We start from the raw sequence: 112,370 nt of genomic DNA, 5'->3' as shown, positions 1-112,370 counted from the left end.
CTGTGCTCGTGCCGTTTCGAAGCTGATTGTACTTTGGATTACTGTTGTAGGTGGCGAGTAAGTCGGGCAAGTCCTCGCGCAGCAATTCGCGAATGATGAGCCGCGCACCTGTCAGAAAGAGACTCATTGAGGTCCTCCGTATTTGCGGATAAGCCCAATTTGCCCGCCGTGGTAGCCCATATGATAGATCAGCCGACCAAGTGCCTGGCGGGGAGTCAGTGTGGCGATCGGTGCTTCGCAGGGGGTGTCCCACGCGTCTTTTGGCAGGGCAGCCAGAGAATCCAGCAAGTGATGGTAGGCAGCATCTTTGAAAGCAAGCAAGGCAGACAAGTCGGTAAAGTTTCCTTCATCCTTTACAGGTCCAATTGTAGTGAGGGTAATTTCGCAGGGAATTGCTCTGCCGAAAAACATCATACAGAATCGATATTCGACTTCCGCGATGTGATGAATCAAAAATCCGATGGAATTGGAGCCCGGAGCCAGCTTCCAGCCAAGCTCGGCTTCTTCCAAATGGACGAGTGCATCCTGATACCGGGAGCGAGCTGTTTGCAAGGTCGGCAATAGTTCTTGTTCGAACATCCAATCTTCCTTTCTAATGTTTATTTATATTATAGGAAAAAGTTCAGGAAAGAACAGCATGACCATTCGGAATATTTTGAATGAATATTCACTCAGCTGCCTGAATTCGTTATACTAAAGAAAAACGAGGAGTGAGAACGATGGCTCATCGCTATCATCTAACAGTTCGGTCTACTGATATTGATGTAATTGGACATGTGAACAATGCAAAGTATTTAGAGTACATGGAGTGGGCGCGTTTTGAGTGGATATGGGAGCAGGGATTTACGCTGGATGAATTGAGGCGACGGGCTATCATGCCGGTAGTGGTCAATATCAACATTAACTACCGCAAAGAGTTGAAGATGCGCGAAGAGGTAACGGCGATTACTACGGTGGTCAAGGTGGGTGAAAAAAGCTTCGTCATCCGCCAGGAGCTGTACAACGCTTCAGAAGTATTAGTGGCGGACGCCGACGTGACAATGGTCATGATCGATGCGAGTACACGCCAATCTATTTCTTTGCCAGTTGAGTTGAAAGAGGCACTACTTGTGGAATTGCCTAAAAGCTAAAGGCTTCAGGATGATTTGCGAAGGAAATCGAGACGGAAATTATTCCATTCAAGAGCACGCAACGCTAATGTCTCCAAGATTCGTTCATGACGATCCTGCCCTTCCTTTAACTCAGCAACATCTTGCTTCAACATGGCAACATCCTGCTTCAGTTCGGCAACATCGGCTTTTAACTGGTGAACGTCCAAAGTCAAAGCTTCCATCTTGGCATCCAATTCGTCCTGCCGATCCATAAGAGCATGAGCAACCGAACGCAACTCATTCATACCCTCTATCAAAATATCCAGTTTTTCGTTAGACATGTCTCCACCTCCTTTTTCCGTTACAATGATCATAACAAAAGACAGAGTCATATGCACAATGAAAACAGCAAGAAAAAGGAAGGGGAAGCAACTCAGCCATGTCCAAATTTACCACAATCCTATTTGATCTCGATGACACTCTCTTCGATTTTTCAGCTTGCTGGGAGAAAGGGATGCAGCAGACGATTTCGACCCATGCACTGACAGCAGAACTAGACCAAGAGAAATTCCTTGAGGCTCTGCGGCGCCACGGAGATGATTTGTGGGTCGATGTTATTGCCAAACGCTACGATTTTACGCAATACAGAAGGTTGCGTTTTCAGCGAGCCATGGCTGATTGTAACCGACAGATTGAAGCGGGGCAGGTCGACGATTTTCAGCGCGCCTATCAAGCGGCATGTTTGGACGCAATCCAGCCGGATGCCACTGTTCAGTCCACCATTGCGAGGTTGGCAGAAGAGCATACACTGGGGATTGTCACCAACGGTCCTGTCGATATGGCTTTTATCAAGCTGGAGCGGCTGGGATTGTCTGCGCATTTTCCGCGGGAGCGGGTGTTTCTCTCCGAAATCATCGGCCATCATAAGCCTGATCTGCGCATATATGAACATGTTCGTGAAAAACTCGGTGTTGAAAGCAAGCAGGTGTTGTTCGTTGGAGATACGTGGGAGGCAGATGTAGCAGGCGCGATGGACGCAGGCTTCTCAGCAGTCTGGATCAATCCACGAGGGAAGAAACCTACTTCCAAGCATCAGCCGCTCGCTGTCATTGAACGACTCGATCAGCTTCTCGCAATCTTGTAGAATAAAGCAGCCCATTGCCCCATAGCCGCATAACTTGCAGGCTGTTTTCGGTGGCAATCAAGCTGCTTTTTTTGTTCCTAGCGTTTTGCGTACTGTTTTCTCATGAAAAGGATGAGAGAAACGATAATCATCCCAATTAAAATTCCGATAGTTACTGGTGTAAGACTATCTCCCCAAAAGATTCTATACAGCAAAACCCCTGTTAGGATAACGGCAAACTCCAGATACCTACTGGCCATGCGAATCTTCCCCCATTTATATGAATCTGATTTATCGTTCGTATCTACTAACCGGATCTTTCATTTTTTCATGCTGACTCTTCCTGAACTTTGTGATGAAAAAGATGAGATTGAGGACAATCAGGCCAATCGTGATTGACATACTTCCGGTGGTCATGCTTTTTCCTATCGAGATGTTGAAAAGCAGCATCCCGGATAGGAGCAGGACAAAAACGAGATTAAGCATCATGAGACTCTTCCCCCATAAAAATTCGTTCGAGCGAAGGGACTTCAACGTTCACGCCATAAATATCCACGCGTGCCTGAACAAGAGCACGAACGAGGGTTGCCACCTTTTGATCGTCATCGACCTGGATCGAGAGACGACCGTCTTCCCAAATCGTATTGCGCCCGAGGGATTCGATAAAGGTGCGCAGGTTTCCAGAATCCTCATTAGTAAAAGGCGAGTGACGTACGTTCACAGATCGCCATGCCTGATGGGCAGCTTGCAGCTCATCGAGAGTGCCAAGTGAACTGATCTTTCCGCTTTTCATGATGGCGATACGGGTACAGATTTTCTCGACTTCATTCAAATTGTGCGAGGTCATGAAGATCGTTTTTCCTTGTTGATGGAGCTTGCGCAGCAAATTTTGAATATGCAGGGCTGATTCGACGTCTACGCCAGAAGTAGGTTCATCAAGGAAGATGAGCTCCGGGTCTCCGACTAATGCTTGGGCAATACCCAGCTTCTTTTTCATACCGAAGGAAAAGGTTTTGGCTTTGCGGGATGCATGCTCCTCAAGCTCAACGGCTGTCAGGATGCGCATACAGTCTTCCTTTGTGAGTGTGACGCCTTTTACCCGAGCGAAATAGTGCAGGTGCTCCGCAGGAGATAAATGGTCGTAGAAGGTGGAGTAATCCGGCAGTACGCCAATTCGTTTTTTCCATCCTTCTGTACGGGCATCCTCTCCAAACATGCGGATGGTGCCCGCAGTCGGAATCAGAATGCCTGTCAGCATATTAATAAAGGTCGATTTACCTGCGCCGTTTCGACCGAGGAATCCAAAAATCTCCCCGCTGTGCACAGTAAGACTGACGTCATTCACGACCGTGCGATTGCCAAAGCGCTTGTTCAACTGTATGGTCTCGATCATTGCCATTAACAATCCCTCCGTCGGAATAAGTACATAGAAGCGATCAGGAATGCTGCTGCATAGAGCCAAATGAAGCCGGTCCAGGCGCCGTCTTTTTCCATAAATGAAAAGGGTGTCAAATATTTAATCCATGGTGCTGCTGGGTGACTTGAGAAGGTGCTCCACAGTCCGAGACCTGGCAAGATCAGTGCGATCACAATTCCCAAAAACATCGTGTAGCTGGGGCGAGGTATCACGAGCGAGAGCAGCAGTGCCAGCGAGATGCAATAGATAAGCAGGGATACGCAAAGGTAAAAGGTCTTGGCGTCAAACGTTTGTACGGTGGCGAAAACTACGCCAAACGTAATAATCATGCAGGTTAGCCAGAAGAACGCGACTCCGAGAAATTTCCCCAAAATGATCTGATTGCGTGAAGTCCGGGTGACGAGAAAGCGAATCGTCCTGCCCGCTAGCTCACGATTTATGACATCATGAGACAGGCTGAATACAAACAAGGGCCCGAACAGCATGATGAGTACAAAGATACCAAGCGCATGTCCCTGCGCCAGCTCCGTTTCTGGGAGAAAGCTTGCTGCCTGATTGACGAGGTCAGAAACCAAGTACGAGATGCCGACGATAAAGGCAACGGTAATTAACGATTTGATACTTTTAAACAACCGAAAAAATTCGTGTTGGCAAATAGCCCACATAGGTGAATCCGCTCCTTTCTCCTTCATCATAATGGTCAGACCTTTCCCCTACTAAAACGCTACCTTACCATTTCCTTATCTTTTTTGTTGGCGCCGTTTCTCATGGTAGAATGAATGACAGCAAGGGAGGGAACGGACATGGAAAAAGAAGCAAGAATCTTGCTGGTAGATGATGAAGAGTCAATTTTGCAGATGCTCCAAACAGTGCTGAAAAAGGAAGGCTTTGTCCAGATCGATACATGTACGACAGCAGCAGAGGCGATTCGTCTCGTGGAGGAGAAGACATATGACTTGTTGATTCTGGATGTCATGCTGCCTGATAAAAATGGATTTGAGCTGTGCGGAGCCGTGCGCCAGCGAACGAAGGCACCGATCTTTTTTTTGACAGCGAAGGGCACGGATTTTGATAAATTAAGCGGATTTGCTTATGGAGCGGATGATTACATAACGAAGCCTTTTCATCCATTAGAGGTCGTTGCCCGGATGAAGGCTCATCTGCGCAGAACCTTGGGGGGATCTGCTCCATCGCAGGAAGAAAAGCGCTTTGATTTTGGACGTTTTCAAGTAAATGTGGAGGCAGCCGAGCTGTTCGTGAACGGAGAACGAGTGGACTGCCCGGCGCAAGTATTTTCATTGCTCGTCTTTTTTTGCCAGAATCCGAACCGGGTATTTACGAAGGAGCAAATATACGATCATGTATGGAAAGACGAGTACGGGATGTTTGATGAAAATACAGTCATGGTGCATATTCACAAGCTGCGTCAGCGGATAGAAGAAAATCCGGGTCAGCCAAAGCTCCTGGTCACGGTGAGAGGACTGGGCTACAAGCTGGTTAGTCCGGCAAGACAGTCATGAATTTGCGGAACAAGCTGATTTTTCAATATGTCCGGCAACTGTTCGGGTTTCTCCTCGTTTTGCTGCTATTTCTAATTATCGCGATGCTGGGGTTAGGCTGGCGCATTATGAACGAGCAGTTGTCTATCGATTTGTCCCGGCTGGAAGCATCCGATTTGACATTGAAGATGGAGTATGAGGGGAAACGTATTCACGTCGATCCGGAAATCGAGAAGAGCGTGGCGAGACATCAAGGCTGGTTGCAGATTATCGACAAGCACGGAAAAATTCTGTACAACTATCGGACACCTGCTGACGTTCCCAGTCAATTTGGGCCGGGAGAGTGGATCAGCTATGTAGAAGATCGTGATGCTTCTCGCTATCACGTCACGCACTGGGTTATAAACGAGTTTGACGAAAACATGATCATCCTCTATGGAACACCTGCTCCAGAAAAAGAAATGATGCAGCGCCTGATCGCAGCAAAAACGGGAACGAGCAAGGAGACATGGGACGAGTTGAACAAAAGCTTTTCCCAAGTAAAGGCATGGTACTTGGTATACGATCATACGGGGAAACTCATCCATCAATGGAATCACCCGAACGCTTCTGCCCAGTTGGACATGACGGAAGCTCTTCAGAACGGCGAGACAGCAAAAAATGTTCCTGTCCGTATCACGAGTCGATATGACACGAAGAGCGACTTGACATACGTAGTGGGCACTCCGAATCCAACCTATCAATCTGGTGTCCAAGAAACGTCTGAGGATGCCGTGGTCAAGGAAACGTTCCTTCAGATCGGTATTTTTTTGATTCTGGTCGTTCTATTCGCAGGCAGCTGGTATGCGTGGCGGGTAGGAAAGCCGCTCTTGCACATGGTGAATTGGCTGGAAAGACTGGCCCAAGGCCGCTATGAGGAGCCCATCGGGAAAAAAGGGAAACCAATCGGAAGGAATTGGCGAGGGAAAGAAAAGAAGTCATTTCGTGTTTTCAAGGACGTATTTGACGCTCTCCGGCATCTGAGTGAAACCTTGCGCTCCAACGAAAAGCTTCAGCAAGAGATCGAGCAGACGCGAGAGGAATGGATTACGGGGCTCTCCCATGATCTCAAGACACCGCTGAGCTCGATTTACGGTTATGCTACCTTTTTGGAGTCGGAACAGTATGAGTGGGACAGAAAAGAAGTTAGCGAATTTGGGAAGACGATACGCGAAAAGTCAGACTACATGAACGGGCTGATTGAGGATTTGAATTTGACCTATCGACTCAAGAACCAAGCTTTGCCGATGGTCAAACAACCTGTCCCTATCGTAGAAACGATTCGCAGGATTGTGGTGGATATGGTGAACGATCCGAGCTCGTCTTTGCATGACATCGAATTTTCGGCGAATGTCCAATCGATAACGGCAGAGGTCGATCCAATCTGGTTTCGCCGCATCATCGTCAACATTTTGACAAACGCGATCAAGTATACGCCGGCAGGTACACACGTGCTCGTAGAGGTACAGTCGATTGCAGCCGATCAGTTTGTGGTCAAAATTGCGGACAATGGTCCAGGCATGGATGAGACGACACTGGCCAATCTGTTTGATAGATACTACCGAGGTGGGCATACAGGAGAGAATACCAGTGGAACGGGGCTGGGTATGGCGATAGCCAAGCAGCTCGTTTTGGCCCACGGGGGAGAGATTACGGTGGACAGCAAGCTGGGTAGCGGAACTGTTGTCGCGATGACCTTTCCTGCGGTTATCAGCTAGTTGGTTTTCATGAAAAAAGCCAAGGGATTTGTGTTGTCCCTTGGTTTTTTCTGCTATGGTCTCGAAATGAACGTTTGTATGACTTTGCCATCCTCTTGTCGCTCTTGATAGTGATTGGCTGTGTAATCGCGGATGCTGGCACGCCAAAAGCCGATGGCAGGCACGTTGTTTTCCAATTGAAAGACTTCCCAGGCGCCCGGGAACATTTTGAAGATTTGATGAGACACCGCTTTTCCGATCCCCAGCCGACGGTAGCGTTTCATGATAAAAAATTCAGCAATGGAGTAGATTGATGGAAAATCTGGATTAGTGCTTGTGAGCAGGCGGACGAGGACAAAACCAGCCAGCTTACCATTAACCTTGATGAAAAAGGGATGACGTTCTGGTTCGACCCAATACTTCTCAAAGTAGTCATAGCCAAACAAGCCGTCGTCATCTACTTCGAAAGGCTCAAACTCAGTGAAGTCGTACGTATACAGCTCCAACAGTTGCTTGAGAGCGTGCTTCTGTTCAAAAGGAACTCGCTCTATCGAGAATGCTTGATTCACTGAGAAACCCTCCTTTTTCCTTGAGATATACGAGTATCGTACTCTATTTTTTAGGTTGTGGAAACATATGGTATATATTTGGCGACCCCAAACGAGCAGTCTGTACTCGTTTGGGTTATTTTGTTTTTTCGGACTGTCCACCATCAACTTACTATTTTTTGTAAAAATACCTATTAAATATTCCGATATAGATAAAAGGAATTATTGGTATAATGTGGTAAAATCTCTAAAGATAAAGGCGGAACGATCAATGGAATATATGGATGAAAAAATACTAGCAGTATTGAATCAAGCAGAAAAAGCGAATGTTCCCAATAACATTAGCGCGGGTCCAGTCAGGGTGGGGAACCGCTTTTACGAGTTTGAGCAGCAGGCATTCTGGGAGAACAAAGTACACATGTTTATTCCCAAAGATTTTGAAGACATGCCCGAACAGCAACGGGCGCTCAAATATCCTTACGAACAGCGGCCGCAGATCATCAAAAGCGACGAGACTGGCAGCATCAATTTCACGTTGAACCGGGTCGATCAAGATTTGCAGGACCAGTGGGTCAAGCAGCTGACGGACGGGATGAAAGCCATGATCAAACAAGCGAATCCGGCAAATGTCTTCTATACAGACGGAGTAGAAGTCGTAGCGGAAAAACAGGTCGGCTACTTCGAATTTAAAAGTCCCGCACTAGATGGTTTTCTTTATCACCTCATGTTTTTCTTTGCATTTGAAGGGAAAATGGCCATGGGTACTTTTTGCTGCCCTTATGCCAAATATGAAGAGTGGCGGGAGATTGCCTTTCAAGTCATACGGACACTAAGCGTCACAGAAGAGGATAAAGGAGAGTAGCAAGGATGAGCCAATCCGTCCTTACGTATGCGAACATCTATATTTCGCCCTATCAATTCGAAAAGATAACTCAGTTGAGTCTGATTAAACAGGTGAACGATCATATCAAACTGACTCTCAATGGAATCGTGCCCGAAGAAAAGCTGGACCAGTACGTCGAGCGAGCGGATGAGAATGAAAGAATCGAAGTGTTTGTTCAAGACGGCAGTTGGAAACGCATTTTGTTCCAAGGTATTGTGACGAAACTGTCTGTTCATGCGGCCAGAGATGTCAGAAGTATCACCATTGAGGCGTATAGCGCAACCTTCCAAATGGATGTTGCGAAGAAAACCCGGTCCTTTCAAAACAAGCATCTGGCCTATCGCGACGTGTTTGCTTCTATCACCGGAGAGTATACCGGGGGCGATGTGGTCGATGAAGCATCAGGCGGCAAGCAGATCGGGGGATTGCGAGTTCAATACAAGGAAACAGATTGGGAGTTTGCGAAGCGACTGGCTTCTCATTTTCACGCTCCACTGGTGCCTGTCTGCACACCAAAAGGACTGAGGTATTTTGTTGGAATCCCTGATTTGGGTGAACCGCAAAAGCTTGAGGAATACAATTACACCATCAAAAAGAACTTGATGGAATACAGGTTGAAATCGGAAAACGACAAGCAAGGCATCAGTGAGCAAAACACGATTAGTTATGAAGTTACCAGCAACAAAATACTGGATTTGTGTAGTCCGGTTACGTTTCAGAGGCGTACTCTTTACGTCTATAGAGCCGAGACTCGAATCGAACACGGGATTTTGGTCAACCACTACGTCTTGCGCGATCAAAAAGGTTTAGGATGTTTCACTCTTTTTCCCACAGAGTTGGCTGGCTCCTCTCTATTCGGAAAGATTTTGGATGTCTCTAAAGACACAGTAAAAGTACATCTGTCTATCGATGAAAAACAACCTGTCGGTGAGGCGATTTGGTTTCCTTATTCCACTGTGTACTCGTCCCCCGACGGCAGCGGCTGGTATTGTATGCCGGAGATCGGGGATGAGGTTCGCCTGTATTTTCCCGATGCAAAGGAAGAAAATGCGATTGCCGCAAGCTCGGTGAATCTTGAATCCTCCGATCCCAAAAAGCGCAGCGACCCCTCCGTCAAAAGCATCAGCACCAAATACGGCAAGCAGATTATCTTCCAGCCAGGAGCGATCGAGATTATCGGCAATGGTAAGCTGTTGATGCGTCTGACAGACGAAGGTGGTATCGAGATCAACAGCGACAAGAAAATCATCTTGACAGCCAAGGAGGATATTGAAATCACAGGGGGCGATAAGGTGGTCATTCATGGAGAAGCAGGCGTGGACATGAAGCAGGCAGATGCCACCCTGAGCATCATAGACGATGTGACCTTGAGCGGAGCGAAGGTACATATCAAATGAGCAAGCTGATGGACAAGCAGGCGGCGATGCAGGATTTTTTGCAGAATCATGTGTTGGATCGCTGGCAGTACGATCTGATCGAGATTGACCAGCGGTACAACGAGCAGAAGGATCACATCGAGAGTAGCTTTTGCGACACGTTTGATGAACTGTGCACGCAGGCATTCATGCAGCAGCAACAGGGGAGCAAGGGGGAGATCCACACCATTTACGTCTCTTATCTGCGGACTGGTATCATGGAGAACTGCGCCACGTACCGTATAGACGCATATGATGAAAACTGGTTTTTGGATCGGACGGAATGTTCCGTGCTGTGGGACGCTTACTTTATCTTTGCCCCGTTGTTCGAACGGGTGAAGAAGCTTGAGAAGATAAAGTCTGCCTATGCCAGGAAGATAACATCGATGGATATCGAGAGGATCAAGCAGATGGAAGCCATCAAGTATCACCTGCTGGCAGTGGAATTTATGAGAAGTATGGTGCCTGTGCTCTTGGAAAGCCCAGGATACCGTCAGATGACCAAATCCCCGAAGATTTGCCTGTTTGCCGGAGAATATCGGGATCAATGCGAAGTTCTGTACCAGAATCCTGACTCGGTGAACGAGGAAACCAGTGGAGCAGGTGCGTAAACATGGATTACTTTTTGCTGAAACAAGATGAACGATATACGGATGTGCCGATGTTCCTGGATGTACGCAAGAAAATAGATACTCGTGATATTCACCGTGTGCGCGCCCATAAAATCGCGGACCCGCTGATCCTTCAGATCAAGTCGGAAGCGGAGAGCAGCTTTCTCGACATCCTTGAATACCCGCTGTTTCTGCTGTCGGACAAGCTGAAGCGATTGGTAGAAGCGTACGAACCAGACACCCTGTTTAAGTTGACTCCTCTGATTGATCTCTCCCGCCATCTGCAAAAAAACTATTACCTCCCCATCTTTGATGAAGTGGAAGTAGTTAGCACTCACGCCGAGTTTCATCGAGGTAACAGCCAGATTAAAAAGCTGGTGCTGAAGGAAGAAAATATGCACGGGAAAAAGATTTTCCGGATCAAAGAGAGCGAAAAACCGCTGATCGTTGTGCGCCTGGATGTGGCCGAGAGCATCCTGCGGCGGGATTTGACTGGAATCCGGCTGGAACGAGTGCCGGTTGAATAGAGGAGGGTCGATGATGCAGGAAGGACCACGCTATGTGGTGAGAGGGGCAAAAATGCGCTGCAATTGCGGCAGCCATCAGAGGAGGATTAACCTGCCTGTCAGCCACGGCTCGTATGTGAACGAAAAACCAATGATGAACATAGAGGATTACAAACCAGTAGAGAACATCGCGCATTTTGGCATTTGCCAGAGTCCAACCAATCAAAATAATTCCATTATCTATCTGATTGCAGAAGACGGGCAGAACATATCCGGCAAGCCCTGCACCCCAACGATCTGCGCTCCTTGGATCAAGGTGAAAGACGATACAAAAGTGGCAGGCAAGGCAGCTCTGACAACCGATTCCCTCCTAATCTGCGGATACGATGGCGTCATCAGGTTCTTCTCAGACGGACAGCATGACGAGTAGATCGACATGGAGGCGGGCGAGCTATGACAGGGTATGAGCGGATCCGGGTAACAGCACCTTACCGGATCAAACAAATCGAAGACATACAGCTGGAATGGAGGCCGAATGAACACGCGTGGCTGCACCTGCGCGGTATCGTGGACGACAGTGAGAAGGTAAACGCTGTGCTGCAGGCTGCCTCAGAAGATGAAATTCATCTGTATGAAAGCGACGGCGAGACCGAAGCTACTATCTTCAAGGGCTTGGTGACCTCCGTCCAGATCACCAACACCCAAGGGGTGTACACCATAGAGCTGGAAGGGCTGTCCGGCAGTTTTCAGTTGGACATCAAGAAAAAGCGCCGTTCCTTTCAGCAGATCGACATGACATATCCCAAGCTGGTGCAAGAGGTGATCAAGAGCTATCCGGGTCACAACATGATCAACAGCATCGGCGATGGGGTCAAGATCGGAGAAGTGATCATCCAGTACGATGAAACGGATTGGGAACTGCTTAAGCGGTTGGCTAGCCATTTTCATGGTGTTCTCGTCAGTGATATCATGGAGGCAACACCGCGGTTTTCTTTCGGACTGACATACGGAAAAAGCTACACCCTGCCGGACGATGTGTCGTATACGGCGAGCAAGGATTTGCTGGCCTACCAAAAAGCGGGTGGCGATGCGGCGGACTTGCACGATACGGATTTTTTCACCTATGAGATCGAGTCCGGCGAGCGGTACGCGATCGGGGATGAAATCCAGTTTCGCAACAAGCGGATGGTTGTCAGTGCAGTGAGCGCCCGTATGCAGCAGGGGCTCTTTCGCTATACCTATCGTTTGTCCCGGCTGGACGGCATTCGGCAGGAGAGAATCCATAATTCGAAGCTCTCCGGAGTCTCTCTGGAAGGCAAGGTGCTCGCGGTAAAGGGAGAGCAGGTCAAGCTTCATCTGGACATTGACAAAGAACAGTCAAAGGACACGGCATGTTGGGTCCCTTTCGCCCCGCCAACAGGTAATATGATGTACTGCATGCCACAGGTGGGAACGCAAGCCAGCCTGTACTTTCCCGATGCGACGGGCAAACAGGCAATGGTGCTGGGCAGCGTGCGCAAAAACGGGGACAGCTGTGCGAAGACAAGCAACCCGAACATTCGGTACTTTGGCACGGAGCACGGAAGCGAGCTGGAGCTGTCGCCTACTGCGATTAACATCGTTAGCGGCAACAAGGAGCCGTTGAAGCTGACCTTTGACGACAAAGTCGGGATTACCATGACTAGCCACAAAAAGCTGGTGATGAACGCCAAGGAAGAGATTTCGCTGTATACTCCGAAGCGAATCGTGATTCAGGCGCAAAGCCAGTTTTTCGCCAAGAAGACCCGTGCGAAGAGCGGGTTTACAATCGAGAGTGAATACCACTTTCTCGGGGCTGTGGTTCAGGCGGAAGGACGAGACAGAACGACGTTTCCGCCATATAACGATGAACCGCAGAAAGGAACGCCACCACCGCCTGATCCGCCGTTTAACTGGGGGAAGCTGTTAGTAGGCGTGGTAGCTGCTGTAGCGATAGTAGGGTTTGTGGCATTGTCGGTAGCCACGTTTGGCGCTGGTGCAGTTATTGGGGCAGCAGCGGTAGGGGCAGCCCTCGGAGCGATTGGAGGAGTTGTCGCGACCGCCTCATCCGATATTGCAAACGGAAAGATGAGCAGTCTTTACGATTACGGAAAGAGCGCCGCACAAGGAGCCGTGATCGGTGCGATATGCGGAGCCATATTTGGTCCGGCCGCAGGGATAGGCGGAGGAGCGGTTATCCCCATGACGGGAGGCCAAACAACATTGAGTCTTGGCTCCGGTATGTTTATTGGCGGGTCATCGGGTTATATTGACTATGTGGGACGTGAACTGTGGGATGGGCGGACTCCGGATGCAGGCAAAGCATTAGAATCTTTTGCGTTTGGAGCTGTGCTAGGAGGTGGCTTCACGCTTGGAGCGTCCTGGCTATCGCAAGGACTTAGCAAGATTAAGGGAATGGGCAAAGGCGGAGCTGCGCCGAAGAGCGAGGTGCCGAGTGATGCTGGTGGTGTATCTGCCGGACAGGCAATATTTGAGAGTCCTGATTTTAGGTATTTTAATAACGTGTCAAATAGAAAGGATATTGATCCAGATGGCTTCTTTGATGTAATCGCTCATGGTTCCCCTAAAAAAATACAAATACAGACATCACGAGGAACTATACTGGTTGATCATAGAGTTGCCGCCCGTCTCATACAACAATCTCCAGGATATAAAGGTCAGAATATTAGATTGCTTTCGTGTGAAACTGGTATGAGCTATCAAGGCTTTGCACAGAATCTTGCAAATAAACTTAATGTAGAAGTAAAAGCTCCCAATAATACAATTTGGGCATATCCAGATGGAACGATAGTTGTTGCTCCTAGAATGGTATTAAATCCCAACTTGCCGGATTTGAGTAAGACAGGGAAGTTCACGACATTTAAACCAGGATACAAATAATTAGTTGGGAGTGATTGAGAAGTATGTTTACATGTGAGAAATGTGGTGCTGTTCTTCAAAAACTACAGGGTGATAGTACTATTGGTATGATTTGTCCAAACTGTTCTTGGTCAGTAGTATCAACGAGGATTTCTCCAATTTTACTAGATGAAACGGATTTTTATGTTTATTTAAAGAACGGAAATCCTAAAGATTCAGAGCATATAAAGGTTGTTTCAAAAATTTCTGGGAAGAATTTTTTGAGTACAAGAGCCACTTTGATGCAAGATGAACCACTTATTTTTAAAGGAAAAGCAAACCAAGTATCAGAAATAAAAGAACTCCTAGATACAAACCATTTGATATACAATATTAGACCGGACTGGCCATATTAGTGAGAAGTGATCGGTTAATACAAACTTGGTGGGGGATATTCAGTAAAGTTACACTCTATAACATAGATAGCCCAGTTGTGTACCGACTTTTCCAAGTAAATTAACGAGTGGGGAAAATCCATAGTAAATCATAACAATATACGATTGATAAAATTTCAAAGGTTTATTCCAACTTAAATAATAGGGAGGAATGAGCCTTTTTACATGCCTCAGGTGAGCACGTAAGTCAGCCTGTACTTTCCCGATGTGGCGGGTCAACAGGCGAAAGTGACGGGCTGTACAACAATCCGAACAGTCCTTTCAACAATTTAAAAAGCGCCACACAAGGAGCCGTGATTGGTACGATATGCGGAGCTATATTTGGTCCAGCCGCGGGGATCGGTGGAGGAGCAGTTATCCCCATGACGGGAGGCCAAACAACATTGAGTCTCGGTTCCAGTATGTTTATTGGCGGGTCATCGGGTTATATTGACTATACGATACGAGAAAAGGTTCATTTCTTCCTGAGACTTTATCAGCCAAGGTACATCAAGAAGGCCCTGATTCAATCCGTCATTGCGACTATCATTAATGGCGACTCATATAAATTATATGCAAATAGATTGTATGAGGCATATCATTCGAAGCAACCGTATCTCGATATCGCATATGTAAACCGTACTGGAACTGCTAGACGAAATTAGGCAGAGGCTTTGGCTAGATAAATGAAAGGATATGTTAAATGAAATGGCTGTAATGAGAGACATATGCGCTAGTTGTGGAGAAAAAGTCGATATACACGTAAAACAATATATAGTAAACGATACAATTGCTTGGAGTGAAGCCTACAGTTGTACAAAATGCGGAAATGAAGTTGTAAGTGATGATTGGGGGGACCCTACTCCAAATGAAGTAAGAAAAGCAATTCTAGAACAAGAGGGAGAATGGGAATTTTTCGTTCTGAAGCCTGTGGAGAATAAAGCCCAAATTCTAAAAAATTTACGCAGTGCATTAAACCTTACCTTACAAGGGGCATCAAGTCTACTAAAAAAAATACCTGGTGTTTTAATGGTGGGTACATTCCAAGAGATGTTGTTATTGAAAAAATTGTTAGCATTGCCAGATGAGAATATAACCATTAATCGCACCAAGTAATTTTATACCATTGATATCAATTGCTTGGTTCTTTTCAATTCCCAGCGATAAACAGTATAAAAAATACGATTATTATAAATCCCATCATTATGAAATCAATGTAAAAAACAATAAGTCAGATAGACAAAAGAAAGTCTTTGAAAATATTACGATAAATTATTAACATACAAAAAATACCCTATAGACAGACGTTCCCCAACGCCCACTCTATAGGGTACATTTTTTTCGTTTAATGAATCGCTTTCTTCTTAAACTGCCCACCGCGCACATCGTGAATATTGCCGACAGCCAGGAAGGCATTCGGGTCCACTTCTTCCACGATCAGCTTCAGCTTGGCTTCTTCCAAACGCGTAATGATGCAGAAAATCACTTTCTTGTCGTCTCCGGTATAGCCGCCTTCCCCATTCAAATAGGTAACGCCACGGCCCAGACGAGCAACAATCGCATCTCCCAAATCCTTGTGATTGTCGCTAATGATCCATACCGCTTTCGACTCCTGGAAGCCTTCGATGGTCAGATCGATCATTTTGAATGCAATGTAATAGGCGATCAGCGAGTACATCGCGCGATCCCAACCGAATACAAATCCGGCACTGCTCAAAATGAATAAGTTCATGAACATTACGATCTCACCAACGGAGAACGGAGATTTCTTGTTAAGCAGTACAGCGACGATCTCTGTACCGTCCAGAGAGCCTCCATAACGGAGAACGAGTCCTACACCAATCCCGAGAAGGATGCCGCCAAAAACAGCTGCAAGCAGGGGATCATCCGTTAGCCCTTCGACAGGGTGAAGGAGTGTCGTTCCGATTGACATGATCGTAACCCCGAAGAGGGTTGAGAGTGCAAACGTTTTTCCGATTTGCTTGTACCCTATGATCAAGAAGGGCAAGTTAAGCACAAACAGGAAAACGCCAAGAGGGATTCCAGACAGATGCGAGGTAATGATCGAGATACCTACGATTCCACCGTCGATAATATTGTTCGGTACGAGAAAAATCTCGAGCGCTACCGAGAACAGGGAAGCACCAATCAGGATACCGAAGATCCTCTTGAGCAATTTTCCAATGGGTAATTTCTGATGAGCCGATTTTGCAAGTGGTTGTTCCATCGTTCCTCTCCCCATTGTGAAATTTTTTACTTACTTAGCTATTATAGCATTCATTCTTATGCGATTACTGCATAATTGCACTTTTTAGTAAAAAATATTCCATTCAGACTTGTTCAGACTCATTAATACGCTTGAAATCTCGTTCGGGCGTGAATGTTGAAGTGAGTGATCTGTATTGACTGGTTATACAGAAATTGCTATTTTCAAACTGTTAGGAAAATAGTTGGGGGGATATTCCATGGGTTTCTTGAAAGCGGAGATAGAAGTATCATCATCTATAGAGCTGGTTTGGTGGGCATGGACACGAAAGGAACGGCTTGTTCAATGGTTTGCGCCTGATGCAACGATTGAGCCGTACCTGGGCGGAGCGTACGAATTGTACTTCCATCCAGCCAATCGCGACCAGATGGGGACGAAAGGTTGCATCATTACCCATTTTGAACCGAAGGAGCGCCTGGGCTTTACATGGAAGGGACCGGATGAATTCGCAGATACTATGAATCACGAGGATGCTTTGACTTATGTGCTTGTCACCTTGTCTGAAGCAGAGGGGAAAACGCAAGTATTGGTCGAGCATTTCGGTTGGAAAGAGGGAGAGGAGTGGGAAAAGGCTCGGGGCTGGCACGAAACGGCTTGGTCTCATGTTCTGGGGAGCCTGAAATCTGCACTTGAGTCGGGCAAAGGAGATCTATGCTGCTCTCCACAGGCTGCCCAGCAAGGATAGATTTTGAGGATGCGTCCGTCATGGCGAGCCAATAGACGTGATCTTTGCGCTTACTCGTTTTGATAGGAAAAGAGGAGACATGAATGACAGCATCGATACTATTGTTTATTTTGGCGGGATTGGCGGAAATCGGCGGGGGATATTTGGTATGGCTGTGGCTAAAGGAGTCCAAGCCATACTGGTACGGTATCGTCGGGGCACTGATCCTGGTATTGTACGGAATCATTCCTACGCTTCAAAGCTTCCCTTCCTTTGGGCGGGTATATGCCGCCTATGGAGGGGTTTTTATCATTCTTGCGGTTTTTTGGGGATGGTTGGTGGATAAAAAGACACCCGATTTGTATGATTGGGTGGGCGCTATCATCTGTTTGGTCGGAGTGAGCGTCATCTTATGGGCGCCGCGCCAATAGCTTGGGAGTGGAGGCTGAAATGAAAAGCTTCGAGGAATTGTACTGCGAAAAGGATTCAGCGATGGAAGAAATAACAAAATGGCAGTCAGCATCAGAGCGCAAAATTACCCTTCTTCCATCTGAACAGGAGAAGGGGAAAAAACAGCTTGTTGAGTTACAAGTGACGACGAGGTCAACTCTAGGTGCTGTCGCTTTTGAAACTGGCGGGATTCTGATTCACCAAGGCTGGCTACGGATTCTAGGGTCTGGCCATCCTCATTTACCTCGTTCCATCACTTCTTTGAATCAGCAATGTGGCTTGGACGGGATGCTGCTGGTAGCAGACGATGTCATAGGAGGGTTCTTTGCGATCAATGGTGGAATGTTTCCGGATTCGGTTGGCGGTATATGGTATTTCGCTCCGGACAGTCTTGCGTGGGAGGATCTTGAAATTGGCTATACTGACTTTTTGCACTGGGCAATGACCGGGGATATCCATACGTTTTACGAGACATTTTTCTGGAAGGATTGGGAGAAGGACGTTTCCAAGCTAAAAGGCGATGAAATGTTCGCAATCTATCCTTTTTTGTGGTCAAAAGAAGCTCGTGAATTAACGATGGATGGGTGCTTCAAAAAGCCGGTACCTGCATTGGAAATTTGGGAGATGAGCAAGAAAGCTGTGTAAAGGAAAGAGCGGCCCACGAAGGACCGCTCTTTAGCTTTTATTGTTTGGTTGCTGCAACTTCAGCCTGAGCGTTGTGATTATCCAAGTACTCATCTGGACCGATAATTCCCGCAGCACGATCTTGTTTTTCCAGTTCAAGGGCTTTCGGTACGGACAGCCAGTAAGCAAAAGCAATCCCGATAATACCTGCGCCCAATTTACCGAGCATGACCGGCAAGATAATGTTTGGTTGGAAGTTTGCCGAGAAGGACAAGTGGTCACCTAGCAAGAAAGCGGAACAAACCCCGAAGGAAATGTTGATAACCTTGTCTTTTGGCGGCATGGAACGAATGAGACGGAACATCGCCAGGATGTTCGCGCTCGTTGCGAGCAAGCCTGCACTACCAGAAGGGCTCATGCCCAGCTTATTACCCAATACTTCGAGTGGCTTCGCTGCATATTTACGCAGCATGTAAACCATTGGGAACGCACCTGCGAGCATGATACCGATGTAACCAGCGGTCTCCAACGCACGGTATTGGTCGGTTGGATCGGCGATAATCGGATCGAAGCCCCAAGCTCCGAAAATTTTTGTAAAGATGCCAGTAAAGTGTTGCACGATCGAGAAAACGAGTACGAGCTTGATACCAGCGTCCATCGTTTTTCCGAAGATCATAAAGGCACGAATCATCAGGTCTGGCAGGAAGCGCAGACCAGCAGCAATCGCTAATACAAAGAACAAAATCGGTGAAAGGTTCAGAAGTACCTGTCCGAAGCCAATAGCAAAGGCATAAGTCGATTCAGCGTTCGTCGAGATTTCATTGCGAACCTCTGCATTTGTCAAAACAAGAATAGCGCTGGAGATAAAAGCACCAATCGGAACTGTCAAAATACCGGACATTACGCCAAGCGCCATGTATTTATGGTCGCGCTTGTCCAACATAGCAAGTCCCATTGGGATGGAGAACACGATCGTAGCACCGGCCATCAGACCGACGATCATCGCCATAACCCAACCTTCCGTGGAGGTTTTCAGGAGGTTAGCCAACTGATAGCCACCCATGTCAGATGCGAGAATCGCAGTTGCCGCAATCGCAGGATCTGCTCCAATTTTGTTGAAGATGGGTGATACCGCTTTTTCTACGAACCAAGAGATGTACGGGAGGGACGCCATAATACCGGCAGCAGGAACGAAGATGTAACCTGTTGAGTGAATCCCTTCCATGAACTCCTTACCGAGACCCTCATCGCTGTTGCGAATCGCGGCAATGGCACCAATTACTGCACATAACATGATGATGTAAATAATGACGCTTCCAATGTGCTCCATGGATATCCCACCTTTTTGCGGATGTAAACAATAAAAGCACTTAGGATCTCCTGAATGAATGAGATATACCCTAAGCGCCTTTGCTTACTTTGTATGAACTTGTTTACAGGTAATGGCAATAACAGCCAGCTGGAACCGCTTTCATAGCTTGCTAAAAATAAACGGAAAATACTTGTCACGTTTATTCCATTGTGTACATTCTGAATATTTTATGCTAGAAAGCGCCGTTGCTTTACTCTGCATTATAAAGAGATTATATGGGGAGGCATGGCTAATGTCAACTGCCCTTTAGGAACAAAGAACGAAATATGTGAGGAAAAAGGACTGGAAAAAAAAGCCGCCCTTGTTATTCGCAAGGGCAGCTTTATGTGTAATTTACAGTTTTACTACGTTCTCAGCTTGTGGTCCACGGTTGCCTTCAACCACGTTGAATTCAACGCGTTGGCCTTCTTCGAGGGTTTTGAAACCTTCGCCTTGGATTGCGCTGAAGTGAACGAATACATCGTTTCCGCCTTCAACTGCGATGAAGCCATAACCTTTTTCTGCGTTGAACCATTTAACTGTACCTGTTTGCATGGGTGTTACCTCCAACAAAATAAAATGAATATGTAACTTTTATTTATGGATAAAATAAAATTCACACATTGTAAAAGGTTCAAACATAAATGTAAACCCTTTACAATATGTGAACGCTTTAAATAAGAATCTTTTGTTTAAGGTAATATTATCACAGACCAAAGAGGAAAGCAATCGCTCAATAAGTGAAAGGACGGCCCAAAAATGAAATTCCGAGCCGTCCATTATAAACATTCAATAAAATGTTACTTAGGAAAAGAACTTCACTCTCTCATCCAACGGCTGGAATTGTTTTTCACCTGGTTGAGCGGTTGGTTTGCCAAAAGGCATCTGTGCTCGCAGCTTCCATTCGCTAGGGATTTTCCACGTTTGTTGGACTTCTTCATCGATGAGTGGATTGTAATGCTGCAAGGAAGCACCGAAGCCCTCGATTTCCAATGCAGTCCACACAACATACTGAAGCATTCCAGAAGATTGCTCGGACCAAATCGGGAAATTATCTTTGTAGGCTTCGAATTGCTGCATGAGGTTTTGGACGACGCTTTGGTTTTCAAAGAAAAGAACAGTGCCGTAGCCGCTACCGAACGAGTTCATTTTTTCTTCGGTGGCTCCGAAATTTTCAGCGGGAACGATTTTACGCAGCGTTTCTTTGGTAATGTTCCACAGCTTATCGTGCTCCGCACCCAAGAGGACAACAACGCGAGCGCTTTGGGAGTTGAATGCGGATGGTGTGTACTTTACTGCTTCCTGCACGATTTCTTTAATACGCTCATCAGATACTACATTTTCCTTGCTGATCCCGTAGTACGTTCGTCTGTCTTTTACGGCTGCAATAAAATCCTTACTCACTCTGCATTCCTCCTGCAACTTGTTTTTACACTAACATGATGCATTGAAAGGGAGAAGCTTATTCAATGTTTTGTTTCTTACATTTCGTAATTAAATATAAAATTACACGCAACCATTGTAAACATTTGGGTTTGTTAATAGCGATAAGTTAACTTTTTTTCGGTTACAATAGGAGGATAAGGTTCGAGCTAGCAAGGAGGATATTATGATTACCAAAATGGCAACCGTAGCTGTCTACGTAGAAGATCAGCAACGCGCAAAAGTGTTCTGGACAGAAAAGGTTGGATTTGAAGTCAAGCAAGAGCACCCGATGGGACCAAACAGCAGTTGGCTGGAGGTAGGACCAGCAGGTGCCCAGACTGCTTTGGTACTCTATCCGAAAAGTATGATGAGCAACTGGCAGGAACAAAAAGCCTCGATCGTTTTTGAATGTACAGAAATTGAACAAACGTACGAAACGATGCGCGCGAACGGTGTTGTTTTTCAAGGAGAACTGAACAAGATGCAGTGGGGGACCTATGCGACTTTTCAGGATGAAGACGGCAACAGCTATTTGCTAAAAGGATAAGAGTAGTGACGACCTCTGGCCAAATGCGGCCGGAGGTTTTTTTAATAGGATGAATCAAACAATCGCACGAACGAGGTAATACATATGTGTAGTGGGCAGACCGTCAGAAGTCGCATAGTGGTCAAAAATCGGCATAACACTCTCCATGTGTTGTTCGATGGCGGATGTGAGAATAGTGGGATTTTGCCCGAAGCAACGCATGCGGATGACATCAAGTGGAGTCTGAAAATACTCGGTGGCGATCACCGTCTGAATATCTACTCGCTGGAAAGCAGCTTGTCTGAGTCTCTCCTGCAAATGTTTTAGGATAGGAGTGTCAGCTGGACGTGGACCAAATAAATGAGGAAACCATTCGAATAATTCGGCGGACAACTGATCGCCCGGATGTAATCCGATGAATGAGCCTCCTCTTTTGACGACGCGTCCTATATCTGGATAAGCGGAGGTAGGTCCCTTGCGATTGTAAGCGCAATCGAACGTATCGTCATGGAAGGGGAGGGTATATTTTGTATTGGTGACAACGAAGGAGACGTTTTCGGGTGTTTGCGTACGGGCCTTTTGCACAAAGTTTTCTGTCACATCCAAGCCGACGATTTCTTTGGCAGAACGGCTCCAGTCCAGTGTGAATGCGCCGTGCCCGCAACCGATGTCGAGAACAGATTGATTCGGAACCATGCGACGAATTTCCTCCATAAAAAGCGACTCGCCATTCGGTTCTGTAACGGTAGAGCGCCACGGGTATACGTATTCACCAGTCATTTTGCCCAACTGAGTGTACCAGGCTAAAGAGTGGGGGGCGAGCCAGTCAGGATGGGTGTTCGGATTCGGTGGGTGAAGCATGATCGGTCACCTCTTATCTAACGAAAATGCACAGCAGGTTTTATTGTAATAATTTCCCTGTCTTTTGACAAACTCTTTAAACGGCTTTACACAGACGAAAAGTAGCGATAACGTGGAAGGTGGAAAGCGGTTGAAAGGAGCCAGGGCAAATGATTTTGTCACAACAATATAGAAGCATTCTGGTCGTGACCTCCGTTGACGCGGAACGGGATGCAGTGATTCGCGGCATTCAAGGGGATGAGCGTTTCACAGTTATCGCAGGAGGAGTAGGACCAGCCGCAGCCGCAGCGAGTACAGCCAGAGCGCTTGCATGCGCGGACTACGATCTGGTCATTTGTGCAGGAATATGCGGTGGATTCGTGGGACAAGCAGAGATTGGGTCACTGGTTGTCGCAACGGAGATTGTTTGTGCGGATTTGGGTGCAGAAACGCCTGAGGGCTTTTGCAGTGTGGACGAGCTGGGATTTGGATCAGCGAGAGTAAGTGTTGATCAGGAGTTGGTCGAACAGCTGACCCATTCGATGAAAGAGGCAGGGGTCGTTGCCAAAAAAGGCATCGTCCTTACACTATCCACCGTGACGGGAACAGCGGAAACAGCGGCGGCTTTGGCGCTGCGGATGCCAGATGCGCTAGCTGAAGCGATGGAGGGGTATGGTGTTGCGACTGCTGCCCAGGCTGCCAGACGACCTGTTCTGGAAATTCGCACGGTATCGAATGCAATTGGACCGCGGGATAAATCCGCTTGGCGGATAAAAGATGCGTTGGAATCTCTGGAAAAGGGAAGCTCTGTATTACGGGAGGTATTATCATGAAAATTGCGTTTTCACCATGTCCGAATGACACTTTTGTTTTTCATGCCTGGGCACATGATTTGATTCCGGGAGCGCCAAAGCTCGATATTATGTACGCAGATATTGATATCACGAATACGCTTGCTGCACAGGGAGAAGGCCCTGAAGTAATGAAAATCTCCTATGCGGCATTGCCTTGGGTGATGGACAACTACTCGTTGCTCCCTTGCGGTGGTGCACTGGGCAGAGGATGCGGGCCACTCGTTTTGACCCAAGGAAATCCTGGCGAGAGTGCGAACGATCCAGCACGCCTGTCCAACAAACGTGTAGCCGTTCCGAGTGAGCGCTCCACAGCTTATTTACTGTTCCGGCTCTGGGCTGCACAAAATGTCCCAGGTGGTGTAGGGGAGATCGTCGTCATGCCGTTTCATGAGATTATGCCTGCTGTACGTGACGGCAAGATCGATGCAGGACTCGTGATCCACGAAGCGCGTTTCACGTATCAAAACTACGGGCTGTCGCTTATGACTGACTTGGGCAACTGGTGGGAGTCTGATACCAATTTGCCGATTCCGCTGGGTGCCATCATCGCGAAAAAATCAATGGATATCGAGGCTCTGACCAATTGGACACGCTCCTCTGTGGAATATGCATGGGCGAATCCGACCGCATCACAAGAATATGTCATGTCCCATGCCCAGGAGTTATCTCTGGAGGTAGCGCAAGCGCATATTAACTTGTACGTGAATGAGTTTACGAGAAATTTGGGTAACGATGGTTATGCAGCTGTCGAGGCGTTGCTCGGTCGTGCAGCCGAGGAAGGGCTTGTACCAGCATTTGATTTGTCGACATTACGGCGCTAGCTAATTCAATAATGCGAGGGGGCAGCTTAGAGGGTTGCCCCCTTTTCCTGTTCGGGGGAAGCGTTATCCTGCGTAGATCAATCCACATGCCAGGCGTTTTCCGCTATTTCCTGCCGGCTGTGAATGGAAGTCATCCGGACTTTGATGGATGATCAAGCTTCTGCCGACTACATCGGCTGCACTGATTTTGTTTGTGAAAAAAGTCATTCGTGCATAGCCGTCATTGGAAAACAGCACGGGGAAGTCGCCGACGTGGTTGCCATGTGGTTGTTGTGTAGGGTTCCAATGACTGCCTGCTGCCGTAAAGGGATCTTCCGGATTTCCGACCGTGCAGACGCCATGCTCATGCAAATGAAAGCCAAATGGCCCGATTTGCGGTTGATTGCCAGTGGCTGGCTGGAAAGCGGGGAGGCCGCTGACTTCCACGAACACTTCGGTGCCGTAGGGGACATCGGTAAAAACAACGTAGCCGTGCAGGTTCGGTGCCAGTGGACCACCCTGAATTTCGGCAAAAGATTGTCCTTTTCTCCATCCATGTTGTGAGGACACGGCTCGCAAGTCATGTTCATATGGGTATTCATAAGGCTGACATCCGTACATGTTATCCACCACCTTACTTCATGAACCAGTTTGACATATCTTATGTAAGAGGTGGGCGTATGGTTACTGGGCTGGATAGTAGGGGGCAGGAGTAACAAGAGATGGCTTATCTCCCTGATCACGAGAAGACTGATAGACGGAGTTGAGTACTCTTCTCCCAGCCGCTGCCTCCCATAATAGGCGTGAGAAGTGAATCCCACTCTTTTGATTCCCGTGAGAATTCAAAATAACTAAGGTCCTTTTGCAGTAAAATAGGGCCAATTTGTGCTTGGAAAGAAGCAGTGAAAGCGGGGTAAATGCTTTTGCTCGGTACTCCGAGGAAAGCGAAGCTGCTTAGACCGGTTGACCATACGAGTGCACAGGAAGGCTTGTCGGGATTAAAAAGTTCTACATGAGCATAAGTAAGTATTTACCAAACAGAGAGGAAGTTCCTTTTCCCGCGTGAACATTGACACTAAGGGCAAAGTGCAGCTTTCAGCCTCCAAAGTGCATAGGCGCACCGTGCGTTGTTGTATAATGTGCATACGACGAATTTTGCAGTGTACGGTCTGCTGTCTTTTGGTCAGCACCGCTCATATAGAGGAGGATGAACATGAAAATTGAAATTTGGTCTGATTTTGCCTGCCCGTTTTGCTATATTGGAAAGCGCCGTCTGGAAGGAGCGCTGTCTCAATTTCCACATAAGGATCAAGTAGAGGTCGTATATCGCAGCTTCCAGCTCGACCCACAGATGGAACGCGATACCGATATGGACATGCATGAAGTACTGGCAGCCAAGTATAGCATTCCGCTCGCACAGGCGAAGGGAATGAATGACCAAGTTACGCAAATGGCAAAAGGTGTCGGTCTCGACTATCATTTTGACACGATGATCCCTACCAATACATTCGATGCGCACCGCTTGACGCACTTTGCCCATGCGCATGGAAAAATGAAGGAAATGAAGGAGCGACTGCTGAAGGCGTACTTTACCGAATCACTCCATCTCGGAGACCACGAGGTGCTGGCACAGCTTGCTTCTGAGGTAGGCTTGGACAAGGAAGCGACGCTCGCCATGCTGGCAGGAGACGAATACAGAGAGCAAGTACAAGAGGACAAACAAAGAGGCAACGATTTGGGTGTCACGGGTGTACCGTTCTTTGTCATTAATAACAAATACGCAGTATCTGGCGCGCAGCCAGGTGAAGTCTTTTTGGGAGCATTGAACCAGGTATGGGAAGAGGAAAGCGCAGCTCCTGTTCTGAAATTCGTGCAGAACGACGAGAAAAAAAAGGAGCAATCCGGCGACAATTGCGCGGATGGCTCCTGCAAAATATAAGGTTTAGCTAGGTTACAACTGATTTACCAGCTACCTAATCAGGCAAGGTCGTCAACTAAAAAGCCCGCAACGAACCTCCATGAAAATACGCTTCATGGAGGTTTTGTTTCTTTACTGGTTCGAGAATGATTGATGCGAAGCCTTAGCGGGAAGCATGGGATAACTCGCGTGCACATGCTGTTTGAAGCTCTCATAGTCAGAGACATGTATATGGGAGTGGTGGTCGCTTATACATACGTGATTCATGCCAAGGCGCTGAGCGAACCGATTGCCTGCTTCCGTGATATTATCCATGATGATCGATTGGATGCGGCATCCGCTCTGCTCGACATGAGCCAGTACGTCTAGATAATGATGCAGCATCATGCGCAAGGCAGGGCTTTGCCGATAAGATTGATCGACAACGACACAGGACAGAAAATAATAGACTTGCTCGGGTGCAGTAGTTAAATCTTCGATATCCGCAGTCGTCATCAGGCTGTCTTTAAAAGTCCCTTGCGCAATTTGCAGGTAGATATGCGACTTGACGGGAAGCAGGTTCATAAAAGCAATGATGCGCCCATTCTCTTCGATCGCAACGACGGAATCGGGACGAAACAAATACCAATTGTAGCTCTCTTGGTACGGTGTAATAAATTCAGCATCATAGTATTGAAGCTCGAGTTGTTCCATTTGTCTAAAATGCTCAAGGTGCAAATGCTCCATGATCTTCATAACCAAATCTCCTTCTTTACGCAAAGTGGCTTTGCCGTAGAGCTTCAGCTCGCTGGATGCTTTCTTTGGTTAAATAGCGAATAGCTCGTTTGCGAGATCCTCGAGTGTGGGGATATCTTGCAAAGGCAAACGATCAGGAAGCATGTAGAAAACGTCCATGGCATAATGCTGCGTAAGCCCATGTGCTTGACGATAGAGGGCTTGCGCCATTGCTTTGTGGGCAAAATCGGTGGTCATCGGCCAATTGCTTGCCTCGAGAAATACTTTCAGCAAGGTTTTGTCACAATCGAACAAATCCAGGTGCAGCTTGGCGAACTCATAGTGCCGATCTGTCACTATCATATCGCCCCAATCGATTACTCCGTTGAGACGGCCATTCTCCACAAATACATGACGGAACATCAAGTCACCGTGGACGACGACAGGATCAAACGGTCCGAGCCTTTCAAGATAGTCGTCGATTTGGGAAATCAAATGCTGCGGCAACGAGCTCTTTTTTGCAGCCGCAACCACATCCATGTCCGCCCAGTCTGCGTGTGTAGCGATCCCGGTTGGAGGTAGCGCATGGACTCTCGCCATTTGTTTTCCCAAGTCCGCAGCGACAGAGAGCTGTTGTTCGTAAGTTAGCTTGGCATTTTGCCAGGAAACGCCAGACATGCGTGTGGTAATCAAGTATGGCCATGGATGGTTGGCGTCATCGGACAGGTACCCTTCGGCAAGCAGTCTGGGTGCGGCAATTTCCAGGTCGTTGGCGAGCAAGGTCTGTGCAGCGCGTTCAACAGAATGGCTCTTGCGCCATGGTTGGAAGTATCCGAATAGTTTGACTACGATATCACCGTATAGAAAGGATGGATACGTCCCGCCAATCCCAGCCACCAGCTCTCGATCTGCTTCGAACAGGCCATGACGTTTCAGGATGTCAGCAATGTAGGGCATCCAGAAGCTGGTGTCGTTACTGTACAGTACGTATTCTTGCAAAGTTGTAAAAGTGGGAGGATGAACGGGTTTGTTCCTTGCTGAAAATACTGAACCATTCATAAAAATACCTCCTCGTATAGTTGATTCTGTTGTTATTCCGTCTTATTAGACCACAGCTCGCAGATATAGCGTATAAATCTCTGAGTTTCCTTTGCCCGCTTGATTCTGTTCGAAAACAAAGATGGTTCATTTGGATGGTAGCGTATTCGCAAGGATTCCTTCAGTAAGAGATGCCATTCACTGGGAAGTTCTTGCAGAGCTTGTTCTACGGCTTTTCTCTTTGGAATAATGTCTTCATGGATGAGTGAGTAATAGATTCGGCATAAGGTGAAAACGGCGAATTCTACCCACCCATCGAGCAGGAATTTCAGCATGCTTTTTGCTTTTGGCAACCAATAATCATGTACATTGTATTTTATCGTTTCCCCGACATCAAACCACTGGGTAGGGATGTGTAATGCTTCAACACTTTTCCCCATAACGGTAATGCCCTGTTGCTTGAGAATCCACCACGTCACATGATTGACATCATAGTGGCCGGATGATTTGAATGTCCCATTGTCAACGTAAGGATAAGGCGCCAAGGATGGATTGGTTTTACCGATGTCATCCAGCTGGATATACATGCCGTCCATTCTTTTAGCTAGTGGGTTGGCGTTCTGGAGAGTATGATGAATGTTCTTGAGGGTTTCTGTATCTTCATTCGTTACCCCTCTATCCAAGATCGTTACAAAATCAATATCGCTGTTATCTTCCTCGAAGCCAGATAGAGCAATAGAACCATACAAATACACACCGCAGATGACATCAGGCAGTTCCGCCATGAGTCGTTGCGTATAGTCGTGCAATAAAGGTCTAACGCTTTCCGGTATTCTCGTGTCCATAAGGAATCTCCTTTTTGGTGATCAATATTAATTTGAGGTTCATCCTCTACCCATGCACATTGGCTCTTAGCTTCTGGTAATTTTTATGTACGGCCAAGTCGTTTATATAACAAGCAAAGGTATAATCAGTCATGGCACGCAAAAAGCCGACAGGCTGTTTAGCACTCCTCGATCACAGAAGGAACGATCTTTTTCTGTTCGATTGGTGAGGACATGACGATTAAAGTCGTGGAATCCCCGTGTTCCCCGCTGGCATTGATAAACGCCTCCAAAGACTGCATGGAAGCAGTGACGACCTTCAGCAGGTAATTGTATTGTCCGCTGATTCTGTGCAGCTCCAACACATCTGGATACTCCTTGCAAAACTCGATGAATTTTTCGCAGCGTTTTGTATGAAAAAGCAAATAGGCAGTGACATGTTTATTTGCTTTTTCCGGAGCGAGGATGGCACGATATTGCATGATGACGCCTTTGTCCTCCATTCTGCGAACTCTTTCCGTGGTAGCCGGTTGAGACAGGTTGACCAGTTTTCCTAATTCCGTCATGGAAATGCGGGCATTCTCCTGCAAAATCATGAGTATTTCCTTATCCACTTGATCCATTCGCATGACCCCCGTTACTTTTCATGAATTATCTCCATAATACCGTTGTTTTCAAGGGGAAAATAGCATAATTCCTTTCATGTCATCTGTAAAAGCAGCTGGCGATCCTTTACGATGTAAGGAAATGACAGGTAAGGATGGGAGAGAGGAAAATGAAAATGGGAAACCAAGTATTGCTGCAACCAATTCACATGGGAGCTTGGAAGCTGCGCAATCGAATCACAATGGCCCCCATGACGCGCACATTCGCAGATGACCAGACGGGAGTAGTTGGTCCTGATGTCGTCGAGTACTATCGGAAGCGGGCAGCAGACGGTGTAGGTTTGATTATTACAGAGGGAGTCGTCATTAGTCCTCGTGCAAAAGGAACAAAGGGTGTTCCAGGCTTGTTTACCATGGAACAAATAGAAGGCTGGAAAAAGGTCACAGACGCAGTTCATCAGGCGGGGGGAGTGATTGTTGCGCAAATTTGGCATGTCGGGCGGCTGTCACACCATGAGATCGCTGGAGGCTTACCCCCGCAAGCTCCTTCTGCACTGCGAGCAGAGGGGCATGTCCATCGCTTGGGCAAGCCTTACGATATCCCGGAAGAGATGTCGCTCGCCGATATTCAAGAAGTGATTCAGCAGTATGCGCAGGCTGCTCGCCATGCAAGGATGGCAGGCTTTGACGGCGTTGAGATTCATGGTGCACATGGCTATTTGATTGATCAGTTTAATTCGGATACATCCAACCACCGCCAAGACAAATACGGCGAAGATTTGCGCCAACGCTTGACCTTCATGAAAGAGGTGGCGAAAGCGGTAATTTCCGAAGTGGGTGCTGACAGGACAATTATGCGCTTCTCTGCATTGAAGGATGATCAGCGTGAGTATATGTGGGAGGACCCAGTCGCGGCTGTTCAAACCTTCGTAGAGGCATTTAAGGAAGCGGGATTAACGATGCTTCATCCTTCCACAATGAATTTTGATCAAGTGATTGCAGAAGGCAAAACGCTGCACGAGCTTGTCCGCCAATACTGGGATGGCATCATCATTGGTGTCGGCGATTTAACACCTGATCGGGCCGAGCAGGCTGTACAGGATGGAATAATGGATGTGGCGGCATTCGGACGGCCATTCCTGGCCAATCCTGATTTGGTTAGTCGCGTTACGCAGGGAGAAGACTTAGTCGCTTTTAATGGACGGGAGCATTTGCAAGTGTTGGTATAAGGAGTGTTAGCAAGAGGGGGCTAATCACCCTCTCTTTTTTGTGAAAGTTGATTCGGATTTCTCTTGCAAGAATTGCGAATATAAGGTAAATGTTGGAGGTATCTCATGCCGATACAATAGAGAGACCCAGCGTCTAAATGATGAGAAGGTGAGGATTTGCGATGAATTTTTTCAAAAAGCTATTCGGCGGTACGAACAACGGAGAAAAGTCAAAGGACGGCACTACGATTTACACATATAACGAACAAGCTGATTATGAACCCCCAGCTCCCATGGAATATGTAGAAGAAATTGTTGCCCACTTTGAAACGGTATTTGCGGGAAGAGAATGCAGTGTTTTTCACGAAATTATTTCCGATATGATCCATATTGATGTGAATGTAATGAGTCCTACAGAAGAAGAACCATTTTGGGTTCTGTATACGACTGGGATGAGTGATTTGCCGATGACGATCCCGGATGAAATACAGGAGCAGATGGAAGAGAATTTCGATCGAGCAGAAGTGATGATATTTTTGCCTGCTTCCTGGGAGCTGACACAAGAGTCGCTACAGGATGAAAACAACTACTGGCCGATCAGGCTGATGAAGCAAATGGCTCGTTTTCCTCACCAGTACAATACATGGTTGGGATACGGACATACGATACCGAATTATGAGAACTATGAACCGTATGCGGATGGCACGGGCTTAAATGGAGTCGTTCTGTTTCAGCTATCAGAAGAAATCAGTGTCATTCCTACCAAGGATGGGAACAAGGTTCATGCCTATTTCTTGATTCCTTTGTATAAAGAAGAGATGGAGTATAAATTGGAGCATGGCATGGATGCGCTATTGGATAAATTGTTTGAGCTGGAAGATGATGCGCTGATTTTGAACCCGAATAGAAGAAACACCTGCAAGTAAACATATATGAATCTCCCACCCCTTTTAGTTAAAGGGGTTTTCTTGTAAGATGTTAGAATAATCACGCAAATACCGATTGGAGGCAAACGATGATTCATTTTCGAGTCGCAACAGCTAAAGACCTGAATAGAATTGTTCAAATGCTTGCGGATGATGAATTAGGCAAGACGAGAGAGCGTTACGAAACTCCGCTACCAGAAAGTTACATAAAAGCATTTGAATCCATTGATGCAGACCCCAATAATGAATTGGTTGTGGCGTGCCGTGATGAGGAAATTATTGGTGTGTTACAGATTACGTTTACTCCTTATCTGACACATCAAGGTAGCTGGAGAGCGACGATTGAGGGGGTTCGGACTGCATCAACGGAAAGGGGGCAAGGAGTTGGGAGCAGGTTAATCGAATGGGCGATTGAACGGGCGAAAGAGCGAGGGTGCCATCTTTTTCAACTAACGACAGATAAACAACGCGAGGATGCTTTGCGCTTTTATGAGCGATTAGGATTGAAAGCGACGCATGAGGGGTTGAAAATGAAGCTGTCGATCGACTAACAAAAGTACGATGGAGAAGGAAAACGGGTTCCATATACGTAAATATAGAACCCGTTGCTCCCAGGCTATGACCGAGCCAAGTCGCCTATTCGATTTCAATTCGATTAATATCACCAACATCCAAATTTCCAAGCTGTATGGAGAAACTTGGTTTCCCCGGACTTCTCAAAATATAGCCGCCCCAGTCCCGGCCGCCGTAAGCCGTATACCCAGAGATATCTATGCCAAAAATGTCTTGAATAAGTGGCTTGGTTACGGGAATGACTTCATTTAATGCTTTGATTTTATAGTTATCTGTTTCATGGCCCACTTCATACACTTGACCTGTATTTGCTCCGATCATTACATCATATTTCTTTTGTTTATTAATGAGCAGCCATTTATCTTCCCTTTCGTCTGAACGTTTTTTGGCTTGGGTAAAGGAAAGATTTTTTTCATTGGATAAACGCATCAAGGTTGTTTGCGCGGTGGAAATGATCTTTTGATCGACGTCTTCTAAGTTGTAATACAATGTGAACCCAGTCACTTTATTTGTTGGAATATCGACTTTGACGTACTGTTTGTCTTCTGTCCAAAAGGAAAAATATGCTTCCTTCTCACCTTTGAAAAAGCTGGCTTTTTGGAAGGTAACCTGTTGTTTCGTATCCTTAAATGCTTCTTGTGCAGTCTCTACATATGTATGATAGGGCCCCGGTAATTCGTTGATCGCAAACCTCGCAAAGACGGTAAGAACCTCTGTGGTACCAGGCTTAAAAGTTACGATCGCTTCTCTGGTATCATGATCCTTTGCCTGTACACTATAGGAGTCGGTGTCTTTCTCAATTTCTCCAAAAGAGAAGGTCTTCTGAATGCCACTCGCATCTTGTATGGCTTTTTGAGCAGCCGCAAAATACGTTATTTCTTCAGGAGCAGAGGCTGCACTACTCGTTGATTCTGCTGGTGCAGAAAATGGTTTCATCCAGAAAAAACCGAGCAACAGGCCGCAGGTGATCAGCCCTTTTGCCATCCATCCATAGTACATTCTTCGTTTGTTCACTTTTTGAAGTCTACCTCTTTCTTCTCGCACACCCTTTAATATTGCTTGGCTTCGTTCTCGGGAAAGGATTTGCTCCGGGAATTGATTCAATTCTTCCAGAATGATCTGCTCATCACATGATGGCATCGTTCATCACCTCCGCAATGGAAACATGCATTTTGTTTTGAATCGCTTTCATTGCTCTATGCATAGTAAGATTGACCTTGGCTTCCGTCCATCCCAAAACCTCCGCAGTCTCCTTGCTCGATAATCCCTTGATCCCTCTGAGTATCAACACGTCCCGATAAGAAGACTTTAACTGATTGATCATTTCATAGAGCAGACGCTTGTTTTCACTTAACATCAGCGACTCTTCCGGTGTTTTGTCGTGCGATACGAGATGCTGCAAAAAGATATCTGGCAACCAACTAATTAGCTTTGTCTTGCGTCTTTCATCAATGGCTACGTTTCGTGCTATGGCAAACAGCCACGTTTTGGGATTCTCAACCTCTGCCCCCTGCATAGCTTTGAGGGCACGAATAAAGGTCTCTTGAACCAGATCGTCGATGTCTGTTCGTCCCGTATAATAGACGAGAAACCGATATACATCTTGGCTGTATGTGAGAAACCATTGCTCAATTCGTGCTCCAGAATGATCATCCACTGGTGTTCCACCTCCTTGTCACTGTATAGACGGAATAGCTGCTGACAATCTTTCACTTTCATGAAAAAAATGAGACACCCCGGAAGATCAGTCAGGTGTCTTTGCTCTATCGTATGGTTCTAGTAGCGGGGAAAATCAGTTTGGCCGTTGTCCCTTTCCCTGGTTCCGATAAAAAGTGGAGCTCTGCCCCATGGCAATCAGCAATTTGCTTGCAAAGCGTCAAGCCTAATCCAGCACCGCCGCCGTTTCGAGCGCGGGAGGGATCTACCCGGTAAAACGCCTCTGTAATGTGGACGAGATGCTCTGCCGACATTCCTTTGCCGTTATCCTCGATTGTGATCACCTTATGATCATTTTCCAGCTCAGCGACCACCTTGATATGTCCGCCAGCACTACATGCCTTCAGTGAGTTGTCTATCAAATTGACGAGCAGGATATGGATCAGGTCAGGATCGCAATGCAACGTATCCATGCGATATTCCCATGTAATCTGAACTTCCTTCTCGGCTGCCATGATAGAGAGCGCCTGTTTGACACCAAGCATCAATTGTTCCATACGAACGTCGCTTTGTTCAAGCTTATTTTCACGGAGGGTGGCCAGATCCAGCAGACGATACGCAATATTTTGAAGTCTGCGGCTCTCAGACATAATGTAGGTCGTGGCAAATAGTTTATCCTCTTCTGTACGAGCCACTTTTTGTATGTATTCTGCATAGCCGTAAATAGTCGTGAGCGGTGTGCGGAGCTCATGTGCAAAGTTATCGATAAATTGCTGTTTCTGCTGAGCGGCTGTCGCTAATTGTTGAATTTGATTCTGAATTTCCTTTGCCATATTATTAAAGCTTTGCGCCATTTCGGTGAGCTCGTCTTGTCCAGACACAGGAAGCCGGGTATCATACGCACCAGCCGCGATTTGGCGGGATGTTTGTGAGATCTGCGAGAGTGGCCTAAATAGTTTAGACAGCAATATATGAAGACCAAAAGCAAACAAAACAGACACAATCAAGCCAGCGAAAAACAGCATGTTTTTCATTTGCTCCCAGGCAGCAATTCCATCTGTCATGTCGTATAGGTACACCATTGTATATAAATCATAGGGAGCAGGCAGCTTTCCCGAAACGAGGACCGAGGCGCGGTCGCCTGATTCTTGTATAGAAACGAGTCTGCTGGCGTCTCCCGGCAGCTCAAGAAACCCGTTTGGGACCGACAAGACAGACGAATTTGAATAGACCAGCTCCTTGTCTTTAAAAAGTACCAATGTCACGTTTTGATCCCCGGCAAGATAGTTGTAAGGCTGGAGCAGAGACGGGATGGAGCTGTCGATATCCGTTCCGCGGCCTTCTACCGCATGAAAATCTTGGAGGAGCGCGGAGGTGATGAAATAATGCTCATCCAAGCTTCTTTCTTGTGCACGACGGATTGTGTCTTTGAAGGTCGTGATCGATATAATGACGATCCCTAGGTTGAATGTAAACAAAAAAAGGGCAAGAGTTGTTAAAAAGGTCCGGTATTTCATAAATTTCCTTTCGTTTCACCTTTGGTTTCATGAGAGAGCTCGCACCTCATGGGAAAAAGCCGCCAGCACGGTGTAGCGGCTGAAAAGGCTCCCTTATTTTTGAGGCTCAGTGATCTTAGGATAGGATATAATTGAGTTGGGGTGGTCCTTGTACTTGTTCTTAGCATGATAGGTGGCGCCGATAAACTCTTTATCTTTGCGCGCTATATACACAATGGCGATTTCACCGTTCTCGCCTGTGATCTCCGCCGATATGAGGGGGTCATTGTTCTCGACCATGCTTTGGAATTCGTATACAGCGGACTTGACTGGACCGTGGACAATATTGAACTTCTCAGCTGCCTTTTTGGCTAGGTCCACATACTCCTGCGGATTTTTCGCAAGCTCCTCATCGTAGGTTGCTTTTTCTATGAACGTTCTCTCACGGAAGATACTGAAAAGTTCTCCGGTAACAGCGTCGATCATGAAATAATAATTGAGCTTGTCATTAATTTTTACTTCACCGTACCATTGTGCGCGAGGAAGGTCTTCACGTGGCTGTTGGTAACTCATTTCTACCACCGTCCCTTCCAGGCTCAGGGCATACATCTCCCAAAGGGCTTTCGCTCCGATTTCCGCCGCCGCTTCTTTTGTAAGGTCTTTACTCGTTGGCTTTTGGTCTTTCATGGCTGTCACGGTATAATTCGCTTTTTTGTATCCGGGTGGCAGACTGTGTTGTGTCGTTGACGAGGGGACGGCCACAGATTTCGCGTAACTCGTTGGAACTATATCCGTTTTGTTGTAACTCGATGCCGTTACGACTTGGACCATTCCTTGAAAAAGCAATGTGCTGGTGCCAATGATAGCTGCCGCCGCCAAGATCGTTTGTTTTCCTTTCATAGTAACCTCTCCTTTTTTGTGTTAGTTGTGATCACAAGTAGAAGTATAAGAGGGAGGGATTATTGATTCGTCATCAAGTTATTAGGAAGTTGTAATAGTTTATTAGCTGTGTTACACCTCAAGACGATACCCCATTTTATAAACGGTCTTAATTCGGGATTCCATTTCCAGCTTCTTACGCAGCTTTTGAATGTGGACGTCTACTGTTCTTGTATCCCCAACGTAGTCATAGCCCCACGCGAGCTCCAGCAGCTTTTCCCGGGAAAGGGCGATATTCCGATTGTTCACCAACACTTCCAGCAAATCAAATTCCTTGGGGGTGAAATCTACCGGGTGATTATGAAGAAATAGCTGTCTGCTCTCGAAATCGATTCGGACCCCATCCAGTTCAAACGTCTTGTTCGTTTTCTTGGATCGTCGCAACACCGCATCTACGCGCGCCAGCAGTTCCAGCATCTCGAACGGCTTCACCAAGTAGTCATCTGCGCCGAGCGTCAGGCCCTTTACCTTGTCTGTCAGGCTGCCTTTCGCTGTCAAAAAAATAGTGGGCGTCCCACGAATTTGGCGGAAAACCTCATATCCGTCAATTTCCGGCAGCATAATGTCCAGCACAACGAGATCCACCTCGTGCTTATCCATCTCATCCAATGCCGATTTTCCGTCTATCACCGAAATACATCTATGTCCCACTGCTTGCAGGTTTCTTTTGATGAGCTCATTGATTGGAATCTCATCCTCGACAATTAGGATGGTTGCCACTTGGATCACCTCTCGTAAAGAGCATAGCATGGGAATGTAATCGAGTTGTAAAAAAATAGCAGGTCAAAAACAGCCGCAATAAAAAAGCGGGACGCAGATTAGTCGCGTCCCACTCTAGTAGCGGTCTCTAGCCCATAAAAGTGATTTGAATTTTCGTGTTAAAGCGATCGGTAACAACCCAGCCTGCTGGAATCTGCTGATTATACCTGATCCATAGCTTCGCTCCCTTTTGTGCTCTTTGAATACTCGTAATTTCAAATTTATCCGTCGTACTATCTGTAATGACCCATCCTTGCGGCATGATTTGATTGTTTCGCACCCACAGTTTATCTCCGTAACCTGCGCCTTGTGTATAAATCATTTGAAGAGAAGTGCCACTGCCATCTATGACAGCCCATCCATCGGGAATCTGTTGGTTGTACTTGATCCAAAGTGTCGATCTGTACGTAGCTCCAATCACGCATGTAATTTCGAATTGAGTACTAGTACTGTCGGTAATCACCCAGCCTTGCGGGACCAGTTGATTGTTCTTGATCCACATTTTCGCTCCATAAGAAGAGCTAGCAGATAAGGAATGCTTTAGTGATGCATAGGATAAAATATTTTGTTCGGACGAATTCGAAAGCGTTGGTTCTGCAGCCTGAGCAGGAAGTGTTATAGACAGGACAACTAAGAATAGACCTAGACTTGAAGCCATACTTTTTTTTAGCATAAACAAACCACCTTTCTTTTATTTTTATCCATTATTTGTAATTTAAATCTATTTTTAACAGTCGTAAAGCGACGTTTTTGTGAAATGCTCTATATTCATTGCCTTGTCACAAAATGAAAAAGAGGGCACGAGTCCCTCTTTCGAAAATTACCTATAAGCTAAAAAATTCTTTCGCAGTCTTGGTAGTAGCGCTGGCCACTTCCTCAGGGCTCAATCCCATACATTGTGCGACCGCATGCAATATATGTCTCAAATATATTGGCTCATTCCGACCGTCCACAGGCTTTTCTTTCAAATCACGAGGGGTTAAAAATGGCGCGTCGGTTTCAATCATCAAACGATTCAAGGGAATCTTTTTCACAAGCTCCCGAAGATGCTTCCCGCGTCGTTCATCACAAATCCAGCCCGTAATCCCGATATGGAAGTCCATCTCTAAATAGGTTTCCAATTCCTTGGAGGTTCCGGTAAAGCAGTGTACAACCGCATGATTGATATTTTGACGATGCTCTTTGAGAATAGAGACAAAATCAAGATGAGCATCGCGTTCATGCAAAAACAACGGCAGTTGAAGTTCTGTGGCCAGGGAAATTTGTTCGATGAACCACTTTCTTTGAATATCACGGGGGGAGAAGTCACGGTTATAATCTAGCCCGCACTCTCCAATCGCTACCACATGGGGAAGAGATGCCAGTTCTCTTAATTTCTTGATCTCCGATTCATCACAGCTTTTTGCATCGTGAGGATGAATACCTGCCGTAGTGTACAGCTTTCCTTTGGAGCGACTCGCATATCGTGAGGCATCTATACTGTTTCTCAAGCTTGTCCCTGTCAAAATTAACGGGTATATTCCTTGTTTCTCTGCTCTGGCAACGACCTCATCGCGATCTTGGTGAAAGGAGCGGTGCATCAGGTTTACGCCTATATCGATGATTTGTGTATCCAAGAGAAACCATCCTTCCTAGTAAGAGGTATGAGTGCGTACTGATTTTCACTAAGATTCCTATTTTTGGTTGTTTTTCATTATAGCTGATGGAGCTGTTAGGTTCTATAGACGAAAAGACGAAAAATCCTCCCTGCGGTGACAGAGAGGATTCTTTGCTTTCATTTTCAAGTAGGAATGATTCTATTACTCAACCAAAAATCTGCTTATATATCAGATCAGCATTCTCTTTCTTTACAAACTTTCGAACCTTGCCTTCTTTATCGATAAATGCCCAACGATAGCCCCATTGTGCATCTTCCTCTGGAGTTGGTTTGTACGCAAACACGCCTTTGTTTGAGCCTTTCCAATCAGAGTCGGGTCCATATTGATTGTATTGCTTCAATGCATGTTCTTTATAAACGTACTTATACTGGATGGTTATTCACAAAATGTTCACTTATGAAGAGATGTTTGCTATCACTATAATAGCAAAGTGTTAAAAAGAAGGGATGATGAGATATGCATGCAGAGACAAGACTTCCTCGAAACGGAAAAGAGGGTATCCTATTTTTATTGATTATTTCAATCCTTTCCGTAAACATTATTGCGCCTATTATAGTGGGGCTGGAACGTGGGTTTAGCAAAGAAGTTTATTTAGACACAGTAAAGATAATCCCCTTTATGTGGATCATTGTTGTTCTATTGGTAAAACTGGTTGCGGGACCGATTGTAAGCAAAGTGATGCCAAAATTCGTGGGTCAGACAGATGGATTTAATGCCAGAGTGTTACTAAATATTTTGCTAAATGTTACGATCTTATCTATTTTGTTGTCCATTATCGGAATGTGGGGTGGCACGAAGGAAATAAGTCTAGAACCGTTTCGAAACTTCCTTCATAACTGGCCGAGAAACTTCGGTATAGCATTTTGGGTTGAAATATTGATTGCTCACCCAATAGCCAGATTTGCCATGAAAACAATTCACGCAAGACAGGCGCGTAAAGCAGCTGATCGACAATTTTAGTCTACTCCTTTTAATGATTCAATCATATTGATGTTGGTTACTTTTCTTTGAAGGAGCAAGTTGGACAGAATCGTGAGCAAGTAGGCAAGAATAACAGAAACCAACAAGATAGGAATCGTTAATTGATCCGGGATTTGTTGATGGGTACTGGACAGTGCTCTAACAATCACGGAATAGACGTAACCGCTTATCGGTAAAGCTACAAGGATCGCAAATGTAGTGAGAATCAGGTTTTCAAAAAAGATAAGTCGGTTTATTTTATGTTTTTGATAGCCTAATACCTTAAGTGTTGCAAGCTCGCGATTCCTTTCATAAATGTTGATGGAAGAGATTGTGTATATCGCGCCAAAAGAGAGGATGACGGCGCAAACAATAAACATGATAAATACAAAATTGTTTTGTTTCAAAATATATTCAGCGGTTTTCTTTAGGTCAGTTCTATCTGCAATCGTTTCTACATGAGGATCTTGTTCAAAGAAGTTACGAACGCTAATAAGATCTACAGAGCTGTTTGCTTGAACGAAAAGCGAGGTTGGGCTGTAGTCTATGCCAAAGCTCTTTAAATAGTCTGGTGTGATATAAAACGAAGGATTCGAATACTGCGTAGATATATGTAAAACCTTCATATCTGCAGATTTGTTTTTAAGCTCTGGTGCTTTGAACGCAATATGGATGACATCTCCTGCTGAAATATGATATTTGTCGGCATAGGATTTTGGTACCAGCACACCATTATTTTCGAGAGTGATCGGTTTATCATTTTCGTCAAAGAAATGAATGAGAGTGTTTTCTTTTTCAGTAACAACGAGAGTGGCATTATCTTTTTCATCACCTTTTATGAATTCAACAGGAAAGGTGGATAGATCATAACTATTTTTTATACCGGAGGGGAGCTTTACCGTATCAATAGATGTTCCCATCGTATAATCCACTCGTAAATCATACGTGTAAACATCTTCTATTTGACTCGCTACTTTTTGCAGGGCAGATTGAGTGCCAAAAGCAGTGATCAATAAGACCGTACTTACAACAACACCAATGGAGCTCGCTAAAGCTTTTTGTTTATTAAGGAAAATGTTTCTTAAAATGAGTTTGTAGCTATAGGAAATATGACTCCAGATAACCGGAATTCTTTCTATCCATAGCGTTTTCATCTTCTTTGGCGGTTTGGGACGCATAGCCTGAGCCGCACGTTCTTTTAATAGGGTTCTACCACTTAAGTAACACGCTAGGATGCCAAAAGCACTGGAGAAAATAATGGGTGGAATGAAAGAGTAAAAAGAAAGGGAGTATGTAATGCCAGGCAGAGAGTAGGCTCTTGCACTTGATGCAGCTACGAATGGAACAAATACAAGAGCGGCAATCGCACAACCGATGATTGAGCCTATGAGACCTGCCAGCACAGGGTATCCCATGTAATGAAGCATGATGCTTCTGTTTTGGACACCTAAAGCTTTCATAATCCCTACTTGGTGTCTTTGAGAATCAATCATTCTCGACATGGTAAGAAACAGGATAATAGCGACAATCAAAAAGAGAACGAAAGGGATAACCATACTCATCAATTTATTGTTCTGTATCGTTTCATTTATTTTCGAATAGCTGAAAGTTCGTTCTTTACTTACTTGGTTTACATAAGGAAGGTGTTTGGAGTGTGCTTCAATGGATTGACCTAATTTGTCGATATCGTAACCTTCTGTCGCATCGATCATGATCTCATTATAGGAAAGGCGGCCTAAGATTTCAGAGAGGGTCTCTTCGGCAATATAAGCGACTCCGTAGGTTTTATGGTCTTGTATTTCGTTCTTTTTTGCATGCTCGACATTCTCACCCAAGCCGCTAATGGTAAATGTAAAATCTCTTTCATTCACACGAATACTGATTTCATCACCGACTTGAAAAAGATGTTCTTTCGCATAACGCGAATCTAATAATATCTCATTCTTTTTGGACGGGATTCTGCCCTCAATCAGAGCAATCGTGTTAATTTCGTTTTTGACAGGGATGGAATGAATTTTCAAAGAAGCTTTTTTACCTTCAAAGGATTGGATGGCATCAAAGGTATAACGTGCTTCTATTTTTTTAATGCCTTCTATTTCACTTAGAACAGCGACATCATTTTGGGAAATTTGATTGTAATATACATACAGGTCGCTTATGTTATGTTCTTGAAAATAACCTTCTGTATAAGCACTAAGATTATTGCTATAAGTTACTAGCCCCACATAGAAAAAAGCTCCTACTGCGATAACCAAAACAAAGGCGATAAATTGCCCGATCGATTGTTTGATATCCCTTCCTAATTTTAAAAATAATTTCATCATCACCACTCAATCCCTTCCACACTTTGCTTTTTACGATTAATGGTAACGCTTTCAATCATCCCGCTTTTCACCTTAATAATTTTGTCAGCCATAGGAGCAATGGCGGAATTATGTGTGACCAATACGACGCACTTTTTCGTTTCTTTGTTCAAGTCCTGGAGAAGCTTTAAGACGGATTTACCTGTCACATAATCCAATGCTCCGGTTGGTTCATCACAAAGTAAAAGCAAAGGATTTTTGGCAACAGCTCTCGCAATTGCAACTCTTTGTTGTTCGCCGCCAGAGAGCTGGGAAGGGAAGTTTTTCATGCGATTTTGTAATCCAACTTTATGTAAAATCTCTTTCGCATCCAGATGGTTTTTACATACTTCCGAGGCAAACTCAACATTTTCGAGAGCGTTTAAATTCGGAATTAAGTTATAGAATTGAAAGACAAAGCCTACTTTCTCACCGCGGTATTGCGTTAATTTTTTTTCGTTGAACGCGGTGATTTCTTGGTCGCCAACAAATACCTGACCTGAGGTAGCCGTATCCATTCCGCCAAGCAAATTCAAAATCGTACTTTTACCAGCACCACTTGCACCCAAAATAACGACGAATTCTCCCTCCGCTATGGAAAAATCAACACCATTAAGCGCTTTGATAGGTACTTCTCCGATTTTGTATTCTTTCGTTACTTTTTTGAATTCGATTAACGTCTTCACGGATTACAACTCCTCGTACCTTATTTTCGAAACTTAGATACCATGATATACCAATGGGAGGTAGTTACATCCCGCAGTCGACGTATTTTGGCCTCGGTCTCCAGAAGTAGTTTGTTCACGCTTGTCAGAAAAATCGCTACACGCTCAGTATCGCCTTTACATTCCTACTATTAACACCTCACATGTTTCCGTTTGAAGCCAAGCTGACCTTTACTTACTGCCTTTTGAATATTATCGAAAGCGTTTACGAACTTGCTTTTTGCTTTGTCTTTTTGGACTTCTACAGGTCCTACTGCCTTTGTGATTTCGACTGCCTTATCGTGGAGTGGCAAATAGGAAGTTGCCACGGTGTAAATAAATTGATTCATAGCGTATTTCGTTCGTTCAGGGGAATCGTGAATCGTATCTTTCACGGTTTCAAGCATAGTGGCGATTTTGCTTTCGGAAAATTCCCGATCGGGGCGATTACCCAAAAGCCAGCAGTAACAACTCCAGCCCGCGGACATTCTGAGCTCTTCGCCGCTTGTGATCCATTGATCTGCAACTTCTTGGGCAATATCTGCTTCAGATAAGGTTACTGCCACCACATAATCGGACAGCATATAAAAATAAGCTGAGTCCATCCAGCGATCAAAATCCGCCTTGGTCATTGCTTTCGGGTCTGCGATCACACCGGCAAAGTACATGGCGTCGTAGTTTCCGGTAGCGTAAAGCTGCTCAGCCAAAGGCTGATTGATCTTGATCTTTCTCGCCATGGGCTTCATAGCCCCTGTAGCCACGCCAAAAAGTGGTTCGTGAGCGCCATTGGATAGATAAATTTTCTTGGTTCGTTCCTTGCCAAGAGCTTCAAGTTCTTGCATGACCATCTCCAAATCCATCGTATATCCCTTCTTTCGTTGTTTTCTCGGCCATCCAAACACAAAGTATCATTAAAATGATTGACGATATGATTAGTGATTATTATAATAACCACCATAGAACTTAGAGGTTATAACAATAATCACTAAAAAGGTGCTGGTTTTCTTTGGATGAAATCTATAAAGAACTTCAGAAATTGGGATTTTCGCAATATGAATGCAAAGCTTATATCGGACTCTTGAAGCAGTCTCCTATAACTGGATATGAGATTAGTAAAAGATCGGGTGTACCGCGTTCCATGATTTATGAAGTATTGGGCAAATTGTTAGATAAAGGTGCAGTTTATACGGTACCATCTGAACCTCTGACTTACTCTCCTTTGCCCGCTAAAGAATTAATCACGCGATTGCGAAATTCCTTCGAGCAATCATTTGATTATCTTGAAAAAAATCTATCTGCCTTAGAAAGTGAACAGCAAGTAGACGTGGTTCGACGCATTAGTACTGATGAACTGGTTATCACAGAAATGGTCGACATGATAAACAAAGCCCGAGAGGAACTATGGTTATCGATTTGGCAACCACAGATTTCTTTTATTAAACAGGACGTAGATAAGCGGGTAAAAGAAGGTGTTCCTGTATTTTCTATGTTGTTTGGAGCACCCGATACCGAGTTAGGGGCAACCACTCATCATGATTACATGTCTCCGAAAGTAGCAGAGGAACGTATGAGTGGTCGTTTAACCATTGTCTCCCGGGACAATGAAGAAGTATTAATAGCAAATTTCGCTCCAAATACCGCTGCATGGGCTATAAAAACACAAGACCCGGCACTTGTATTAGTAGCAGTGGAGTACATCAGGCACGACATTATGTTTGCACAATTAGTTAAGGAAGTTGGCCCCGAGAAAGCCGAAGCTGTCTGGATTAACCATCCTGACCTGTTCCACGTGGTTACAGGAAAACGGTTCAAGTAATTTGAACCGTATTTTCTTTCATTTTTCCATAGTAGTTATGATAATAACTCCCTGAATGTAAATAAGACTAAGGAGGGATAAAATGGGTTTAGCGAATGACAAAATCGAAACGGTGGCAGATTCAAGAGATAAGGATACGTTTCGCCAAGGTGTAAAGGATTGTGTCCCTACGTTGCTCGGTTATTTAAGTATTGGATTCGCTGCTGGTGTGATCGAAAGGACAGCAGGTCTTAGTATAGCTGAGATAGCTCTGATCAGTTTAATTCTTTATGCTGGCTCAGCCCAATTTATCGCTGCCGGAATGATGGCAGCAAGCAGTTCGATTACCACCATTATTATTACGATTTTCTTTGTTAATCTGCGGCATCTTTTACTTAGTGCAGCCCTGGCACCATATTTTCGGCATCTTTCTCCGCTTAGAAACATGCTAGTAGGGTCTCTACTTACCGATGAGTCGTTTGGTGTTGCTATCAACGAAGCTGCAAAAAAGAATTACATTAGTGAAAAATGGATGCACGGTTTAAATGTAACGGCTTATTTAAACTGGTGCGTAGCCAATATAGCCGGGGCATTCCTGGGACAATGGATTTCAAATCCTGAAACATTAGGTTTGGATTTTGCTTTAACAGCGATGTTTATTGGGCTTCTGGTACTTTCGATGTTAAGTCGAAAGAAAATCAGACGTGATGTGGTTGTCGCGATAATCGCAGTTGTTATTGCTGTGGGAGCCAGTTCGGTATTGTCTAGCAGTATGGGAGTTATTGTTGCTACAATTTTTGCTTCAACGATAGGGATGGTGATGGAAAAATGGAAGTAAGATTGGATGTTTTTTTGATGATTGTAGGAGCAGCTATTGTTACATTCATCCCCAGAGTCCTTCCTCTTATGGTACTGAGTCGCTTTCAATTGCCAGAGTGGGCAACACGATGGTTAAGCTATGTCCCCATATCTGTTATGGCGGCTCTAGTAGCGCAAGAGATATTTAAAAATGGTGAAAATATATCTTTTTCTACGAATAATATTGAACTTTTAGCAGCCATACCAACCTTTTTCATTGCGATAAAAACACGTAGTTTATTAGTAACTGTACTCGCAGGCATTATTGTTGTGATGGTTTTACGTTTTTTGTTTCCAGCTTGATCCCTTCACGATGTTCATATGATTTCCATTTTCTTTCCTGACCATAACTGTCAGTGAAGTTGTTTTACAATTCATTTGTAGAACACGTTAAAAGGAGGGAATCACTTTGAAAGAAGTGTTGATTTTTATTACGGATGGTTTTGCTGATTGGGAAGCAAGTTACGTCAGTTCAGAGCTGAATAAACCAGGTACAGGATATCGTGTAAAGACAATCGCCATTGATCAGGAGCCTAAGGTTTCGATGGGGGGGTTAACGGTCCTTCCGGATTATAGCGTAAACGAATTCAATCCGAATGTAGATATCGCCATGTTAATCATACCTGGCGGAACGGGGTGGAGAGAAGAGAAGAATCAGCTAGCAAAAGTAGTGGTTGAGTATTGTGTTAGCAGGGATATTCCTGTCGCTGCCATCTGTGATGCTACGACTTTTTTGGGAAATCACGGATTTTTGGACAATCATAAACATACAGGCAATACGTTAGCTTATTTGAAGGAAGGAGCTCCGAATTATAGAGGAGATCAATATTATGTAGAGGGTCAGTCAATCCGGGACGAGAATCTCATCACTGCGAACGGAAGCGGTGCATTGGAGTTTTCAAGGCATATCTTGGAGAGATTGGGTGTTTTGGAAGGCGAGGAATTGAATCAATGGTATGAATTATTTAAAAAGGGGTACTTTCCCTCGTAACAGTTTGGTTTGATAGGAAAGCACGAAAGCATACATGCTTGGGTGCTTTCCTATTTTATTCGGATCAGCGAGAAATCCACTTTGAGAAGAGTCAAGAAACCTCCTGACATATTTATTTTCAAAATGTACCAAGCCGTAGTTCATAAAAATACTGCACAATGGGATGCTTTAACTTCATCTTCTCGGCCATATTTAAAATCCTCTTTTTACCAACCCTTCTGTCCACCAAGGCTAGAATATTCAATAAGATATCATTGCTCTCTATGCTTTCCTCTATTGAAATAGATAAAAACTGATTAGCCACAACGAGAAAATTTGATTTACTTAATGATGCCTGTGCCGACAAAAGCTCCTTTGCATATTCGGATATTTTTCTGCCTCTTGCAATTACTTTTAGACGATCCTCCGGTACGACCCCCTTGGTATCTTTTCTGACTGCTTCAATTTCTTCATTGTTGATAGGAATTTGGATATCTGAATCATTCTTAATTTCCTGCTCCGTCTGATACCATTTGATTGAGCTAGTTATATCACTCATATTAAGTACGTTCTTTTTATCTACGGCAATGTAACAAATTCCGGATTTATCAGGTAAATAACGGTAACCGGTTGCACGGTATTCGACCCTTCCATATAACGCAGGACAGAGAAAGCTCTCCAGTTGTTTCTTCAATTTGCTCCAGGACATGTATCCTCCTATGTTCTCAAGGCCATATTTGGCGAAGTTACTCTTTTATTAACAATTATACGTAACTTCTAGCTTATTATTGGCATAAATGGTTCCGTAAGTAGCACAAAGTAACATACCACCACAAACCTCGCTGCTCACTTGAAAGTTTATGTTGTCTTCATATGTGTCTATGCTATCAGCTCTAATTGTATCGACAAGCTTTTTGAAATGAAGGACCGGTAAATACTTCGCTATCATATCATAACTTGATAAATTATCTTTATTTTCATAAGGATTATATGCTTGGATGTCTTTATAAATCGGACTTGGACTATATGGATCATGTTTTATATCACATAAGTGCGTTATAATCCACATTCGAAATTGCTCACTTATAAGATCCGCATGCTCTTCTAACTCCTTAAATCTATTACCATAATAGATTGTTGCTTTTTTTAACCTCTCGTCTTGGGACATATCATCCGTTGCCCCTGTAATATCGCATACTCCAGTAAGCTTCACCATCTCTATCTATTTTTATCATAATGTCCTCCCATACCCATATAACTGAGATTCGTCGTGCTATTTGGTCTATATACGTAATCAAGGTAGTTTCATCCATAATATGAGTATAGCCTGATAAAAAAGCAGAAGAAGGCCATCTGCTACAATAAATCCCAATTATTTATGTCCACAAGAAGAGCCACACTCTCCACATGCGTCGTGCAGGGATAACAGATATATGATATGGTGGAATTGTGTAGTTGTATGAATTATTAGAAAACTATTTAGTTAATTGAAGGTAGCCATTCAAGGGGGAAAACGATGTACATATATTTAGAGTTTGAAAGCAAAATGGTTGATGAATTAGTAGAATTTTTAACATCAGAAACATGGAGTTTTCATGGACACGAGAATCCTACTGAGGAGTCTATAAGAGAAAATGTAGCCAACGGAAATTATACCGAAAACGGGAAGCAAACATTTTGGATCATGGATAATCATACAAAAATTGGTTTAATTAGAGTTTTTGATTTAGAAGATCCTATATGTTTATTCGATTTGCGATTGAAAGAAAAGTTTAGAGGCAAAGGAATAGCAAAGGATGTCCTTAATTGGTTAAGTGCTTATGTATTCAATAAGTACACTCATATTATTAGAATCGAAGGTCATACCAGATATGATAATTTTGCAATGAGAAAAACGTTCTTTAATAGCGGATTTGTAAAAGAATCTTATAACCGTAGATCATGGAGACAAGGCGGACAATTATTTGATTCTGTTGGGTATGCAATGATAAGAGAAGACTGGGAGAACAATACCAAAACAATAATAGAAGATACCTTTCCATACTAACTTAAAGGAAGCATAGGTGAAGAAAGACTCTGAAATGTAATATATGGTTTTCTGTTAATGGGCGCTATTGTTGAAAAAGAGTTATCGAAAAAAGGAGCAGGCCTTGCCTTTTGAATCGGAGTGGAACATCTGTGTATTAGGGCGGCGTTTTTATGGGAATTTTAGGGGATGAATGATACAATAAGAGCCAGTAATATTGCAACGGGAACGAAAAAACACGGTTCGGTTGGTAGTCCGAACGCATGGTCATAATTTTGTCCATGTCAGTAACCTTCCCCCCTCGGGATGTCCATCGTTACTCGTAATACTTTTTGAGGGGGAATATTTATGAAACTGACTGTCTACTATGATGGTCAATTTTGGGTAGGTGTTGTAGAGGAAAATGATAACGGTAGGTTGAAAGCAGGCAGACATTTATTTGGTTCTGAACCAAAGGATAATGAAATTCTGGAGTTCATCCAGAAAAATATTCATGAAGTCACAAACAAATTATCACAAGAGGTGGATATTAATACCTCTTGTGACCGAAGGGTTAATCCAAAACGTTTAGCCAGACAAGTGGCTCGCGAGCTAAGCATGAAAGGAATCTCTTCTTATGCTCAAGAGGCTTTGAAATTGGAGTATGAGAAGAGAAAAATAGAGAAAAAAGTATACACTCGTCAACAAAGAGACGAAATGAAGGAACGAAAAAGAGAATTAAGACTTCAAAAAGCTAAAGCTAAGCATCGAGGTAAATAATTCGGATAGTTTTTTATGCAAGTGCGTGGGTTATCACCATCTTTTTTTAGTGGTATAGCCCCACTTGTATTTCAGTGAAGATAAATGCATTCAAAGATAACGCAAGTTTATCTGAAATCATACAAAAAAACGCAAATGTGTGGTCAACGCCTGTTTTCTTCCTAAAACGATCTTAATCCATAATCAAATGAAAAAGGCTAAACTCCCATTGCATCAAGGGAATTTAGCCTTTTCTTTAACACCTATTTCAACGTCAAGAGCGTCACTGACTCCACATGCGCCGTATGAGGGAACATATCCACCGGCTGCACACTCTTCAACTCATAACGCTGCATCAGCTTCCCAACATCCTTCGCCAGCGTAGAAGGATTACAAGACACATACACAATCTTCTTCGGCTGCACATCCAGTAAGGAACGAATCAGCGCATCATCCAGCCCAGTCCGCGGTGGATCAACTACGACAACATCCGGTCGAGTCCCTTGCTTGGCCCATTGCGGCATCAAGACCTCCGCACGCCCCACGTGAAAGCTGGCATTCGCCGCTAGGTTACGCTCTGCATTGCGATTGGCATCCTCGACAGCCTCAGGAATCAGTTCGATCCCGCGAACCTCGCGGGCATAAGGAGCGAGCCATAAGCCAATCGTCCCTGTACCACAATACAAATCGAGCACGAGCTCTTTTCCGGTCAGTCCAGCAGCCGTTTTCACCTGATTGTACAGCTTTTGCGTTTGCTCGGGATTCAATTGGAAGAAGGCACGAGCCGACAAGTCGAAGGAGAGCTCACCCAGCTTTTCAGCGATGGAAGCCTTGCCCCACAAGGATAGTGTCTTGTCACCGAAAACGAGTGACGTTTTTTGCATGTTTACGTTTTGCGCGATACCTACCAGATCAGGCAGTCTCGTGCGGAGCTCCATAAGTAGCTCTTTCACCCGTGGAATTTCTGGTGTAGCCGTTACAAGCGTTAATTGCGTTTCACCCGTTGCAAAAGCGACACGAGCTACGATCGTGCGGATAACGCCCGTCCGTTTTTTCTCGTCGTAGATCGGAATACCGAGCTCCTCGATGATTTGCTTCGCTGTTTGGACGATTTTCGTTGTCGCTCCATGCTGCACCTGACAGCCTTCCAAGTTGACGAGCTTGTGGCTGCCTGTTTGATACAGTCCAGCGATGAGCTTGCCTTTTTCCTTGCCCACCTGAAACTGTGCTTTATTTCGATACGACCACGGGTTATCCATACCAATCGTAGGAGCGACTGGTGGCTGATTCAGTCGAGCGTACTTGCGCAATGACTCAATGACGATTTCCTGCTTACTCGCGAGCTGTGCGGCGTAATCCATGTGCTGCAAGCTGCATCCGCCACACTCTGCATAGACTGGACAGGGGGGCTTCGTGCGAGATGCTGATTTTTCAACGACTCGTAAAAGACGCGCGGTCGCGTATTTTTCTCTTGCCTCGGTCACCTCTGCATGGACGACCTCGCCAGGGAGGGCACCCTCTACGAAAACAATTTTTCTTTTAAAATAGCCGATCCCTTCGCCATTAATGCCCAAGCTCTTGATCGTGAGCGTCATTTGCTGACCGACACGGATGCTGGCATCTTGTTCTTTTTTATGCGTTGTCATCTGTTCCGTTCTCCTCAAGCAATTCAGTATTTCCCTATTATAGAGCATTACCGAAGACGTTGCATGTATGCGAGAGACTTCACCGGTGCCAGTCAGATAATGGAAACTTCCTGTCCAGCTATGTTTTTGTTATAATAGTGCGGAGAATAATGAGGGAGTTGTGACGCTAGATGCAAGATCTATTTGAAAAAATGAAAGAATATCTCAACATGGATACTGAGATTTCTTTTGACGAGTTTGATGGCTACTACAAAAAGGTAACTGCGTTTCTAAACGATAGCTGGCAAACGCTGAACGAGGAAGATACGATGCACATGCTGTTCATCCTCGACAACCTCAAGTCAAACGGTGAAGATCGCTCCAAGCGCAAAATCAAGGAAGCGAAAAAATACGCGAAAATGGCGCAGCGCACAGAGATTTGGGCAAATGCACTGATCGGCCGTCTGCGTGAAGCTGGTTTGACTGATGAAGAAATCGGCAAGCGTTACGAAGCGATTTACGAAGCAGTATAGGATGTAGCAAAGAGAAAAACGGGTACCGATTTGAGTGCATTGGCTCGAAAGGGGACCCGTTTTTGTTGTATGCGGAGCATGTTTTCCGAAGATCTTTTGACGCAAGCTAGTTGTTCCCATCATCCTCATCTTCTTGGTGATAGCGCTTTGCAAATAGCCGTTCCTTCGATTTCAGCTTTTTTTCCTCACGTTGTTCATCATCCGAGCTGAAATCATCTTCACGGACAGGAGACATATGATCGATTATCGCTTGATCTGTGGGAGTCAAATCTTCGTAGTCCATTTCCCCATCGAAATAATCTTGATAACGAGCTACCTGTTGACGCCCCGCATCAGCGCTTTGTATGAATTCAAAATCTCGTAAGAAGTCATCAAATGTGGCTTTTTCCGCTATGATTTTCCTAAGGAGTGAACGATAAATTTTGCTTGCCCCATGTTTTCGCCATTCTTCCGCCAGGTTAACGGTTGTGCTCAGCATAGCGGCAGCTCGCTTTTGCAGGTCGGAATCTAATAGAGTGAGATCTTCATTAAGCAGGGCTTTTGCCAGAGTAGCATCGTCTTTTGATGTATTCTTCCCGTCTCGCAAGCCCCTGATAAAATCCTTGTAGGTAGTCCTCAGTTTCGCGCCTCCAAAATCCTCTTGCTTGGACGTTAGATAGGGGGCACTACGATTATGCATAGCACCTACTGGCCCAAATCCACTGTCTATGGACAGGTTGGTCGTCTGGGCAGGAGTCCAATTTTGATAAAAAGGACGGATTTTGGAGGTAGTAACCGGTTCAACGTAAGGCTTAACGATCAGTTCGTCATCTTTTCTGGAAACTTCCTCGTATTTTTGTCCGGTTTCAGAAAGCAAGTAAAGCTGCTTGCCGGATGCGGAAAATTCTCCTGTCAACATTTTTAGGTTGACCTTACTTGCCATACCCGGTATCTTCGCCCAAACTCCCTGTATCGGTTTGTTGGCTGGCGGAGAAATAGCTGCAAGAGTTTGCGAATCACCCGAATCAATTACAGGATCACCCACCAGCAAAGCTTTGGCCCCCATCTGATCGGCTTCGTCCTCTAGCCCCACCTCATCATTAACCGCAACACCCGAATCCTGCATTTGCAGCGTAGGCTTCACACGTCCCTGCATTTGTTGGACGACATGCCAGCCCTCATGGGGAAGATGCTGTTCCTGACCGGGCGCCAAATGAATATCAGTGCCTTGTGCGTAGGCCAACGCCCCGATCTGCTTCGGTTTATCCGACTGATAGTGTACTTTTACATCAGACAAATCAATTCCAGAAAGCCTCTCCAAGCCAGATTTGAGCGCATCAGGCATGCCTGTTTCATTTTTTTTAGGCTGAATCACTTTTTTCTGAAGCAATTGCAGGACTGCTTGATTGCCCATGCTTTGTTGGAGTTGCATGACCTGTGCAGGTACGAGTGCGTCTCTGGAAGCCAGAGAGAGAAGGTGTGCTTGCTTTTGTACAGGAACGGTTTTTTGCTTGGAAGTTGTCTCGGGAGAAGAGTGATCATGTAAGTGGCTGTAGTTTCTCAAAAAAGTCACCTCCGATCGAATGCTTGTGATCTATCCATTCGGACTTTTGGGATTATATTCCTGCCGAATAACAAGAAGATTGACAACTAGTGGGTTTCGGCGTAGAATGTTTAACTAATTCGAATAGTTCGTATCTATGAGCGTTGAAAAGGAAGAGTAGAAACAGAAAGCAGCGTGCAGAGAGCCGTTCCCCGTGCTGAAAGAATGGCCGCCAGCCTGTTTTGAAAATCACCTTGGAGCATTGTCCTGGAAAATCAGCTTGTCTAGCCAGTGAGTATAGGACAACGAATTCGTCCTCGTTATCGGACGGGAGTTTCATAGTGAACTGCCTAAGTCTGTTTTTCGTGAGGAAGACAGAGAAGCTGAGTGGTACCGCGATGCCCTCGCCTCAGCCAGCCGTACGCAATTTATGCGTAGCTGGTTGGGGCGGGGGCTTTTTGATTTGGTCTGGTCCGGACGACAAAAGAGAAGGTACTTAGGAGGAACATATATATGCATACGGTCAGAGTGGAAGATATCGTAGTAGCCAATCACGCACTAAAAGACGTGGTGGAGAAGACTCCCTTGCAAAAAAACAAAGTACTGTCTGAGCGCTACGGCTGCAACGTCTATTTGAAAAGAGAAGACTTGCAGGTCGTTCGTTCCTTCAAAATCCGCGGTGCTTATCATTTTATGCGGAATCTTTCCACAATGGAGCGGGAGCGTGGTGTCGTCTGTGCGAGTGCGGGCAATCATGCGCAGGGTGTAGCCTACTCGTGTAACCATTTGCAAATCAAGGGCACGATCTTTATGCCAGCGACCACCCCACGTCAAAAAATTTCACAGGTCAAACTGTTTGGCGGCTCCTATGTAGAGGTTGTATTGATCGGGGACACCTTCGATGATTCATTCGCAGAGGCGATGAAGTATTGCATTCAGGAAGATCGGACCTTTGTCCATCCGTTTGACGATCCATTGGTAGTAGCTGGACAAGGAACAGTCGGTCTGGAGATTATGAATGACATGGAAGAACCAGCTGATTTCGTCTTTATGAGTATCGGCGGAGGTGGGTTGGCAGCGGGTGTGGGAACGTATGTAAAAGGCATCAGCCCGAACACACAGATCATTGGTGTGGAGCCGGCAGGAGCAGCTTCGATGCAAGCAGCTCTGGAGCAAAGCGATGTTGTCACTTTAGATGAAATTGACAAGTTTGTCGATGGTGCAGCCGTCAAGCAAGTGGGGCAGCTAACGATGAGTATTTGTCAGGAGCTGCTGGATGACATCGTGCTGGTACCAGAAGGCAAGGTATGCACAACCATTTTGGAGTTGTATAACAGCAATGCCATTGTCGTAGAACCTGCAGGTGCCCTGTCGATTGCCGCTCTCGATTACTACCGGGATCAAATCGCCGGGAAAAACGTAGTGTGTGTCATCAGCGGGGGAAACAACGACATTGACCGGATGCAAGAGATCAAGGAACGCTCCCTGCTGCATGAGGGCTTGAAGCACTATTTTGTTATCAATTTCCCACAGCGTGCCGGAGCCTTGCGAGAGTTTATGGAAAAAGTACTGGGGCCGCACGATGATATCACACGCTTTGAGTATACGAAAAAGAACAACAAAGAAAATGGCCCAGCGCTTGTTGGCATTGAAATGAAATGCAAAGATGACTATCAGCCTTTAGTCAGTCGGATGAAGCAGCATGGTATCCGTTATGTAGAGATTACGAATGATCCATATTTGTTCAATCTGCTGATTTAGGCCTTTGTGTTACAACAGATGCGGAATTTGCAAAAATGTATGAATACAGCGAAAAAAGGAGCAATAAAGAGAGAATGAGCGAGAGAGAAAGATAAATCGGCGTAATGTATTATAACAAACTTTTATAAAACAGATGCTGTTGTAATACAATACAGTTAATAACACACGGGGGGTTTTAATCATGACGCCGATCACTACTTTCTTTCGCAATCTCGAAGCAAAATGCTGTGCTGCATGCGGTCAGATGATCCACGAACAAGCTGAATCGTATGCAACAGAATGCGCACCTTGCCAAGAGCAAGCATCCTTTGACGCTTACAAATACTATCATCAAAAGCGCTAATTCGAACATGAATACTGGATAAAACAGGTGTACCACAGGGCATGAGCCATGGCAGGTATACCTTTTTTTTGATTTAAAGAAAAAGCCGCTGTTCCATAACAACGGCTTTTTCGCATGTCAGCGCGGTTTATCGGCGTGCTTTGCAGCTTCCTGCTTTACGTAATCGATCAGCCCCAATTGAAAGCCTTCCTGTGTTAGGAGACGTTTGGCTTCATACGTACTCGCATAGTAGGCTTCGACATGCGGATCATTGTCCAGAACATACCGACACGCCTGATCACGAGACAACTCCTGGTACCAGTCTGTCTGTTTGATTTGGGCGACGAGATCCTCATAGACCGGTTCCGGCTTTTTCCATGGATTCAAACGATGAATAATTTCACCAAGGATTGCAACAACGATTAGAATTCCGATTAAAAACATGGCTGTCACCTCAAAGGTTGGATCATTCTCATGGTACCACTCTCCTGAAGGCGCCGCCATGGGGAAGTCGGTCTGCTTGCAAAACAAGGAGAAAGCAGGCATGCTATATACTGTAAAAGAAAGGGCCCGAATGCTTGGGAAAAGGAGGGCGGGAGATGTTTCATCCGCTTGTTTTTGACAATATCAGGGTTGTGTTGGAAGGTGCGGTATACGACCGAGACTTCGAAGGGGCAATCACGATTACGAACCGTTCGGATGTCATGGATATGGCTACATTCCATCGACAGTTTCAGATAGAGTTCAAGCTGGCTGATCAACATGATCATGCCGCAGCTGTCCGTGCTGAGATGCAGCTTCGTACCCAGTTGGCGGATATTGCAGCCGAGCAGCTAGAACAGCCGTTGACAGATCATATCGGATGTACGATTTGCATTCATTTTTATTTGCAGATGGAAAATTACAGAGATGTACCCGCAGAAGCGAAAGAAATCACATCGATTCTCAATGACATCTGGGGGCAACGACCGTATATTACACAGAAAGTATCGGCAACGCTTGAGGAACATCGAATCGATTGGCCGCCGAAGCAAATAACCAATCAGGTGACGCTGGACTTTCACCGGAAAATTGATGAAGGCAACATCGATGACTTGAACGAATTAATCGATCATACGGTTCAGTCACTTCAAAAGCTACAGCTATACATGGTTCAACAAGCAAAAAGGTAAGCCGACAGAACGGGGATTTACAAAAGGGCAGATGCGTATTATTATTTTGTTAACCTTATAACATTTTTAGTTAACAAAACGGAGGCTAGTACGCATGAGAAACGAACGCTTGAGATGGCTGTTGCTCTCTGCCATTTTTGCTGCAATGACAGCGGTATTGTCGCAGGTGACGATTCCTTTGCCGTTGATTCCGATTACTGCGCAGACGTTAGCAGTAGGACTTACGGCGACCATTTTGGGAAGACGATACGGGACACTGGCCCTGGTTATTTACGTTTTGCTCGGTGCAGTCGGATTGCCTGTATTCAGCGAGGCAAAAGGCGGATTGCAAGTATTGGTCGGAAAATCCGGCGGGTACATATTTGGGTTTATTGCAACCGCTTATGTGACCGGACTCTACTTGGAGAAAACAAGATTCAACCTGAAAAATGCCATCATCGCCAATATCATTGGCATGTTTGTCACACTCGCTTTTGGTACTGTACAGCTCAAATACGTCATGGACATTCCTTGGGATACCGCTGTCGCTTTTGGTGTAACTCCTTTCCTCATTGTAGGGGTTGTCAAAGCAGTTCTGGCTTCTCTAATCGGCATCAAGGTACGCGAACGACTGATTGCTTCTCGTCTGTTGCGCACAGATCAACCTGTTACACGATGAACAAAAAATTTCGTAAGCCATCCGAAGTTCGGGTGGCTTTTTTTCGCATAATCTCCTATTCGTGCCGGATACTATCGGTAGGATTTTGCATGTAAAAAGGAGGAGACGCATGAATATCACGATCACCGGCCCAAAAGGTCTTCCGATCTCAGGGAACCTGATGGCATTTCGCCGATCGCCGCTTCAGTTCATCCGCGAGGCTGCAAAAGAGCATGGAGAAGTCGTCCATTTTCGCTTCGGTCCTTCCCGCCATGTTTACCTGTTAACGAATCCGGATCACATTAAAGAGGTTTTGGTCAGCAAGCAGGCGCATTTTCGAAAAGGGAAAGGACTACAGGCTGCGCGGCCTGTCGTAGGGGATGGAATTCTCACCAGTGAAGGAAAAAAGCATCTGCGGCAACGGCGGCTGATGCAGCCAGCTTTTCATCGAGAACGTATCGCCAGCTATGGAGACGTGATGGTCCGGCAAGCAGTTGATCTCATGTCGGATTGGAAAACCGGGGAGCTGCGCGATATTCACTCGGATATGATGAAAGTAACCCTTGCGATCATTACGGAGACTATGTTTGGCAAAACCGTTAAGGAAGGCGCCGATCAGATTGGACATGCCATCGATGTCGGATTGAAATATGTGGCAAACAAAGGCTCCTCTTTTATCGACATTCCTTTGTCCGTACCTACCAAAAGCAATCGGGAGTTCCTGGAGTCGAGTGAGCTGCTGGACAAAACGATCTACTCTTTGATCGAAGCTCGGCGTAGTAGTGAAGGAGAAGAGCACAAGGACTTGTTGGGGATGCTTTTGGCGGCTCGTGATGAAGATGATGGGGAAGGAATGACAGACGAGCAGGTGCGCGACGAGGTCATGACCATTTTTGTAGCTGGCCATGAGACGACTGCGAATACGATGTCGTGGATTTTCTATTTGCTGGCTACTCATCCCGAGGTGGAGAAAAAGCTGCATGACGAGCTGTCGACGGTGCTGTGTGAAAAGCTGCCGACAGTCGAGGATCTTCCGCAGCTGAAGTATACGAATCTCATTGTACAGGAAACGCTGAGGCTCTATCCTGCGGCATGGACGATTAACCGGGAAGTGGTAGATGAGGTTGAGATCGGCGGTCATACGTACAAGCCTGGGGAAACACTGATGATGAGCCAATATGTCATGCACCGTGACCCACGCTATTATGAGCAGGCTGAACAATTCATTCCAGAGCGTTTTGACAGCGACTTATTAAAAAGAAATCCAGCCTATGCTTATTTCCCGTTTGGTGGCGGGCCGCGTGTTTGTATCGGAAATAACTTTGCTTTGATGGAGGCAGCTTTGCTACTGGCGACGATTGCACAGCGATATCGACTACGACTGGCTGAACCGAACCAGGTAGTGGAGCCCGAGCCGTTGGTCACCTTGCGTCCCAAGAACGGACTGCCGATGCGTTTGGAGAAGAGATAGAAAAAAATGGAAATTATAGGGCAAAAAAAGAGGCATCTTATCACTACGGTTTCGCCGATTGTGTCAGATACCGAACTGGGGGTTATTTATCACTGAAAGCAACATGCTTACAAAAATTATTTTACTAGTAAAATATAAAGAAATAATTAACTGAGAATAAATCTATATAAAGTAAGGGTAGCTTGTGAAAGCTACCCGTGGAAGAAGGGGATGGTGAAGGAGAAACTGCTTCCCATTCCCAATTCACTATTTACCATCAGATCTCCGCCGTGAAGCCGGACGATGCTTTTGCAAATTGTTAAGCCTAAGCCTGTACCGCCACTGTTGCGATTTCGTGATTTTTCCGCCCGATAAAACTTGGTGAAAATCTTCGGCAAGTCTTCAGAGGCGATTCCTTTTCCTTTGTCGATTACAGTAAAAAGGACATGTCCTTCTCGTTGATCACAAGTAAGGTAAATGGTGCCATCCGGTTTGTTGTAGTGAATGGCGTTGTTCAACAAATTTTCCATGACACGGCGCAGCTTGGTCTCATCCGCTTCGATGTGCAGTTCATTGGAGATACGCAGCTTCCATTGAAAGGTAAGGCCTGCCTCTTTGATTCTTGGCAAATAGTCCTCAATGATTCCTCTCAAGAAGCCTTTGACATGAATGCGGTTAATGTTGAGTCGGACTTCGGAGCTTTGGGTGGTGAAGTCCTGCAACTCATCTAGCAGCTTTTCCAAGTCCGTCGTTTTTAGCTCGATTTTGCTCATCTGTTTCTGTATTTTGGTCATATCCGTCACACGACCGGAGCCGATATATGACGCATATCCTTTAATCGTGGTGAGAGGTGTGCGGAAGTCGTGGGCGATCGAAGCAATCATTTCGGCCTGTCTTTCTTCCGCTAGACGAAGCTCATCCACCATTTCCCCGAAATATCGAAAGAGTTCCCCAAATTCATCATGCGATCGATACGTAAATGTAACCAGCCGCTTTCCTTCCTGGATTTCTTGGGTGACGCGCGATAATTCGTTCACGGGGCGCAGTATCCAGCGAACGAACAAAGCGAGCAGAACCAATCCCACCAGACTGATGCTTCCGTAAATAAACCAAAGCATCATGGAAACCCCTGTCGTCTCCATCATATCGTAATCATCTGTGTAGAAATAAACAACGATCTCCCCTGTACGCGGTGGCTCCTGCTGAAAATGGTACTCAGCTACGACTTTGAGGTCACTTTGTTTGAAAGAATCGCCACGGTTTGATGAGGAGGGAGAAGGCATTTTCAAATTATAGGCGCGTGATGTTTTGCTGTAGATGGTGTTTCCATTGGCATCCTTCACGAGCATGCGGTACATCACGTCGTCTGGCAGCTGCTTTTCAAGCTCCAAGCGTTCGATTGGGTCCTTGAAATTACTGACGAGAAGCAGTTGATTGAGCATGACCTTCTCTGCGGCTTCCTTCTCAGCCTGATACTGATCATGCCGGTCATTTTTGAGTTGAGCGACAATAATGTCTTGAAAAACAAATTTAAACAACAAGATGTTGAGTGTGATCAAGGCAATGAAGGAGAGAAAAACTTTATTGCGCAAGCTCATTTAAAGCTTCTCCCCGATAAATACGTAGCCTGTCCCCCATTGTGTTTTAATGAACTGACGTTCTGTTTCCAGCTTTTCTCGGAGGTTTTTGATATGGACGGTCACTGTATTGAGCGAGCCATAACCATATCCCCAGACGCGGTCATAAATTTGCTCTCTAGTAAAGACGATGCCCGCATTTTCTGCGAGGAAGGTGAGCAGTTGAAATTCTTTGGTAGAGAGCTCAATTTTTTGATTACATACATAAACGGAATACGTTTCTTTATGAATTTCCAGGTCCTTGAATTTCAAAACTGTAATCGGAGAAGAAGCTGTTTCCTTCTCAGGCTGCTCTTCGGTATGCTTGCGAATGCGCTCATAGCGACGAAGGTGGGCACGAATGCGAGCGAGCAGCTCTTCTGTATCAAAGGGCTTCGTGATGTAATCGTCTGCGCCGATTTCGAAGCCGACTACCTTATCTACCGCTTTTCCTTTTGCACTGAGAAACAGTATAGGTAAATCCCACTCACGGCGAATTTGGGAGCAGAGCTCGTAGCCACTCATGTTGGGCATCATAATATCCAAAAGGATCAGGTTGGGACGCTCTCCTCGGCTGAGCAGCGAGAGTGCATCTTCTCCGCTCTCTGCGGAGGAAACGGTGAAGCCCTCGTTCTCCAAAATGTCTTCTAGCAGTTCAATAATCTCCAGATTGTCATCGACAATTAAAATGTGATCTTTCACCGGAACAACCCCCAGTTACTTCTATTAATAAGGAATACCATTCAAAGAATGGGTCTTGTCTATCATAACATGCTTTCACCTGATCAGGGGAAGAAACCCCGTAAGTTATTAAGTTGTTCTAATATGTGAGGGTACCTCTTTAGACCAGGTACTAAATTTCGTCAGAAAAAGCCAGAGACGTAGTGTCCCTGGCTCTTATTATTTTGCCGAATGACTATTTTTGAGCTGGTTTTTCCGGCAACGATGCAGCTTGCACCGCTTTTTCCTTTTTCGGAGTTTCTGCTTTCGCTAGAACAGGAACGCTGAGACGCTTGGCGCCTACATACCGCTTGCTCCAGTAGTATGGATCGTTCAACTTGGTGTTGACGACTCCACGACCAGATTCCGAGTGCACGAATGTGCCGTCTCCAATGTAGATACCCACGTGAGAAATGCTGCGGCCGTTCGTATTGAAGAATACGAGATCGCCTGGCTGCAAATCTTTTCTGGCTACCTCTGTACCTAATTCGTACTGGGAAGCAGAATTGTGAGGCAGGTCTACACCTAACGCATCAAATACGTAGCGCGTGAAACCGGAGCAGTCAAAGCCCTTTTTGGACGAGCCGGAAGATTTGTAAGGGGTACCGTACAAGTCGCTGACTACTTCATGGAGAGAATTCTCCTCAGCAGCCTGTGCAGCGCCTGCCCCCATAGCAAGCAATCCAGCCATAAATAAAGATAAAACCACCTTGCGCAAAAGAAACTGCTCCCTTCGTGAGCCTACGAGGTTAGCTGAAGGGTTCGGTCGAAAGGACGCCCTAGGCTGCTAGGAGTAGCAACCATTCACCCCAAAAACGTGGTTCCCCCGTTTCCGCCAAGCGGAATTCGGCTATTTTTCGATGTTTTTTTACACGCACTCTTACGAAGATTCTACTTCAGTCCTGTTTTTCCTTCTTTTTATCTGTTCGTTCACATATTCGTCACATAAATACCGTCAAATGCTGTAACGTTTTCGTTCGACAGTGCAAGCCGCTTTTCGACCCGGGCTGGTTCTGCCTTACGGGACAGCTCGTCCGATTAGGGCAGGAAATTGTCTCCGTCCAGGGACGGAGGGAAAAACCAACCGCACGCCCGTTATGGGAAGCCTATACCGAGGGCTACAATAAGGGCATAACGTTCCACAAGCACCACATGCAAAACGAATGGAGGTAAGCGAGTAATGAGCGAACGGTCTGGCAAAGTTCTACTCGGGCTGGTTCTGCTGCTAGTCGGTGGGTTGGTTCTTCTAGATCTGGTAGGTATCGATATCGGAGACTTGCTCGGGTTCATCATTCCCGGTGTGATCATGATATACGGTGCCAAAAAGATCATGGGACAAACCGGTTCACGTTTTTGGGGAATCCTAGTCTTCCTGTTCGGGTTCCTGATGTTGATTGGCAAGCTTGACCTACTGTTTCACGCGCTTCTGGCCATTGGGGTGATTTATCTGGGATATCGCTTACTGCGTCCCAGCCAAGAACCTAAACAAGCGCCACCTGCTTGGGAGCGTGAATGGGCCCAAAAAGTATTAAAGGAAGATACGCTGGACACTTGGGAGAGAAATGTAAGAAGACGCCCACAGTAACGCCTAAGTCGCAAGAGTCTTTTGGATGAACAATATGATGTGATATGATGAGGAGGAAAAAATAATGAGTATCTTTAAACGTTTGCGTGACCTGACAGTAGCTTCGGTGAATGATGCATTAGATTCGATGGAAGATCCGGTAGTGATGCTGAATCAATATATGCGTGACATGGAAGTAGAAATCGGACAAGTTGAAGTAGCGGTTGCCCGTCAGGTTGCACTGGAGAAGAAATTCCGTCAGCAATTGGACGAAGCCAATGCTCTGATCGAAAAACGCGATCGTCAAGTCAAGCTCGCCTTGACTGAAGGAGAAGACGAGTTGGCTCGTCGAGCACTCGCTGACAAGAAGCAGTATGAAGGCCGTGCAGCGGAATATGAAGCTCTCTATCTGTCAGCATCCGAGGCAGCTGCGCAAATGCGCGAGAAGCTGGCTGAGCTGAAGGAAGAATTCTATAAAATGCGTGCGAAAAAGTTCACACTGATGGCACGTGCACAAGTAGCTCGTACACAAAAGCAGGTCAATCAAGCAGTTGTCGGTATCGGCAATCAGTCCGCAGGCCGTGGCTTCGCCCGCATGGAGGAAAAAGTCATGCGCATGGAAGCAGAAGCGCAAATGAGTGGGCAATGGCGCCAAACGAACCGCGCTTGGGAGAACGCTTTGTCTGAACTGGAAAAAGATGATCTCGATGCAGAACTTGCCAGCATCAAAGCATCCATTAATGAAGTAAAAACACCGGTAGCCAAACCAGTACAATCCTAATTCAACAGGAACTGGGGGACAAGGTGTAGAATAGATTGTGTCAATTCGGCAGCCTGTGTACATCAGGCTGCTTTTCCCCTAGGAGGTACGATTCTTGCAAGACTTCTTGGTCTTTTTGCGCCGGTTTATCGCTGAGCCTGGACGCGTCGGTAGTATAATCCCCAGCTCTCGTTTTTTATGTGAGCAAATGTTGAAAAGCGTCGATTGGGCTTCAACCGATGTGATCCTGGAGCTGGGACCTGGTACAGGGGCATTTACCCAAACGATCTATCAGCGCTTGCGTCCCGGCACACAGTACGTGCTCGTGGAACGAGATTCCCAATTTCGCTCTATGCTTCAATCACGTTTTCCCGATCTTTCTATCAGGGAGGAAGCGACTAAACTTAGGTCTTACTTGGAGGAGCAGGACCTTGCAGGTGCAGATGTCATTATCTCAGGTCTGCCATTCGCCAATTTTCCTCAAGAGCTGCGGGCAGCAATTCTGGACGAAGTTCAATCTGTACTGAAGCCAGGGGGCCTATTTATTACATTCCAATATTCGCTACAACTCCAGGCTGAGTTGCAGGATCGTTTTTCCCGGGTCAAGATCGACTTTACCCTGTTGAACATTCCGCCTGCATTCATCTATACATGTCGTAATGGTCAAAGTGAAAACGATCAGCATGGGGCGTGAGAGAGGAGACTTTTGTGAAACTGTCCCGTTTGCACAAAATGTTGGCTGGTGTCCTGATTATTTTTACGGGAATCGGTCTTTTGTTAGACAGTTTGGGTATCATTTCATTCGGTCTGTTTGATTTGTGGCCGATGGTGCTTATTTATTTTGGCCTTCGTTTGTGGGGGCAGAAAAATCGGATTGGCGGAGGGATTCTATTCTCCCTGGGGACCATCATCGCGATGGATATGTGGTTTGGTGTCGGGATTGATGATTTGTTCCAGATTGCAGTACCAATCGTGTTTATTTATTTCGGGTTTCAGTTGATTCGGGGCAAGAACAGCCGACGAGATAACCGTGTGAATCAACCATTGGGCGAGAGTGGGACCCCATCTGCTGCGGAGACGATTTTCACTAGTGATGCGAGTGTCCCGAATGACGTGAACGTTTCAACAGCGGAACGCCCTTGGGTAGACAGCTGGAACAAATGGAAGCATGTTGGTGGCAAAATTCCTCATCACGAAAGGATGTCTTCATCACCTGACGACATGTTGCCAAAAGATTCCCGCAGTTCTCTGATTGGGGATTATCACCTGACCTCCGGGCGTTTTGAACTGAATCACTTGCATGTCTGGCATGGAATCGGGGATGTTGTGATTGATCTATCCCGGGCAGTGTTGATGCGGGATGAAGCGGTTCTTGTTGTAGAGGGCTGGGTAGGCGATGTGACGATTTATGTGCCGGTCGATCTTCCTGTATCGGTAACGGCAGGGTTGAGTATTGGTGACCTGGAGGTGCTAAGCCACCGTCAGGGAGGTATCAACCGCAGCGTTAAGATTCGTTCTGATCAGTATGATGAAGCATTGCAAAAAGTAAACTTGCATATCTCGCTGCTTGTCGGCGATATAAAAGTCAAGTACATCTAGGAGGTACTGGCGGATGCGTCGACAGCGATTGGCAAGTATTCAGTGGCAATACGTGCGCTATGGCATGTTACTGGCCGTCAGTGCAGTTACTGCCGCGTTTATTTGTTTCTTTTGGCTATACTTTCTTTGGAGAGATCACCCCGGGATTCATCGGTGGTACAACGAAATAATCAGCGACCGCAACCTCGTGTGGTGGCTTGCAGAATATATAGGCATCAATCTGCCCGCTGATCCAGAGGGCTTGATTCAGCTTGCTGCTTTTGTTGTTTCTTTGCCTGCAGGTGTCTTAGTGGCATTGATCATTTCCTATATCATCGGCAATTTATTGAAAAAGAGACTCAGTGTACTGTGGGAAGCTGCCATGAAGCTCGGGCGCGGGATGCTGTCGTATCGGGTTCCCGAATTGGGCGTCGATGAAGTTGGCGAATTAGGATGGCAGATCAATCGCTTGGCTTCGCAATGGGAAGAGCAAGTAGCATCCTTGCAGCGCCTGTCGAACCACAATGCGGCTCTGGCAGAACAATTGAAGCATGCAGCGGTAACAGAGGAGCGACAGAGATTGGCAAGAGAACTGCATGACGCAGTCAGCCAGCAGCTGTTCGCCATCGCCATGACGACTGCGGCGATGAAGCGGCTTGTAGAAAAGAATCCTCAACGTGCAGCCCAGCAGATTGAATTGGTCGAAGAGATGGCAGCAGCTGCACAAGCGGAGATGAGGGCATTGCTTTTGCATCTTCGCCCGGCTACGTTACAAAACAAGTCATTGAAGGAAGCCATTCTGGAACTTTTAGATGAGCTGACGCGTAAAAATACCATGCAGCTGACGTGGGAGATCGAAGACGTCGAAGGCTTGCCGAGTGGAATTGAGGATCATTTGTTCCGCATTTTGCAGGAGTCCTTGTCCAATACATTGCGGCATGCCAGAGCTACCCAGATTACAGTAAAGCTGTTTACGCTGCAAGAGCAGGTTCGCCTGCGAGTAACGGATGACGGTGTTGGCTTTGATCCGGATGGGGAGAAAATGACGTCCTACGGTTTGCGCAGCATGCAGGAGCGTGTAGCAGAGGTCGGAGGCTCCATGGAGATTTACTCGGCAATTGGGAAGGGGACGCAAATTGAGGTGCGTATTCCTCTAATGTCACAGACGGAACGGGAAGGGTGAAGGCTCGGTGATTCGGGTACTACTGGTAGATGATCACGAAATGGTTCGGATGGGTCTAGCTGCTTATTTGTCTACAGAGGACGATATTGAAGTCGTAGCAGAGGCAGGCAGTGGAGAAGAAGGGGTGCGGATGACGCAAGAGCTGCGCCCGGATGTCGTTCTGATGGATTTAGTCATGGAAGGCATCGGTGGTGTGGAAGCGACTCGGCGTATTCGTGAAAGCTGTCCATCCAGTAAGGTTATTGTCTTGACTAGCTTTATTGATGACGAAAAGGTATATCCGGTCATTGAAGCGGGGGCATTCAGCTATTTGCTAAAGACTTCGCGTGCAGCCGAGATTGCAAAGGCAATTCGCTCTGCTGCGGCGGGTGAGCCAGTTTTGGAATCGAGGGTAGCAGGAAAAATCATGGCCCGTTTCCGTCACGGTCAAGAGTCCCATCCCCATGAGCAACTGACGCCGCGCGAGCTGGAGGTTTTGAAGCTGATCGGTCAGGGCAAGTCCAACCAAGAGATTGCTGATGAGCTCATTATCGGGATCAAAACAGTCAAGACTCATGTCAGCAACATTCTTGCCAAGCTGAACGTGGAGGATCGCACGCAAGCGGCCATTTACGTGCATACGCATAGCTTAGGCTAATCACATAGCATCATGTATAGGTAAACGCGCCAAAAAGCTCCTCAGTAAATAGGGGCTCTTTCGCGCGTTTACTTGTTTAAACAGTTTTCTTGTACCCAAACCGTGAGTTTTTTTCGAAGATGTGGTAAAGATAGTAAGTAACGAATGAGAGATAACGGAAAGGAGGGACGAGCTATGAGGCACAAACCTCAAACACGCTCCAAGGTGCTTTCGGCTGACAATGGTGTGGATATCGTTGGCGATGTTCACGGCTGTTACGACGAATTTATAGAATTGCTCAAACGCTTGGGATATGAACAAACCCCAGACGGTACATATCGCCATCCCCACGGCCGAAAGCTCCTTTCCCTCGGTGATATCACGAGTCGTGGACCTTACTCAATCAAAATGCTGCAATTTTTTCACCAACATGTCACGGCAGGCCTGGCTGAGATGGTAGATAGTAACCACGGGTGGAAAGTAGCCCGCTGGTTGGATGGCAGACCAGTGACATTGGCTCACGGAGATGAAAAAGTAGAAGAGGAGATTCGGCTGTATCAGCAGGAATACGGACCGAAGAAGGCCTCCTTACTGCGTGAGCAGAGCCGTAGATTGCTATTTTCTTCTCCTTCTCACATGATCATCAAACAAAATGAAAAAATAGTAGCGGTCGCCGTTCATGCGGGGATTCGCGATGATTACATAGGGATGGATTCGCCTGCGGTCTACACGTTTTGCCGATATGGTGATGTGGCAGGGACGGGACCGGATGGGCGCCCGATCCGCAGAGAATGGGCAAAAGAACGAAAAGTGACTTCGCCCATAATCGTCTGGGGACATGATCCGCATCCAGAACCAAAAAGAAAAAATGGCACCATCAACATCGACCAAGGATGTGTGTTCGGCGGAATGTTAACCTCCTACCGCTATCCAGAGGACGAATTGGTGAGTGTGCCGGCAAAAAGAAACTATTCGGGCTTAACGGATACGCCGCTGACCCGTTTTAAGGCAAACGATTAAACGGAGAAGTTACGTTATGGTTTGAGCTTTTCGAATAAACGTTTCAAGATGACAGCATGTGCCCAGAGCGGCAGAGGTTGGTCAGGCTGCTGACGCCATTGTTCGTCTGTTAAAAAGCCATGATCATACAGCCAGTTGACGGCTTCCTGCTTCCAATCAGGCACATTCCCTCCGCCATTTCCAGGAGAAGTGGTGGGAGCAAGGGTCGGTGCTGCAGTAGGTTTTGGTGTGGAAGTAGGAGCCGTAGGGGGCTGGTAGGGAAGTTTAGCATACGTGCAAAATGCCCTGACTACGCCTTCTGCGAGATCTCGCCAATCCTGCTGTAGTTTATTTGCGTCCAAAGCGTTGTCGGCAAAGCCATACTCGACGATTACCGTCTCCACGCTGCCAGTCTCCCGGTGCATGAAGTAGTAATCGAGCCGCGGATTATCTGGCAGTGTCCGCGTAAAAATGCGTCGATTCGGCATCCCTTCCGCTGCCAGAGCATCCTGGATCAATTGGGGAAAGGTTGGGGAGCCGTAAATCGAGTAAAGGACCTCCGAGCCTCGGCCGCCACCTGAGTTAATATGGTTGGATATACAGTACCGAGCACCGCTGTTTCGAACCAGAGCAGTACGAGCCTCACTTGTCAAAGTCACATCGGTTTTCCGTGTGATCGCGACAGGAATATTTAGGGACAAAAAGCGATTATATTGATAGAGCGATATTTGTAAATTCATATCTTTCTCGGTAAATTGCGCGTTGTTGCCTCCGCCAGGATCGCTGCCACCGTGTCCAGCGTCCAGAATTACAATTGGAGTCATGGTTGTTTCACCTCTTGCTATTAGAATATGCTTGAGACAAAGATATGGTTGAGGGCAGTGTTCTCATTTTCCAAGTTTTCTAATCACAATTTACAGAAGATAGCTCAACTATGGTACAATAAAAGAGTTCATAATTACGTATAGAGGATGGTAATGTATTGATGGCTTGGTACAACTGGGTAATTCCAATTGTCACATTGTTAATTGGTCTCGCTGGTGGATTTTATGGAGGGACTTATTTATTGAAAAAACAAATGTCCAACATGCAAATGGACGAAAAGCAGCTTCAAGCCATGGCCCGTTCAATGGGGATGAATCTCAACCAAAAGCAGCTCAAACAGATGAGCCGTACGATGAAAAACATGAAAATGCCAAATAAATTCGGGAAGTAGCGTGAAAGGGAGTGTCGTTTGATGGGGGCGACCCGGCTGCGCTACACGATGATCGGTTTTATTGTCGGCGTGTTTATCGTGTATTTGAAAGACCTGCCGCTTGCTGAAGGAACTCGGTTTGCGGCCCCTTTTTACGGAGCGGGGATTGGACTGCTCATTGACGGCATTATTTTACGCATGAAAAAAAGAAAACAAGAGTAGGGGAAGAGCCTGGCGAATGATGCCAGGCTTTTTTCTGTTGGAAAGGGGGGATTCTTCAAGAGTCTAGAGCAAAGTACTGGACGATAAAATCACTGAACTTGCGTGCTGCCAGAGAGAGATATCTTTTTTCGTGCCGAATCATTTGAAAATGTCGCTGGCAGATCGGGTCTTCGATTGGAAGCATGACAAGGTGAGGGTCTTCCTCTCGATTGATACAGCCGTAGAGGGCGATGCCAAGACCGGCGCGGACCAGCTTTTGGATAGAACCGGGATCATCTACCCGACAAGCGAATTTGGGGGTAATCCCTGCTTTTTGAAAGAACTGATCGTACAGCATTTGGATGGGAAAGTCCTCCCTGTAGCCGATAAAGGACTCTTCGGCCAGCTCGCTTAGTCGAATACTGCTTTGCTTGGCTAAGTGATGTGTGCGTGGGACAGCTACGTGAATATCTTCTTTCAATACGGGTGTAGTCAAAATATCCGGTAGCTTGATCGGCAAATGCGTGAAGCAAATATCCACTTCGCCTGACTCCAAGAGGAGTGCCATTTCTTCAATGGTGGCTTGCGTGATCTGGAAATGCACATCGGGATGGAGGGCGAGAAACTTGCCCAACGGTTCTGATAATAGATCCAAGGTCGACGTTGCCAGATGAATACGACCATGCTCCATTCCGGCCAGATCCGATACGACTTTTTGACCTTCCTCCAACAAGTTCAGTGCTTTATCTACACGCTCCAAATATGCCTTCCCAAACGTATTTAGCCGAATACGTCCTCGCTCGCGGTCAAATAACGGAACCCCGACATCCTCTTCCAACCGAGCAATGGTCTTGCTTAGAGCAGGCTGAGCAATTCGCAGCTCTTGGGCGGCTTTCGTCATATGCTGCCACTTGGCCACTGTTCGGAAATAGTGCAATTGCAACAATTCCATACGATTCAACTCCATATACTCAGGTATATCAACTGCATATCAAAAGATATATTTTCGTTTATTTTAAAATCATTATAAACTACATCTAGCAAGGCCAACAATCACCTTCCCGGGAAGAAATCGGTGATAACGAGAGGTGTCTTTCCAATATGCAAACCGAACCACAACAACAATCTGCTGAAAAAGTTCTTCGCGTACTCGTGTTTACGCTCATGATTACGGTGATGAGTGCTACGATGTTCAATATCGTGTTACCGCAAATCCGGGCGGAGTTTCATTTATCCTTTAGCCAAGTAAGCTGGGTGACGTCTGCCTTTTTGTTAATCTATGCGGTTGGAACCGTGATGTACGGCAAGCTGGCTGATTCTTATAAGCTCAAACATTTGCTTACATTCGGGTTGATTCTGTTTGCCATCGGCTCCCTTATCGGATTTTTTGCCGAGAATTATGGCATGGTGCTTTTTGGGAGAATTGTGCAGGCAGCAGGAGCTGCGGTTGTTCCAGCGACGTCTTCCATTATTCCGGTGCGTTATTTTCCCCCGGAGAGTAGGGGGCGAGCTCTAGGGATCTCCATGACTGGGATGGCAATCGGTAGCGCATTAGGTCCCGTTCTTTCTTCTTTGCTGGTCAGTCTGCTCGATTGGAGATGGCTGTTCTGCATGCCGTTGTTCACGCTTTTTGCCGTACCTTTTTTCCGTAAGTATTTGGAGGAGGAGGAACGGGAGGCTGTCAAAATGGATTGGATCGGTGGTGGGCTTCTCGCCATAACGATTGCATTGCTTCTGCTGGCTATTACGAATCAGAGCTTGTTGCTCGCACTGGGGTGCATCCTCTCATTCCTTCTGTTCTTGGTAAGAATTCAGACGACGGCAGAACCTTTTATTCGCCCTGGCTTATTCCGGAGCAAACGCTATTCGCTCGGGCTGGTCATTGCCTTTTTGATGATAGGGAGTGGCTATTCGTTCGCCTTTCTTAGTCCACAGTTGTTGGCCAATGTGAATCATCTGGCACCGGGGCTCATTGGCTTTGTCATGGTACCAGGAGCAATTGTGACCGCGTTTTTAGGGAAAAAGGCTGGGATTCTTGCGGATAAGAAAGGGAATTCGTATTTATTTTATACAGCGTCTGCGCTACTTTTGAGCAGCTTTGTTCTCTTCTCTTCCTTTGCGGGAGTATCCCCGCTCCTCATTGCCGTTTTTCTGATTTTTGGCAATGTCGGACTATCGTTTATGATGATTTCGATGTCAAACGCAATCTCGCAGTCGCTACCGAAGGAACAGATCGGCGTCGGTATGGGACTGTTGGCTATGCTGAACTTTATTGCAGGTGCACTTGCAGCTACCTTGTACGGCAAGTCGATTGATGGAGGAGCTGCTGTGAGCTGGAATCTGCTCAATAGCTATCCAGGAGCGTCGGTCTATAGCAATATTTACTCCGCTTTAGTGCTCGTGATACTGGGTCTCGCTTGCCTTTATTACAGACAGTTCAGCCGCAGCTCAGTGAGAGGGTTCAATTAATTGGGCTATTAAAATTATTTTTATTGCTAGCCTCCATTGACAACCAGATGTAAACCGAATAAAATTTCAAACAATAATAACAATAACGCGAAGAACGGGAACAGTAAGTGGACTGATCTGTTTAGAGAGCTGCGGGACGGTGCAACGCAGTCAGAGAAGCCAGTGAAGCTCGCCCGGGAGCGGCAGGACTGAACGAGATGTAGCGCTGCATCGAGCAGTAAGTTCTGACGGTTAACCTCCGTGATCGGGTTGTGCTGATCGACTAGGATCAGTACATGAGGTGGACTTCTGGCGAGTAGCTGGGGTCAACGAGAGTGGTACCGCGATAGACAAGGTCTGTCGTCTCTTCGATAGAGATGGCAGGCCTTTTTGATTTTCTGATTTTCACAACGACATAGAACAAACGCGAAGAACGGGAGCTAGTAAAGCAAATTTCTTGTCCAGAGAGCTGCGGGTAGGTGCGACGCAGTCAGGAAATGCTCGAATCTCACCCGGGAGCGGCAAGGTTGAAAACGTTCAGTAGATCTTGACGGATCGTCCCACGTCATCGGGACAGCGAGGTGGATTCTCTTCTGAAAAAAGAAGGGATCAACGAGAGTGGTACCGCGGCAGCCAAAAGCCTGTCGTCTCTTGTATATGGAGACGGCGGGCTTTTTTTATTGCGGAAAATACGATTGAAAATTGAGGAGGCATTACCCATGACCAAACGAATCCATATTTTTGATACGACACTGCGTGACGGAGAGCAAGCGCCAGGAGCGTCTCTTTCGCCTGAGCAAAAAATCGTCATAGCAAAGCATTTGGCAGACCTCGGCGTGGATGTCATTGAACCGGGCTTCCCAATCTCCAGTCCTGGTGACTTCATGGCGGTGCAACGTATTTCGCAAGAGGTGCACGGCGTGGAAATCTGCGGCTTTGCTCGTGCGGTGAAAGAGGACATCGACGCTGCCGTTCGTGCTACACAAGCGGCAGAGCGTCGCAGACTCCACATGTTCCTGTCCTCCTCCAGCATTCATCTGGACTTTCAACTCCGCAAGTCGAGAGAGCAGGTGATTAAGATCGCCCGCGAAATGATTGCGTACGGCAAACAGTTTGTAGACCGGATAGAATTTTCCCCGATGGATGCGACTCGTACAGGAGATGAATTCCTGTTTGAGATGATCGAGGCAGCGATCGAAGAAGGGGCAACCATTATCAACATCCCCGATACGGTAGGGTACGCACTGCCAGAAGAGTATGGGGCTATGTTCACTCGTGTCATGAAAAACGTCCGTGGCAGCGACAAGGTAGAGTTCAGTGCACACTGCCACAATGACTTGGGACTCGCGGTTGCAAACAGTTTGGCTGCGATTCGCGCTGGGGTCACCCAAGTCGAGGTAACGGTCAACGGGGTCGGTGAGCGAGCAGGGAACTGCTCCTTGGAAGAGCTGGTGATGGCAATTGAGACGCGCAAAGAAGCATTGGATGCCGAGACTGGCATCAGACCGGAGCACATTTACACCACTTCACAAAAGGTGAGCCGTGCCATGAGCTTCCCGATTGCTTTCAACAAACCAATTGTCGGTCGCAATGCTTTTCAGCACGAAGCGGGAATTCATCAGGACGGTCTCTTAAAAGAGCGTAGCACCTACGAAATCATGGACCCTGAGAGCTTGGGCGTGCCTCGTAACATGATCATTCTCGGAAAGCACTCCGGTCGCCATGCCATCAAGCACCGCGTAAACGAATTCGGGATACAGCTGACCGACGAACAGATGGAGGACCTGTACGTCCAATTTAAAGAGCTGGCTGACAAGCAAAAAGTTGTCCAAGACCATCAATTGCTTGAGCTGGTAGGACATACCGTGAACGCGGTACTGGAGCCATTCACACTGGTCAATGCACAAGTGCTCACCGGGACATCCGGACATCGAATGGCTTCCTGCACAATTACGAACAATGTAACAGGAGAAGAACAAGCATACTCTGGCACCGGAGAAGGACCTGTTGAGGCATTAGTGGCAGGCATCAAGCAGGCGCTGCCGTTCGATGTGTGGAGTTTACGGACATGGAGCTGTATTCATTGTCGTCGGGAGAGCATGCGACAGGCGAAGCGATCGTGACGGTCAGCGCCAACGGAAGTCATTTTAAAGGAGTTGCCGAGCATCGAGATGTACTGATGGCGGTCGCACAGGCGTTTATGGCGGCGAGCAATCAGGCGGTGCGTGATCATCAAGCAAAAACTGTAGCAGTCGGGGCTAATTAAACGTAAGACAAAAAAAGTCAGCCTGTAGATGGTTACAGGCTGACTCTTCATGTGCTTATGGCTGTAGTGGGGAGAAGAATATTTCCAGTCTAGGCTCCAGGCTCCGTCCTGCTGGGGGTTGGGACTGACCGCTGCGAAGNNTTCTTCTCTGTCGTAACTGAATGCATTCTTCAATCTTTTAATGCATTTAAAGCCCGTTTAGGAACGGACAGCTCGTAGAGGAAACAGGAGAAATAAGCGAAGATCTTAGGGACACCGACCGAGACGGAATGCAAAAAGCGAAACACGCTCTTAAGCGTCCACCTCTGAAAAACTTCCTAAATGGACTACTTTGGACGCGGTTTCGCTTTTTGCATGGAGTCGTGCAGTCAATCCCCCAGGGGGTGGCCCTAGAAGCTGAGCGTTTTCTCCTGTTTCCTCCCACCACAACAGCAACGTACAAGAAGGTCATTTAAATCAAGCAGTAAAAATCAACTCATACACCATCTTCACGATCAAGGTAATGGATACGACCAAGAACAACGGACGAACATAACGTACCCCCGTTTTGATGGCCATTTTGGCACCGAGGTTCGCACCCAGCAGCATCGCAATCCCCATGATGAGACCAGTCATGAAGACGACCTTGCCCTCCATTGTGAAGACAAAAAGCGCTGAAATGTTACTGGCCAGATTCAAAATTCGGCCATTACCGGCTGCAATCACAAAATCATAGCCAAACAAAAGCACCATCAGAAAAACAAAGAATGAACCAGTTCCAGGCCCGAAAAATCCATCGTAAAATCCGATTAAAAAGGTAAATGGAATCCCGATGCCGAGCGTAAATTTGGTCAGCCCTTTGTAGTTGGAATCTTGACCGAAACGTTTGTTAAAAAGGGTGTAAACAAAAATGAGTGCCATCATAATAACGACAAGGATTTTCAAAAACTCCTGGGGAACGAACAAAACTGTTTTCGCTCCGAAATAGGCGCCGATCAGCGAGACAGGAAATAAGATCAGCATGAGCTTCTTGTCAAATTTACCGCTCTTGATAAAGGTGTAGGAGCTGGTGGCAGATGAAATCGTGCCAGCCAATTTGTTCGTGCCAAGAGCAAGATACGGGGGCATTCCTAGACCAAGCAGGGCGGGGAGGGAGATGAGTCCGCCTCCACCAACAGTACTGTCGATGAATGCTGCAACGAATCCAAAGACGGCGAGAAGTACGATCGTTGATAAGTCCATTTCCACTAGTAATCACCTGATTCTCTTCGTTTGTAATAATCCAAGTCTAGCACGCTCCTTTTCGTTTGCAAGATAGAAATCTTTGAAATAATAAATAGATTAATATACTTTGCATACCGATTTGTTGAAAAACTTGTTACCTTGCAGTATAATGAACTCGTAAGCTTGACCTACATAATTTGAGGAGGAATGTTACAATGGCACATCAACTTCCTGCATTGCCTTATGCACACAACGCTTTGGAACCACATATCGACGCGCAAACCATGGAAATCCACCACGGACGCCACCATGCTACTTATGTTAACAACCTGAACGCAGCTCTGGAAGCACACGCAGACCTGCAAGGTAAAACTGTAGAAGAGCTCATCAGCAATCTGGATGCTCTGCCTGAGTCCATCCGCACTGCTGTTCGCAACAACGGTGGAGGCCATGCTAACCACACACTGTTCTGGGAAATCATGAGCCCGAATGGCGGCGGCGCACCAACTGGTGAACTGGCTGACGCAATCAACGCGGCTTTCGGAAGCTTTGACAACTTCAAAGCAGAATTCGCAAAAGCAGCTACTACTCGTTTCGGTTCCGGATGGGCTTGGCTGACTGCAGAAGGCGGAAAAGTAGCAATCAGCTCTACTCCTAACCAAGACAGCCCAATCATGGAAGGTAAAACACCTATCCTTGGTCTGGACGTTTGGGAGCATGCTTACTACCTGAACTACCAAAACAAACGCCCTGACTACATCGGCGCGTTCTGGAACGTTGTAAACTGGGATGAAGTTAGCAAGCGTTTCGCAGCAGCGAAGTAATTGTAGCTTTACCAACCATAAGGCTTGTCGTTCTTTAGGAGCGGCAAGCTTTTTTTGTTCAGAATAAAGAAACGGCATCGATTCTGGATACACTTGTAACCATGATGATTATGCGATATAATACTTACAAAAAGTAACTAAGTTTAAAAAGTATAGAGGAGAGTGTACGCATATGATGCCGTCTTTTTTCATTGCACATGGTGCCCCGTTACTTGCCATAGAAAACAATGCATATACAGAAGCACTGAACCAATTGCCTAGCCTGCTTCCACGCAAGCCGCGTGCTATCGTCATATTTTCCGCTCACTGGGAAGCACATGATCAAATGGTGGGAACCATGGACACCTTCCCGACGATTCACGATTTTGGCGGTTTCCCGCAAGCGTTATACGAAATCGAGTACCCGGCAAAAGGAGAGCGTGAAGTAGCGGATGAGACTATCCGACTTCTTCAGGAAGCTGGTATTCCTGTCGCTTTGAACACGACAAGAGGCTTGGACCATGGACATTGGGTTGTTTTGCGCCATATTTATCCGGATGCAGATATTCCGGTTGTTGCCTTATCGGTTAATCCGAACCTGACTGTGAAGGAGCAATACCAGATCGGCAAGGCACTCAGCCCACTACGCGAAAAAGACGTTCTGATCCTCGGAAGTGGCGGAACCGTCCATAATTTTTCCTATATGAACCTGAGAGAGTCCGATGGTGGTACCTTTGAGTGGGCGGTGCAGTTCGAAGACTGGCTGCAAACAACATTGACTGACTGGAATGTCGAGGATCTCGCCAACTATCGCGAGCTTGCTCCACATGCCGAAAAAGCTGTTCCCGTGTATGGAACCGAGCATTTTGTTCCGCTCGTGTACGTCATGGGAGCTGCCGACGATGAACGTACAGCAAAGCGCCTGCATATGAGCATCCGTTATGGAAGTCTCAGTCACACCCTTTGGCAGTTTGGTGATATAAAATAATGACAGTGCGCATGGGGGATGTTTATCGGGAGTATAAGTCATTACTGTTTTCCCTTGCGTACCGGATGACTGGCTCGGTAACGGAAGCGGAGGACATTGTTCAGGATACATTTCTTGCACTCGCAGGTACCGACATCCAAGACATTCACCATGTAAAAAGCTATCTGTGCAAAGCCGTGACCAATCGCTGTCTGGACTTATTAAAATCAGCCCGTTGGAAGCGGGAGCAGTATGTAGGGGAATGGCTGCCGGAGCCGGTAGTAGACGCTTCGGCAACGAATGATCCGTTGCACACTGTGATTGCCGAAGAATCAGTCTCGTATGGCTTGCTTGTTTTGCTCGAGAATTTGTCTCCGCCGGAGCGGGCCGTCTATGTACTGCGTACGGCTCTGGACTACGAATACAGTGAGATTGCTGCGATGCTTGAAAAGACGGAAGCGGGCTGTCGCAAGCTGTTTAGCCGCGCTGGACAAAAGCTGAGAGAAGCAGGGTATCAGGGGGCAGCTCCTCAGTCGAATCGTTCCACACGCTTGGTAGAGCAGCTGATACATGCGATCTCTCAGTCAGATGCAAGGGCTTTGATAGGATTGCTAACTAACGATTCCGTACTTGTCAGTGATGGAGGCGGAAAAGTCAGAGCTGCGCTTCGACCGATTTTCTCGGATGAACGTATTGCTGCCTTCTGGATGGGAGTATGGCCGAGGTGGGCTTCGCGTGCTACGATGCAGATTCGCTCGATAAATGGTCAGGATGGAATTGCCGTCTTTTCCGAAGGCGAGCTGAAAATGATCATCCAGATCACGATGAATGAGGAAGAAGAACGCATCAAGCACATGTACATGATGGTCAATCCAGATAAGTTAGCGCATCTGCAAAAATAAAACGGATTCTTTGTCACAAGATCAAAACTTCACTCGTCTTTGAGGTTGAAAACCAAATTCGAGTGGAGAGGACAGATGAATCATGAAAGCTAGATTGAATCATCATGCAGTTAATCCTGAAGCGTATCAAACCATGCTCAAGCTGGAAAAATTCGTGAATGAAAGCGGTTTGGACAAAAAACTGATTGAGCTGATCAAAATTCGTGCTTCGCAAATCAACGGCTGCGCTTTTTGCTTGGATATGCATACACAGGATGCGCGCAAGCTCGGTGAGACAGAGCAACGCATTTACTTGCTCAGCGTTTGGAGAGAATCCGCGGTTTACACTGAGGCAGAGAGGGCCGTCCTTGCTCTCACTGAGGCTGTCACTGTTATTACAGCTAACGGTGTTCCTGAAGAGCTCTACCAGCAAGTCCGCGAGCATTTTGACGAAAACCAGTATGTCGCACTGATTATGGCGATCAATACCATCAACAGCTGGAACCGACTCGCGATTTCGGCAGGAATGAGCGCTCCATTCTCTTTGTAAGCTGAATAATCATCCAACAAAAAGACACGCCTCTGACAACGGGCGTGTCTTTTTTCTGCTTTCGGCTGCTATACATCCATCTCCACTTTTCTTCCAGGGTAGAACTGTTTCTCTTCGGAGAGTGGATTGCCTTTGGCAGTCAGCACGGTAGGCGTAATCCGGAAGATGGCGGTTGTACTGCCCATCGAAGAACGATACTTGATGACATGCTGCAAAGGCAACGGCTCTGAATAGTAGCCAGGTACGTACTTGTCGATCATGGATTGCATCGCATCGCGCATCTCCTCGGGTTCAGAAACCCGCTCAATGGTTCCGGCGATAAACACACTCATGTAAGCCGTATCGATATGGGCAGGCACAGGTGAGGCGATTGTGCCGTATTCCTCGCAGACACTGAAACATACGCGGTTGTTGCCATTGATCATTTCGATTTTTCTGCCAGAATCCGCGCCGTGAAAATAAATACAGCCATTCCACCAAGCAAAATTCAAAGGCAGGATGTACGGCTCGATTTCATTGGACAAGCCGAGATGGCCGACCTTTGCTACTTGCAAAAACTGGTTAATTTGCTCCTGATCAGTAATGGTACGCTTGGAATAACGAATTGGTATCATGTCGAGTCCCCCAGTCTGTCGTTGTTATTTTGATCGTAGTTGGTATTTGACTAGGAGAAAAGGTGCAATTTCGGCAAAAATGAACGGGTCAGATTGCAAAAAATAACCGCCCTCTATTGGCAGGGGCGGCAGTCTAGTCTTATTACGAGCGTTTTGAATCCAATTTTTTGGTAAGCTGTTCTTCTCCACGGTGGATCCAACCGACGAAGGAATCGCGGATGGTCAGATCAAAATCGAGGTAGACCACAGCGACGAACATGTAGTGACTTTTCCCTTGAAAACGAGAGCGGTAGCGCAGATCAATCCATTTGACTTCATAGCCAAAGGAACGCTCCTTTGTTTCTACATGCACATGATGGGTAAAAGCTAGAAAGGACTGGACTTTGTAACTTTTCTTGGCTGCCGCAATCCGCTCATTTTCCGGTTTGATGGAGAAGGTGTCCAAGACGACGACGTCCCCTGAGATGACTTCACCTACATACCAATGGTGCTCTGTCTTGGCGACGAAGGTCCAATACGTCCAGGAAAGAGTAGGAATGATGGTGAAGGTACCAGCTTTGCCGATTCGCTGGCGAACCAGCTCCGTCGTACGTCTTTGCACCTGACAACGCCAGTAGTAGTATCCGGCAATGATCACGTATATCCATAAAAAGACGTGTCCGGGGTGCGCGCCTGCTGCCCATAGCATAAAGCCAACGAGATGAGCAGCGAAAATGAACGGATCGAAAATGAAAATGGCGTTGAGCGCCACCCATTTGTCGCGAAACGGGTACAGGCCCTTTGTGCCATAGGAATTGAACAAGTCAACAAAGACGTGTAAACAAACGGCCAGGAATATCCAGCCGAGCAAATGCAGCCAATGGGGCTGTGGCATTATGGCCTGGATGAGAACAAAAATGGCTCCAGTCCAGAGAAATAAAGCGGGAACCGAGTGAGATACGCCTCGGTGGTTGCGAATGTAGGCAGCGGTACCACGAAGTCGGACTAAGCCATCCAAATCAGGTGCCTGCGAGCCAATGACCGTACCAATCATGACGGCCACTGCAAGTGACGGAGTAGAAGCTACGACAGGATCAAGATAGGCGAGTCCGGCCAATCCAAAGCCCATGGCAAAATGTGTGGCTGTATCCATGGAATCGTTGTCTTCCTCCCTTCCTTCCACTTTTATTGTTTATTATAGCGTTTGCCAACGGTTAATTCCCGCCCGTTCTGAAAATATTTGTGTGCTTGTTCGCACGGGGTGGTAAGGGTATGATGAAAGCGTTGAATCGTTGAAGGAGGAACATGTCGCATGCTAACGGTTTTCATTGAATACAAGCTGGATACTGAAAAACGAAGTCATGCTCTACAATTGCTCGCCTCGATGGCTGAGCGAATGGAAGCGCTGGGTGCACATCAGTATCGCTTAATGGAGGGCTTGGATCAGCCCGGTCTGTTCGTCGAAACGTTTGAGGTCGAGACTGTTCAAATATACGAAGATATCAAGGCAAACCGATTGGCAGACCAAGACTTTTGCGACTGTATTTCCGGCGGAGCTACGAAACTCCATGTGTGGGCGTTTCGTCCCGTGGAACTGGGTTGAAAAGGAGTAGAATAAAAGGAAATGGCAAGAAAAAAAGAAAGCTTGAAATATACACTTCCTGAACAATTTCATGTGTTTGGCTTTGCCCAGGATTTGCTGGCCTGGTACGACTCACAAAAGCGTGATTTGCCTTGGCGGATCAACAAAGATCCATATCGCATCTGGGTATCGGAGATCATGCTTCAGCAAACACGCGTAGAGACCGTTAAACCTTATTATGCGAATTTCATGGAGAAATTTCCAACGGTGAGTGATTTAGCGAGAGCCCCCGAGGATGATGTCTTAAAAGCGTGGGAAGGACTCGGTTATTACTCCCGCGCCCGCAATCTTCAAGCCGCAGCGCGCGAGGTAACGGTTCGCTATGGAGGAGTTGTGCCGGATACACCAGAAGAGATCGCTACACTAAAAGGTGTCGGACCGTATACAGCAGGTGCCATTCTTAGCATTGCCTATGAAAAGGCGGAGCCGGCTGTGGATGGAAATGTTATGCGTGTTTTTTCACGCCTGCTGTATTTAACGGATGACATTGCCAAGCCTGCCACAAGAATCAAAATCGAGCATCTTGTACGCCAAGTCATTCCTGAGGGAAGAGCGGGGGATTTCAATCAGGCTTTAATGGAGCTGGGAGCGATGGTCTGTGTGCCGCGCACTCCGCAATGCTTGACCTGTCCGGTATTTGACTACTGTATCGCGCGTCAGGAGGGAGTGGCAGAAGAGCTGCCGGTAAAAGGCAAAGCCAAACCTCCACGTCCTGTTGAACTGCAAGTAGGCATTATCATTCGCGATGGCAAAGTCTTGATGAACAAGCGTCCCGATCAAGGGCTTCTCGCCGGCATGTGGGAATTCCCTACTGTTGAAACCGAACAGGAAAGTGATGCTGCCAAGCAGGAGGCACTTGCAGTTGGTTTGCGTGAAAGATTCGGAATCGATGTAGAAGTCATGCAGCCGCTAGGTACGGTTCAGCACGTCTTCTCCCATTTGCAGTGGAACATGCAAGTATGGTCCTGTGACTGGATCGAAGGGGAAGAGCTCCCCGCTCATGCAAGATACGTAGCTTGGGAGGAATTGAATGCTTACACCATCCCGATGGCGCATCAAAAAATTCGCGAGCTGTTGGGACAAAAATAACGATTAGGCAAAGCTGTCGAGCAAGCATTTCTCGGCAGCTTTATTTGTTTATTTCATCAGACCGATGTAACGCAAGCCGGGAGATATCCCACCAATCGGAAAATAAAAAGATCATGCCCCCGCAGACATGATCCTTGTGAAACTGTTTCGTGTTATCGAATCAAAAACTCAGGAAATTGTGTAACGATCTGATGCTTTTGTTCTTCCATACGTTTCAGTGCTTGCTCTTGCATGTATTTCGCTTCAATTTGCTTTGGTGTCAATTTCCGTTTCTCAATAATGACTGTGAAGAAAATCATTGGAATGTACATGAGTGTATCCCTCCCATCCCGTTAGTTTGTTGCAGTCAGCTGCCATCTATCGCTTTGACTCCTGTAAACCTCATCATCTGACGCCGTTGTTTGTTTTTCATACCAAAATCCCTCCTGTGGTCAAGTAGTGGTGTTCATTAAATGCGGCTCACAAATTGTGCTGCTTCAAAAGCATGTTCTTCTGCGCGTTCTTCGAGGTAGCGACAGCGAGCAGATTCTGCGAAAAGTTTCTCTGCTTGTTCCTTATTGCGTTCAATCTTGACTGTGAAAAGCAAAAAGTTCAGTACCATTACCAATCACCCCCTTTCAAGGTGGAAAATGTTAACTGGTGAGAAAGAAAAAGACCACGGGCGAAAGCCTGCGGTCTTCTGGCAACAAAAACGGACATGCCGTTTTGAAGGGCATAGAAAGACCACAAGCAACAACGCCTGTGGTCGGTAATAGACGAAATGGAAATGTTGAAGAGTACGAATACTACTGGAATTCGTCGACCCAGGAGGCGCTGCTATATTTAGTTGGAACATCCACAAGACGATCGAATAGAGCTGGATTTGCATTCATTGCTATCATCATCATGGTGCTGCCTCCTTTCTTTCCGTAGTAGTAGTGGGTGGAACGTACTCTTAGAATATGGCATTTTTTTCTTGTTGTAAAGCGATTTTTTACCTATTTCTAGAAGAAAGTATATTCTGAATATAATAAAAAATAATAAATAATAAATGAATGTGTAGCTCGGTGGGCAAAGGAAGGTTTACAATGAAACATATAGCGGGTATCAATATAGGACATGATACGCAGAAAGGTGATGCTAGCGAATGAAAACCCCCAGACTCACTGTGAAATCCAAGCTAATCGCTACATTTTCCACGATATTAGTGGTTCCCATGCTTTTGCTCGGGATGCTCTCTTATCAGAGTGCCAAGACAGAGTTGTCAAATGAATTGCTTACGACTGCCTCTGAAAATGTTCGATTGGTAGACGCGCTTTTGAATCGGACACTGATGGAGCAATCAAGGAATGTGGGGTGGATCGCTGCTGATATTGTACGCAAAGACATACAGGAAGAGAACAGGATGATCACCAAAAAGAAATTGCAGCGTTTTCTCGCTTTAAACTCGGAAGTGAGTGAAGCGTATATCGGAGACGAGAATGGCGGCATGATGACCGCAACCGATTCCAAGCTCCCGGACGGATTCGACCCGCGAAAGAGAGATTGGTACATAGCAGCCATGAAGCAGCCAGGGAAGACCATCATTGTGGACCCGTACATAGATGCCATTACCGGCAAACTCGTGGTGGGAATGGCAATGGCATTGCCTGATCAGTCCGGTGTTTATGGAATTGATATTCAACTGACAGCGCTGGACGCGACGGTCAAGCAAGCGAAAATCGGTACCCAAGGATTTATGGCGATTTTGGATAAAAACCGAAAAATGCTAGTCAATCCAAATGGGGAGGCTGGCGTTGAGGTTGCAGAGTCCTGGGTGGATACTGTATATGCAAAAGAATCAGGTCGATTACAATTTCAGTACGAAGGAAATCCCGTCCAAGCCGTATTTACTACGAATGAGAACACGGGTTGGAAGCTGGTTGGCGTGATGTATGAAAGCGAAGCAGCAGAAGCAGCAAATCCGATTTTTTACACGATGCTCGTGATTATAATTGCTGCACTGGTGGTAGCTGGCGGAGTCATTTACGTGATTTTGCGATCCTTACTCCGTCCTCTGCGCATGTTGACAGAAGCAGCTGACAAAATGAGCCAAGGGGATGTGACACAACAAGTAGATATACGAAGTGACGATGAGCTGGGTACATTGGGCAAAGCGTTTAACCATATGGCGGAATCTCTTCGTTCCTTGCTCCATTCTGTGAATGATTCTGTCCAGCAGCTGGCTTCTTCGGCAGAGCAGCTCGCAGCAAGTGCGGATCAGACAAGCAAAGCGACAGAACAGATTGCAGAGACCATGCAAGAAATGGCGGAGGGAACCGAGCAGCAAGTCTCCCATACGCAAGAGGGTAACGCAGCAGTCGAGCAAATGTCGGCAAGACTTGGTCAGATCGCAGAGCATACACAAAACGTATTCACCGCAGCCCGGGAATCGTCAGACTTGGCAGTAACCGGAAACAAATCCATTCAATCGGCTGTGCTGCAAATGAATGCATCCAGCGAATCGATTCACAGTCTGGCAAAAGTTGTGGATAATCTGGGTACGCGTTCCCAAGAAATCGGAAACATTGTGGATGTGATCACTGCCATCGCAAATCAAACCAACCTGCTCGCACTAAATGCGGCCATTGAAGCGGCTCGAGCAGGGGAGTATGGACGAGGCTTTGCTGTGGTGGCTGATGAGGTACGCAAGCTGGCAGAGCAATCCGCAAGCTCGGCACAGCAAATTAGTCAGCTGATCACCGCGATTCAAACGGAGACAAGCCATGCTGTCCTTGTTATGGATCAGAGCAAGCGTGAAGTCACGGAAGGTATTGAAAAAGTGAACGAAGCAGGTCAGTCCTTCGAACAAATTCAATCAGCCGTCAATGAAGTAGCAGAGAAAATCGGTCAGGTATCTGAAGCGACACGTGATTTCTCTACGAGGGCACAGCAAGTGGTTGAGATCATTGGTCATATTTCCGAAGTGACACTGCAAGCGTCTGATGGAACACGAAGTGTATCCGCAGCTGCGGAAGAGCAGCTAGCCTCTATGGAAGAGATCGCTTCCTCAGCGGTTTCTCTCGAACAACTCGCGGAGGAATTGCAAAACCAGATCGGCAAATTCCGTATCTAAAAATTAGCCCGGCGCCGTGTTTACATACACGAGCAGCCGGGTTTTTTACTTAATCGTAAATAGGTGACGAGGAATGATCCCATCCCCCGCTGTCTCCATTCACTGGCCCACGGGATTCAAGCTCATGGATGACTTTGACGTGAAGAGAAGCTCCTTCTGCACTGAGGTAAGCTGCCAATTGTGAAAAACTATGATGGTAATAAAGCAGCTCATTCATTTCCCAATCAGCTATTGGCACCATGGTTAATTCGGACAATTCCCGACCTATGTACATCCTGCCATTCCTCCTTATGTGGTAGTGTTTGCCTGATACCGCGAGCTTAGTATGGCTATAGTTGAGAGGATCAAGTCATGCCCAGATTTTTTTCCGTAGGTAGAAAAAGCGCAGGTGGAGTTGTATAATGAATAAGTGATTTTTACATATTAGTACCTGCTATTAATAGTTGGTCAGGCTGGGAGGTAATCTTTTTATGAATACAACGAAAAAAGTAGCACTGGTTACTGGCGGGACGCGAGGAATCGGAAAAGCGATTGCTCTTCAATTGGCGGAACAGGGCTATGACCTGGTGCTGAACTATTTGCGTAACCGCACTGCGGCTAGAGAAGCGGCAGCAGAGCTGGAAGCAAAGGGCGCTCGTGTCCATCTGATCAAAGCCAATGTAGGGGATGTAGCAAAAATCAAAGAATTGTTCGCAGAAATTGACCAGGAATTCGGTCGCTTGGATGTATTTGTGAACAATGCGGCATCGGGTGTACTGCGTCCGCTGATGGAACTGGAAGAAAGCCATTGGGACTGGACCATGGAAATTAACAGCAAGGCGCTGCTGTTCTGTGCGCAAGAAGCGGCAAAACTAATGATCAAGGGTGGCAACGGCGGAAAAATCGTGAGCTTGTCCAGCCTAGGGTCCATTCGCGTTCTCGACAACTATACAGCGGTTGGTGTATCGAAGGCAGCTGTAGAGGCAATTACTCGTTATTTGGCAGTCGAGCTCGCACCGCATAATATTGTAGTAAACGCTGTATCTGGCGGAGCGGTGGATACGGATGCACTCAAACATTTCCCGAATCGTGAAGAATTGCTCGGCAGCTCAGCAGAGCGTACGCCAGCAGGACGCATTGTAGAGCCGGAAGATTTGGCTAATGCTGTGATGTTCTTGCTTTCCGACAAAGCGTGGATGGTTCGCGGACAAACATTGATTGTAGACGGCGGTATTTCTCTTTTGACATAATTATTTATTGTAGATGGAGTATGGAGTTGGAGACTTTGTGGTGTGGCGACACAAGACAAAGTTGTCCGTGTGTTGTACAATAGAGGAAGAAGGTTACGAAGGAGGCAACACATGCTGATTCGTCCGTTTCGACTCGGTGACTATTCGGCTATCACACGTATTTGGCAGGAGACGGGGTTGGACCAATCGGACAAAGAGTCATTGAACGATTTGGCCCAGCATTTGGCTTGGGACAGCGATCTGGTAATGGTTGCAGAAATTGAAGGCAAAGTGGTAGGGGTCGTGGTTGGCACGATCGACGGAGCACGTGCCTATTTCTACCGATTGGCTGTACTTCCAGAGATGCAAGGCTCAGGTATTGGTCGCGAACTCGTTGAAGCAATTGAAAAGCGTTTCAAGCAACGAGGTGTCAATAACGTCTTGATCATGGTCAATCAATCAAATCCGGAAGTCCTTCCGTTTTACCTTTCACTTGGCTATGAAGTACAAAAATATGTTACACTTTCCAAAAAGCTCTCTTCTTAAAGGAGGCTTGTCCCCATTCAAATAGAGAAGAGAAGAAAGGGGAGAGTCATGTCACCAACTCCGGGCTCCAATATCCGCATAGAAAGTTATAAACATGACCATTCGTTGCACCGCATATGGGACAAATCTACGTTGATTCATACCAGTGATGCGGTGGTGATTGGGGGAAATGATCGGGTCAAGGTGACAGAAGCAGACGGACGGGAATGGCGTACGCGTGAACCGGCCATTTGTACATTTGGTAGAGGCCAGTGGTTCAATACCATTGCCATGATTCGTGATGACGGTATTTATTATTATTGCAACATTGGTTCGCCCTTCAGCATGAAGGGACAATTGCTAAGCTACATAGACTATGATCTCGACGTAAAAGTGTTTCCCGATATGACGTACTCGATTCTCGACGAAGAGGAGTTTCTTTTGCATAGCAAACAGATGAACTATCCTCCATTTGTTGTGGAAAGAGTGCAGACAGCATTGCGAGAGGTGCTGGATTGGGTAAGCGCTCGACGTGGCCCTTTTCAAAACGGCTTCGTCCAACGTTGGTACGAGCGTTATCTTTTAGTGCGAGATGATGAGGAATAATCCCTTTCCCGAATGACCGGGGGAGGGATTTCCTTGTTTGCAAAGGAGGTATGATGGTTGAGCATACGCCGCTATTTGGCTTATGTCCTGCCCTATTGGAAACAAATATTGGGCACTATATTGATTGGTATTATTAAGTTTGCGATCCCACTTGCTCTGCCGCTTCTTATCAAATACGTCATTGATGACCTGCTGCCGAGCCCGCTTCCGCAAGAGGAAAAGCTGAAACAGTTATTTTGGCTGATGCTCGGCGCCATTTTGTTATTTACTGTCGTTCGCGCTCCTGTCGAGTACATCCGGCAATACTATGCTCAGTGGGTATCCAGTCGTATCTTGTTTGACATCCGCAATCAATTGTTTTCTCATTTACAACGACTGTCGATGCGCTACTACAACAACACAAAAACGGGTGAGGTCATCTCTCGGGTCATTAACGACGTCGAATCCACCAAAAGCTTCGTGGAAACGGGATTGATGAATCTCTGGCTGGATCTGATTACGATTACGCTGACGATGGGGATCATGCTCTATATGGACGTTGAGCTGACGATCGTCGCGATTATCGTTTTCCCTTTGTACAGTATCTCTGTCAAATTTTTCTACAAGCGCTTGCGTCAATTGACAAAGGATCGTTCTGCAGCACTGGCGCATTTACAAGGGTATTTGTACGAACGCGTGAACGGCATGTCGCTCATCCGCAGCTTTGCATTAGAAAAGCAGGAGAGCAAGGAATTTGCCAAGGAGAACAATCAGTTTTTGGATAAAGCACTGGCACATACGCGGTGGAACGCCCGAACCTTCGCCGTGGTCAATACGGTGACAGATATCGCACCGCTGCTGGTCATTGCCTATGCTGGGTACCAAGTCATAGGCGGGAGCATGAGCGTAGGGACGCTCGTTGCGTTTTATGCTTATTTGGAGCGCTTGTACACGCCGCTGAGACGTCTGGTCAATTCCAGTACGGTACTGACACAGGCAATTGCCTCGATGGACCGGATGTTCGAGTTTATCGATGAATCGTACGATATCGTCGACAAGCCAAATGCAGGTGAGCTGCCTGTAGACCCTGCAACCAAACGCATTCGCGGAGAAATCCGATTTGAGAACGTGTCCTTCCGCTATCGGGAGGAGGGCCCTCTCGTCTTGAACAATGTGAATCTGAGTATCTCTTCGGGTGAAACGGTTGCGATTGTCGGGATGTCAGGCGGAGGAAAATCCTCTCTGATCAGCTTGTTGCCGCGTTTTTGGGACGTGACAGAAGGAAAAATTACGATTGATGGCATCGATATCCGCGATGTGAAGCAGCAAAATTTGCGTCACCACATCGGGATGGTGCAGCAAGATAATATTTTGTTTAGTGAATCAGCAAAAGTAAATATTTTAATGGGTAATCCTGATGCAGATGACAATGCTGTGCAAGAAGCCGCGAAGGCGGCAAATGCCCATGACTTTATCAGTGAATTACCAAATGGTTACCATACGGAGCTGGGAGAGCGCGGCGTGAAGCTCTCTGGCGGACAAAAGCAGCGAATCGCGATTGCCCGAGTTTTCCTGCGTGACCCGGGTATTCTGATTCTGGATGAGGCGACGTCTGCACTTGACTTGGAATCAGAGCACATGATTCAGGAGTCGTTGTCCAGATTGACAAAAGGAAGAACCACGCTCATCGTGGCCCATCGACTTTCGACGGTTACCCATGCGGACAAAATCATTGTCATGAAAGAGGGACAAATCGTTGAGGAAGGCACCCACGAGCAATTGCTGGAAAGAAAGGGAGTATACTACGGTCTGTGGAGTGTGCAAGATTTAGGAGGTACATCCGACCTGCAACTGGGATAAGCAGATGGGATTGGAGGGAATCCGATGGAGATATGGCGCCGTAACTTATATGTGCTCTGCGGATCGTTGTTTTTCGTCATGGTGGCGATGAGTATGATCATGCCTTTTTTGCCGCTTTACATTCAGCAGGATTTCGGAATTGAAGACCCTCATCAAGTCACGGCTTGGGCGGGGATTATTTTTGGAGCCAACTTTTTGACGGCGGGTCTCGTCTCGCCTATCTGGGGAAATTTGGCCGATAAGCACGGGCGCAAGATCATGATTTTGCGCTCGGGATTTTTCATGTCCATTACCATGGCAATGACCGGTTTTGCGGGAAGCCTGTGGCAGCTTTTGGCCCTTCGTCTGCTTAATGGACTCGTAGGGGGAATCATCCCTGCCAGTACCGCATTGGTAGCATCCTCTGTACCAAAAGAACGAATTGGCTGGGCAACAGGGTTGCTTCAGTCTTTTATTACGGCCGGAACCATTATGGGACCGCTGTTCGGCGGCGTTCTTGCGGAGAAGATCGGCTTTCGGATGATTTTTGTGATTACCGGTTGCGTATTATTACTGGCGACCTTGGTCATTACGTTTACGGTGAAAGAGAATTTTGTTCCGCCTGAAAAAAAGGAACGGTCGAGTCTACGGGAAGATTTTCAGATGATCTTCTCTTCCAAAGAACTCCCAGCGCTCTTTTTTGTAACCGTAATGATCCAGTTTGCGTTGTTTAGCATTATCCCTGTGCTGCCGATTTACATATCGCAGTTGCTCGGTTCGGAAGGGGCAAAGGTAGCGTTGTGGGCCGGTATTGTCCAGGCATGCATGGGGGTAGCCAACGTCTTTGCCTCGCCACAGCTGGGACGTCTAGGAGATCGGTTTGGTTCGCAAAAGGTGCTCTTCTTCTCGCTTTTGGCAGCTGCAATCATCTTTATTCCACAAGGTCTCGTACATACGGTATGGCAATTGGTCGTACTCCGCTTTCTGCTAGGCTTGTCGCTGGGAGGATTGCTTCCATCCGTCAATGCTTTGCTGCGACGAGCAACACCTGTACATATGGTCAGTCGCGTTTACGGCTATAACAACAGCTTTGTCAGTATAGGCAGCATGCTTGGACCGATGATTGGCGGCTTTTTGGCAGGCTATGTGAGCATTAGCGGAGTCTTTTACATGACGAGTGCTTTCTTGTTTATTAACGCAGGCTGGGTGTACTACAGCTTTTTCCGAAACAAATCTGTACAGCATCCTGATTCTGGAATAGAATAAAAGGTAATTTTTGCGAAAAGAGGTGCACCTCCATTGTGATGGCGAGTCGGTGTGAATAACTTCATATTCCATCAGGATGCATAGGCTGGTCCTGAACCGACAGGAGGGTGCGCTTCATGTGGCATCGACGCTTTATTTGCCTCTGGGCGGGTCAGACATTGGCCAACCTTGGGGATGTATTTTATATTGTCGCGTTTATTTCGGTCATGTACGCTGCAACTGGCTCTGTCATGTACACGGCGTTTATACCTGTTGTCATCATGGTATCGCAATCTGTTAGCAGCCTGTTAGCTCCGCTGGTTTTTCAGCGAATGTCGTTGACGGGGATGCTCGTTCTGTCGCAAGGCATGAAGACGATACTTTTGGCTGTAGCCTCAATAGCTGTCAGCAGCGGTGTAGGAGAGCAGGGAGAGTGGATCTGGCTGTTGTTCGGATTGGGAGCAGCCATCGCCTTTATGGATGGCTGGGCAAACCCTGCGCGCAATGCTATGGTGCCGCAGTTGGTCGGACGAGAAGACCTCATGCGAGCGAATGGGTTGCTTGCCGCCTCGGATCAAACTGTTCACTTTGCTGGCTGGGCCGCAGGGGGATTACTCGTTTCTTGGCTGGGAGCGGGGGTTGTTCTGTGGGGAACGGTGGGTGCCTATGTAGTGGCAACGATTGTGATGAAAGGCATTGCACCGGCAAACGAAAAGCAGCGTGAAGAACAGGCAGCTAGGGCCACTACAAACTGGCTCACTGGATGGAAAACCATTCGCGATGTACCTGTACTTCGACTGCTGGTCGTGATGGATGTTGTGATCGGCTTGTCCGGGGGTGTGTGGATCGCTGCGATTATGCTGCCATTTGTCCTCGATGTGCTTGGACAAGGAGAAGAATGGTGGGGCTACATCAATGCCGGTTACATGCTTGGAGCCATTGCAGGTGGGGCGTTACTATTGATGTATGCGGAGCGGATGCGTCACCATTTATTTCGCTGGATCATTTGCGGTACAATTGGCGTCGGATTTTTTACCTTTTGTTTTGGCAGCAGTACGAACGCGCTAGTGGCACTGTTGTTTTCCTTTGCGCTGGGCCCGTTTTTGGAAATGGTGCATGTAAGCAAGCAGACACTTTTGCAGCAAGAGACAGAGGAATCAGCGATGCCCTATGTCATGTCAGCAAAGGGGACGATTGATTTTCTCGTTTTTGGCGCTTCCGCCCTGGTGATGGGGGCTATCGCTGAATGGCAGGGAGTCCGGGCTGTTTATGATGTATCTGCTGGATTGTTGCTCATCGCTTTCCTTTTGGCGTTGCGCTTGCAAAAAAAGCAGACGGACCGTGGGGTTAACGTAAATTAACACGAACAGGCTGTCTTATCCGTAGATTTTTCTACTGGTAAGGCAGCTTTTTTGATGATAGGCTGCTTTGTCATCTTTCACGGATTAGGCTGAAAATCTGGGTGATGCATAGCATACGCCTCCTTTTGTATGCAATATACGTCAAACTTAGGCGTATGCTCTGTGTGGGATGTGAAAAAACAGCGGCCAGTCTAAGCCGTTATTTTCAGGTCTTAGGTAGCCGCTGCTTCATTTATATAGCGTCAGTCTAAATAGGAAACCTATTTTCCATCAAGGTGACGCAGGATCGCCATCAAATCGAGCTCTCCCAATCCTGATTCCAGTGCATGCCGATAGGTGGCATTGACGGATTCCGCCAAAGGTGTAGAAACGCCTGCTTCATGCGCTAGTCGAAGGTCCTTGGCCATATGCTTCAGGGCAAAGGCAGCCGGATAGTCGTCAGCGAGGATCGACGCTGCTTTTCCGCGGATTAACGGGGTTCCCACGGCGCTTTCGGAAATGATGTCCAGCATCTGCTCTGTTCCAATACCGAGAGAGCGAGCGAACAGCAATGTCTCAGAAACACCTTGTACCGTAATGCCAAGCAACAGATTGATCGCCAGCTTGGCAGATGTGCCAGCGCCGTTTGGTCCCAAATAAAAGGCTGCTTTGCCCAGCTTGTCCAGCATCGGCTTTGCTACCTCATAATCCGCCTGCTCGCCGCCTACCATGATCACGAGCTTCCCTTCTTTTGCAGGTCCTACACTACCAGAGACAGGTGCATCAAGAAAGCGCAGCCCAGCTTGTTTGGCCTGCTCGGAAAGAAAACGGGAAGTATCCGGTGAAATTGTACTCATGTCCACTGCCAGTTTTCCTTGCACAGGAAGACTCAAGAGACCATCTGAGTCCGTATAGATTGCTTTTACGGCATCATCGTCGCTTACCATGGTGAACAGAACGTCGCTTTGTGCTACCAGCTCGGACAAAGTCGCAGTCACTTTCGCACCCAATGCGACCAATGATGCAGCTTTGCCTGGTGTACGATTCCAGACACGTACGTCGTAGCCTGCAGCCAGCAGATTGCTAGCCATTGGTATACCCATGTTTCCCAAACCAATCCAACCGATGATCATCGTCTTGTTCTCCTATCCGCGATTTATGCTTTTATTTGTTGTTGGACAAGTATTTTCAAAGCAGCGTGCTTGGATTCTGTCATCGCAAACAACTCGTCAAATCCAGAAGGAAGCGTCTTGTCAAGAACACGCAAGCCTTCCTCGGTAATGCCACCTTTGGTAGCAACACGCTCGATGAGCTGGTCGAAGCTAAGCTGTTCGTTTTTGAGCAAAAGAGCGGTTCCCAGCATCGTTTCCACCAGCATGCTTCTCGCAGTATCCAAGTCAAGCTCTGGTGTTTTGCGAACCGCTGCCTGCGCAAACGAATCAAGAATCCCTGCGATCAGTCCTGGGGCGCTGCTAGTGAGGATCGTCGCTGTTTCGATCTCGACCTCGGATACTTCCTGTGATTGACTGATGGAGGACAGGAGCGTGAGAAGCTCATTGCGATCCTCCACACTTGTTCGACTGCTGCATGTAAATAGAGATACACCGTGCAGCTCTTGCGATGTGACGGTAGGAATTACCTTGCTTACGGCACCAGCATGGACGGTTTCCAAATCATCGATGCTAACACCTGCTGCTACAGAAACGATATGTACACTTTCAGGGATAGACAACGCATGCAGTATAGGCAGGATATCCAGTGGCTTTGTGCAGAGAAAGACCAGTTTTGCCTGGTCGCACACCTCTTGCGCACTTTCGGCTATGAGAAAGCCATGTGATGCTTGCAGATGTTCAGCCTTTTCTCTTGTTCGATTGAAGACGGTAATATGCTCGGGCTGGATCACACCGCTTTTACAGAGTGATTTCACCAGCATTTGTCCCATACTGCCTAATCCAATGATCCCAATTCGCATGTGCAAAAACCCCCCGTCTTATTGTAACGTAGCCTTATGAAAAAAGGTACAGCCTCCCGTGTAAGAGAGCTGTACCTTTGCAGTTTCCATTAAAAATTAGTCGTCAGAGCTACGGAAAATCATGATGTATTTCGCCAACTCCAGAACAGAGATCAGAGCGGCAGCTACGTACGTCAGAGCGGCTGCACCGAGTACTTTGCTTGCGCCACGTTCTTCCTCATTGCGGATGAAGCCCATTTTGAGCATCAGGTCTTTCGCGCGGCTGCTTGCGTTAAATTCGACAGGCAGTGTGACGAGCTGGAAGGCAACTGCTCCGGAGAAGAAGATAATCCCAATGAGCAAAAGGCCAGCCATTTTAAAGAAGAAACCTGCCAACAGCAGCAATGGCGCCACACCGGACACCAGGTTGACTACTGGGAAAATACGATGGCGAGCTACCAGCATCGGGTAAGAGACCTTGTGCTGAATCGCATGGCCGACCTCGTGACAAGCAACGGACAGAGAGGCAATCGAGTTGCCGAAGTATACAGGATCAGACAGGCGTACGACACGGTCAGTCGGGTCGTAGTGGTCAGTCAATGTACCTGGGATATGTTGAACAGGAACGTTCGTCAAGCCGTTGGCATCGAGCATGCGGCGGGCGGCCTCTGCACCGGTTAGACCGGAGGAGGTAGGAACTTCGGCGAATTTGTTAAAAGTTCCTTTCACACGGAACTGTGCCCAGAGCGACAGTCCGAATGCAATCAGAATCAGGAAATCCATAGGATGGAAAAACATTCCACACTCACTCCTCGTTGTAATCTATGAAAACGAAATGTTGCTAAGCCATACATGTAACCTTACTACTTCATTCTGTCCCATATTCATGTATACGAATAAGTCCTATGACAGTTTCACTATTTTATTGTACAATCTCTGACCATTATTGACAATGTTGCCGCATGCGAAAAAAACAGACACATTCCTTGTCATCATGAGTGGGAATGTGTCTGTTTTGATACTCTACGTGTAAGAAAGCTTACGTGCATCACCGCGCGAGCAACAGTGCTTAAACTTTCTGGAGCGCATAAAAACTTTCCGCTAAAACGCGGTCGCTCCTCCTTGAACAATCCTCCATAAAGGTTTTTTTACCTGTCGTGATTTTGGGTTTTGTGATGCTCGGTTTTTCGCGGGTTTTGAAAGCCCTTCACTTCGAGCATTTTACTGCTCATTTTGGAATCCAACGTCTTTTCAGGAGCCTGCGGATATGATTTTTCACCTTTGGACACCGAAATATCCTCCTCGAAAACATAATCGCCAACAGGCTTATTATTTCCGCGGACGGATGCGAAAGGACGTGGGAATGGTTTACAGCTGAGAAAAGGCGCGGTCTACAGCTGCGATGGTGTATTGAATGTCTTCTTCTGTATGAGCTGTCGTCACGAACCAAGCTTCATATTTGGATGGTGCCAGACATACACCTTCATTCAGCATCAGCTGGAAGAAGCGAGCAAATATTTCTCCATTCGCTTTCTGAGCTGCATCATAATCATGAACAGGCTCGTCCGTAAAGTAAACAGCCAATGCCCCTTTTACACGATTAAGCTGGATGGTTACGCCGTGTTTGTTTGCTGCTTCGATGATTCCGTTCGCAAGCATAGCGCCTAGTCGTTCGAATTCATCGTACACGCCCGGCTGTTTTAATACTTCCAGGCAGGCAATTCCCGCACGGATGGAAGCAGGATTACCAGCCATTGTTCCTGCTTGATACGCAGGTCCGAGTGGGGCGACTTGCTCCATGATTTCCCGACGACCGCCATAAGCTCCGATTGGCAGACCGCCACCGATAATTTTGCCCAATGCCGTCAGATCAGGCTCGACTCCAAGGAGGTTTTGTGCGCCGCCATAGCAGAAGCGGAAGGCAGTAATCACTTCATCATAGACGACAAGTGCGCCAGCTTCGTGTGTGATGCGATTAACCTCTTCCAAGAAGCCAGGCTCTGGTTCTACGATACCGAAGTTGCCGACAATCGGCTCAACGAGGACGCAAGCCGTTTCGCTTCCCCATTTGCTCATAGCTTCTGCGAATGCTTCGATATCATTAAAAGGTACAGTAATGACTTCGCTGGCAATGCTTTGTGGAATACCTGCACTGTCCGGAATCCCCAAGGTAGATGGCCCGGAGCCGGCAGCAACGAGCACCAAGTCAGAGTGGCCGTGGTAGCAGCCTGCGAATTTAATGATTTTGACACGTCCGGTATAGGCACGTGCTACACGAATGCAGGTCATGACTGCTTCTGTACCGGAGTTGTTGAAGCGAATGCGCTCCATCGAAGGGATTGCTTCGCGGATCATGTTTGCGAAGGTAATTTCCCATGGAGTAGGCGTACCGTACAGGGTTCCGTTGGCAGCGGCTTCGCAAATTGCTTTGGTCACATGTGGATGTGCATGGCCAGTAATGATGGGGCCATATGCTGCTAAATAGTCAATATATCGATTGCCGTCCACGTCCCAGAAATACGCGCCCTGGGCACGTTCCATCGTTACGGGTGCTCCCCCGCCTACGGCCTTGAAAGAGCGGGAAGGGCTGTTTACCCCGCCTAGAATGACGTCGAGTGCTTGCTCGTGCAGTTGCGCGGATCGTTCACGTTTCATGCATATTCCCTCTTTTCTTTTGGAACTACCTCTTTTGGAAAAAGTCCTTCATTATCTTACCACAGCTATTCAACAACTGGATATGAACGGAGAGCTATAGATGAAGGAAAGGAAAAATGATACAATTTTCAAGCAAATCACTCCATGGGTAAAGGCGGGGTCATCATGAAACTTGAATGCATCTCCATGAAAGGAAGCGGCAAAAGCAATGAGGACGCCTATGTGATTCAGCAGGTCAAGCATGTGTATGCGGTCATCGACGGAATTACATCGCTGATCCCGTATGAGAGCGCAGCAGGACAGACAGGCGGAGCTATCGCGGCTGAACTCGTAAAAAAGCAGCTGGAAGCAATGCCGGAGGATGTAGCTTTGCACGATTATTTGGGGACGGTAAACGAAGCTCTTCAGGAACAGATGCGGCATAGCGGCATCGACCTTGAGAAAAAGGAAGCATTGTGGGGAGCTGCGTGCGCAGTCGTCCATGTAGGAGATACCCATATCGAGTACGCGCAGTTGGGAGATTGCATGATATTTGCCGTTTATGATGATGACATGGTAAGACCTCTGACGCATACGCAAGTCAGTCATTTGGAACAGGCCGCCTTGGCGAAGTGGGAACAAGGAATAAACGAAGGATTGTGTACCCGAACAGAGCTGCACGAACGATGTATGGACATCCTGATCCATAACCGCTATCAGGCGAATGGACCAGGAGGCTACGGAGTGATGAATGGTGATGCTGCCTGTCGGGATTTTATTGAGTATGGACGCATGAATCGAGTTGGCGTGAAGGCATTGGTACTGGTAACGGATGGACTTTTCATGCCAAGAGCTTTAGGTGGAGCACAGCCAAGGTGGGAAGAAACGGTGCTGCCGATCGTACATAAAGGGCTGCAACGTTATACAGACGAGCTCATCGCTCTGGAAAACAACGATCCCGAATGCATCCGCTATATCCGCTTCAAAAAGTCTGACGACAAAACGGGCATAATCCTTTATCTTCAATAACAGTTTGGTGCAGTTTGCCTTTTGCACAATTCGATTGACTCATATACACTACAAATGGTATTTAAGCGAAGAAAAAAGGACGGTTTTGCATGATTCAGGTAAATCATTTACAAAAGGATTTCCGCATCCATCAGTCCAGACCGGGCCTTGGTGGTGCTTTTCGTGATTTGTTCAGTCGAGAGTACAAGACAGTAAAAGCGGTGGATGACCTTTCTTTTACAGTAGAGGAAGGGGAAATGTTCGCGCTGATTGGGGAAAATGGAGCCGGAAAATCGACCACGATCAAGATGCTGACCGGTATCTTGACCCCGAGCGATGGCGAAATCGTCATTAACGGCTATGTTCCTTTCAAGCAGCGGGAAGAGTACGTTCGATCCATCGGAGTTGTGTTCGGGCAGCGCTCTCAGCTTTGGTGGGACTTATCTCCGATAGAATCCTTCCGTCTGTTGAAGAGTGTTTATAAGGTCGACGAAGCAGAAGGAGAAAAGTGGCTGGAGCGTTTGATTGAGGAGCTGGAAATTTCCCCCTTCGTCAGTCAGCCAGTGCGCAAGCTGAGCCTTGGACAGCGGATGCGCTGTGAAGTGGCTGCTTCGTTGATTCATAAACCGCGCCTGCTGTTTCTCGATGAACCGACAGTTGGACTCGATGTGCTCGTTAAGCAAAAAATCCGTGAGTTTCTCCGCAATCTAAACGAGACGGAAAATATGACGATCTTGTTGACGACTCACGATGTGTCAGACATCGAAGCACTCTGTAAACGCGTGCTTGTCATGGACAAAGGGAAGTTGATCTTCGATGGCTTGCTGAACGACCTCAAGGAAAAATGGGGCAATGGCACCGAGGTGTCCTTCCAAATGAAAAAGCGCACTTCAGCAGCCGCACTCCGTCAGGCATTGGGAGAGATGCCTTGTGAGATCGAGCAAATTAATGATTTTACCCTCAATGTAAAAGTAGCGCGGAGTCAGGAAATGCTGCCCTTTGTGTTGTCGACAGTCATGTCATCCTTTGAAGTCAGCGACGTGAAAATCGAGGAGACCAGCACAGAGGACATCGTTCGCAACATTTATTCCTCAGACCAAGAGGTAAGAAGCCATGCGTAAGCTTTATATGGAACTCATCCGCATGAGGTTTTTGACGATGCTTGCCTATCGTGTGAACTATTACAGCGGGATCATTATCTACGCGATCAACATCGGTGCGTACTACTTTTTGTGGGGAGCGATCTACGGAGGCCAGCAGCAGCTGGGCGGGCTTACGGTGGAACAGATGACTTCCTACGTTGCGATTGCTTGGATGTCGCGGGCGTTTTACTTTAATAACATCGATACAGAAATAGCCCAGGATGTCCGAGAAGGCAAGGTCGCGATTGAAATGATACGCCCTTATAATTACTTGTCTGTGAAAACGGCGCAGGCGTTTGGGGAAGGGATTTTTCGCTTTCTCTTTTTCGCGGGTCCAGGTATTTTCCTTATCAGTCTGATCATTCCGTTCAGCTTCCCGGCGACGGCAACTGGATGGGGACTGTATTTAATCAGCTTGATGTGTGCGTTTTTGATCAATACACAAATCAATCTGGTGACAGGCTTGCTGACTTTCTTCCTGTTCCGAAACGATGGCATGATGCGAGCCAAGCGGGTCGTAGTGGATCTGTTGTCTGGTCTTGTGCTGCCGATCAGCTTTTTCCCAGGCTGGGCGCAAACGGTAATGGGGTATCTTCCATTTCAGGCGGTCAACTACTATCCGAGCCTGATCTTCACAGGTGCGATTACAACGGAACGTTCCTGGGAGTTGATCGGTTTTCAGGTCATCTGGATGTTTGTCATACTGGTTCCCATCTTGGTGATGTGGCGTCTTGCCCGCAACAAGCTGGTTGTGCAAGGAGGGTAGAGCATGCAAGACATGAGACATATTTTCAGTATTTTTGCCGACTACCTGAGCCAGTATTTCAAGACGAGACTTGCCTATCGAACGGATTTTCTCGGGGACTTTGTGTCCAATCTGGTTTCAGAGTTGATCAATCTCATCTTTATTGTTGTCGTGTTCACCCATGTCCCGCTGATGGGGGATTGGACGCGCGACGAGATTATCTTTATCTATGGTTTCTTTTTGGTTCCATACGCGTTATTCTCGATGTTCTTCGGTTTTTGGGACTTCAACGAACGGTATATCATCCGGGGAGAGATGGATCGCATCCTGACGCGACCGATTCACAATCTGGCGCAGGTGTGCCTCGAGTCGATTGCGCCTGACCGTATTTTTGGAGTCATAACGGGGATCATCATCATGGGGTATGCTGCCATTCAACTCGATTTGTCGTTTTACTGGTACGACGTGTTCATCTTTATCGGGCTCTCGATTAGCGGGGCACTGATTTACGGTGGCGTGTATACCGCGATTGCTGCGGTTAGCTTCTTTTCCGACTCGCGGACAGGGATTGCCCCGATGATTTACAACATCCAGCAATATGGGCGCTATCCGGTAGACGTGTACAACAAGGCTATACGCTTTGTGCTCACCTACGTGCTGCCGTTTGCTTTCGTGGGTGTTTATCCGGCGGCTTACTTTTTGCGCAAGGAAGTCTGGTACACGTATGCGGCAATGACGCCGGTAGTGGCTGTTGTTTTCTTCGGGATTGGACTGTTGGTCTGGAACTGGGGAGTCACGAAGTATCGGGGAGCGGGTTCTTGATTATTTATAATCCGAAGTCGTTGTGGTAATATTAGATGTAACGAGATCGAAAAGCATAAGGTAAAAAAAGACCGTCCCGGCTGCAACCGGAACGGTCGGTACAATAGGCGCTTCCCGCAAAGGGGTGCGGCTCAATACTTTGGTGTGAAATAGACCGCTGAGGTGCGAACTCAAGGGCGGTCTATTTCTTTTTGGTCAAGGTAACAACCAAGCCGATTAAAGCGACCAGGAACAACCCAAACTGGAAAAGCAGTCCGAGTGTTTCGTTCGTTACCGCAGGCCTCACCCCCTTTCTATGGGGATGAGCCGCGACCACCCTTGAGGAGCCGATTCTATTGTACAAGCGAATGATAGCATAAGGTGCTCTCTAGTTAGCAAGTGTCTTTTTTATTTGTTATTTCACACTAAACTCATCGGAAAAATAAACAAGAAGTGTCGCTTTGGCAGTTTCCTCTATTGTCAAATCAAAAAACAGCAGTATAATATGCTGTATACAACTACACATTCCTTCGGGGCAGGGTGAAATTCCCGACCGGCGGTGATCATGCTTTGTGCATGTTAAGCCCGCGAGCCTCCCGAGCTGCAATATGCGACGGAGTGCAGGATCTGGTGTGATTCCAGAGCCGACAGTACAGTCTGGATGGGAGAAGGATGACGACAGTACGTTTATCACACGTGCTTGTTTGCCTGTGCAAAACGGGATGAGAACGTAGAGGCCAGTCCTCTTGTTTCTTGTACCTTTTATTTGTGCATGGTTTGTCATACGCTTGCAAATGCCCTGTGGAACATAGCCACAGGGTTTATTCTGTTTGTGTAACAAGACGTGTGAGCTTACAACGACTGTTGCCATTCCTCAAGAAGGAGTAGAAAAATGAGGAGATGGTAAACATGAAAGAAACAGCGCTGCATTCTTCGCGCACACGTGCAACCCAAAAGCTGGTGACGATTCCCATGCTGGCGGCCGTTGCATTCATTTTGCAGTATCTCGAGGTTCCCGTACCACTGATGCCAAGCTTTTTGAAGCTCGACTTCAGCACACTCCCGGCATTGATCGGGGGACTCATGTACGGACCTGTAGCGGGTATAATTATCGAGGTACTGAAAAATACACTGCACATGCTCTTCAAAAATACAGATGGTCTTTTGATCGGTGAGCTTGCAAATGTCGTAGCAGGATCAAGCTTTATTTTTGCGGCTGTCTACATGCAGCGTCTCGGCCAAGGCAAAAAAGGCTTCCTGACTGGTCTTGCTCTGGGAACGATTTTGATGACGATTGTCATGGCTGTGGCAAATGCATATGTACTGTTGCCTGCGTACGCTGTGCTTTATCAAATGCCAATTGAACAGCTGTTGACTATGTTCAACGCGACAAGCATCTGGTCATTGGTCCTGTACGGAATCGTGCCGTTCAATCTCTTTAAAGGTGTAATGATTTCAGTGGTCGCGTATCCGATCTACGTGAAGCTCGGCTCCAGAATCGCTGTGCGTACAAACATTTGACAACCACGATATGACTCGCTAATATGTTTACTTAATAGAAAGTCACAAAAGGCTATGAAAGGACCCGCAGCTATTCCCTCGTAACAGAGAGTCGGCCCTAGTCTGGAAGGCTGATACGTAAAGGATAACTGCACCCCATCCTGAAGCCGCTGGTGAAGAGCTTAGCCGGATGCCCACCGTTATCGGGTTATCGAGAGGACTATGGTGTATGCTGTAGTCAATCAGGGTGGTACCGCGGAAGGTAATCCTCCGTCCCTTTTTGGGATGGGGGATTTTTTGCATTTTACGTAAGAACAAAAAGGAGCGTAGACGGATGAAAGAGGACAAAGCGTTTGTAAAAGAAATTACACCGCAATCGGAGGATTTTTCGCGTTGGTACATTGATGCCATCAAAAAGGCGGATTTGATGGACTACACACCGGTACGCGGCTGCATCGTGTTCAAGCCGGATGGCTTTGAGCTATGGGAGCGAATTCAAGAGGCGATGAATAAGCGCTTCAAGGAGACAGGGCATCGCAATGCCTATTTCCCGATGCTGATCCCCGAGTCCTTCTTTCAAAAAGAAAAAGAGCATATTGAGGGCTTCAATCCAGAGCTGCCTTGGGTAACGGAGGCTGGGGGCGAACCGCTAGAGGAAAAGCTCGCGCTGCGTCCAACCTCCGAGACTATCATCGGACATATGTACAGCCAATGGATTCAGAGCTACCGCGACCTGCCTGTATTAATCAACCAATGGGCAAACGTTTTTCGCTGGGAAAAGCGGACGATGCCATTCTTGCGGACATCGGAATTTCTGTGGCAGGAAGGCCACACGGCACATGCGACAGAGGAGGAAGCTCGTCAGGAAACGATGCAAATGCTGGAGATTTACCGAGAGGTCGTCGAGCAGGAGCTGGCCATTCCGGTTTGGAAGGGACAAAAAACACCAAGTGAACGCTTTGCTGGTGCTGTTGACACGTATTCCATTGAAGCGATGATGAAGGATGGCAAAGCAGTGCAGGCGGGTACCTCGCACTATTTGGGCGATAAATTCGCGCGCGGCTTTGAAATCAAGTTTTTGGATCGTGACAATCAGTTCAAGTACGTTCACACCACATCATGGGGCACCTCTACGCGACTGATTGGTTCGATGATCATGGTGCATGGGGATGACCGCGGTCTAGTTTTGCCGCCTCGCATGGCTCCGACGCAGGTTATTATGATCCCAGTCGGTCCGATGAAGCTGCGCGAAAAGGTGATGGAGGCGTTTGATCCGCTCTTTGACGAGATCAAGGCCGCAGGAGTGCGTGTCCGTGCTGATCTTCGCGAAGAAACACCAGGCTGGAAGTTCAATGAGTGGGAAATGCGCGGAGTTCCTCTGCGTCTGGAGCTCGGCCCGCGTGACGTGGAAAATGGTCAAGTAATTTTGGCTCGTCGTGATACAGGGGAGAAGGTGACAGTTTCACTTGAAGGTATCGCGCAGACGGTTGTTCAACTGTTGGAAGAGATTCAGCAAAATATGTTCCAAAAAGCACTAGCCTTCCGTGATGAGAACTCACATTTGGGGATCGATACACTGGAGCAGCTATCCGCTCATATTGCCAAAAACGAGAGCGAAAACAAAACGAGCGGATGGGTGTTAGCTGGCTGGTGTGGGGATGATGCTTGTGAATCGAAGATCAAGGAAGAGACCAAGTTCACCTCTCGCAACATCCCGTTTGAGCCTCCTGTACAAAAGAAAGCCTGCATTTGCTGCGGCAAAGAGTCACAGCATAGCGTCTGGATCGGCCGGGCGTATTAATCGAAAAGAGGGTGTGTCCACGCATCGGCGGCAGGGCACACCCTTTTTTCATCTAGCGTCCGAGTATCCAATCGGTAAAAGCTTGCACATCTGTAAAGTGGTAGTCAGGCTCGGGATCGAATTTTCCTGACTTTTGTGTAACTAAAAGCCAATCTACACCGACCGTTCGCAAACCAGCAGCCCGACCAGCCAACACATCAGCATCGCTGTCACCTACGAAAATGGTTTCCGCAGACGTAACGCCTAGCTGTTTCATAGCAGTAAAAATACCTTCTGGGTGAGGTTTTGGATGTGTGACCTCATCCCCTGTGATCACGACGGAAAAATACTTGTCTAATCCCCATTCTCGAAGGGAGATATCAGCGCTTTTTCGTCCCTTTCCGGTTACGATTCCCATTTGGATGCTTGCTGCGTGAAGTTCATCGAGCATACTTCGGATATTTTCCGGGTTTTGTACGCGGGAGTGTTCATCTGTGTATACACGATAAAAATGAGCGAGGGCGTTGTCATGAGCATATGTGGGAAGCTTGTTTTGCAAAATGCCTGTCTCTGTGGGGCCAAAGAGAGCTACAATTTGCTCGTCGGTGTAATGCTCTTGTAAAAACTGCTGAAAGGTAGAGCGAAAAGCGGTGAAGATCAAGGGGAGGGTATCGGCAACTGTGCCGTCAAAATCAAACAAGATTGTCCGCATTGGAGTCCTCCTTTGATTAGATAATGAAAATGAAAAAGAAAGAAAACCATCGTATCTGATGGTTTTCTTGGTGACTTACTCATCCGAATCATCAAAAGGATCATCTACATCATCTGTTGGCTCAGCTGGAGTCAAGGGGAACAGGATGTCGAAAAACTTGAATTTTCGACGGCCAGATTCCTTTTTGAACCCTTTGTACTTTTGCAACAGCTCAGAGATGTCTTCCACAAATTGATTGCGTTCATCTTGACTCAAATAAAATTCAGTCAAATTATAAGCGAACGTATTTTGGTATTCTTTCCGAACATCTTGGTCACTTGCGACGAAGCGATTGAGAGTTCGCATGAGGTCCTTTTCCGTAGTACGAAACGGAGTAAACATGACATCGCTTAATTGTTGAGCGTTTTCTTCAATCATCAATTGAAGCTTGACCTGAATAACCTTGGCAACAGGCTCATAATATTTCTCTACAATGGAGCCTTTTACCCGGGTATCCACTTGTTCGAGCAGTCCAACACGCACGAGCTCCTTCACATGGTAGTGTAGCCGTGCTGCATTTTCGCCTAGTTCTGTAGCGATTTGTTTGGCCGTTCTGGGCTCCAAATCTTCAAAGAGTTCCAAAATTTTAACCCGTTCCGCTATAGCAAGCGATTTTAGCGCTTCTGGATCTGTTACTTCAAAAAACTCTTTCATGCGAATTCACCATCCAACTGACTAGGCCAAATTTTATTTTTTTCTATCCTTTTCTGGATCAAAGCGCAACTTGTATGCGGATGAAGTGACTACTAGATTGTGGTAAAATGGGACCAGCAAAAACAGGATATTATCGAGAGGAGGGAAAAGTTTGACGGCAGTAGGACAAGCTGCACCTGCATTTACTTTGCAGGCGAGCAATAATCAGACCCTCTCACTTTCCCAATTTCATGGCCAAAATGTAGTGCTTTATTTTTATCCAAAGGACCAAACGCCGACATGTACTACAGAAGCATGCGACTTCCGTGATTTCCATTCGGGCTTTGCCGAGCTGAATACAGTTGTTCTCGGAATCAGTCCGGATTCTGTGAAATCGCATGATAAATTTATCGCGAAGCACGAATTGCCGTTTCCACTTCTGGCAGATCCGGATCACCAAGTGGCAGAGGCTTATGGTGTATGGGTGTTGAAAAAAATGTACGGACGAGAGTATATGGGCATTGAACGTACTACGTTCGTCATCGACAAAGAAGGCAACGTCGCAAAAGTATGGCCAAAAGTAAAAGTCAAAGGACATGTGCAGGAAGTGCTTCAATTTATTAAGGAAGAGCTTCAATCCTAATGTTTATTTCGCAATGGGCGAATGGAGGAGCATACAGATGAGTGTATCTACGGAATATGTTGTACATAGCTTTTGCCAATTGGCGAACATCCCAAGTCCGTCTGGCAATACGGAAAAAGTAATGGCTTGGGTTGCACAAGAGTTGGAAAAGCTTGGCGTTTCTTATAGACGGACAAACAAAGGGGCAATTGTTGCAACAGTAGCGGGGGCAAATAACGACAAAGCAAGACTTTTGACCGCGCATGTCGATACACTGGGCGCGATGGTAAAAGAAATAAAGAGCAACGGGCGCTTGAAGCTGACCTTGATCGGCGGCTTTGCATTCAATGCGATTGAAGGGGAGCACTGCGTTGTAGAAACTGGCAGCGGCCGTCTTGTAACCGGTACGATACTGTCCACCAAGGCCTCCGTGCATGTATACAGCTCAGAAGCGGGGAAAGCTGAGCGTAATGAGGCGAATATGGAAGTTCGACTGGATGAAAAGGTCACAACCAAAGAGCAAGTCCTTGCGCTTGGGATTTCCGTCGGAGATTTCGTCTCCTTTGATCCGCGCGTGAAGGTAACGGATAGCGGCTTTATCAAGTCCCGCCATATCGACGACAAAGCAAGCGTAGCTGTGCTGCTGGGGGTTCTGAAGGAACTGAGTGAATCCGGCGTGAAGCTGCCTTACACCACGCACTTTTTTATCAGCAATAATGAAGAGATCGGCTACGGAGGCAATTCCAGCATCCCTGACAACGTGGTGGAGTACCTGGCTGTCGACATGGGCGCGATTGGGGACGGACAGACGACAGATGAGTATTGCGTGTCCATTTGTGCGAAGGATTCTACAGGACCTTACCACTACGGATTGCGCAGCCATCTGACCAAGCTCGCACAAGCGAACGGTTTGAACTATCAAGTAGACATTTATCCGTACTATGGTTCTGACGCAAGTGCTGCGCTGAGAGCCGGATATGACGTTGTCCATGGCTTGATCGGACCGGGAGTAGATGCTTCACACTCTCATGAACGTACACATAAAGAAGCGCTCGACAACACGGCAAAGCTCGTGATGGCCTACCTTCAATCAGAAGAAATGCAAGCATAGGAGGACCAGATGAGCAATATGTATCAATGGGCTGACTACTATGACCTCACTCAGCGCGGTGTTGCGGGTGATGTTGAGTTCTATCTGGAACAAGCCAAGCTGGCAGGGGGAAAGGTGCTGGATCTCGCTTGCGGCACCGGGAGAATCAGCATTCCGATGGCGCAGGCTGGCATCGACGTTACCGGAATTGACCTATCCCAGGATATGCTGGCAAGGGCGCAGGCAAAAGCAGAGGAACAAGGTGTGACATCCGGCTTGAAGCTATTGCAAGGGGATATGCGCGCCTTTGATCTGCAGGAGTCATTCTCGCTGATTATGATTCCTTTTCGGTCGTTTTTGCACCTGTTGCATGTTCAAGAGCAAATGAAGGCATTGACGTGCATTCGCAAGCATCTGGCTCCAGGCGGGAAGTTTATCATGAACGTGTTTGTGCCCAAGATTCATCATTTTTACGAGGAAAATGAAAAAATGTCCTTGCGTGGCACCTATCCACTTCCATCGGGGGAAGAGGTTGCGATGTGGGATTACACCCGTTATGACCATTTTCAGCAACTGTCCGAAGTGACACGCATATACGAGCGTACAGATGCACAGGGAGTTGTGACGGAACGGGTGAAAGGTCGATTTACTCTCCGCTACATTTTCCCCGCGGAGCTCCATCATCTGCTTCGTTTAAACGGCTTGAAGGTCACACAACGATACGGTTCTTTTGCAAAGACACCTTTTGACGCAAATAGCTCAGAATTGATTCTGGTCGCAGAAGCTTTGTAAACGGAACCTGTGGAGGGGATACGGAATGAAGATTTATACAAAGTCAGGGGATAAAGGTGAGACGTCGCTGGTTGCAGGTGTCCGCGTGCCTAAGTTTGCGGACCGTGTAGAGGCATACGGTACATGCGATGAAGCCAACTCGCAGATTGGATTGGCTCTGTCCCTGTTGTCTACGACAGAAGAGTGGAAGGAATTGCAGGATGTCTTCCATGTCATTCAGACAAAACTGTTCCATGTAGGGGCTGAGCTGGCGACGCCAGAAGGCAAGAAGGTCGGTTGGCCAATTGCAGAAGAGGACGTTACTTTTCTGGAAGAGCAGATTGACATGTTAGATGCAAAGTTGCCTCCGCTCACCAATTTTATTTTGCCTGGCGGACATCCAGCAGCGGCTGCCTTCCATGTTTCGCGTACGGTCGTCAGACGTGCAGAGCGCAAAGCAGTCCATGTGGCACAGCAGGAGCAGGTAAACCCGTCTGTGGTCAAATACCTCAATCGATTGTCTGATTATCTGTTCGTTGTGGCTCGTCATATAAATAAAGAGACAAGTGCAGTTGAAAAAACGCTCCACGAATAGTCAAAAGCCCCCTGGGATTAAGCAGGGGGCTTCAATTTTAGGCACGGAGGTAAGTGGTGATTCCCGGGAGAAAGTCGATTTTCTCTGTGTGAAAAGTATCGTAGAGGAGCTTTCCGTCCTTACATGCGTTTCCTTCTAGCAGCATAGTGAGCTGCGTGTTGGTAATCGGGAAGAATGGAAATCTTTCCATCATATTTACCACAGGCTTCATGAAAGCAAGGGGAATGTGAATTTTATTGACCTTCCGCTTTCCGATTGCCTCGCCAATCTTATCTAGGATTTGCCCGTAGGAGAGTGGTTCAGGCCCACCTGTTTCGTAAATTTGATTGGTTGATTCGGGTCTACTCAAGGCTTGGACGAATACATCGGCCACCGTCTTGCGAGCGACAGGCTGCAAAGGGTAGGAGCCATCGCCAATGACCGGTGTGACAGGTAACCGGACAAGATCAGCCAGCATGTTCACGAATTCATCCCCGGGACCAAAAATGACGGATGGACGGAAAATGACGTATGGAATACCGCTCGCTTGCACAAGCTGCTCCGCTTCGTATTTGGTTCGGTGATAGGCGCTCGTGGCGTTTTCGCGTGCACCAAGAGCACTCATGTGGACAAAACGCTTGATTCCAGCTTGCTTGGCTGCCTCCAGTACATTTTTTGTACCCTCTACATGGATACGAGAAAAGCTAATGCCTTTCCCTGGTTGTTCGCGAATAATTCCGACGAGGTGGATGATAGCATCGCAGCCTTGCATCGCTCTCATCAATGATTCTTTATCAAATAGATCGCCTGTCGCTTCCGTTATATGTGGATTGGCGGTTTCGTTGTAGGGAAGCTTACCTGTTGAACCAGCTCTGGTGAGGCAAACCGTCTCATATCCTTCTGCCTGCAAGCGCTCGAGTATACCCCGTCCAACAAAACCTGTGGCACCAGTCAGGAATACTTTCATGGAAAACCTCCTCCCGTTAAATACTTCCAGACTCATTGTACAACAGTTGCAGTCTGCGGTGCTATCGATCGCTGTGTTGACCAAGGCGGTATAATGTAGGGAAAAGGGGGATATATTTATGGCACAACGCAAAGTACCTGTTGCCGACATTTTGGATAATTTGCAGCAGCTTTATCCGGATGCGCACTGTGAATTGAATTATACAACCCCGTTTGAACTTCTCATTGCGACCATTCTTTCTGCCCAATGTACGGATAAACGGGTAAATGAGATTACCGCACCCATGTTCCAGCAGCTAAACCAGCCGGAGCATTACCTTCATTTGACACAGGAAGAAATGGAAGAGCATATAAAAGGGCTCGGGTTGTATAAGAATAAGAGTAAAAACATTTTAGAGACCTGTAGAATCTTGTACGAAAAATACAATAGCGAAGTTCCACAAACGCACGCCGAGCTCGAAGCGTTGCCGGGAGTAGGGAGAAAGACTGCAAATGTCGTTTTGTCCAATGCATTCGGAATTCCTGCGATCGCGGTGGATACGCATGTATTCCGCGTAGGGAACCGGTTAGGTCTTGCGAATAGCGACAATGTGGACGAAGTGGAGCGTCAGCTCATGAAGCGCATTCCGAAAGAGAAGTGGACGGATGCACATCATTGGCTAATCTGGCACGGCAGACGTGTATGTTCGTCGCGCAATCCACAATGCGGCAGTTGTACCCTTCAATCCATGTGTAAGTTTGCACAGGCGGAAGCCAAAAAAGCTAAAAAACCTGCAACTAAAAAGCCTGCAAAAGCAAAGGGATAAACTTGATTTTCCACTTCTTTCTGTTCAAATCGAATGAATGGATATTGACAGTTTTCGCCGACTAGACGTACACTTATTTATAGTAATTCTAATCAATGACATTAGAGAAGCTTGTTCTTTTGTCTTGCGAAAGACTGTGGGGTGTAACAAGATGGTACAACGTGTGGAGAAAGCTGTTGAAATCCTGAAGAATACCGGGGTTCGTATGACACCTCAGCGCCATGCAATTTTGACCTATTTGCTGGAAACGATGACCCACCCGACGGCTGACGAAATATATAAAGCCCTTGAAGGCAAATTCCCGAATATGAGCGTTGCAACGATTTATAACAATCTACGAGTCTTTAAAGATGCTGGATTGGTTACAGAGCTCACTTACGGGGATGCGTCCAGCCGATTCGATGCCAATGTGGAAGAAGATCATTATCATGCGATCTGTTCCTCCTGTGGTGCAATCAGGGACTTCCACTTTCCGTATTTGCGGGATGCAGAAGTAGCTGCTTCCAAAGACATCGGCTTCAAAGTAACCGGACATCGTATGGAAGTTTATGGCGTTTGTGATTCCTGTCAAAAGAATCCCCACTAAGAATGTAGTTGATGGATGAGCACCTCCTGCTTGAATCGGATAATCCCGGTGATGCAGGGGGTGTTTGCTTTTGGAGGACATCTCCCTTTCTGTCGATATCTGTAACCTTTTGGCTTCTCGTACGTCTTCTTCTTGGTAGGAAGCTTGTTCGTGAATTACCAGAATACAAAAGGTTGTGAATGGATTGAACCAACGCTATGATCGGAATAATGAGTCAAATCATACAGCCCAAGTCAGAAGACAGGCTTATGTACCGGGAAGCAGGTGGAGATTATGAGCAGGGAGTCAGGCAGAACTCTGCGACCAAGACGAAGAAAACGAAGGGCTTTTCGCAGGCTGTTTTTGTTGAGCTTTTTCTTGTTGGCCATCTTCGGCAGCATTTACTGGTTTTTTGTACTTCGTGCCTCAACCGAGCATGTGCAGCCGTATAATGGTGACAAAAATGTGATTGTATACGAAGGCTCGCGGAAAGAGTCCACGTATATATTGGAATCAGAGCAAATATTGCTGCCCTTTGATTTCATTAAAGAAAACATTGATCCAGCGATTTTTTGGGATGAGCCTACACATTCCGTTATCGTCACGACGAAGGATAAGGTGCTTCGGATGGAGAGCGGAGAAGTTGTCGCCTATCTGAACAAAAAACCTGTGGATTTACTCGTTCCGGTTAAAGAGGTAGACGGCACACGCTATGTCCCGTTGGATCCTTTGGAAAAGCTGTATCCTTATTCTTTTGAGCGAAAAGCAGATACGGGTGTCTTGGTCGTCGAAAAAGAGGGCTACGAAATCCAGCAAGCGAAAGTGATCGCTGCCGAGGAAAAACAAGCAGTCCGTACCGGTGCTTCTCACCGAACCCCGATTGTAGCAGAGCTGTCTGCGGGTGAGGTTGTCGACGTTCTTGGCAAAAAGGATAACTGGTATCGCGTTTTGACGGCCTCGGGTGTCGGGGGATTCATTTCAGAGAAAAGTATTGAAATGACGGATGTACGCAAAGTCCAGCTGGAGCACATGACTGCTACTGGACAACAACATGATGCTTGGAAGCCTGAGGGAAAGATCAACCTCGTATGGGAGCACGTCGTCAGTAAAAATCCGGATGTTTCAAAAATTGGTGCATTACCAGGGGTAAATGTAGTAACTCCTACTTGGTTTGAAATGAAGGATGCAGAAGGAAATCTATTGAACAGGGCCGATCCTGCGTACGTCAAATGGGCGCATAAAAGGGGCTACAAGGTTTGGGGGTTAGTTACAAACGGCTTTAATCCAGATTGGACCAAATCTGTTCTCAGTAGCTATGACAAGCGAGATCAATTAATTGCCCAACTCTTGTACTACGCTCATCTATACGATCTCGATGGCATCAACATCGATTTTGAGAACGTATATTTAGAAGAGAAAGAGGAACTCGTTCAGTTTGTTCGGGAGCTGACGCCGTATCTCCATCAGCAAGGACTGACCGTTTCTATAGATGTGACGATCAAGTCAAACGCTAAGCAATGGTCCATGTTCTTGGATCGGAAAGCTTTGGCCGAGGTCGTCGATTATGTTGCGGTGATGACATATGATGAGCATTGGGCAGCGAGTCCAAAAGCTGGTTCTGTCGCATCATTGCCATGGGTGGAGCGGGGCTTGCAAGGAGTGCTGGAAGAAGTCCCTAACGAAAAGCTGCTGCTGGGTGTACCTTTTTACACTCGCTTGTGGACAGAATCCAAACAGGCTGATGGCACTGTGAAGGTGAGCTCCAAAGCTTATTCCATGACAAAAGCCCAGGAATGGATCAACGAACGCAAGCTGACACCAGTTATGGATGAAGCTTCAGGTCAACATTACGTGGAGTATAAAGACTCGAAGGATGGCAACGTCTATAAAATGTGGATAGAAGACGTAACTTCCATGAAGAAGCGTATGGAGATCGTCAATAAGTACAACTTGGCCGGTGTAGCTTCTTGGCGCCGTGGTTTTGAAGTGCCAGAGATATGGCAAGCAATTGATGAGACTCTGAAATAAAAAATAGACAGCTTTCACGAAAGAAAGCCACTTGCACCCCGAATGCTCGGGAATTAGCAGGTGGCTTTTTACGTATGAGAAGGAATCATATTATGTCTGATTTTGTTGAGGATGTCCGTCTTCTAGGCGTAATGGTTGTCCACAAAACATACAGGCGTCTTCTTTACCCAACATCTTCGTAACTTTTTGGCATGAAGGGCATTGCACCTGCGGAGCTGAAGTGGAGACCATCCCGGAAATCATAAACAAGACTGTACTGCCCATTGTCAGAATGAACCCGATGATCAAAAGCAGCGTCATAAAAATGTAAGAGCCTTTCAAGAGGCTTCCAAGTAAAGGAATAAAGTCCAAATAACCTGCAAAAAATGCGTACCCTGTATACATCAGCAAAATGCCGATTACCATGCTCCAGTTGCCCCATGTGCGCATGCGTTTGATCTTGCTCAGGCGTTCTGTATTTTTCATGATCATTCCTCCTACCCTATAGTATAGCATACAAAGGATTTGCTGTTGACAAGCAGGAAACCGACAAGACTTGTAGAATCCATAAGTTCAACCCAGGGGGCAGGGAGGAACAAGGCATGACTTTAAGGCAGACGTATCTGAAAAATCTCCAGCAGCGTTTGGATGTGCAAGCGGTGCTCGTTTTGAATGATTCGGATATGCTAGTGCCCTTTCGCGAGGGAATCTTTTATTTCGTCGTAGTAAATGAGCCCCAAGCTGATGGTAAAATCCGTCGCATGCTTTTTCAGGAACAAGTGATCATCGAGCAGCAAATCAGCACGTGGCAACTGGAAAAGGGAGCCATCTGCGGTTTGGATGAGCGACTTGCCGAGATGCTTCGAAGAGCAGAAATCGTTTGGGACAAAGATCATTATATGAAACAAATGAAACTGCGCCTGGCTAGTTTGTCATCTTCTCTCCAGAAAAAACATATCTGTAGGGAGTATTCCCAAATCCTTCGTTTTTTTCACGAGACAAAAGAGTTTTTGCAGCAAGGTATGATGCTGGATGCGCATCACTCTGCCATTCAAACGATTCACTATTTGGCTCGTCTCATTGTATATGAAGCGGGAGATCATCCTCAGCCAGCTTTATGGACGCAAGTTAAACAGATAGATCCTTCTATTTATAAGTTGTATGAGGAGCTATCTTTTAATGCAGAGGCATTGGAGAAGCGAATTGAACTACTTGTGCTGGCAATTGAATTTTGGATTGCATCCAGAACAAAGGAATCTGTTCGATACCTGGTTGAGCTCATGGAGACGAAATCAGGGCCTTGGCGTTTGGAAGAGCTGATGAATCATCCGATGATTCAAGAGGCAGAGATCGAGATTCCTCTCGTGGTAGATAAGATGCTTCAGCGCTTGTTGATCCAAGAAGTCGTATGTAAAGAAGGGGAAAATGGCGACAGAGAAACAGGTTTTATTTTAATGAGATAAAAATTTTTCAATTAGTGTTGACTTCTGTATGTGATCCATGTTATATTAACAAACGTCGCTGCTGCGCTAACGCAGAGCGGCCGAGAAAAAAGTTTAAAAAAACACTTGATTTCGCAAGTGGTTATGTGTTAAATTAATAAAGTCGCCTCTGGGCGGCGAAACGAAAATGCTCTTTGAAAACT

Annotated in this window: 125 protein-coding genes, 3 pseudogenes, 2 riboswitches and 3 other annotated features (1 of these 133 running past the window's edge); of the genes and pseudogenes, 75 read left to right on the top strand and 53 right to left on the bottom strand. The window is 46.7% G+C overall.

What is annotated here, in order from left to right:
* A protein-coding gene (locus tag C7R91_RS03850) for a GNAT family N-acetyltransferase (protein WP_047073560.1) crosses the window boundary here: on the bottom strand, positions 1-127 show its start. The gene continues 392 nt to the left of window position 1, outside the view; the window shows 127 of its 519 coding nt (coding positions 1-127); its start codon is at positions 125-127; its stop codon lies off the left edge, out of view.
* Positions 124-579 (bottom strand): DinB family protein, encoded by a 456-nt coding sequence (locus tag C7R91_RS03845; protein WP_047073562.1) that lies wholly within the window; start codon positions 577-579, stop codon positions 124-126. The genes C7R91_RS03850 and C7R91_RS03845 overlap by 4 nt, the downstream gene beginning before the upstream one ends.
* Positions 580-719: 140 nt before the next feature.
* On the opposite strand from C7R91_RS03845, the gene C7R91_RS03840 reads away from it, so the two are divergent.
* Positions 720-1,130 carry an acyl-CoA thioesterase gene (locus tag C7R91_RS03840; protein WP_047073564.1) on the top strand — a complete coding sequence of 137 codons (411 nt, stop codon included), beginning with the start codon at positions 720-722 and terminating at the stop codon, positions 1,128-1,130.
* Positions 1,131-1,135: 5 nt separating this feature from the next.
* On the opposite strand, the gene C7R91_RS03835 is transcribed toward C7R91_RS03840, so the two are convergent.
* On the bottom strand, positions 1,136-1,432 hold the full coding sequence (locus C7R91_RS03835) for a hypothetical protein (RefSeq protein ID WP_047073566.1): 297 nt from the start codon (positions 1,430-1,432) through the stop codon (positions 1,136-1,138).
* A 98-nt stretch (positions 1,433-1,530) separates the two neighbouring features.
* Here C7R91_RS03835 and C7R91_RS03830 point away from each other — a divergent pair, with 98 nt between their 5' ends.
* The gene (locus C7R91_RS03830; protein ID WP_047073567.1) at positions 1,531-2,235 is read left to right on the top strand and encodes an HAD family hydrolase; all 705 of its coding nucleotides are present in this window, start codon (positions 1,531-1,533) and stop codon (positions 2,233-2,235) included.
* Between the two features lie 270 nt (positions 2,236-2,505).
* Here the strand turns inward: C7R91_RS03830 and C7R91_RS03825 are convergent, their stop codons facing one another.
* The 3 genes from C7R91_RS03825 to C7R91_RS03815 are packed head-to-tail and all read right to left on the bottom strand — an operon-like array spanning position 2,506 to position 4,326.
* Positions 2,506-2,703, bottom strand: coding sequence for a hypothetical protein (locus tag C7R91_RS03825; protein WP_047073570.1), 198 nt, complete (start codon positions 2,701-2,703; stop codon positions 2,506-2,508).
* Entirely contained in the window at positions 2,693-3,613 is a 921-nt protein-coding gene (locus tag C7R91_RS03820) for an ABC transporter ATP-binding protein (RefSeq protein ID WP_047073571.1), read from the bottom strand. Before C7R91_RS03820 ends, C7R91_RS03825 begins: the two co-directional genes overlap by 11 nt.
* A complete protein-coding gene (locus C7R91_RS03815; protein ID WP_052773438.1) occupies positions 3,613-4,326 on the bottom strand; it encodes an ABC transporter permease in 714 nt (237 codons plus the stop codon). The genes C7R91_RS03820 and C7R91_RS03815 overlap by 1 nt, the downstream gene beginning before the upstream one ends.
* Positions 4,327-4,434: 108 nt before the next feature.
* On the opposite strand from C7R91_RS03815, the gene C7R91_RS03810 reads away from it, so the two are divergent.
* Both C7R91_RS03810 and C7R91_RS03805 read left to right on the top strand, forming a co-directional pair.
* Positions 4,435-5,151, top strand: a complete 717-nt coding sequence (locus tag C7R91_RS03810) for a response regulator transcription factor (RefSeq protein WP_047073574.1) — start codon at positions 4,435-4,437, stop codon at positions 5,149-5,151.
* Entirely contained in the window at positions 5,148-6,887 is a 1,740-nt protein-coding gene (locus tag C7R91_RS03805; RefSeq protein ID WP_047073577.1) for a sensor histidine kinase, read from the top strand. The genes C7R91_RS03810 and C7R91_RS03805 overlap by 4 nt, the downstream gene beginning before the upstream one ends.
* A gap of 53 nt (positions 6,888-6,940) precedes the next feature.
* On the opposite strand, the gene C7R91_RS03800 is transcribed toward C7R91_RS03805, so the two are convergent.
* Positions 6,941-7,435 carry a GNAT family N-acetyltransferase gene (locus tag C7R91_RS03800; protein WP_047073579.1) on the bottom strand — a complete coding sequence of 165 codons (495 nt, stop codon included), beginning with the start codon at positions 7,433-7,435 and terminating at the stop codon, positions 6,941-6,943.
* A 250-nt stretch (positions 7,436-7,685) separates the two neighbouring features.
* Between C7R91_RS03800 and C7R91_RS03795 the strand changes: the two genes are divergently transcribed.
* The 9 genes from C7R91_RS03795 (at position 7,686) to C7R91_RS03755 (ending at position 15,256) form a co-directional block, all read left to right on the top strand.
* The gene (locus tag C7R91_RS03795; protein ID WP_047073581.1) at positions 7,686-8,276 is read left to right on the top strand and encodes a hypothetical protein; all 591 of its coding nucleotides are present in this window, start codon (positions 7,686-7,688) and stop codon (positions 8,274-8,276) included.
* 5 nt (positions 8,277-8,281) lie between these two features.
* Entirely contained in the window at positions 8,282-9,694 is a 1,413-nt protein-coding gene (locus C7R91_RS03790; protein WP_047073583.1) for a phage tail protein, read from the top strand.
* Positions 9,691-10,323, top strand: a complete 633-nt coding sequence (locus tag C7R91_RS03785) for a hypothetical protein (RefSeq protein ID WP_047073585.1) — start codon at positions 9,691-9,693, stop codon at positions 10,321-10,323. Before C7R91_RS03790 ends, C7R91_RS03785 begins: the two co-directional genes overlap by 4 nt.
* Positions 10,324-10,325: 2 nt before the next feature.
* Positions 10,326-10,850, top strand: coding sequence for a hypothetical protein (locus C7R91_RS03780; protein ID WP_047073586.1), 525 nt, complete (start codon positions 10,326-10,328; stop codon positions 10,848-10,850).
* 13 nt (positions 10,851-10,863) lie between these two features.
* Positions 10,864-11,259, top strand: a complete 396-nt coding sequence (locus C7R91_RS03775) for a DUF4280 domain-containing protein (RefSeq protein ID WP_047073587.1) — start codon at positions 10,864-10,866, stop codon at positions 11,257-11,259.
* Positions 11,260-11,282: 23 nt separating this feature from the next.
* Positions 11,283-13,748 carry a DUF8616 domain-containing protein gene (locus tag C7R91_RS03770; protein WP_052773439.1) on the top strand — a complete coding sequence of 822 codons (2,466 nt, stop codon included), beginning with the start codon at positions 11,283-11,285 and terminating at the stop codon, positions 13,746-13,748.
* Positions 13,749-13,771: 23 nt separating this feature from the next.
* On the top strand, positions 13,772-14,122 hold the full coding sequence (locus tag C7R91_RS03765) for a hypothetical protein (RefSeq protein ID WP_047073588.1): 351 nt from the start codon (positions 13,772-13,774) through the stop codon (positions 14,120-14,122).
* A 332-nt stretch (positions 14,123-14,454) separates the two neighbouring features.
* A complete protein-coding gene (locus C7R91_RS03760; RefSeq protein ID WP_141336888.1) occupies positions 14,455-14,805 on the top strand; it encodes a hypothetical protein in 351 nt (116 codons plus the stop codon).
* Positions 14,806-14,848: 43 nt separating this feature from the next.
* On the top strand, positions 14,849-15,256 hold the full coding sequence (locus C7R91_RS03755; RefSeq protein ID WP_047073590.1) for a hypothetical protein: 408 nt from the start codon (positions 14,849-14,851) through the stop codon (positions 15,254-15,256).
* Between the two features lie 229 nt (positions 15,257-15,485).
* Here C7R91_RS03755 and C7R91_RS03750 read toward each other — a convergent pair whose 3' ends face one another.
* Entirely contained in the window at positions 15,486-16,367 is an 882-nt protein-coding gene (locus C7R91_RS03750; RefSeq protein WP_047073591.1) for a YitT family protein, read from the bottom strand.
* Between the two features lie 238 nt (positions 16,368-16,605).
* Between C7R91_RS03750 and C7R91_RS03745 the strand changes: the two genes are divergently transcribed.
* The 3 genes from C7R91_RS03745 to C7R91_RS03735 all read left to right on the top strand — a co-directional run bounded on the left by C7R91_RS03745 (position 16,606) and on the right by C7R91_RS03735 (position 18,165).
* A complete protein-coding gene (locus tag C7R91_RS03745; protein ID WP_047073592.1) occupies positions 16,606-17,091 on the top strand; it encodes an SRPBCC family protein in 486 nt (161 codons plus the stop codon).
* Positions 17,092-17,174: 83 nt separating this feature from the next.
* Complete coding sequence (locus C7R91_RS03740) at positions 17,175-17,501, top strand: YnfA family protein (protein ID WP_047073594.1); 327 nt, start codon at positions 17,175-17,177, stop codon at positions 17,499-17,501.
* A 19-nt stretch (positions 17,502-17,520) separates the two neighbouring features.
* The gene (locus C7R91_RS03735) at positions 17,521-18,165 is read left to right on the top strand and encodes a DUF2625 domain-containing protein (RefSeq protein WP_047073596.1); all 645 of its coding nucleotides are present in this window, start codon (positions 17,521-17,523) and stop codon (positions 18,163-18,165) included.
* Between the two features lie 37 nt (positions 18,166-18,202).
* Here the strand turns inward: C7R91_RS03735 and eutH are convergent, their stop codons facing one another.
* The 3 genes from eutH to C7R91_RS03720 all read right to left on the bottom strand — a co-directional run bounded on the left by eutH (position 18,203) and on the right by C7R91_RS03720 (position 20,899).
* Positions 18,203-19,474: an ethanolamine utilization protein EutH gene (gene eutH, locus C7R91_RS03730; protein WP_047073598.1), complete on the bottom strand. Its 1,272-nt coding sequence runs from the start codon at positions 19,472-19,474 to the stop codon at positions 18,203-18,205.
* 375 nt (positions 19,475-19,849) lie between these two features.
* Positions 19,850-20,050, bottom strand: coding sequence for a cold-shock protein (locus C7R91_RS03725; protein ID WP_047073600.1), 201 nt, complete (start codon positions 20,048-20,050; stop codon positions 19,850-19,852).
* Between the two features lie 249 nt (positions 20,051-20,299).
* Entirely contained in the window at positions 20,300-20,899 is a 600-nt protein-coding gene (locus C7R91_RS03720; protein WP_047073601.1) for a nitroreductase family protein, read from the bottom strand.
* A gap of 205 nt (positions 20,900-21,104) precedes the next feature.
* Here C7R91_RS03720 and C7R91_RS03715 point away from each other — a divergent pair, with 205 nt between their 5' ends.
* Positions 21,105-21,467 carry a VOC family protein gene (locus C7R91_RS03715; protein WP_047073603.1) on the top strand — a complete coding sequence of 121 codons (363 nt, stop codon included), beginning with the start codon at positions 21,105-21,107 and terminating at the stop codon, positions 21,465-21,467.
* A 54-nt stretch (positions 21,468-21,521) separates the two neighbouring features.
* On the opposite strand, the gene C7R91_RS03710 is transcribed toward C7R91_RS03715, so the two are convergent.
* The gene (locus tag C7R91_RS03710) at positions 21,522-22,307 is read right to left on the bottom strand and encodes a class I SAM-dependent methyltransferase (protein ID WP_047073606.1); all 786 of its coding nucleotides are present in this window, start codon (positions 22,305-22,307) and stop codon (positions 21,522-21,524) included.
* 149 nt (positions 22,308-22,456) lie between these two features.
* Between C7R91_RS03710 and C7R91_RS03705 the strand changes: the two genes are divergently transcribed.
* Entirely contained in the window at positions 22,457-23,119 is a 663-nt protein-coding gene (locus tag C7R91_RS03705; RefSeq protein WP_047073608.1) for a futalosine hydrolase, read from the top strand.
* Positions 23,116-23,961 carry a 1,4-dihydroxy-6-naphtoate synthase gene (locus tag C7R91_RS03700; RefSeq protein WP_047073610.1) on the top strand — a complete coding sequence of 282 codons (846 nt, stop codon included), beginning with the start codon at positions 23,116-23,118 and terminating at the stop codon, positions 23,959-23,961. The genes C7R91_RS03705 and C7R91_RS03700 overlap by 4 nt, the downstream gene beginning before the upstream one ends.
* Before the next feature lie 63 nt (positions 23,962-24,024).
* Here the strand turns inward: C7R91_RS03700 and C7R91_RS03695 are convergent, their stop codons facing one another.
* Positions 24,025-24,561, bottom strand: coding sequence for a superoxide dismutase family protein (locus C7R91_RS03695; protein WP_047073612.1), 537 nt, complete (start codon positions 24,559-24,561; stop codon positions 24,025-24,027).
* 592 nt (positions 24,562-25,153) lie between these two features.
* On the opposite strand from C7R91_RS03695, the gene C7R91_RS03690 reads away from it, so the two are divergent.
* On the top strand, positions 25,154-25,879 hold the full coding sequence (locus tag C7R91_RS03690; RefSeq protein ID WP_047073613.1) for a DsbA family oxidoreductase: 726 nt from the start codon (positions 25,154-25,156) through the stop codon (positions 25,877-25,879).
* Between the two features lie 111 nt (positions 25,880-25,990).
* Here C7R91_RS03690 and C7R91_RS03685 read toward each other — a convergent pair whose 3' ends face one another.
* The 4 genes from C7R91_RS03685 to C7R91_RS03670 all read right to left on the bottom strand — a co-directional run bounded on the left by C7R91_RS03685 (position 25,991) and on the right by C7R91_RS03670 (position 29,057).
* A complete protein-coding gene (locus C7R91_RS03685; protein ID WP_047073614.1) occupies positions 25,991-26,593 on the bottom strand; it encodes a GNAT family N-acetyltransferase in 603 nt (200 codons plus the stop codon).
* A 69-nt stretch (positions 26,594-26,662) separates the two neighbouring features.
* On the bottom strand, positions 26,663-27,631 hold the full coding sequence (locus C7R91_RS03680; protein ID WP_047073616.1) for a phosphotransferase family protein: 969 nt from the start codon (positions 27,629-27,631) through the stop codon (positions 26,663-26,665).
* Between the two features lie 32 nt (positions 27,632-27,663).
* The gene (locus C7R91_RS03675; RefSeq protein WP_047073617.1) at positions 27,664-28,455 is read right to left on the bottom strand and encodes an aminoglycoside adenylyltransferase domain-containing protein; all 792 of its coding nucleotides are present in this window, start codon (positions 28,453-28,455) and stop codon (positions 27,664-27,666) included.
* A gap of 158 nt (positions 28,456-28,613) precedes the next feature.
* Positions 28,614-29,057 carry an Lrp/AsnC family transcriptional regulator gene (locus C7R91_RS03670; protein WP_047073619.1) on the bottom strand — a complete coding sequence of 148 codons (444 nt, stop codon included), beginning with the start codon at positions 29,055-29,057 and terminating at the stop codon, positions 28,614-28,616.
* A 173-nt stretch (positions 29,058-29,230) separates the two neighbouring features.
* On the opposite strand from C7R91_RS03670, the pseudogene C7R91_RS03665 reads away from it, so the two are divergent.
* The 3 genes and pseudogenes from C7R91_RS03665 to C7R91_RS03655 all read left to right on the top strand — a co-directional run.
* Positions 29,231-30,268, top strand: a pseudogene (locus C7R91_RS03665) (alkene reductase); the annotation flags it as partial.
* A gap of 161 nt (positions 30,269-30,429) precedes the next feature.
* Positions 30,430-31,173 carry a suppressor of fused domain protein gene (locus tag C7R91_RS03660; protein ID WP_047073622.1) on the top strand — a complete coding sequence of 248 codons (744 nt, stop codon included), beginning with the start codon at positions 30,430-30,432 and terminating at the stop codon, positions 31,171-31,173.
* A gap of 89 nt (positions 31,174-31,262) precedes the next feature.
* Positions 31,263-31,724 (top strand): GNAT family N-acetyltransferase, encoded by a 462-nt coding sequence (locus C7R91_RS03655; protein WP_047073623.1) that lies wholly within the window; start codon positions 31,263-31,265, stop codon positions 31,722-31,724.
* An 85-nt stretch (positions 31,725-31,809) separates the two neighbouring features.
* Here the strand turns inward: C7R91_RS03655 and C7R91_RS03650 are convergent, their stop codons facing one another.
* From C7R91_RS03650 to C7R91_RS03620, 7 genes are all read right to left on the bottom strand, one after another.
* Positions 31,810-32,730: a hypothetical protein gene (locus C7R91_RS03650; RefSeq protein ID WP_236697964.1), complete on the bottom strand. Its 921-nt coding sequence runs from the start codon at positions 32,728-32,730 to the stop codon at positions 31,810-31,812.
* Between the two features lie 142 nt (positions 32,731-32,872).
* On the bottom strand, positions 32,873-33,403 hold the full coding sequence (locus C7R91_RS03645) for an RNA polymerase sigma factor (protein WP_047073627.1): 531 nt from the start codon (positions 33,401-33,403) through the stop codon (positions 32,873-32,875).
* A gap of 106 nt (positions 33,404-33,509) precedes the next feature.
* Entirely contained in the window at positions 33,510-34,919 is a 1,410-nt protein-coding gene (locus tag C7R91_RS03640; protein ID WP_047073628.1) for a sensor histidine kinase, read from the bottom strand.
* Positions 34,920-35,012: 93 nt separating this feature from the next.
* Positions 35,013-35,798 carry a hypothetical protein gene (locus C7R91_RS03635; RefSeq protein ID WP_047073629.1) on the bottom strand — a complete coding sequence of 262 codons (786 nt, stop codon included), beginning with the start codon at positions 35,796-35,798 and terminating at the stop codon, positions 35,013-35,015.
* Positions 35,799-35,909: 111 nt separating this feature from the next.
* Positions 35,910-36,557: a response regulator transcription factor gene (locus C7R91_RS03630; protein WP_047073631.1), complete on the bottom strand. Its 648-nt coding sequence runs from the start codon at positions 36,555-36,557 to the stop codon at positions 35,910-35,912.
* 127 nt (positions 36,558-36,684) lie between these two features.
* The gene (locus C7R91_RS03625; RefSeq protein ID WP_146142139.1) at positions 36,685-37,098 is read right to left on the bottom strand and encodes a hypothetical protein; all 414 of its coding nucleotides are present in this window, start codon (positions 37,096-37,098) and stop codon (positions 36,685-36,687) included.
* 322 nt (positions 37,099-37,420) lie between these two features.
* Positions 37,421-38,212, bottom strand: a complete 792-nt coding sequence (locus C7R91_RS03620; protein WP_083995204.1) for a TatD family hydrolase — start codon at positions 38,210-38,212, stop codon at positions 37,421-37,423.
* Between the two features lie 498 nt (positions 38,213-38,710).
* Between C7R91_RS03620 and C7R91_RS03610 the strand changes: the two genes are divergently transcribed.
* Positions 38,711-39,214, top strand: coding sequence for a hypothetical protein (locus C7R91_RS03610; RefSeq protein ID WP_047073635.1), 504 nt, complete (start codon positions 38,711-38,713; stop codon positions 39,212-39,214).
* On the opposite strand, the gene C7R91_RS03605 is transcribed toward C7R91_RS03610, so the two are convergent.
* From C7R91_RS03605 to C7R91_RS03595, 3 genes are all read right to left on the bottom strand, one after another.
* Entirely contained in the window at positions 39,211-41,535 is a 2,325-nt protein-coding gene (locus C7R91_RS03605) for an ABC transporter permease (RefSeq protein ID WP_174769386.1), read from the bottom strand. The two genes, C7R91_RS03610 and C7R91_RS03605, sit on opposite strands and share 4 nt — an antisense overlap.
* A 2-nt stretch (positions 41,536-41,537) precedes the next feature.
* Positions 41,538-42,242, bottom strand: a complete 705-nt coding sequence (locus C7R91_RS03600; RefSeq protein WP_047073638.1) for an ABC transporter ATP-binding protein — start codon at positions 42,240-42,242, stop codon at positions 41,538-41,540.
* Positions 42,243-42,412: 170 nt separating this feature from the next.
* Positions 42,413-43,120, bottom strand: coding sequence for a DNA alkylation repair protein (locus C7R91_RS03595; protein ID WP_047073639.1), 708 nt, complete (start codon positions 43,118-43,120; stop codon positions 42,413-42,415).
* Positions 43,121-43,266: 146 nt separating this feature from the next.
* Between C7R91_RS03595 and C7R91_RS03590 the strand changes: the two genes are divergently transcribed.
* From C7R91_RS03590 to C7R91_RS03575, 4 genes are all read left to right on the top strand, one after another.
* Complete coding sequence (locus tag C7R91_RS03590) at positions 43,267-44,076, top strand: TrmB family transcriptional regulator (RefSeq protein WP_012684714.1); 810 nt, start codon at positions 43,267-43,269, stop codon at positions 44,074-44,076.
* An 82-nt stretch (positions 44,077-44,158) separates the two neighbouring features.
* Positions 44,159-44,893 (top strand): AzlC family ABC transporter permease, encoded by a 735-nt coding sequence (locus C7R91_RS03585; RefSeq protein ID WP_047073642.1) that lies wholly within the window; start codon positions 44,159-44,161, stop codon positions 44,891-44,893.
* On the top strand, positions 44,884-45,216 hold the full coding sequence (locus C7R91_RS03580) for an AzlD domain-containing protein (RefSeq protein ID WP_047073643.1): 333 nt from the start codon (positions 44,884-44,886) through the stop codon (positions 45,214-45,216). Before C7R91_RS03585 ends, C7R91_RS03580 begins: the two co-directional genes overlap by 10 nt.
* A gap of 106 nt (positions 45,217-45,322) precedes the next feature.
* Entirely contained in the window at positions 45,323-45,904 is a 582-nt protein-coding gene (locus C7R91_RS03575; protein WP_047073644.1) for a type 1 glutamine amidotransferase family protein, read from the top strand.
* Between the two features lie 118 nt (positions 45,905-46,022).
* Here the strand turns inward: C7R91_RS03575 and C7R91_RS03570 are convergent, their stop codons facing one another.
* On the bottom strand, positions 46,023-46,592 hold the full coding sequence (locus tag C7R91_RS03570; protein ID WP_047073645.1) for an SF0329 family protein: 570 nt from the start codon (positions 46,590-46,592) through the stop codon (positions 46,023-46,025).
* 48 nt (positions 46,593-46,640) lie between these two features.
* Positions 46,641-47,118, bottom strand: a pseudogene (locus tag C7R91_RS03565) (hypothetical protein).
* A gap of 281 nt (positions 47,119-47,399) precedes the next feature.
* Between C7R91_RS03565 and C7R91_RS03560 the strand changes: the two are divergent.
* Together C7R91_RS03560 and C7R91_RS03555 are read left to right on the top strand one after the other, a co-directional pair.
* Positions 47,400-47,930, top strand: coding sequence for a GNAT family N-acetyltransferase (locus tag C7R91_RS03560; RefSeq protein ID WP_047073648.1), 531 nt, complete (start codon positions 47,400-47,402; stop codon positions 47,928-47,930).
* 327 nt (positions 47,931-48,257) lie between these two features.
* A complete protein-coding gene (locus tag C7R91_RS03555; protein WP_047073649.1) occupies positions 48,258-48,668 on the top strand; it encodes a YjdF family protein in 411 nt (136 codons plus the stop codon).
* A 242-nt stretch (positions 48,669-48,910) separates the two neighbouring features.
* On the opposite strand, the gene rlmD is transcribed toward C7R91_RS03555, so the two are convergent.
* Positions 48,911-50,293 carry a 23S rRNA (uracil(1939)-C(5))-methyltransferase RlmD gene (gene rlmD, locus C7R91_RS03550; protein WP_047073651.1) on the bottom strand — a complete coding sequence of 461 codons (1,383 nt, stop codon included), beginning with the start codon at positions 50,291-50,293 and terminating at the stop codon, positions 48,911-48,913.
* 170 nt (positions 50,294-50,463) lie between these two features.
* Between rlmD and C7R91_RS03545 the strand changes: the two genes are divergently transcribed.
* Positions 50,464-50,805, top strand: coding sequence for a hypothetical protein (locus C7R91_RS03545; protein ID WP_047073653.1), 342 nt, complete (start codon positions 50,464-50,466; stop codon positions 50,803-50,805).
* Between the two features lie 106 nt (positions 50,806-50,911).
* Here C7R91_RS03545 and C7R91_RS03540 read toward each other — a convergent pair whose 3' ends face one another.
* Positions 50,912-52,348, bottom strand: coding sequence for an eCIS core domain-containing protein (locus C7R91_RS03540; RefSeq protein WP_052773440.1), 1,437 nt, complete (start codon positions 52,346-52,348; stop codon positions 50,912-50,914).
* Positions 52,349-52,482: 134 nt separating this feature from the next.
* Positions 52,483-52,742, top strand: a binding site (T-box leader).
* A gap of 98 nt (positions 52,743-52,840) precedes the next feature.
* Here C7R91_RS03540 and ilvA point away from each other — a divergent pair.
* Positions 52,841-54,088, top strand: coding sequence for a threonine ammonia-lyase IlvA (gene ilvA / locus C7R91_RS03535; RefSeq protein ID WP_047073655.1), 1,248 nt, complete (start codon positions 52,841-52,843; stop codon positions 54,086-54,088).
* Positions 54,089-54,269: 181 nt separating this feature from the next.
* The gene (gene yhfH, locus C7R91_RS03530; RefSeq protein WP_007721579.1) at positions 54,270-54,431 is read left to right on the top strand and encodes a protein YhfH; all 162 of its coding nucleotides are present in this window, start codon (positions 54,270-54,272) and stop codon (positions 54,429-54,431) included.
* Between the two features lie 117 nt (positions 54,432-54,548).
* On the opposite strand, the gene C7R91_RS03525 is transcribed toward yhfH, so the two are convergent.
* A complete protein-coding gene (locus tag C7R91_RS03525; protein ID WP_236697965.1) occupies positions 54,549-54,914 on the bottom strand; it encodes a hypothetical protein in 366 nt (121 codons plus the stop codon).
* 95 nt (positions 54,915-55,009) lie between these two features.
* On the opposite strand from C7R91_RS03525, the gene C7R91_RS03520 reads away from it, so the two are divergent.
* From C7R91_RS03520 to C7R91_RS03510, 3 genes are all read left to right on the top strand, one after another.
* On the top strand, positions 55,010-55,582 hold the full coding sequence (locus tag C7R91_RS03520) for a hypothetical protein (protein ID WP_047073660.1): 573 nt from the start codon (positions 55,010-55,012) through the stop codon (positions 55,580-55,582).
* 94 nt (positions 55,583-55,676) lie between these two features.
* Positions 55,677-56,240, top strand: a complete 564-nt coding sequence (locus C7R91_RS03515) for a biotin transporter BioY (RefSeq protein ID WP_047073662.1) — start codon at positions 55,677-55,679, stop codon at positions 56,238-56,240.
* Between the two features lie 109 nt (positions 56,241-56,349).
* A complete protein-coding gene (locus C7R91_RS03510) occupies positions 56,350-57,690 on the top strand; it encodes a cytochrome P450 (RefSeq protein ID WP_047073664.1) in 1,341 nt (446 codons plus the stop codon).
* Between the two features lie 191 nt (positions 57,691-57,881).
* On the opposite strand, the gene C7R91_RS03505 is transcribed toward C7R91_RS03510, so the two are convergent.
* The 3 genes from C7R91_RS03505 to C7R91_RS03495 all read right to left on the bottom strand — a co-directional run bounded on the left by C7R91_RS03505 (position 57,882) and on the right by C7R91_RS03495 (position 60,723).
* Positions 57,882-59,267: a sensor histidine kinase gene (locus C7R91_RS03505; protein ID WP_106786166.1), complete on the bottom strand. Its 1,386-nt coding sequence runs from the start codon at positions 59,265-59,267 to the stop codon at positions 57,882-57,884.
* Positions 59,268-59,987, bottom strand: coding sequence for a response regulator transcription factor (locus C7R91_RS03500; RefSeq protein ID WP_047073667.1), 720 nt, complete (start codon positions 59,985-59,987; stop codon positions 59,268-59,270).
* Between the two features lie 214 nt (positions 59,988-60,201).
* Complete coding sequence (locus C7R91_RS03495; protein ID WP_047073670.1) at positions 60,202-60,723, bottom strand: C40 family peptidase; 522 nt, start codon at positions 60,721-60,723, stop codon at positions 60,202-60,204.
* A 4-nt stretch (positions 60,724-60,727) separates the two neighbouring features.
* Positions 60,728-60,867, bottom strand: a riboswitch (cyclic di-AMP (ydaO/yuaA leader).
* A gap of 318 nt (positions 60,868-61,185) precedes the next feature.
* Here C7R91_RS03495 and C7R91_RS03490 point away from each other — a divergent pair.
* The 7 genes from C7R91_RS03490 to prpE all read left to right on the top strand — a co-directional run bounded on the left by C7R91_RS03490 (position 61,186) and on the right by prpE (position 66,726).
* On the top strand, positions 61,186-61,590 hold the full coding sequence (locus C7R91_RS03490) for a LiaF transmembrane domain-containing protein (protein WP_047073672.1): 405 nt from the start codon (positions 61,186-61,188) through the stop codon (positions 61,588-61,590).
* A gap of 64 nt (positions 61,591-61,654) precedes the next feature.
* On the top strand, positions 61,655-62,350 hold the full coding sequence (locus C7R91_RS03485) for a PspA/IM30 family protein (RefSeq protein WP_047073674.1): 696 nt from the start codon (positions 61,655-61,657) through the stop codon (positions 62,348-62,350).
* Positions 62,351-62,444: 94 nt separating this feature from the next.
* Entirely contained in the window at positions 62,445-63,023 is a 579-nt protein-coding gene (locus C7R91_RS03480) for a class I SAM-dependent methyltransferase (protein WP_047073675.1), read from the top strand.
* 14 nt (positions 63,024-63,037) lie between these two features.
* Complete coding sequence (liaF, locus tag C7R91_RS03475; protein ID WP_047073677.1) at positions 63,038-63,928, top strand: cell wall-active antibiotics response protein LiaF; 891 nt, start codon at positions 63,038-63,040, stop codon at positions 63,926-63,928.
* Positions 63,929-63,941: 13 nt separating this feature from the next.
* Positions 63,942-65,090, top strand: a complete 1,149-nt coding sequence (locus tag C7R91_RS03470) for a HAMP domain-containing sensor histidine kinase (protein WP_047073679.1) — start codon at positions 63,942-63,944, stop codon at positions 65,088-65,090.
* A 7-nt stretch (positions 65,091-65,097) separates the two neighbouring features.
* A complete protein-coding gene (locus C7R91_RS03465; protein WP_007721557.1) occupies positions 65,098-65,727 on the top strand; it encodes a response regulator in 630 nt (209 codons plus the stop codon).
* Positions 65,728-65,901: 174 nt separating this feature from the next.
* Complete coding sequence (gene prpE, locus C7R91_RS03460) at positions 65,902-66,726, top strand: bis(5'-nucleosyl)-tetraphosphatase PrpE (protein ID WP_047073680.1); 825 nt, start codon at positions 65,902-65,904, stop codon at positions 66,724-66,726.
* Between the two features lie 14 nt (positions 66,727-66,740).
* On the opposite strand, the gene C7R91_RS03455 is transcribed toward prpE, so the two are convergent.
* On the bottom strand, positions 66,741-67,529 hold the full coding sequence (locus C7R91_RS03455) for an N-acetylmuramoyl-L-alanine amidase family protein (protein WP_047073683.1): 789 nt from the start codon (positions 67,527-67,529) through the stop codon (positions 66,741-66,743).
* A 161-nt stretch (positions 67,530-67,690) separates the two neighbouring features.
* Between C7R91_RS03455 and C7R91_RS03450 the strand changes: the two genes are divergently transcribed.
* Both C7R91_RS03450 and C7R91_RS03445 read left to right on the top strand, forming a co-directional pair.
* Positions 67,691-67,921, top strand: coding sequence for a YneF family protein (locus tag C7R91_RS03450; RefSeq protein WP_047073685.1), 231 nt, complete (start codon positions 67,691-67,693; stop codon positions 67,919-67,921).
* A 21-nt stretch (positions 67,922-67,942) separates the two neighbouring features.
* The gene (locus tag C7R91_RS03445) at positions 67,943-68,122 is read left to right on the top strand and encodes a hypothetical protein (RefSeq protein WP_012684743.1); all 180 of its coding nucleotides are present in this window, start codon (positions 67,943-67,945) and stop codon (positions 68,120-68,122) included.
* Between the two features lie 55 nt (positions 68,123-68,177).
* Here C7R91_RS03445 and C7R91_RS03440 read toward each other — a convergent pair whose 3' ends face one another.
* On the bottom strand, positions 68,178-69,053 hold the full coding sequence (locus C7R91_RS03440) for a LysR family transcriptional regulator (protein WP_047073687.1): 876 nt from the start codon (positions 69,051-69,053) through the stop codon (positions 68,178-68,180).
* 149 nt (positions 69,054-69,202) lie between these two features.
* Here C7R91_RS03440 and C7R91_RS03435 point away from each other — a divergent pair, with 149 nt between their 5' ends.
* Positions 69,203-70,570, top strand: a complete 1,368-nt coding sequence (locus C7R91_RS03435; protein ID WP_047073689.1) for an MFS transporter — start codon at positions 69,203-69,205, stop codon at positions 70,568-70,570.
* An 81-nt stretch (positions 70,571-70,651) separates the two neighbouring features.
* Positions 70,652-70,920: a binding site (T-box leader), on the top strand.
* Between the two features lie 49 nt (positions 70,921-70,969).
* Positions 70,970-71,204, top strand: a binding site (T-box leader).
* A gap of 64 nt (positions 71,205-71,268) precedes the next feature.
* A pseudogene (locus C7R91_RS03430) lies at positions 71,269-72,815 on the top strand (2-isopropylmalate synthase).
* A gap of 456 nt (positions 72,816-73,271) precedes the next feature.
* On the opposite strand, the gene C7R91_RS03420 reads toward C7R91_RS03430, so the two are convergent.
* Positions 73,272-74,042 carry a sulfite exporter TauE/SafE family protein gene (locus C7R91_RS03420; RefSeq protein WP_047073690.1) on the bottom strand — a complete coding sequence of 257 codons (771 nt, stop codon included), beginning with the start codon at positions 74,040-74,042 and terminating at the stop codon, positions 73,272-73,274.
* 191 nt (positions 74,043-74,233) lie between these two features.
* On the opposite strand from C7R91_RS03420, the gene C7R91_RS03415 reads away from it, so the two are divergent.
* The 4 genes from C7R91_RS03415 to C7R91_RS03400 all read left to right on the top strand — a co-directional run bounded on the left by C7R91_RS03415 (position 74,234) and on the right by C7R91_RS03400 (position 77,219).
* A complete protein-coding gene (locus tag C7R91_RS03415) occupies positions 74,234-74,842 on the top strand; it encodes a superoxide dismutase (protein ID WP_047073692.1) in 609 nt (202 codons plus the stop codon).
* Between the two features lie 172 nt (positions 74,843-75,014).
* Positions 75,015-75,809, top strand: a complete 795-nt coding sequence (locus tag C7R91_RS03410; RefSeq protein WP_047073694.1) for a dioxygenase family protein — start codon at positions 75,015-75,017, stop codon at positions 75,807-75,809.
* Positions 75,809-76,690, top strand: a complete 882-nt coding sequence (locus C7R91_RS03405) for an RNA polymerase sigma-70 factor (protein ID WP_047073696.1) — start codon at positions 75,809-75,811, stop codon at positions 76,688-76,690. The genes C7R91_RS03410 and C7R91_RS03405 overlap by 1 nt, the downstream gene beginning before the upstream one ends.
* An 82-nt stretch (positions 76,691-76,772) precedes the next feature.
* On the top strand, positions 76,773-77,219 hold the full coding sequence (locus tag C7R91_RS03400; protein ID WP_047073698.1) for a carboxymuconolactone decarboxylase family protein: 447 nt from the start codon (positions 76,773-76,775) through the stop codon (positions 77,217-77,219).
* Positions 77,220-77,287: 68 nt separating this feature from the next.
* On the opposite strand, the gene C7R91_RS03395 is transcribed toward C7R91_RS03400, so the two are convergent.
* Complete coding sequence (locus C7R91_RS03395; RefSeq protein ID WP_047073700.1) at positions 77,288-77,833, bottom strand: pyridoxamine 5'-phosphate oxidase family protein; 546 nt, start codon at positions 77,831-77,833, stop codon at positions 77,288-77,290.
* A gap of 142 nt (positions 77,834-77,975) precedes the next feature.
* Positions 77,976-78,965 carry a metal-dependent hydrolase gene (locus tag C7R91_RS03390; protein WP_047073702.1) on the bottom strand — a complete coding sequence of 330 codons (990 nt, stop codon included), beginning with the start codon at positions 78,963-78,965 and terminating at the stop codon, positions 77,976-77,978.
* Between the two features lie 159 nt (positions 78,966-79,124).
* Here C7R91_RS03390 and C7R91_RS03385 point away from each other — a divergent pair, with 159 nt between their 5' ends.
* Together C7R91_RS03385 and mutY are read left to right on the top strand one after the other, a co-directional pair.
* Positions 79,125-79,415 carry an MFS transporter gene (locus C7R91_RS03385; protein WP_047073703.1) on the top strand — a complete coding sequence of 97 codons (291 nt, stop codon included), beginning with the start codon at positions 79,125-79,127 and terminating at the stop codon, positions 79,413-79,415.
* 21 nt (positions 79,416-79,436) lie between these two features.
* Positions 79,437-80,543 (top strand): A/G-specific adenine glycosylase, encoded by a 1,107-nt coding sequence (gene mutY / locus C7R91_RS03380; RefSeq protein ID WP_047073705.1) that lies wholly within the window; start codon positions 79,437-79,439, stop codon positions 80,541-80,543.
* Between the two features lie 152 nt (positions 80,544-80,695).
* Here mutY and C7R91_RS03375 read toward each other — a convergent pair whose 3' ends face one another.
* Positions 80,696-80,854, bottom strand: a complete 159-nt coding sequence (locus C7R91_RS03375) for a YrzI family protein (RefSeq protein WP_106778435.1) — start codon at positions 80,852-80,854, stop codon at positions 80,696-80,698.
* Positions 80,855-80,991: 137 nt separating this feature from the next.
* The gene (locus C7R91_RS29260) at positions 80,992-81,144 is read right to left on the bottom strand and encodes a hypothetical protein (protein WP_012684760.1); all 153 of its coding nucleotides are present in this window, start codon (positions 81,142-81,144) and stop codon (positions 80,992-80,994) included.
* Between the two features lie 38 nt (positions 81,145-81,182).
* On the opposite strand from C7R91_RS29260, the gene C7R91_RS29255 reads away from it, so the two are divergent.
* Both C7R91_RS29255 and C7R91_RS03370 read left to right on the top strand, forming a co-directional pair.
* A complete protein-coding gene (locus tag C7R91_RS29255) occupies positions 81,183-81,455 on the top strand; it encodes a hypothetical protein (protein ID WP_162489000.1) in 273 nt (90 codons plus the stop codon).
* Positions 81,456-81,669: 214 nt separating this feature from the next.
* Complete coding sequence (locus C7R91_RS03370) at positions 81,670-83,637, top strand: methyl-accepting chemotaxis protein (RefSeq protein WP_047073707.1); 1,968 nt, start codon at positions 81,670-81,672, stop codon at positions 83,635-83,637.
* 49 nt (positions 83,638-83,686) lie between these two features.
* On the opposite strand, the gene yfhS is transcribed toward C7R91_RS03370, so the two are convergent.
* The gene (yfhS, locus tag C7R91_RS03365; protein WP_047073709.1) at positions 83,687-83,911 is read right to left on the bottom strand and encodes a mother cell protein YfhS; all 225 of its coding nucleotides are present in this window, start codon (positions 83,909-83,911) and stop codon (positions 83,687-83,689) included.
* 196 nt (positions 83,912-84,107) lie between these two features.
* Here yfhS and fabL point away from each other — a divergent pair, with 196 nt between their 5' ends.
* From fabL to C7R91_RS03335, 6 genes are all read left to right on the top strand, one after another.
* Positions 84,108-84,866: an enoyl-[acyl-carrier-protein] reductase FabL gene (gene fabL / locus C7R91_RS03360; protein ID WP_012684763.1), complete on the top strand. Its 759-nt coding sequence runs from the start codon at positions 84,108-84,110 to the stop codon at positions 84,864-84,866.
* 111 nt (positions 84,867-84,977) lie between these two features.
* On the top strand, positions 84,978-85,391 hold the full coding sequence (locus tag C7R91_RS03355; protein WP_007729804.1) for a GNAT family N-acetyltransferase: 414 nt from the start codon (positions 84,978-84,980) through the stop codon (positions 85,389-85,391).
* A gap of 48 nt (positions 85,392-85,439) precedes the next feature.
* On the top strand, positions 85,440-85,976 hold the full coding sequence (locus tag C7R91_RS03350; RefSeq protein ID WP_007729805.1) for a DUF402 domain-containing protein: 537 nt from the start codon (positions 85,440-85,442) through the stop codon (positions 85,974-85,976).
* Between the two features lie 57 nt (positions 85,977-86,033).
* Positions 86,034-87,815: an ABC transporter ATP-binding protein gene (locus tag C7R91_RS03345; RefSeq protein ID WP_047073711.1), complete on the top strand. Its 1,782-nt coding sequence runs from the start codon at positions 86,034-86,036 to the stop codon at positions 87,813-87,815.
* 24 nt (positions 87,816-87,839) lie between these two features.
* On the top strand, positions 87,840-89,060 hold the full coding sequence (locus tag C7R91_RS03340) for an MFS transporter (RefSeq protein ID WP_047073713.1): 1,221 nt from the start codon (positions 87,840-87,842) through the stop codon (positions 89,058-89,060).
* Positions 89,061-89,176: 116 nt separating this feature from the next.
* Positions 89,177-90,400 carry an MFS transporter gene (locus C7R91_RS03335; RefSeq protein WP_047073716.1) on the top strand — a complete coding sequence of 408 codons (1,224 nt, stop codon included), beginning with the start codon at positions 89,177-89,179 and terminating at the stop codon, positions 90,398-90,400.
* 260 nt (positions 90,401-90,660) lie between these two features.
* On the opposite strand, the gene C7R91_RS03330 is transcribed toward C7R91_RS03335, so the two are convergent.
* The 5 genes from C7R91_RS03330 to C7R91_RS03315 all read right to left on the bottom strand — a co-directional run bounded on the left by C7R91_RS03330 (position 90,661) and on the right by C7R91_RS03315 (position 94,985).
* Positions 90,661-91,512, bottom strand: coding sequence for an NAD(P)-dependent oxidoreductase (locus C7R91_RS03330; protein ID WP_047073717.1), 852 nt, complete (start codon positions 91,510-91,512; stop codon positions 90,661-90,663).
* Between the two features lie 23 nt (positions 91,513-91,535).
* Positions 91,536-92,351 (bottom strand): pyrroline-5-carboxylate reductase family protein, encoded by an 816-nt coding sequence (locus C7R91_RS03325; protein ID WP_047073718.1) that lies wholly within the window; start codon positions 92,349-92,351, stop codon positions 91,536-91,538.
* Between the two features lie 96 nt (positions 92,352-92,447).
* Positions 92,448-93,128 (bottom strand): zinc metallopeptidase, encoded by a 681-nt coding sequence (locus C7R91_RS03320; protein WP_047073720.1) that lies wholly within the window; start codon positions 93,126-93,128, stop codon positions 92,448-92,450.
* A gap of 350 nt (positions 93,129-93,478) precedes the next feature.
* The gene (locus C7R91_RS29250; RefSeq protein WP_162837772.1) at positions 93,479-93,619 is read right to left on the bottom strand and encodes a hypothetical protein; all 141 of its coding nucleotides are present in this window, start codon (positions 93,617-93,619) and stop codon (positions 93,479-93,481) included.
* A 79-nt stretch (positions 93,620-93,698) separates the two neighbouring features.
* Positions 93,699-94,985, bottom strand: coding sequence for a glutamate-1-semialdehyde 2,1-aminomutase (locus C7R91_RS03315; RefSeq protein WP_047073722.1), 1,287 nt, complete (start codon positions 94,983-94,985; stop codon positions 93,699-93,701).
* Between the two features lie 165 nt (positions 94,986-95,150).
* Between C7R91_RS03315 and C7R91_RS03310 the strand changes: the two genes are divergently transcribed.
* The 4 genes from C7R91_RS03310 (at position 95,151) to C7R91_RS03295 (ending at position 98,681) form a co-directional block, all read left to right on the top strand.
* Entirely contained in the window at positions 95,151-95,993 is an 843-nt protein-coding gene (locus C7R91_RS03310) for a protein phosphatase 2C domain-containing protein (RefSeq protein ID WP_047073772.1), read from the top strand.
* An 89-nt stretch (positions 95,994-96,082) separates the two neighbouring features.
* Entirely contained in the window at positions 96,083-97,093 is a 1,011-nt protein-coding gene (locus C7R91_RS03305; RefSeq protein WP_047073723.1) for an ABC transporter ATP-binding protein, read from the top strand.
* The gene (locus tag C7R91_RS03300) at positions 97,086-97,880 is read left to right on the top strand and encodes an ABC transporter permease (RefSeq protein WP_007729824.1); all 795 of its coding nucleotides are present in this window, start codon (positions 97,086-97,088) and stop codon (positions 97,878-97,880) included. The genes C7R91_RS03305 and C7R91_RS03300 overlap by 8 nt, the downstream gene beginning before the upstream one ends.
* 3 nt (positions 97,881-97,883) lie before the next feature.
* Positions 97,884-98,681 (top strand): ABC transporter permease, encoded by a 798-nt coding sequence (locus C7R91_RS03295; RefSeq protein WP_047073724.1) that lies wholly within the window; start codon positions 97,884-97,886, stop codon positions 98,679-98,681.
* 181 nt (positions 98,682-98,862) lie between these two features.
* On the opposite strand, the gene C7R91_RS29935 is transcribed toward C7R91_RS03295, so the two are convergent.
* Positions 98,863-98,967 (bottom strand): putative holin-like toxin, encoded by a 105-nt coding sequence (locus C7R91_RS29935; RefSeq protein ID WP_219907876.1) that lies wholly within the window; start codon positions 98,965-98,967, stop codon positions 98,863-98,865.
* A gap of 215 nt (positions 98,968-99,182) precedes the next feature.
* Positions 99,183-99,337: riboswitch (FMN riboswitch) on the top strand.
* A gap of 232 nt (positions 99,338-99,569) precedes the next feature.
* Between C7R91_RS29935 and C7R91_RS03290 the strand changes: the two genes are divergently transcribed.
* Positions 99,570-100,181: an ECF transporter S component gene (locus C7R91_RS03290; RefSeq protein ID WP_047073726.1), complete on the top strand. Its 612-nt coding sequence runs from the start codon at positions 99,570-99,572 to the stop codon at positions 100,179-100,181.
* Between the two features lie 313 nt (positions 100,182-100,494).
* Entirely contained in the window at positions 100,495-101,961 is a 1,467-nt protein-coding gene (gene proS / locus C7R91_RS03285) for a proline--tRNA ligase (RefSeq protein WP_047073728.1), read from the top strand.
* A 52-nt stretch (positions 101,962-102,013) separates the two neighbouring features.
* Here proS and C7R91_RS03280 read toward each other — a convergent pair whose 3' ends face one another.
* Positions 102,014-102,652, bottom strand: a complete 639-nt coding sequence (locus tag C7R91_RS03280) for an HAD family hydrolase (RefSeq protein WP_047073729.1) — start codon at positions 102,650-102,652, stop codon at positions 102,014-102,016.
* Between the two features lie 75 nt (positions 102,653-102,727).
* The gene (locus tag C7R91_RS03275; RefSeq protein WP_047073731.1) at positions 102,728-103,345 is read right to left on the bottom strand and encodes a winged helix-turn-helix domain-containing protein; all 618 of its coding nucleotides are present in this window, start codon (positions 103,343-103,345) and stop codon (positions 102,728-102,730) included.
* 151 nt (positions 103,346-103,496) lie between these two features.
* Here C7R91_RS03275 and bcp point away from each other — a divergent pair, with 151 nt between their 5' ends.
* Genes bcp through C7R91_RS03255 form a run of 4 tightly spaced genes read left to right on the top strand, consistent with a single transcriptional unit; the run spans position 103,497 to position 106,402 of the window.
* Positions 103,497-103,967 (top strand): thioredoxin-dependent thiol peroxidase, encoded by a 471-nt coding sequence (gene bcp / locus C7R91_RS03270; protein WP_047073733.1) that lies wholly within the window; start codon positions 103,497-103,499, stop codon positions 103,965-103,967.
* A gap of 37 nt (positions 103,968-104,004) precedes the next feature.
* A complete protein-coding gene (locus C7R91_RS03265; protein ID WP_047073735.1) occupies positions 104,005-105,057 on the top strand; it encodes a M42 family metallopeptidase in 1,053 nt (350 codons plus the stop codon).
* 9 nt (positions 105,058-105,066) lie between these two features.
* Positions 105,067-105,828 (top strand): class I SAM-dependent methyltransferase, encoded by a 762-nt coding sequence (locus C7R91_RS03260; protein WP_047073737.1) that lies wholly within the window; start codon positions 105,067-105,069, stop codon positions 105,826-105,828.
* Positions 105,829-105,853: 25 nt separating this feature from the next.
* Entirely contained in the window at positions 105,854-106,402 is a 549-nt protein-coding gene (locus C7R91_RS03255; protein ID WP_047073739.1) for a cob(I)yrinic acid a,c-diamide adenosyltransferase, read from the top strand.
* Between the two features lie 37 nt (positions 106,403-106,439).
* Here C7R91_RS03255 and C7R91_RS03250 read toward each other — a convergent pair whose 3' ends face one another.
* The gene (locus tag C7R91_RS03250; protein ID WP_047073741.1) at positions 106,440-107,348 is read right to left on the bottom strand and encodes a complex I NDUFA9 subunit family protein; all 909 of its coding nucleotides are present in this window, start codon (positions 107,346-107,348) and stop codon (positions 106,440-106,442) included.
* Positions 107,349-107,466: 118 nt separating this feature from the next.
* On the opposite strand from C7R91_RS03250, the gene nth reads away from it, so the two are divergent.
* The 3 genes from nth to C7R91_RS03235 all read left to right on the top strand — a co-directional run bounded on the left by nth (position 107,467) and on the right by C7R91_RS03235 (position 110,746).
* Positions 107,467-108,153, top strand: coding sequence for an endonuclease III (gene nth / locus C7R91_RS03245; RefSeq protein WP_047073743.1), 687 nt, complete (start codon positions 107,467-107,469; stop codon positions 108,151-108,153).
* A gap of 151 nt (positions 108,154-108,304) precedes the next feature.
* A complete protein-coding gene (gene perR / locus C7R91_RS03240) occupies positions 108,305-108,739 on the top strand; it encodes a peroxide-responsive transcriptional repressor PerR (RefSeq protein WP_047073745.1) in 435 nt (144 codons plus the stop codon).
* A 273-nt stretch (positions 108,740-109,012) separates the two neighbouring features.
* Complete coding sequence (locus C7R91_RS03235) at positions 109,013-110,746, top strand: glycosyl hydrolase family 18 protein (RefSeq protein WP_047073747.1); 1,734 nt, start codon at positions 109,013-109,015, stop codon at positions 110,744-110,746.
* A gap of 90 nt (positions 110,747-110,836) precedes the next feature.
* Here C7R91_RS03235 and C7R91_RS03230 read toward each other — a convergent pair whose 3' ends face one another.
* On the bottom strand, positions 110,837-111,211 hold the full coding sequence (locus tag C7R91_RS03230) for a YgzB family protein (RefSeq protein WP_047073749.1): 375 nt from the start codon (positions 111,209-111,211) through the stop codon (positions 110,837-110,839).
* Between the two features lie 116 nt (positions 111,212-111,327).
* Between C7R91_RS03230 and C7R91_RS03225 the strand changes: the two genes are divergently transcribed.
* Positions 111,328-112,188 (top strand): hypothetical protein, encoded by an 861-nt coding sequence (locus tag C7R91_RS03225; protein ID WP_047073751.1) that lies wholly within the window; start codon positions 111,328-111,330, stop codon positions 112,186-112,188.
* The last annotated feature ends 182 nt before the right edge of the window (positions 112,189-112,370 follow it).

The sequence above is a fragment of the Brevibacillus formosus genome (assembly GCF_003013405.1).
Taxonomy (GTDB): Bacteria; Bacillota; Bacilli; order Brevibacillales; family Brevibacillaceae; genus Brevibacillus; species Brevibacillus formosus.
The sequence above is the reverse complement of the archived record's forward strand: the minus strand, read 5'-3'. Positions and strand labels throughout refer to the sequence as shown.

Bases quoted from the DNA above. Each gene is read 5' to 3' on its own strand.
- C7R91_RS03845 (WP_047073562.1), bottom strand. From the start codon at position 579: ATGTTCGAACAAGAACTATTGCCGACCTTGCAAACAGCTCGCTCCCGG.
- C7R91_RS03840 (WP_047073564.1), top strand. From the start codon at position 720: ATGGCTCATCGCTATCATCTAACAGTTCGGTCTACTGATATTGATGTA.
- C7R91_RS03835 (WP_047073566.1), bottom strand. From the start codon at position 1,432: ATGTCTAACGAAAAACTGGATATTTTGATAGAGGGTATGAATGAGTTG.
- C7R91_RS03830 (WP_047073567.1), top strand. From the start codon at position 1,531: ATGTCCAAATTTACCACAATCCTATTTGATCTCGATGACACTCTCTTC.
- C7R91_RS03825 (WP_047073570.1), bottom strand. From the start codon at position 2,703: ATGATGCTTAATCTCGTTTTTGTCCTGCTCCTATCCGGGATGCTGCTT.
- C7R91_RS03820 (WP_047073571.1), bottom strand. From the start codon at position 3,613: ATGGCAATGATCGAGACCATACAGTTGAACAAGCGCTTTGGCAATCGC.
- C7R91_RS03815 (WP_052773438.1), bottom strand. From the start codon at position 4,326: ATGATGAAGGAGAAAGGAGCGGATTCACCTATGTGGGCTATTTGCCAA.
- C7R91_RS03810 (WP_047073574.1), top strand. From the start codon at position 4,435: ATGGAAAAAGAAGCAAGAATCTTGCTGGTAGATGATGAAGAGTCAATT.
- C7R91_RS03805 (WP_047073577.1), top strand. From the start codon at position 5,148: ATGAATTTGCGGAACAAGCTGATTTTTCAATATGTCCGGCAACTGTTC.
- C7R91_RS03795 (WP_047073581.1), top strand. From the start codon at position 7,686: ATGGAATATATGGATGAAAAAATACTAGCAGTATTGAATCAAGCAGAA.
- C7R91_RS03790 (WP_047073583.1), top strand. From the start codon at position 8,282: ATGAGCCAATCCGTCCTTACGTATGCGAACATCTATATTTCGCCCTAT.
- C7R91_RS03785 (WP_047073585.1), top strand. From the start codon at position 9,691: ATGAGCAAGCTGATGGACAAGCAGGCGGCGATGCAGGATTTTTTGCAG.
- C7R91_RS03780 (WP_047073586.1), top strand. From the start codon at position 10,326: ATGGATTACTTTTTGCTGAAACAAGATGAACGATATACGGATGTGCCG.
- C7R91_RS03775 (WP_047073587.1), top strand. From the start codon at position 10,864: ATGCAGGAAGGACCACGCTATGTGGTGAGAGGGGCAAAAATGCGCTGC.
- C7R91_RS03770 (WP_052773439.1), top strand. From the start codon at position 11,283: ATGACAGGGTATGAGCGGATCCGGGTAACAGCACCTTACCGGATCAAA.
- C7R91_RS03765 (WP_047073588.1), top strand. From the start codon at position 13,772: ATGTTTACATGTGAGAAATGTGGTGCTGTTCTTCAAAAACTACAGGGT.
- C7R91_RS03755 (WP_047073590.1), top strand. From the start codon at position 14,849: ATGGCTGTAATGAGAGACATATGCGCTAGTTGTGGAGAAAAAGTCGAT.
- C7R91_RS03750 (WP_047073591.1), bottom strand. From the start codon at position 16,367: ATGGAACAACCACTTGCAAAATCGGCTCATCAGAAATTACCCATTGGA.
- C7R91_RS03745 (WP_047073592.1), top strand. From the start codon at position 16,606: ATGGGTTTCTTGAAAGCGGAGATAGAAGTATCATCATCTATAGAGCTG.
- C7R91_RS03740 (WP_047073594.1), top strand. From the start codon at position 17,175: ATGACAGCATCGATACTATTGTTTATTTTGGCGGGATTGGCGGAAATC.
- C7R91_RS03735 (WP_047073596.1), top strand. From the start codon at position 17,521: ATGAAAAGCTTCGAGGAATTGTACTGCGAAAAGGATTCAGCGATGGAA.
- eutH (WP_047073598.1), bottom strand. From the start codon at position 19,474: ATGGAGCACATTGGAAGCGTCATTATTTACATCATCATGTTATGTGCA.
- C7R91_RS03725 (WP_047073600.1), bottom strand. From the start codon at position 20,050: ATGCAAACAGGTACAGTTAAATGGTTCAACGCAGAAAAAGGTTATGGC.
- C7R91_RS03715 (WP_047073603.1), top strand. From the start codon at position 21,105: ATGATTACCAAAATGGCAACCGTAGCTGTCTACGTAGAAGATCAGCAA.
- C7R91_RS03710 (WP_047073606.1), bottom strand. From the start codon at position 22,307: ATGCTTCACCCACCGAATCCGAACACCCATCCTGACTGGCTCGCCCCC.
- C7R91_RS03705 (WP_047073608.1), top strand. From the start codon at position 22,457: ATGATTTTGTCACAACAATATAGAAGCATTCTGGTCGTGACCTCCGTT.
- C7R91_RS03700 (WP_047073610.1), top strand. From the start codon at position 23,116: ATGAAAATTGCGTTTTCACCATGTCCGAATGACACTTTTGTTTTTCAT.
- C7R91_RS03695 (WP_047073612.1), bottom strand. From the start codon at position 24,561: ATGTACGGATGTCAGCCTTATGAATACCCATATGAACATGACTTGCGA.
- C7R91_RS03690 (WP_047073613.1), top strand. From the start codon at position 25,154: ATGAAAATTGAAATTTGGTCTGATTTTGCCTGCCCGTTTTGCTATATT.
- C7R91_RS03685 (WP_047073614.1), bottom strand. From the start codon at position 26,593: ATGAAGATCATGGAGCATTTGCACCTTGAGCATTTTAGACAAATGGAA.
- C7R91_RS03680 (WP_047073616.1), bottom strand. From the start codon at position 27,631: ATGAATGGTTCAGTATTTTCAGCAAGGAACAAACCCGTTCATCCTCCC.
- C7R91_RS03675 (WP_047073617.1), bottom strand. From the start codon at position 28,455: ATGGACACGAGAATACCGGAAAGCGTTAGACCTTTATTGCACGACTAT.
- C7R91_RS03670 (WP_047073619.1), bottom strand. From the start codon at position 29,057: ATGGATCAAGTGGATAAGGAAATACTCATGATTTTGCAGGAGAATGCC.
- C7R91_RS03660 (WP_047073622.1), top strand. From the start codon at position 30,430: ATGAATTTTTTCAAAAAGCTATTCGGCGGTACGAACAACGGAGAAAAG.
- C7R91_RS03655 (WP_047073623.1), top strand. From the start codon at position 31,263: ATGATTCATTTTCGAGTCGCAACAGCTAAAGACCTGAATAGAATTGTT.
- C7R91_RS03650 (WP_236697964.1), bottom strand. From the start codon at position 32,730: ATGGCAAAAGGGCTGATCACCTGCGGCCTGTTGCTCGGTTTTTTCTGG.
- C7R91_RS03640 (WP_047073628.1), bottom strand. From the start codon at position 34,919: ATGAAATACCGGACCTTTTTAACAACTCTTGCCCTTTTTTTGTTTACA.
- C7R91_RS03635 (WP_047073629.1), bottom strand. From the start codon at position 35,798: ATGAAAGGAAAACAAACGATCTTGGCGGCGGCAGCTATCATTGGCACC.
- C7R91_RS03625 (WP_146142139.1), bottom strand. From the start codon at position 37,098: ATGTGGATCAAGAACAATCAACTGGTCCCGCAAGGCTGGGTGATTACC.
- C7R91_RS03610 (WP_047073635.1), top strand. From the start codon at position 38,711: ATGCATGCAGAGACAAGACTTCCTCGAAACGGAAAAGAGGGTATCCTA.
- C7R91_RS03605 (WP_174769386.1), bottom strand. From the start codon at position 41,535: ATGAAATTATTTTTAAAATTAGGAAGGGATATCAAACAATCGATCGGG.
- C7R91_RS03595 (WP_047073639.1), bottom strand. From the start codon at position 43,120: ATGGATTTGGAGATGGTCATGCAAGAACTTGAAGCTCTTGGCAAGGAA.
- C7R91_RS03585 (WP_047073642.1), top strand. From the start codon at position 44,159: ATGGGTTTAGCGAATGACAAAATCGAAACGGTGGCAGATTCAAGAGAT.
- C7R91_RS03580 (WP_047073643.1), top strand. From the start codon at position 44,884: ATGGAAGTAAGATTGGATGTTTTTTTGATGATTGTAGGAGCAGCTATT.
- C7R91_RS03570 (WP_047073645.1), bottom strand. From the start codon at position 46,592: ATGTCCTGGAGCAAATTGAAGAAACAACTGGAGAGCTTTCTCTGTCCT.
- C7R91_RS03560 (WP_047073648.1), top strand. From the start codon at position 47,400: ATGTACATATATTTAGAGTTTGAAAGCAAAATGGTTGATGAATTAGTA.
- C7R91_RS03555 (WP_047073649.1), top strand. From the start codon at position 48,258: ATGAAACTGACTGTCTACTATGATGGTCAATTTTGGGTAGGTGTTGTA.
- rlmD (WP_047073651.1), bottom strand. From the start codon at position 50,293: ATGACAACGCATAAAAAAGAACAAGATGCCAGCATCCGTGTCGGTCAG.
- C7R91_RS03545 (WP_047073653.1), top strand. From the start codon at position 50,464: ATGCAAGATCTATTTGAAAAAATGAAAGAATATCTCAACATGGATACT.
- ilvA (WP_047073655.1), top strand. From the start codon at position 52,841: ATGCATACGGTCAGAGTGGAAGATATCGTAGTAGCCAATCACGCACTA.
- yhfH (WP_007721579.1), top strand. From the start codon at position 54,270: ATGACGCCGATCACTACTTTCTTTCGCAATCTCGAAGCAAAATGCTGT.
- C7R91_RS03525 (WP_236697965.1), bottom strand. From the start codon at position 54,914: ATGGCGGCGCCTTCAGGAGAGTGGTACCATGAGAATGATCCAACCTTT.
- C7R91_RS03520 (WP_047073660.1), top strand. From the start codon at position 55,010: ATGTTTCATCCGCTTGTTTTTGACAATATCAGGGTTGTGTTGGAAGGT.
- C7R91_RS03515 (WP_047073662.1), top strand. From the start codon at position 55,677: ATGAGAAACGAACGCTTGAGATGGCTGTTGCTCTCTGCCATTTTTGCT.
- C7R91_RS03510 (WP_047073664.1), top strand. From the start codon at position 56,350: ATGAATATCACGATCACCGGCCCAAAAGGTCTTCCGATCTCAGGGAAC.
- C7R91_RS03505 (WP_106786166.1), bottom strand. From the start codon at position 59,267: ATGAGCTTGCGCAATAAAGTTTTTCTCTCCTTCATTGCCTTGATCACA.
- C7R91_RS03490 (WP_047073672.1), top strand. From the start codon at position 61,186: ATGAGCGAACGGTCTGGCAAAGTTCTACTCGGGCTGGTTCTGCTGCTA.
- C7R91_RS03485 (WP_047073674.1), top strand. From the start codon at position 61,655: ATGAGTATCTTTAAACGTTTGCGTGACCTGACAGTAGCTTCGGTGAAT.
- C7R91_RS03470 (WP_047073679.1), top strand. From the start codon at position 63,942: ATGCGTCGACAGCGATTGGCAAGTATTCAGTGGCAATACGTGCGCTAT.
- prpE (WP_047073680.1), top strand. From the start codon at position 65,902: ATGAGGCACAAACCTCAAACACGCTCCAAGGTGCTTTCGGCTGACAAT.
- C7R91_RS03455 (WP_047073683.1), bottom strand. From the start codon at position 67,529: ATGACTCCAATTGTAATTCTGGACGCTGGACACGGTGGCAGCGATCCT.
- C7R91_RS03450 (WP_047073685.1), top strand. From the start codon at position 67,691: ATGGCTTGGTACAACTGGGTAATTCCAATTGTCACATTGTTAATTGGT.
- C7R91_RS03445 (WP_012684743.1), top strand. From the start codon at position 67,943: ATGGGGGCGACCCGGCTGCGCTACACGATGATCGGTTTTATTGTCGGC.
- C7R91_RS03440 (WP_047073687.1), bottom strand. From the start codon at position 69,053: ATGGAATTGTTGCAATTGCACTATTTCCGAACAGTGGCCAAGTGGCAG.
- C7R91_RS03435 (WP_047073689.1), top strand. From the start codon at position 69,203: ATGCAAACCGAACCACAACAACAATCTGCTGAAAAAGTTCTTCGCGTA.
- C7R91_RS03415 (WP_047073692.1), top strand. From the start codon at position 74,234: ATGGCACATCAACTTCCTGCATTGCCTTATGCACACAACGCTTTGGAA.
- C7R91_RS03410 (WP_047073694.1), top strand. From the start codon at position 75,015: ATGATGCCGTCTTTTTTCATTGCACATGGTGCCCCGTTACTTGCCATA.
- C7R91_RS03405 (WP_047073696.1), top strand. From the start codon at position 75,809: ATGACAGTGCGCATGGGGGATGTTTATCGGGAGTATAAGTCATTACTG.
- C7R91_RS03400 (WP_047073698.1), top strand. From the start codon at position 76,773: ATGAAAGCTAGATTGAATCATCATGCAGTTAATCCTGAAGCGTATCAA.
- C7R91_RS03395 (WP_047073700.1), bottom strand. From the start codon at position 77,833: ATGATACCAATTCGTTATTCCAAGCGTACCATTACTGATCAGGAGCAA.
- C7R91_RS03390 (WP_047073702.1), bottom strand. From the start codon at position 78,965: ATGGATACAGCCACACATTTTGCCATGGGCTTTGGATTGGCCGGACTC.
- C7R91_RS03385 (WP_047073703.1), top strand. From the start codon at position 79,125: ATGCTAACGGTTTTCATTGAATACAAGCTGGATACTGAAAAACGAAGT.
- mutY (WP_047073705.1), top strand. From the start codon at position 79,437: ATGGCAAGAAAAAAAGAAAGCTTGAAATATACACTTCCTGAACAATTT.
- C7R91_RS03375 (WP_106778435.1), bottom strand. From the start codon at position 80,854: ATGTACATTCCAATGATTTTCTTCACAGTCATTATTGAGAAACGGAAA.
- C7R91_RS29260 (WP_012684760.1), bottom strand. From the start codon at position 81,144: ATGGTACTGAACTTTTTGCTTTTCACAGTCAAGATTGAACGCAATAAG.
- C7R91_RS03370 (WP_047073707.1), top strand. From the start codon at position 81,670: ATGAAAACCCCCAGACTCACTGTGAAATCCAAGCTAATCGCTACATTT.
- yfhS (WP_047073709.1), bottom strand. From the start codon at position 83,911: ATGTACATAGGTCGGGAATTGTCCGAATTAACCATGGTGCCAATAGCT.
- fabL (WP_012684763.1), top strand. From the start codon at position 84,108: ATGAATACAACGAAAAAAGTAGCACTGGTTACTGGCGGGACGCGAGGA.
- C7R91_RS03355 (WP_007729804.1), top strand. From the start codon at position 84,978: ATGCTGATTCGTCCGTTTCGACTCGGTGACTATTCGGCTATCACACGT.
- C7R91_RS03350 (WP_007729805.1), top strand. From the start codon at position 85,440: ATGTCACCAACTCCGGGCTCCAATATCCGCATAGAAAGTTATAAACAT.
- C7R91_RS03340 (WP_047073713.1), top strand. From the start codon at position 87,840: ATGGAGATATGGCGCCGTAACTTATATGTGCTCTGCGGATCGTTGTTT.
- C7R91_RS03335 (WP_047073716.1), top strand. From the start codon at position 89,177: ATGTGGCATCGACGCTTTATTTGCCTCTGGGCGGGTCAGACATTGGCC.
- C7R91_RS03330 (WP_047073717.1), bottom strand. From the start codon at position 91,512: ATGATCATCGGTTGGATTGGTTTGGGAAACATGGGTATACCAATGGCT.
- C7R91_RS03325 (WP_047073718.1), bottom strand. From the start codon at position 92,351: ATGCGAATTGGGATCATTGGATTAGGCAGTATGGGACAAATGCTGGTG.
- C7R91_RS03320 (WP_047073720.1), bottom strand. From the start codon at position 93,128: ATGTTTTTCCATCCTATGGATTTCCTGATTCTGATTGCATTCGGACTG.
- C7R91_RS03315 (WP_047073722.1), bottom strand. From the start codon at position 94,985: ATGAAACGTGAACGATCCGCGCAACTGCACGAGCAAGCACTCGACGTC.
- C7R91_RS03310 (WP_047073772.1), top strand. From the start codon at position 95,151: ATGAAACTTGAATGCATCTCCATGAAAGGAAGCGGCAAAAGCAATGAG.
- C7R91_RS03305 (WP_047073723.1), top strand. From the start codon at position 96,083: ATGATTCAGGTAAATCATTTACAAAAGGATTTCCGCATCCATCAGTCC.
- C7R91_RS03300 (WP_007729824.1), top strand. From the start codon at position 97,086: ATGCGTAAGCTTTATATGGAACTCATCCGCATGAGGTTTTTGACGATG.
- C7R91_RS03295 (WP_047073724.1), top strand. From the start codon at position 97,884: ATGCAAGACATGAGACATATTTTCAGTATTTTTGCCGACTACCTGAGC.
- C7R91_RS03290 (WP_047073726.1), top strand. From the start codon at position 99,570: ATGAAAGAAACAGCGCTGCATTCTTCGCGCACACGTGCAACCCAAAAG.
- proS (WP_047073728.1), top strand. From the start codon at position 100,495: ATGAAAGAGGACAAAGCGTTTGTAAAAGAAATTACACCGCAATCGGAG.
- C7R91_RS03280 (WP_047073729.1), bottom strand. From the start codon at position 102,652: ATGCGGACAATCTTGTTTGATTTTGACGGCACAGTTGCCGATACCCTC.
- C7R91_RS03275 (WP_047073731.1), bottom strand. From the start codon at position 103,345: ATGAAAGAGTTTTTTGAAGTAACAGATCCAGAAGCGCTAAAATCGCTT.
- C7R91_RS03265 (WP_047073735.1), top strand. From the start codon at position 104,005: ATGAGTGTATCTACGGAATATGTTGTACATAGCTTTTGCCAATTGGCG.
- C7R91_RS03260 (WP_047073737.1), top strand. From the start codon at position 105,067: ATGAGCAATATGTATCAATGGGCTGACTACTATGACCTCACTCAGCGC.
- C7R91_RS03255 (WP_047073739.1), top strand. From the start codon at position 105,854: ATGAAGATTTATACAAAGTCAGGGGATAAAGGTGAGACGTCGCTGGTT.
- C7R91_RS03250 (WP_047073741.1), bottom strand. From the start codon at position 107,348: ATGAAAGTATTCCTGACTGGTGCCACAGGTTTTGTTGGACGGGGTATA.
- nth (WP_047073743.1), top strand. From the start codon at position 107,467: ATGGCACAACGCAAAGTACCTGTTGCCGACATTTTGGATAATTTGCAG.
- perR (WP_047073745.1), top strand. From the start codon at position 108,305: ATGGTACAACGTGTGGAGAAAGCTGTTGAAATCCTGAAGAATACCGGG.
- C7R91_RS03235 (WP_047073747.1), top strand. From the start codon at position 109,013: ATGAGCAGGGAGTCAGGCAGAACTCTGCGACCAAGACGAAGAAAACGA.
- C7R91_RS03230 (WP_047073749.1), bottom strand. From the start codon at position 111,211: ATGAAAAATACAGAACGCCTGAGCAAGATCAAACGCATGCGCACATGG.
- C7R91_RS03225 (WP_047073751.1), top strand. From the start codon at position 111,328: ATGACTTTAAGGCAGACGTATCTGAAAAATCTCCAGCAGCGTTTGGAT.